This window comes from Halonatronomonas betaini (assembly GCF_015666175.1).
Taxonomy (GTDB): domain Bacteria; phylum Bacillota; class Halanaerobiia; order Halanaerobiales; family Halarsenatibacteraceae; genus Halonatronomonas; species Halonatronomonas betaini.
This window is the reverse complement of sequence record NZ_JADPIE010000002.1, coordinates 173,015-288,357: the sequence shown is the minus strand read 5'-3', so window position 1 is coordinate 288,357 and position 115,343 is coordinate 173,015. Positions and strand designations below refer to the sequence as shown.

The window sequence follows — 115,343 nt, the reverse complement described above, 5'->3', positions numbered from 1 at the left end:
TGATAGATATCGGGATGAATATGGGCTTTCAAAAAAATCAGTTGAGTTAATCAAAAAAGAATTAAAGCCATCACTGGTTATAACCCTGGATTGTGGTATCTCTAATCAGATAGAAATAAATGAGTTAAAAGATGATAATATTGAAGTTATAGTTATTGACCATCATAAAAATGACGATTTAGAGAGTTTGAAAATTTTAGGTGATAATTTTATAGATCTAAAAGTAAAAAGTGGGAATTATCAATTTAAAGAATTCTCTGGAGGAGGAATTACCTGGAGAGTAGGTCAGGCTTTATTAAAGGAATCATTTGATGAGGTTCTTGATCTTGTAACTCTTTCTACTGTCGCAGATGTTGTTCCACTTGTAGGTGAAAACAGATATATTGTTGCTGCCGGTCTAGAAAAATTTTGTTCAGGCGATATAAATCCTGGCCTGGATAAATTAACTTCTTTTTTGTGCCAATCACCTGAAGCAATTACTGCTTCGGATCTGGGTTATCAGATAGGTCCAGCCATTAATGCAACAGGAAGACTGGGATCGCCTGAGCCTGTTCTTGACTTACTTTTATATGAAGAAAGAAAACCAGCCCAAGATTTAAATCAACTTGCTCATCAATTAATTTCAAATAATGAGAAACGAAAAGAATTAACAGATAGAATAATGGAGATAGTTGATAAGAAAATCAAACCAGAATTGAATGTGATTTTGGTTAAGGGTAAAATTTTAAGGGGGCTAGTTGGTTTGATAGCCGGCAAACTTTCTAGCAAATATAATAAACCAGCTATTGTTATTGATAGTCAGACCTTAAAAGGAAGTGCCAGAAGTATTGAGCCTTTTGATATTTATGCGAATTTAAAGAGATGTCAGCAAGAAGGTATGTTAGAAGAAACTGGAGGTCATAAGCTGGCTGCTGGTTTAAAATTAAAAGCTGGAAGATTTAGAGACTTTTTTGAAAAAGTTAATCAGCTAGCAGAAGGTATTGAGTATAAAAGGGAGACTTACGATCTTGAATTAGATTTAGATAGGGTTAACTCAGATTTACTTGATAGTCTATACAGACTTGCTCCCTTTGGGCATAAAAATAGACATCCTGTTTTTTTATCTAAAGATGTTGAAATAGATAATCCTAATTTAATTAAAGAAAGACATTTAAAATTTGAGTCTAATGATATTGAAAGCATAGGATTTTATATGGCTGATAAGTTTGAGAGAGTTAAATCTGGTTATGCTGATCTCCTTTATCAGCCAGAATGGACAACATTTAGAAATAGAACTTATATTAACTTGATAGTTAAGGATATTTATTAATAATATAATTAATTTAGCCTATTGTTTTTTATAATTATTCATATTATAATTATTTACAAATAAAATATTTACCTGAGATAAAGGCACTCCTGTCGAAAGGCAGGTTCGCAAAGCTAGATACCCTGATAAACAGGGTGGTTCGGCTACCGGAGGGATTAATTTACACTACTCTTCGGAGTAGTTTTTTGTTTTTTATGGGCTTTTTTAAGGAGGATATTATGAGAAATATCAAAAAAATTGTGTTTTCTATCATGGTTTTATTTGTTGTTTTTGCAATTACAGGCTGTTCTTCATCCAGTGATATAGTTACTTTTACCGGTGATAGACCTGTTAGAGGTGAGGTTAGTGGTACAGTTGTTGAAACTTTCAGTGACGATAACCCTGTAGAAGATGCCAGGATAGTGAGAACAGACAGTAACTCAGTAACATACTCAGAAAGTGATGGTAATTATAGATTAGAAGATGTTGATAACAATACTGAAATTACAGTAACAAGAGACGGTTATGAGCCTGTTTCAAGAACAGTAGAAGTGGAAGAAGATGGCCAAACAATTAACATAAATTTTAGATTATATAAAGAATATAGTGAAGATGATGAATCAGATAGTGATAATGGAAATGAAGAAAGTACAATAAGTGCAGATTTGCTATTTGAATTAAACTGGCAAGAAGGTGTCGAGGACCTTGATGCACACTTAATAGTTCCAGATAGTAATGATTCCAGCCAGGAAGGTTATCATATTTATTATCAGGATCAAGGTTCTAGAAATAGTTATCCCTATGCTGAACTTGATCAAGATATTTTAACTTATGAGAATAATGAACCTGAAACTATTCGGATTGAAAGATTATATGAAGGTCGCTATATATATTTCATTAAAAACTTTTCAATGTATGATTCAGATAATCGAGAAGATGTACCAGAAATAAGTGATTCTGAAGCAATGGTTCGCGTTCGTGAAAACGGTGAATGGACTGAATATGAAGCTCCTACAGATGAAAATGGAATGCACTGGCATCTTTTTGATATTATAGTTGATGAAAATGGATATGAAATAGATTATATAAATGAATTTACCGATGATGAACCAGGGTTAGACTAGAATTTTTAATAAAACCCCTATTACTTAAAGAGACAGGTTAAAACCTGTCTCTTTACTTTTTTTTTATTAATTTTTCAATCTTTTAGTGGAGATAGGATAATTCAGGCAGTTAGAAATGCAGTTAAATAATTTAGATAAATTAATTTATTAAAATGAAACCTGTAGAACCTAGGTTCTACAGGTTATGGTAATTAATATTTTATCGACTAACCATTATTAATGTTTCTCCTTCTTGCCACCATACTTCAAGAATTTCATCTTCATAATTGACTCCTGCTTCCAGGATAATCATACAATGAGCATATCCTGCTTCACATGCATTAACAGAAGCATATAAGATATCATTAGATTTAACCTGGAAAGTTTGTCCTCCAGGGAAATTTAAATCAGGATTTTCTCCAATCCCTGAAAGATCAACCATCAATATCTGTTGTAAACCAGACCCAAAATCAAATGAACCTACTAACAATGTTCCAGCTCCAGTACATCCATAATCTGCAAGCTGTGGAATTAATTCTACCTTATCAACTAATAAAGACTGTACTCTGGTTGGTAAGCCTCCGCCTCTTGTTACAATTGCATAAGAATCTATAGCGCTGAACACAAAGACAATTCCAATTATGAAGAGAAAAAGAATAAATTTCTTCATAAGATTTACCTCCTAAATGCAAATGTTTTGAAGAAAATATTACATACTGGTTAAAACTAAATTGCCAACCTCCTGCCACCAGACTTCAAGATTTTCCGGAGCAAATACTTCTCCAGGTTCTAAAACCATCATTATATTAGAAAAACCTTCTTCACATGGTTTAACAGATGTATATATTTTATCATTATACTTTATATCAAATGTCTGGCCTCCAGGCACTCCTAAATCAACATTCTCTCTTAAGCCAATTAATGAAATCATTATTATATGCTGCTCACCTGAACCAAAATCAGCAAGACCTACCATTGCTGAACCTTCTGCAACACATCCATAGTCTGCATATTGAGATACGAGATCTATTTTTTCAACAAGCATAGCTAAATTATCATCGACAATAACAGTTCCTCCACCATTAATAGAGACTCTCTCAATAGCTAATACATTGCCATTTAAAAATGCTACAATCCCTAAAACCAATACCAGTATAATTACCTTTTTCATTTTTGTTCCCCCCCTTGGAATAATTAAATATAAAGTCTTTAGAAATCAATATATTCTGACAACTCTACGCGCAAATATACCATCCAGGGGCAGACTCTTCATAATTTCCAGACATATATATTACCATATTAATTATACCATCCAATTAAAGGTAATCAGTCATATTCAGGTCAAATCCAGGTCATTTTTTAGTCAATTCTTAGTCTTATTTCAGTCATATATTTTGATATTTTGTTTGAAATATTATATTATAACTTTAGGTTAATAAAATCCAAAAAGTTAGTTTCTGGAGGGATTAATTATTAAAGATCCTAAAAGAATAGAAGATCAAAACGTAGAAAGAGATAAATCAATTCCTTTTATTATTACAAGTTCATATTTTTTATCATTTCTTTTTATACGCTTAGCAGTAATAATAGCAGGCTCTGCTGGAAGTGCTGCATCCCAGGCGGTTAAAGATGGTGAATTAAGGTTTTATGTAGGCACAAATGTTGTTTTATTTGGTTATCATATTCATCATCTGTTTTTTGGTATATTATTAATATGTCTGGCCGGCTGGTTTGCTATTGTAGGATCTAATTATTTTAGTAAAAGGGATACTGCATTGATGTATGGAATTGGAATGGGTTTATTTATGGATGAAATTGGCCTGCTTTTATCCTGGGGAGATTATTGGTCCAGTACAACTTATATTCTTGTTTTATTGCTGGCTGGTATTTTCCTTAATATAGTATACTTCCCGGATTTTTGGGCAGATGTAAGAGGGCATTTATCATATGTAAATCCAAAGAGAATGACATCGTTAGGTGCTGGTAAGAGCTTTGTATTAAGGAGGGTTGATATATTGGCAGAAGAGACAAGTAATACTAGTAGAGTTAGTTTAACATTTTCAGGAATACTATATATAGCAGTAGGTGTTTTGGTACTGGCTTTTCCAGACCTGGTCTATTATTGGGTAGCAGGTGGTTTTTTGTTACAGGGTCTAAGTTCACTTGTACAGGCCTGGAACAGTTAAATATAATTATTTTTGCCTGGCAACATGCCAGGCAATTTTTATGTTATAATAATTCTATAAAATGTAATTGAGGTGTAAAAAATGGAATCTGAATATAAATTAAATTCACCTATCTTTTATGTTAATCCTAAAGCCTATGTATTCGGTAAAGAACTTTTAAAGTTTGCAAAAGAGGCAGATAAAATATCAGCGAGATACGATATACAGATAATTCTTTCACCACAGACAACAGATATTCGCTTGATTTCAAATAACACAAATCATTTATTAATCTTTGCCCAGCATATTGATCCATTAAATAAAGGGAGAGGACATGGTTTAATTCTTCCAGAAGCAGTAAAAGAAGCAGGGGCACAAGGAGTTGTTTTAAATCACGGGGAATATCAGCTTAAATTTTCACAGATATCCAAAGCTATTAATATAGCTAAAAATTTAAAATTATTAACCCTTGTTGCTGGAGAATCATTATCAGAACTTGCTGCTTTATCCAGATTGGATCCAGATATTATTCTTGCTGAGCCATCAGAATTGATAGGAACTGGAAAAAGAAGTGATGAGAACTATATAAAAAAGTCCATTAAAATTATTAAAGATATTGATCTTGAGGTAAAAGTAATGTATGGAGCTGGAATAAGTTCAGGAGAAGATGTTAAAGATATAATAAGTTTAGGCTCTGATGGTGCTGGGGCGGCCAGTGGAATTTTTGAATCTGATAATCCAATAAGAGTACTAGAAGAATTTATTTATGCAATGAATAAATTGGTTTAAAATTTAGTTTGTTAATGAAATTATTGACAGGAAATTATTTTTATGATAATATTCAATAATAATAAAGATTACTAATAAATAAGATGAATTAATAATTTTAAACATATCATTTATTATAATAACGATTTTTCAGGAGGTGAAGCCACTTTTGAAATCATATATTCTTAAAAGACTAATTTCTTTAATCCCTGTGATTATTATTGTTGCCATAATTACATTTTTTATAACTAATTTAATGCCTGGAGACCCAGTTAGAGTTATTTTAGGAAATATGGCAACAGAAGAACAGGTTATACAACTTGAAGAGCAATTAGGATTAGACCAACCTTTAATATATAGATTTATAGATTGGTCAGGAAATATTATAAGAGGAGATTTAGGAGATTCACTATATTTAAACTCTTCAGTTAGAGTAGCAATAATTAGTCGGCTGGAACCAACTTTTTTAATAGCTTTAATGGCTCAATTCATGGGAGGAGTTTTAGGGCTTTTTTTCGGTATCCTGGCTGCTGTAAACCATAGAAAGATATTAGATCAACTTTCAATAACAGTTTCTCTTTTAGGAATTTCTGTCCCGAGTTTCTGGCTTTCAATTATTCTTATATTAATTTTTTCTGTATGGTTAAGATGGTTTCCAGTAAGTGGCTATGAGCCTTTAGCAGAAGCGGGCCTTTCCACCTTTAGATATTTAATTTTACCGTCAACTGCTCTGGCTTTTATGCAAGCTGGAATTATTGCGAGGATAACACGAAGCTCAATATTAGACACATTTAAGGAAGACTATATTAGAACTGCCAGGAGCAAAGGGCTTTATCAGAGAACAATAATAATAAAGCATTCATTAAGAAATGCAATGGTACCAATTATAACGGTAATTGGTCATAATTTTGCTATACTTTTAGGTGGCACCTGGATAATTGAGACAATATTTTTTATACCAGGAACTGGTTACCTTGCTATTAATGCTATCATGAGAAGAGATATACCTGTTATACAGGGTTGTATTATTTTTGTTGCCTTAATTTATATTACTGTAAATTTATTAGTAGATATAAGTTATGCTTTTTTTAACCCCAGAATTAAATATAGTTAAGAGGGGTGATATTTTTGTTTTTCACAAACCTTAGTAAAGTCATTAAAAAAACAAATTTTAAAATAGCACTTATAATTATAATAATCATGTCTTTTCTGACAATTTTTGCTCCAGTAATTACTGAATTTAGTCCACTTGAGAACAATAGCAGAAATAGGTTACAAAGTCCATCATTAACTCATTATATGGGTACTGATGAATTTGGAAGAGATATTTTTGCTAGAGTATTATATGGAGCAAGAAATTCAATTCAGGTAGGTATCTCAGTTGTTTTTCTGACAATAATCTTTGGTGGGATAGTAGGTATAATCGCTGGCTATTATTCAAAACTAGATAATGTAATAATGCGAATATTAGATGGACTTATGGCTTTTCCAGGTATTATAATTGCAATCTCGCTTGCAGCAATTTGGGGAGGCGGTAAATATAATATTATTATTGCTTTGTCATTCTCATACTTTCCTAAAATGGCCAGGATAGTAAGATCATCAATTCTTAGTATAAAAGACTTAGAATATATAGAATCAGCTAAAGCCATTGGTGCCAGTAACTCTCGAATAATATTCAGGCATATTTTAAAGAATTCAATTTCTCCAATTATGGTCCAGGCTTCATTTAATTTCGCCAGAGCTATTTTAGATGAAGCCGCTCTAAGTTTTTTAGGAGTTGGAATAATGCCACCTAATCCAAGTTTAGGCGGTATGATATCAGATGCAAGATCATTCCTGTCAGTAGCCCCATGGATAATAACATTTCCAGGTATCTTTATTGTAATTATTGTCTTGAGTTTTAATTTGATAGGAGATGGTTTAAGAGATTTATTGGATCCTCATTTACAAAATAACTATTAATTATGGAAGGGTGACCAACATGGAAAAATTATTAAAAAGAGGGATGTTTTTATTTCTGGTATTAATGCTCACAGTATTATTAATCCCTAATAGTGCAGAAATAGTGGAAGCCAGTGAGCATGAAGACAGGTTTGGAGGAACCATGAATATAGCACAGAAAATGGCAGTCTCTCATCTAGATAGTGATAACTCCACTGACTGGCTTATTACTTCAATGATGAATCATGTCTATGAAGGACTCTTTGAATTTGATGAAAACCTAGAAGCCCAGCCACATCTGGCTAAAGATTATGAAATAACTGATGAAGGCCGCAAATATGTCGTTGAGTTAAGAGAAGGCGTTTTATTTCATAATGGTGATGAGATGACAAGTGATGATGTTATAGCTTCATTTAATAGATGGCTTGAAGTCAATGGAGCTGGAAGTACTGTTGCTCCTTATTTTAAAGAAATAGAAAGGGTTGATGATTATAATCTAAACTTTATATTTGAAGAACCATATGCTCCTTTTATAAATATTCTTGCCTCTCCAGTTTCCAATCAGAAATTTGTTGTAAGACATCAGGATATCATTGAAGAATTTGGTTCTGATGTTATTACAGAACATATTGGGACAGGACCATATAAGTATGTAGACTGGATTCCAGATAGAAATTTAAGACTTGAAAGATTTGAAGATTATCAACCAAGCCCCTTAGAACCGTCATATTATTCAGGAGAGAGAATTCCTTATATAGAAAATGTAGTTTATGAATTCATAACTGAACCGACAGTTAGAGTTTCAGGTGTTCAGACAGGTCAGTTTGATTTTGCAGAAGAAGTGCCAACTGATCAATTTGAAATGTTTGAAGCTAACCCTGATATTGAGCCAGTAGTTATTTATCCAGATCAGATGGCCATGTTTATAATGAATAATGCTAAACATCCTTTTAATAATAAATATGCCCGCCAGGCAATGGTGTATGCTCTAGATTTAGAAGAGTTAGGTTATTCAATGATAGGTAATCCAGAATTCTGGCGCCTTGAAGCCTCACTCCACGAAGAAGGTAATCCATGGCATAGCAGCAGAGCCGGTGAGGGTATTTACAATAATTATGACCCAGAAAAAGCAGAAGAACTATTAGAAAAAGCCGGTTATGATGGAACACCTCTGGTTATCTTAAGTGGCCAGGATGATAGAGTAGAGCGCCAGGGAGCAATAGCAATCAAAGATCAATTAGAAAAAATCGGAGTAGAAGTAGAGCTGCAACTCTTTGATAGACCAACAGTTGTTGAAAGGCGGGCCAGAGAAGATGGCTGGAATATTCATTTATCGACATTTTCCAAAATAGTACCTGATCCTCAGATTCATCAGGGCTGGACTGGTACTAATAAGTGGATTTTAAACTGGGATGATGAATATTCTGCACAGATGGATGAGATCTTTGCCAGAATGATGGTAGAAACAGACTATGAAGCAAGATATGAGATAGTCGAAGAATTTTATGATTTTATGTGGGAGACAGTCCCATACTTCAATATGTTAGACTTTAGCAGACTGAATATAGTAAATAGTTCAGTCCAGAATTTCCAGGAAGCCTGGCAGCCCTTTTTCTGGAATATCTGGTTTGAATAAAAGATGAATTAAAGCTAATTAAATCTAAAGAGACCAGCCCTTATTGGGCTGGCCTTTTTATATGCTATAAATGAAAAAAGCCATCGGTTCAACCAATGACTCCTTCCAATCTATTCCGAAAAATCGGAAGATAGATATAATATACTATATTAATTACCTAATGTCAATAGTTTTTTTAATAGTTATTATCTTCAGAATCAATTAACCTCTAAAGGTATCTCAATATTTTCAATACTCAAATCTTCTGGAGAGACAACAACATCAATAATAAAATCGCCAACTAAATTAGTTTCAACAGGTAGCGAATCTCTCATTATTTTGAGAGTATATTGACCAAGTGGAAGATTGCCTATATAGAAACTGCCATCGTTTCTGGTAAAGACAGTTCGATTAATTTCTTCAACTTTTACCTCAATCCAGTATAGAGGCAATTCGTCACTAACTTCAAAATCAGAAGTTTCCTCATCAATAACAAATTGGCCGCTAATTGAACCGTATTTGGTTAAGCCATACTCAACATAGATATTTTCATTTTCTCTTAGCTGAATCAGTTTATTATCTGTTACAACTCTATAATCCTCTGGTAGATCTCTCAAATCAACGCCAACTTCATATAAGCCTGGCCTGATATTTTCAAATATAAAGTAGCCATCTTCATCAGTATCACTCCGTGATCTATCTCTAAAAAGAGTAACTCCCTCAATCAAAGGATCATCTTCATCTCTAACTCCATTCCCCTGCAAATCAAGATAAACAACTCCTCCAATAAAAGAGTCATGGTTTCCACGGTTATATTTCTGCCCTATTACATCATCTCTTGCAAAACCTAAAACCTGACTCAGTGAAAATGAAATTTCATGGATAGGATTATCGCTGGTTCTTGAAGAATACCTTCTGCTTAAACTGATAGAACCCTCAACCCCGGAGAAGAGATGTCTGATATACTCTATTTTTGCTCTTTGCTGGGCAACTTCTCTCTCACCAAAAGGAGCAATATATTCAAGGTCAAGCTTAAATCTCCAGTCATTTTCCGGGCTCCTATAGTCTAAACCAGTCTTTCCACTTAAATAACTTTCTTCTGGCAGATAAGTCCTCTTAATACCGGCATTTAAAGTAATAGTTCTAGGCACATTATATCTAATAGATAATTCTAACTCATGTTTATCGCTACTACCATTATCACCGATCTCAGTTTCAGTAGAAGCACTGGCAGTTATAAAAGTATATTGCCCGGTTCTTAGTCTGGCCCTTAAGTCAACCCCATAAATATCATTAATTCTTTCACCTTCGAACCAGATAAAAGAAGTCTTAACATCGCCACTTAAAACTAGATTATCAGTTATATTACTGCTAATATTAAAGTTCAGAGAAGCTTCATCTTCTCTTTTATTAACTGGTTCAAGCTGCTGATCAAAAAAATCTATATCAGAGAAGATATAAATCACTTCCCCGCCAACCCTTGAGGAACCAATAAAAGCCCTACCCTCAACGATTATATCAAACCAACTTCTTCCACTCTCGGTTAAATCAATATCATCCCAGTCCACCTCTAAGCTCTGCTGGCCGATCTCAGTAGAGATTGTAAATGAATTTCTGGCCCTGTCTCTATAATCAAAAGCCAGATTAAGCAGACTCATATCAAAATCTTCCATATCAGCAATAGACCTGATATTATGGAGATTCAAATCCATCAGCCAGTTTTCAGAGATATCATGCTGGAGATTAACCATTAAATTCTGGCCGGCATCTGCCTTAGTATTAGCACTAACAATTGGTGGCACATAAGACAGCGAAGCCTTAATATGCCCATTCTCTCTGGTGTAGAGAGTACTGGCCCTAACACCATGATCAATAATACTGACATCACTGCCAGCAAGCCATTCTGCCATCATTACTAATTGTAAATCTTCAGGTCTAATAGCTATTCTAACTAGACTTCCAGCATCAATCCCCTGATAAACAGAATCATCAAAAACCCTTTTAGCACCTACTTCCCAGAATAAAGAAGTATTATTAGAAAGGGCATATTTAAACTGAAGACCTCCAACCTCAATTATTGATTCAACAGGAGCAGATCTATTATAGTTTCCAATTGTAAATAAACCTTCATTTCTGCCTTCCTCATAAATATTTAAACTTCCAGCAACTTTTTTAACTATCTCAATTTCATTGTCTTCAATATCTATAATCACAACTCTAAAAATATTAGTTCTCTCAACAGTTAAAGGAACATTCTCAAAGTAATACTCGCTTTCTCCTTTATATATATAAGCTTCATCAATTTTTCTTTCATTAACATAGAGAGATACAGTACTGCCCTCACTGGCCTCGCCATAAATAGAAGTATAGGCTCTCCTGTCACTTTGCTGTATCAGCGGGTATTGTAGGTGTAAGCCACGAATATTAGGCCTTCCTAATGTCTCAGGCAGGTTAAATCGGTTATCTCCAATAATAATCAGGCGGTCATTTTCAGGGTTTTGAGCCCTCAATAATGGATAATCAAGATTAAATTCTTCAGCTTCAAAATCATATTCTAAAATCTGTTGGCCGGAGAAAGCCCAGTCATCTAATCGTCCATGAACATTTATAAGATTATTAAATATCAATCTGCTATCATTAACATCATCTTCAAACCTATAATCAAAACCTATCTTATATTGAATAGAGCCAATAGAAAAATAAGGCCCGGTGATATCAGGCTCTATAACCGGTTTCTCTGGTCTAACCCTTATTCTTGGTTCAGTAATTTCAGGAATCTCTTCTTCAGGATAATCAAAATCCAGGATCAACTCCTGCCTTCTTGGCTGCCAGTCAACTCTTAGATTAAAAAGGTATTCAATCAAACCTTTAGTTACAAAGAAATCTGCCTCTAAAAGCTCAGGCGGTTCAATCGACCATTCTGGAAACTCATAATAAATCATAAACCTTAAGTCAATCACAACAGTTCTGTCATCTAATTCATTATAGACAGTTAAAAGTTCTTCTTCTCTATTATAACTCAGGTCAAGCTCCAGCCATCTGGAAAGCGCAACAATTGGTATTAAAATATAATCTTCCATCTCTAAAATTTCAAATAAATCATCCTGTCCAATAACCTCCCCATTAGAAACTATCGATAAAGTTACACTGGTCGGGTAGAGTTCAGCTCTGGCTGAAATTTGAAAACTAAGGATAATCACCAGAACACAAAATATTATAAGATGTTTTTTAGATAAATATTTCAATTTTATCACATCCCCACTTATTTATTACAACTAATAATACAATTATACAATAAAAACTATTACCATTAGTCACGTACTAGTCATATCTCAGTCACATATGACTCTTATATAAAACTCATAATAATAATTGTGAGCAAAAAATGAGTTAAATATGACTGAAATAAGACTGATATCTAAGCAGGATATGACCAGAAACTGATATTTATGTTGTATAATAATAGATATCAATAAAACTAAATTAGTCAGTTTTAAAGTTAAGGAGGTGATGTATAAGTCTGATTAGTTCATTGTAATCTCTCATTGGGAGCTAAGACCTGTCAAATCAATCTGGTCACCTTTAATAATATTGACAGCGAGCTAATGGTGAAACCGACCAAACAAATTTCTGAAGTCTAAATCCAATGAGGAGGAATTAAAAATGAGTAAAGATGGTTATAAGAAATATTGGCGGATTGGTTTGATTGTTTTTGTTGTTGGGTTGTTGATGTTTTCTGTTAGTGTTTTTGCAGTTGATTTTTCTGTTGAATTGCAAAATAGAGATTTTACTTCTGGTCAATTTGGAGCTCCAGACCCCTCAGCTTTATGGCTAACTAGTGAATATAATTTTCCAGAAGACTGTGATTTAATGGGGGTTAAAATTAATGATCCTATAACTGGGAGCTTTAATGACCAAACTGGTGAGATTGAATTTGGATATGGTGCTACAGATTTTAATGTAGAGCTTACAGTAGATGGAGGTTATTTAGATTTTGAGGTTTCAGGTTATACAGTTTATTATGTTTGGGTTAAAGCTGGCCGTGGAGGAATATTGTATGGTTATCCTAATGGAACTACAGAGGAATTTGGTTTAATATCACCTCAGGACTCAATTAGTCATGTAACTTTTTATTTTTGTGAGCCTGAAGAAGTTGAAGAATTAACCGTCACCAAGACAGTTGAGACTTACTTTGAACGCGAGCATTTCTGGGACATTGCAAAGGAAGTTACAACTGATAAGGAATTAACAAAAGAATATGAAGGAGAAGACTATCCAAAGATTTGGTTAATTCAAAATGATGATAGTGGCAATGAGACAGCTTATTGGACAATAGATGTGACCTATCAAGATTATGAAGATAGCGGTTTTAATGTATCCGGTACAGTGACCATTATTAATACTGGAGATGTAGACGCTGTTATTACTGAAGTTAAAGATGTATTAGGTGATACTGAAATAGATATAGTCGTTGATTTTGAAGTGTCTTTCCCACACACTTTACTTGTCGGCGAAACATTAACAGGCACCTACTCTGAAGATGTTGACAGCAAGATAGCAGGCTATAATAAAATAACTGTGACAACAGAGCGAGATTCATATTTTGCAGATGAGCCAATAGACTGGGGAGAAGATCCTGATGAAGAAATTAATGCAACAGTTAATATCGAAGATATCAGCGAACTCTTTGAACCAATGAGTTTTGGTCCAGTGGCAGCTCCTAATGATGGTCAATTCACCTATAATAAAGACTTTGATTGGAATGACTATGATTTTGAAGAGCTCCATTTTGTTTATGATAACACTGCAACAATAATTGAAACAGATCAATCTGCTACTGCTAAATTATTAGTTAACTTGCTTAAAGAAGAATTGACAGTAAGCAAAGATGTTGTAACCTATTTTGAACGCGAGCATTTCTGGGACATTGAGAAAATAGTAGAGACAGAATTTGAAGAATTTATTAATGGTACTCCAAAGATCTGGCTCTATGCTGATGGCAGTGGCAATGAGGAAGCAACCTGGACAGTTGATGTAACCTATGAAGGTTATGAAGATAGCGATTTCAATGTATCCGGAACAATTACTATTGAGAATACTGGAGATCTAGATGCAGTCATTACCAGTGTTGTCGATGTATTAGCTGGTGATGAAATAGATATAGTTTTTGATCCTGAAGTAATCTTCCCATATACTCTAGCTTTTGGTGAAATATTAACAGGCACCTATTCTGTTGATGAGTTTATTGAAGGAGATAATCTAGTAACTGTAACAACAGAGCGGGATTCATACGTTGCAACCGAAGAAATAGTCTGGGGAGAACCTGCTGAAGAGTTCTTTGAAACAGTTAATATTGAAGATTTCAGCGATCTCTTTGGTAAAGTAGGCCTAGGTACAGTAACAGCTCCTAACGGTGACTCCTTCAACTATAATGAATATTTTGATTTTGCAGATTATGAACCTGGCTCTTACACTTTTGAAAACACTGCAAGTATTTTAGAGACCGGTCAGTATGCTGAAGCTATTCTTAAGGTTAATGTTCAGGACTTCATCTACGAGAGTGCCTGGGCAAAAGGAGATCCAGCAGAAGCATTTACTGATAATGGTTTCTCTAACTGGGGCTGGACCAACCCTATCGAACCTGGAACCTATGAGATGGATCTCTGGGCCGGAGCAGCACAGAGCGATACAAGCAAAGGTACACTTGTAGGCTCGGTAACTGTAGTCTATGACGAAGATGGTTATGTTGATGTAAAATTCAATGTCGATTCTCCTTACAGCTTAGAAGAAACTCATGTATATGCTGGATCCGACATGTTCCCACAACAGCGGAGAGGACGTAATACTGTAGATACAGTCGCTCCTGGACAGTATTATAATGATGGTCCTTTTGACGGAAGCAAAGTCTATGTTATTGCCCACGCAGTTGTCGGAATGCCTGATCCAGATTTCGGACCTTTAGAGTAAATTAACAAATCAGTTATGTATCTTTAAAACCGGGCGGGCTTAACCCCCGCCCATTATCTTAAATGAAAGTTTAATCAGGTTATATGAATCATTAATATAATAGTTGAAAGGGGAAATAGAAATGAAAAAAATATTAGTTATTATGCTTGTATTCTTTATGGTCTTTGGGTTTTCAGCTAACATCTTAGCAGCAAGAGGCGGTATGCCTGCAGCTCATGGTGTAGAAGGCAGATGTTTTGGAACAGCTGTTAGCAGTGTAGCTCAGTATAGCCCACTCTGTTTAGCAAGTCACGTTAGCGGAAGATGATAATGAAAAAGTTTATATTAACAAAAATTTAATTTAGTAAAAGACCCTGGAATATTCCAGGGTCTTTAGTTTAAATTCATAAAATTTCATTTTAATTTTTCATTAGTGAATAGTTTTAAATAGCTTTATAACTGATCTCATTTATATTGACTTATCAAGAAATATTTGATATTATTTTGATATAAATTTAAAGTTTTAAAAGATTAAAGCTCCATTATTTTAGCACCTATGATTCAATGGTTTTAAGCTCTTAAATGGGCAAAAAATATAAGAGGGGGAACAAAAATGAGGAAAAGCTTAACAGTATTTCTGTTAGCAGCATTTTTAATCTTTACAATCTCAGTCAATGTGGCAGCCGAAGGTGATATTGCCATTGTCTTTGCAACAGGTGGGCTTGGAGATCAGAGTTTTAATGATGCCGCCTATCGTGGTATCCAGATGGCCGAAGAAGATCTTGGTATCAACTATAATTACGGTGAGCCGGCCTCAATCGCCGACTATGAAAACTATCTCCAGTTATTTGCGTCAGCCGGCGTTTATGATCTAATTATCTCGATCGGTTTCGATCAGGCAGATGCCCTGGCAGACGTATCAGCTAGATTTCCGGATCAGCAGTTTGCCCTGGTAGATGCAGCCCTGGAAGCAGACAATGTCGGCTCTTATGTCTATACCGAGCAGGAGAGAGGTTTCTTAATGGGAGCAGCGGCAGCCATGATGACTCAGCGGAGCGATGAATATGAGATGATCAATCAAGAGTACCGCATCGGAGTTGTCGGTGGCATGGAAATTCCTCTAATCAACGCTAATATTGCAGGCTATAGAGCAGGAGCAGAATATATCAGCGAAGATGTCCATGTTAGCCATTCATATGTTGGGGCCTGGGACGATCCTGGCAGAGGTAAAGAACTGGCAATTTCAATGATCGAAAATGATGTTGATATTATCTGGGCAGCAGCAGGCCGTTCAGGTTTAGGAGCAATAGAGGCAGCTCAGGAAAATAATGTCTATGCCATTGGTTCAGATTCAGATCAGGGACATCTTGCACCTGACCATATCCTGACAAATGGTATGAAGTTTGTTGATAATACGGTGTTTCTAGCAGTAGAGCAGGTATTAGACGGGATCTTTGAGCCGGGTATTCAGGTAATTGGAATAGAAGAAGGAGCCCTTGGTTATACTGAATCTCTGCTTCCAGCAGATATTATCGAAAGACTGGAAGAGATCAAGGCATCAATCATAGCAGGTGAAATAGAAATCCCAGATAGCCTATAAATTTTTAATAAACTCTTACTGGGGGGCGCAAAGCCCCCCTTAATTTATATTAATAGCTTTTATCTATTGTATCCAGGAGGTAATCCAATGAATGCTGTAGAACTTAAGAATATTAATAAGAGATTTGGCGAAGTAGTTGCCAATAAAAATATAAATTTTACTGTCAAAAAAGGCGAAATCCATAGTCTTCTTGGTGAAAATGGAGCGGGAAAAAGCACCCTGATGAAAATCCTATTTGGACTTTACAGCCAGGATAGCGGCCAGATATTTATTGAGGGGCAGCAACAGGAGATTAATATTCCATCTGAAGCCATTCAGCTTGGCCTTGGCATGATCCATCAGCATTTTATGTTAGTTGATCGGCTTTCAGTTGCAGAAAATATCATTGCGGGAAAAGAGATAGCTAAGAATGGTTTTTTAAATCTTAAAAGGGCCTATCAGGAGATAGAAGAACTTAGCAAAAAGTTTGGCCTTAAGGTTGATCCAGGGGCCAAGATTGAAGATATCTCAGTGGGAGAGCAGCAGAGGGTAGAGATTCTCAAGGCATTATATCGAGAAGCAGAGATATTAATCTTAGATGAGCCGACAGCAGTTTTAACTCCCCAGGAGACAGACGAACTATTTGAAATAATGCGGGAATTAAAAAAAGACGGGAAGACAATAATTTTTATCACCCATAAATTAAAGGAGACAATGAAAATCTCAGACAGGGTAACAGTTTTAAGAGATGGTGAATCTGTAGGCACCGTTGATACAACAGAGACCTCGCCCCAGGCACTGGCCAGGATGATGGTAGGCCGGGATGTTGTTCTGCGGGTAGAAAAAGAAGCAAAAGTAGCAGGCAAAGAACTTCTGAAAGTTGAAAATTTGAAATTACATAATCCTCAGGGATCAGGTCTTAGAGATATTAGTTTTGAAGTGAAAAAAGGCGAAATCCTTGGAATAGCTGGAGTTGAAGGAAATGGCCAGTTTGAGTTAGAAGAGGCCCTGATCGGCCTGCAGAAGCTGGATAGTGGTATGATAGAATATAACGGCCAGGAAATAAATAAATTATCTACCTATCAGAGGCGCCAGTTAGGCATTGCCCATATTCCTTCAGATAGAAATCGCAGGGGCTTAGTTTCAGATTTCAGGCTTGACTGGAATCTAATTCTCGGTTCAGAATGGAAAAAGCCTTTTGCCAGGCGAGGAGTCTTAAATAGTGATAAGATTAAAGCATATGGCAGAGAACTGATTGAAAAATTTGATATTAGAACCCCTGGCTTATCAGTAACTGCCAGGCAGCTTTCAGGTGGAAATCAGCAAAAGGCTATAATAGCCAGAGAATTAAGCGGAGGTCCAGACTTTATCCTGGCAGCCCAGCCAACCAGAGGGGTAGATGTTGGTGCAATTGAATATATCCATAATCTTCTGCTGGATATGAGGACAAAAGGCAAGGCTATTCTCCTGATTTCAGCAGAACTGGATGAACTCCGCTCACTTAGCGATAGGATATTAGTTATCTATGAGGGTCAGATTATTGCCGAAAAATCAGGGGAGTTCGATGAACAGGAGCTAGGGCTTCTAATGGCCGGCAGGAAAGAAGGTGAGGTAGATGAAACTGCTTAAAAAATTAATTGAGGCAATCAAAGCCTTTGAGAGCTGGTCAAGTCTACTCTATTCTTTGGTGGCAATCATCATCGCCCTAATCCTCGGGGCAGTCTTTATAATCGCCTTTGGCTATGATGTCAGAGTTGCCTTTTTCCATCTCTATAATGGCTCCTTTGGCAGTCTCTATAGCCTCTCCCAGACCTTATTCCAGACCACCCCCTTGATCTTTGCTGGGCTGGCAGTGGCCATAGGTTTTAAGAGTGGCCTCTTTAATATTGGAGTTGAGGGCCAGCTCTACTGGGGAGCCCTGGCCAGTGCAGTTGTTGGCCTCAGAGTTGGTTCATGGCCGATGGCGATAGCCCTGCCAGTAACCTTACTTGTTGGTGCCATTGCCGGTGGAATCTGGGGCTTTATCCCAGGCCTTTTAAAGGCAAAGACCGGTGCCCATGAAGTTATCACAACGATCATGCTCAATGAAATTGCAATCCTTGGCACCACCTTTATGACTGTCAATTACTTTAAAGTGGCCGGGCCAGTTGACCAGACAGCCAGGCTAGCTGAAACTGTTAGAATACCGCCAATAGTTCCAGGTGGTGATATCTCCTCTGGAATTATTATTGCGATTATAATAGTTGGACTGACATACTTCCTGCTTAATAAAACCTCTTTAGGCTATGACCTCCAGACAGTTGGCAATAGTCCCAAAGCCGCAGAATATGGTGGAATTAAAAGCAGCCGGATGACGATTCTGGCCATGGTTATTAGCGGATCAGTTGCCGGTCTGGCTGGCAGTACAATCATTATGGGCCGTCTCGGCAGATTCGTAACTAATTTTTCTCCAGGCTATGGCTTCACCGGAATTGCAGTAGCTGTACTGGCTAGAAATAATCCGATAGCAGTCCTGCTGGCAGCCCTCCTCTTTGGAGCTCTGGAGGCAGGGGGCATGACAATGCAGCTCTTTGCCAGAATTCCAAATGATCTGATTGGCATTATTCAAGGGCTTGTAATCCTGTTTGTTGCAGCACCAGGCTTTATCAGACTACTGACTAAATTTAAGACTAGAAAAGAAGCAGGTGAGAGAACATGACTTCAGATATATTAGCAGTTATCTTTAATCTCAATACATTTAATGCAGCACTCAGGTTATCTATTCCCCTGGCTTTAGGCGCCATGGCTGGTGCCTTTTCGGAACGGGCAGGGATTATCAATATCGGCCTTGAGGGTATGCTCTTAATGGGGGCCTTTGCCGGGGTTTTTGGCTCATTCGTTACTGGCAGTGCCTGGCTGGGGGTTGGCTTTGCCGCAGTGGCAGGTATCTTAACTTCTTTAATCTTTGCCATATTCATCATAGAATTTAAGGCAGACCATGTCGTCGCCGGAGTCGGCCTGAATATCCTGGCTCTCGGATTTACAACCTGGATGATGCAGATGATCTGGGGTACCAGAGGCGCTTCACCATCAGTTGCCTCAGTTCCGGCCATAGTTATTTATTTTCTAGAAGATATTCCAGTTATCGGCAGACTGCTAGGCATTCAGTCGCCATTTGTCTATATCATGCTGGCCATGATCCTGGCCGGCTGGGTTCTCATGTTTAAAACTCCCCTGGGTCTGAGAATCAGGTTTACCGGCGAACACCCGGAGGCAGCAGATAGCCAGGGGATCAATGTAAAGAAAATAAAATATTTTAGCCTGCTGCTCAGCGGATTCTTCTGTGGTGTTGGTGGAGCCTATCTCTCTCTGGGCCATCTCAGTCAGTTTAGCCGGAATATGACAGCAGGTAGAGGCTATATGGCCCTGGCTGCCAATATCTTTGGCCAGTGGAATCCTTTAGGAGGCCTGGCGGCCAGCCTTTTATTCGGTTTTACAGATGCCATGCAGATGCGACTTCAGGGCATCGATATCGGCCTGGCCAATGATCTAATCCAGATGTTGCCCTATGTCCTAACAATAGCAGTCCTGGCTGGGGCAGTAATCAAATCCAGGCCACCAGCAGCCCTGGGTAACCATTATGAATCTGGTGAATAATTAACCTGAATCTATCTTTAATCTTAAGATCGGTTGGATTCTGACATAAATTGATCTAAATAATTGGAGGTTAAATATTATGGGAGATTTAAAGTCTGAAATTATTAATCTACTCAAAAGCACCAATAGAAAAGGAATTGAAGACCTCATCAAATATATGGAAGAGCATAAGTATTTCAGAAAACCGGCCAGCATCAACCACCATTCTAATTTTGATGGTGGTCTGGCCCATCATTCCTATAAGGTTTACCAGAATTACACAAAGTTGAATCAAGAAAATGAAGCAGGAATCCCTGAAGATAGCATAATTATCACGGCCTTCCTCCATGATCTCTGTAAAATAGATGATTATATTGAAGGCCCTGGTCAAAAGCCATCAGATAAGCAGCTTGAATACCTTGAACTTTTGCTTTCAAGGCAAAATAAAACCCTGGCTAATGAACTGGATAAACTGGGTAAGAGTCAAGTTAGCGATTTAATAAGCTGGCTTAAAAACAATCCAGATAAACCGGAACCAGAATTTGAAATCTCCTGGGATTATAATCCTAGCAAAAATATTCCTTTGAACCATGCAGAAAAATCAATAATTATGGCTAGTCGTTTTATCAAATTAAATATGAGAGAAATTCTGGCCATCCGCTATCATATGGGAAGCTGGGATGAAAGCCTTAACTACAAAGATTATAATAAGGCCAATCAGCTCTATCCAGATGTTAAGCTGATAGCAATAGCCGACGAACTGGCCACCTTCCAGGAAAACTGGGTAGAAACTGAAAATTAATATTCAAAGCTAAATATATTTGTAATAAATCAGAGCCCTTAACCGGGCTCTTTTTTTAATTAGCAAATGTATAAATATACAAAAACTCGAAATACTCTCCTCCATACCCGACAGTTACCCGATAGTATCTCTTTACATATTTCACAAAGTATTTTATGAATAAAATACATATTAAATGAATATTATATACATACAAAGACTCATTATTTACTTAGATTAATTATCTATATACAAAACATCAAAGATTAATCGACAAATTTTGAAGGAGTTTTTAATTCAATCTATAATATTAAATAACAGAACCAAAAATCAGAAGGGAGAATAAGATGTTTGAAATAAATGAAGAACTTTTAAATAACTTAGAAGAGACAATTATTTATATCGATCAAGATATGAAATTGAAATGGTCCAATCGAAATTCAAATGAAGTAGAAAAAAACAAATATTGTTATCAGCGCTGGGGATTAAATCAGGTCTGTAAAGATTGTCCTGTAGCTGAAGCTATAGAAAAAGAAAAAGTCATTCAAAGAATTATGGTTAAACCAAATGGTCACATACATCTGGTTAAAGCCATTCCAGATATAAATGAAACAGGTGAATTAAAGGGCTTTTATGAAGTATCACTAAATATAACAGAGATAAAAGAGAAAGAGCAGAAGCTTGATTATATAAGACATAATGACCCTTTAACCGGCCTATTTAATTTCACCTATTTTAAAGAAATAATGAAAGATTTAGATGAAAAAGAAAAAACTCCAGTTGGAATAATGATTGTAGATATAAAAAGATTAAATTCTATTAATTCAGAGTTTGGCTATGATACAGGAAATAAAGTAATTACTAATATTTCAGCGATATTAATTAAATCAGCCCCGGCCACTGCTGTAATATCCAGAACTGCTGGAGGAGAATTCATAATTTTGATACCAGATGCAGGCCAGGCTGAAATTGATTTAACGTATGAAAATATTCACTGGTATCTTAATAAATCAGAAGATAAAGATATAATTTCAATTAAAATTGGAAGTGTTATCAAAGAATCACCTGAAAAATCTATCGCAGAATTAATCACAGTAGCTGATGACAATAGTCAGGTTTTATCTCCAGGTACAAATTAGGCTTTAGATTATAGAAAGCTAAATATAATGAAGCTGTTTTATTAATTATTACTATCAAACAGGCTGGTTAATAACCAGCCATCTTTTTATTTAAAATATTGCCAAAAATAAATTTATATGATAAAATTTAAGATAAATGAGACTTTAGTCTGGTAAAAGATAAACAAAGGGGGAGTGTTACAGGTGAATATTATTACCTTTATATTTATTGTAATCTCAATTATTCTTTTTGCTTACATAATTTATTTACATTCTAATAAAAGAGGGAAAAATTATCAAGATGATAAACAGAATAATAACTCTGATCTTCGCAAATTATTGACCTATCTCTATGAAGTTGGTGATAAACTAAATCTTTTAAGTAACCAGTTAAGTCAGGATATTGCCCATGAATCAGAACTTGCTGAAGAACTTTCTGCTGGCGGCCAGGAGCTGGCAGCTTCCTCACAGGAGCAATCATCATCACTTCAGTATATAGCAGATCAGGTACTAAAAACAGTTACCGAACTTAATCAGGTAACCAGTGAAATAGAGGATGTTCTTCAAAGAAGCCAGACTGGACTTGATAATTTAGATCAAGTTGATAAAAGCATGGCTGAGCTTTCAGAAACTATGGAACAGGGTGAAATGGAATTTGCTCAACTTACTGAGCGTCTTGAAGCTTTTAATGATCAGATGGCTGAAATTGAAGAGACGCTTTCTGAAGTTGACCAGGTTTCCAGCCAGACCACTCTCCTCTCATTAAATGCATCAATTGAAGCAGCCAGAGCCGGACAGGAAGGTAAAGGTTTTGGTGTTGTAGCAGATGAGATTAGAACCCTTTCAGAAAAAACTGAGGATCTTTCTGAAAATATTAAAGAAATTACCAGTGCCAGTAGAAATGAATTGGCTAAAATCACTAAACTAATTAATGATTTCCTGAAACGTTTTAAACAGCTTACTGCAAAGAGTGAAAATGTTGAAGAAAAATCAGGAGAAGTTAGAGAAATTATGGTTGAGGCAGTTAACCTATTTCAAAAGAGTTCCCAGAGACTTAACAATCAAAGTGAAAACTATCAAGAAATCAGTGAATATGTAAAGGATGTTAGTAAAACAGGTGATGATATGGCAACCAATATTGAAGCTATGAGTGAAAACACCTTAACTTTAGCCAATAAAATTGAAGGTCTAAAAGAGCCATCAGCAGATTTAGCATCTACTGCTGATGAACTATATACCAGAGTTCAGTCAGAAAATGATCTTGAAGAGATAGAAACTAATCAGCAACTAATCACAAAGGTTGAAGGAGAGATTAAAGATCTTGCCAGTAATGAAAAAATTAAGAATATGAATCTCAATTATACAGAAAAAGCTCTGCAAAATTTAGTTGATAAATATTCTGAGATAGAAATAGCTGCTCTATTCAATAGATCTGGTAAGACAGCAATGGATTTAGTAAGTAATAAAGTGAAAACTGAGGATACAGAAGGTCTTAATAAAAAGCATAGGAGTTATTTTCAAAAGCCAGCAGAAGGTAAAGAATTGGTTATTTCATCACCATATTTCTCAAGTGCAACTCAGTTACCATGTGTTACAATAAGTGCCAGTTTAGAAAAAGAGGGAGAATTTAATGGAATAATATTAGCTGATCTTCAGGTATAAATAGCTTTTATTTATACCTGTTTCTCACCTATAGTCTTAGAGAACTAATAAGTGAAATATTTAATTTAAAATAAAGGATTTTCACCTTCTATCAAGAATATAATATATAGGAAAGATACAATTTATTAAAAATCCATAACCCTACAAGGAGGGTGGAAATGGCCTTTCAAACCTTTAAGACTCCTATCGAATCCTTTGATTTATTTGATCTAACTGATGAAGAAATAGTAGATAGATTTATCGAAGAAGAAAAAAAGGCTGGATATCCTGATAGTTCGTTATTAGCAGAAGTTTTAAGACGAAAGATTCATAATAAGGTTTTAGAAAAGAAGAAAATTTTAAATAATAAAGAATGATTTTTGTTTAAATAGTTAATAATTAATAGAGCTACTAATTTGCCACCGAATTTAATCGGTGGTTTTTTTCTGTAATGCAAATATTTAAAGGATTTTTCAAACTTATATTTAACTATTAATATAAGGATATTAAAATGGAGGATAAAAAAATGTCAAATCAATTTAACCATCAAAGTTTAAGTGATAAAGTCGCCGAATACTTAAAAAGAGAAATTTTCCTTGAAAACTACCAGGGAGGAGACCGTATTCTAGAGACACAGGTAGCTAAAGAGCTTGATGTTAGCAGAGCACCAGTTCGGGAAGCAATTAAAGAACTTGAAAGCGCCGGCCTGGTAGAAACAATTCCTCGTAAAGGGAGTTTTGTTATCTCGTTTAAAGAGAGTGATATACGAGAAATATTTGAAATAAGAGTTTTATTAGAGGGCAGAATGATGGAAATTCTTATCTGTAATGATCTACTAGATGAAAAAGATTTTGCTCATTTAGAAAAACTTATTGAAGAAATGCTTAAGATAGTAGATAAAGATATTCCTGAAAATGAAAAAGTAGTTGAGCTTAATGATAAAGATATTACTTTTCATAAATATCTCTGGGAAAAGACCGATCGCAAATTTACTCAACGGATATTAAAGGTTATTTATAATCAACTTAAACTGGCAATGATAATAGATTCTCGTAAAGAAAATAGCCTTGAAGAGTCGGTTAAAGAACATTACAAAATCATAAAAAATTTAAAAGAGAAAAATATTAAAAAAATTCGACAGTCTTTAATCGATCATATAGTCTCCTATAATGAAAGCTTAATGAGCCAGAAAGAAATTTACCCAGACATATAATTATTTAACAGGCATTATTGATCTATACAAATTAATTTTAATTTAAGCTTCATAATATACAATATAATCTGTAAATTAATGAGTTGAATTAAATATAAAAATAAAGTATGATTAAATTAGATAGAAAATTATGAATAGAACAGCAGTCTTAGACTGGCTTCTACATCTATTTAAGCTTATAAAGGGGGAGTTAAAAATGTTATCAAAAAAAGTGGTTCTTGCCACAGATCATTCTGAAGCAGCTAAAAAATTGATAAACTGTCTCGATGAGCTTAAGATATTGGGTATAGAAGAAGTAATTTTAACCTATGTGCTTGATGTGCAACCTTCAAAAATATTAAATTTCGATAAAATTATTGAATCCAATGAGAAAAGATTGCATCTTGCCAAAGAACAGATTGAAGATAAAGGTTTTAATGTAAAGATTAAAATACCAGTTGGCTCACCTGCAGTAGAAATAGATAGGGTAGCTGATGATGAGAGTGCAGATCTTATTCTCATAGCATCTCATGGGAAAGGTTTTATTAAAAAAGTTTTTCTGGGCAGTACAACGTATAATTTGATTAGACAGTCTAAAAAGTCTATTCTAATTGAAAAATATGAAATAGTTGATGATGAGGCTAGAGTTGCCTGTGCCCGCAAGTTTAACAGAATTCTTATACCAGTAGATTTTTCTGATGATTCAATGTCAGTAATTAATTTAGTAAAAGAATTAAAGGAGAAAGCTGAAGAAATAATACTCCTCAATGTTATTGAAAGCAGTCGCTTTTTTGATTCATTAAAAGAAGCCAGGGAAAATGCAGAGAAAAAGCTTAATGAAATAGCAGGAGAATTGAAAGAAAGTGATATTACAGAAAAAGTAACAATTAAAATTGAAGAAGGAGCAGCTTCAGAAAATATTATTAATATAGCAGAATCCGAGGATGTTGGCTTAATAATTATGGCCAAAAGAGGCAGGGGGAATATAAAAGAGTTGATACTTGGCAGTACTTCTGATAGAGTAGCAAAAGAATCACCGTCACCAGTTCTATTAGTTTCCAATCAATAACTAAATGGGGGGATATTGATGCTGCAAAAAGCTTTACTCAGAAAAATCTTTGATCAGATTCAGGATTATAATTTTGGGGTGACTTACTGGGATAGCAGCAAAGATATTTTTGGTGATTCAACTGAAAACACTGACCTTGATTTTGAAATCATCTTCAACAAAAAGCTCGATCTAAATAAAATAAAAGAAAGCCCTCAGTTGAGGCTTGGAGAAGCTTATATGGATGGAGATATAGATATTAAAGGCAGTTTAAGAGAAATTCTCCAGGCAGGGGCAAAAAACATTTCTAAATTTAATGATAACGGCTCAGGTAAAAATTATCATGATTTTATGCAACGCCAGAGAGAGCTTTCAAAACATGAGCAGGAAGATGGTGTTAGACATCATTATGATTTAGGTAATGATTTTTTCCAATTATGGCAGGATGAGACCATGACCTATTCCTGTGCATATTTTAAAACGAGAGAAGATAGCTTAAAAGATGCACAAATTCAAAAAATAGATCATATTTTAAATAAACTCGATCTATCACCAGGGGAGACCCTTCTTGATATTGTTTGTGGCTGGGGCGAACTTGCAATAAGAGCTGCTGACAAATACAATGCTAAAGTTTTAGGAATCACTCTAAGCCCAGATCAGGTGAAGGGTGCAGAAAAGAAGATAAAATCTAAAAATCTAGAAAATAAAGTTGAAATCAGAAAACAGGATTACAGAGATCTGGCAGCAGAAGATACAACTTTTGACAAAGTAGTTAGTGTCGGAATGTTTGAGCATGTTGGCAAAGAGCATATTCCTGAATATTTTCAAACAGTTAATAGACTTTTAACAGATGGAGGACTTTCACTGCTTCATACTATCACTCATCAAAAAGAAGATCCAACCCATCCCTGGCTTGAAAAGTATATCTTCCCTTGGGGTTATATTCCTTCTTATAGAGAAGTGGTCTGGGAGCTACCAGAACATTCATTTAGTTTGATTGATGCAGAGAATATTCGTCGCCATTATGCCTTAACAGCCGAGCGCTGGGCAGACAATTTTGCAGAAAATAGAGAGAAAGTAATAGAAAAATTTGATGAGAAATTCGCAAGAATGTGGGAATTATTCCTGGCTGGAGTTGTAGCAACTTTTCGGTATCTCAATACTTCAGTCCATCAGTTCCTTTTCGTAAAAGGTTATAACAATGATAGACCATTAACCCGGGACTATATGTATAGATGACTATATAAATATAGTTGCATCATTTAGCCTCCTGCAAGCTGGAGCAGGAGGCTTTTATTTGCATATTTGTTTAGTATTATTTTAAATTTTAATTTAATCTTTATGTAGATACCTAATAATATTTATAATATATTCAAACTCAGGGTGATCACTTTTGCAGCCAAAACAGAGAGACAAGATCCTAATTACTATGGTAATAGCAATAATTTTGAGTTATCTAAGCTGGTATAACTTTTCAGCAGTGATCAATTTTATTATTGAAGATATTGAGCTAACACCAGGCCAGGTAGGTATTATTATTTCAGCTTTCCAGGTAGGTTACGTTATTACAGTCTTACTTACTGGCTGGTTAGCTGATAGAATAGGTTCCAGAGAAGTGGTTTTATATTCTACTCTAGGAACTGCAATATTTTCAACTCTATTTGCCTGGCTGGCAGTAGACTTCTGGTCTGCCCTTATTCTAAGGTTACTGGCAGGTGCTTTTTGTGGTGGTATTTATGCCCCTGGCATGTCACTTTTGTCAAATTGGTTTCCATCTAAAGAAAGGGGTAAATCTATTGGTGCTTATATAGCTGGATTAACCTTCTCCTATGCAGCCAGTTATTTTATAGCCCCTCAAATAGCAAGCCAGTTTAGCTGGAGAATCAGCATCCTGGCAACATCATTACCAGCTTTTATTAGTGTATTTATCATTTATAAATTCGTTAAAGAGAATCCTGACTCAGGTTTAGAGTTAAAAAAATCTAAAATAAATTTAGAACGAAAAGAACCAGGCATTCAAACAGAAGCCTCTCCATCACCTGAAGGTGGTTTTAAAGGGCCTGCAATTATAACGACATCTTATATGGGGCATATGTGGGAATTATATGGTTTCTGGGGCTGGATAGGACCTTTTATGGTTTCAGCGGCTGCTGCTGTCGGTTACGAATATTCCACAGCATCAGTTATTGGCGGCAGGTTAGCAGCTATCATTATTTTAATAGGCGCACCGGCAGTCTGGTTAATGGGTAAAGTTAGCGATATAATAGGTAGAACTAAAACTATTATTATCTGCTCAATAGCAAGTTTAATAGCTCAATTTTTCTTTGGGTTTCTACATGGCGGTTCATTAATTATTATAACAGTTATAGGTCTCTGGATTGGTTTCTGGGTCATTTCAGATTCAGCCTGTCATTCAACTGGTCTAACAGAAATGGTCCAACCAGAAATCAGAGCACGATCATTAGGCATCCAGAACGCATTAGGTTTTATGGTAACTGCTGTATCACCAACAGTATTTGGATATATCCTGGAAATTTATAATGAAGGTATAAACAATATAACTTTTGCTTCTAATTGGGGCTTGCCATTTTTAACTCTGGGACTGGGTGCAATTTTATCCCCTGTTGCAGTTTTTATTTTACGTAAAGTACCCCAGTCAGACCTAATGGCTGATGGAAATAAATAAAATAATTTCATTAAGATTAAATCTCCTCAGTTACAGTAATCAACGCTGTAATTAGAGGGGTTTTTTCTTTATAAGTATATACTGAGTATTATCAAATAAAAAATTTTTGTTATTAATTTTAGTTTTATGAAGGATTTTTATAAATTAAGGAGAATATATAAATCAAGGAGTGAAAAACATTGTCGAAAAATTTCAAGATAAAATTAGGACTCGAGGTTTTATTAGAAGATACCAGCGATTTTAACGGAACAAATGTTGGTCTTTTAACTAACCATACAGGGCTTACCAATAATCTTAAACAGAATATAGATCTTATTCAGTCAAACAATGACTTAAATCTGATAAGACTTTTTTCACCTGAACATGGTATTAGAGGCCAGGCTGGCGCTGAAGAAAACATTGATGATACGATAGATCCTATCAGTAAATTACCGGTCATCTCTCTTTTTGGGGAAAGGAGAAAGCCGCCAGTAGATAAACTTAAAGATCTTGATATTTTATTTTATGATATTCAGGATATTGGGCTAAGATATTATACCTACAGTTCAACTTTACTTCTTGCAATAGAAAGCTGTTATCAGGCAAATACAAAATTAATTGTCCTGGATAGGCCTAACCCATTAGGTGATCAAATATCAGGCAATATTGGTAGTAATGAATATAGTTCTTTTATTGGACCAGATAATTTACCATATTGTTATGGAATGACCTCAGGTGAACTTGCACTCTGGTATCAGAAGAACTATTTAAATGGAGCCGATGTTGAAGTTATTCCATTAGAAGGCTATAAAGGCGAGACTTTTAAACCAGATGATTATCGCTGGGTTCCGACTTCACCAGCAATACCATCAGCCAGAACTGCCCAGTTATATCCATTTACCTGTCACTTAGATAGTGCAGGACTTGATAACGGAGTCGGGACAGCTAATCCCTTTGAATACTTTGGAGCTCCCTGGCTAAATCCAGTTAAACTCATAGAAAAGTTAGAAACTTATAATTTAAAAGGTTTAAACTGGAGGCCAGTTTATTATAGAAAAGAGAGTAAAAGATTTGCCAGTAATGAAATACAGGGATTACATCTTTACCTTGATGAGCCTGAAATAGCATCAGTCGAGAGGTTTAATCTTTCAGTATTAGAGATTATTATTAAAGACTATCCAGAAAAAATCGACTGGAGTTTTTGGCAAGAAGAAAATGATTATTTCTTTGATTACTTTATGAAGACAAATCAGGTCAGAAAAGACATGCTGGCAGGCAGGCCTATTAATGAAATCTTACTGGAGTGGTCTGAAGAAAGAAAGGATTTTAAAAGAGAAGTTGAGAAGATCAGACTTTATTAAAAAAACAGGAGGTTATTTAATGAAAAAAATTATTGGAGTTTCAATGGTATTAGTTCTGGCTTTCGTTTTATTAACATCTACAACTATACTGGCTGCTGATGTCAATCGTGGTGGTATAGTTGAAAAGACAGCCAACGTACAGGGGGTAATTGTTCAAAATTATAATCCATTCTCACCTAATGCACTTCATAACACTTATGGAGGGTTTTACGAAACATTAGTTCTTGCCAATACTCATTTAGGAGAGATCGAACCATGGCTGGCCCATAATCATTACTGGGAAGACGATTTAACAACTCTGGTCTTTGAACTAGAAGAAGATGTCTACTGGAATGATGGCGAGAAATTTACAGCCGATGATGTAGTCTTTACTTTAGGTTTAGGTCAGGAGCATGCAGAAATTAGTCAGGCTGGTATCTGGGATTCAGGACTTCTGGAAGTCAATGCTAGAGACGAATATACAGTTGAATTTGTTTTTGATCAGGTAAATACAACAGTAATGCCTAGTTTTGGTAGCATCTATATTGTTCCAGAGCATATCTGGGCAGATATTGAAAATCCAGCCAGTTGGGATGGTAATGAAGATCCTGTCGGAACTGGACCATTCATTCATGATGAAGGTAGCTTTACCGAAATGTCATATAGAATGGTTAGTAATCCTAACTACTGGCAAATTGGAGAAGATGGAGAACCACTTCCATATATCGATGGAGTCCAGTATGTTGGCGCTACCGGAAATGAACAGGCTGCTATGCGAATTATTTCTGGAGAAATAGACTGGGGAACCTATTTTATTGCAAATATCGATCAGACCTATGTTACCAGAGATCCCCAGAATCATAATTACTGGTTACCAGAAGGAAATATTGTTTATTTAAGTCTTAATAATGGTCAGGAACCATTTAATAATAGAAATTTAAGAAGAGCTATCGCTAAAAGTCTTGACCAAGAAAGAATAACCCAGATAATGGGCTCAGGTGCTGTGCCTTCCAATCCAGCCGGTGTTAAAAGTGGTTTCTTAGACTGGATTCCAGAAGCAGCAGAGGAAAACATGGTAGAATTTGATCCTTTAAAAGCTAGAGAAATGTTTGAAGCAGAAGGTTATGAAGAAAATAGCCGTGGAATTTATGAAAAAGATGGTGAAGCTTTATCATTTAATCTATATGTACCAACAGGCTGGACAGATTGGATAACAGCTACTGAAGCAATTAGTGATCAATTAGCAGCAGTCGGTGTAGAAGCCAGTGTCCGTCAGGTAGCCTGGCCATCACCTTTCATGGATAATTTAACAGATGGTGATTATCATATGTCCATGGGATATGCTAATTCAGGCTTCTCACCATATTATCAGTTTGATAATATCCTGCCTTCAAGATTATCAGCGCCTATCGGAGAAAGTGCTGAAAGCCATTCTCAAGTCAGGTATGAAAATGAAACTGTTGACCAGGCATTTAGAGATTATAGAGCTACAGATGATGAAGAATTACAGATGGAATTAATCGGTACAATTCTAACAGAATTCACATATGATATGCCAATGATTCCATTATTCTTTAATCCAACCTGGTTCCAGTATAATACTGCTCGTTTTACAGGCTGGCCAAATGAAGATGACCCATATACCTCTCCAAATACAGCAGGTATGACAAAGATGAAAATATTCTTAAACTTACAGCCAGTCAATTAGGCTATATATTATTAAAATGAACCAATAAGTCCAGGCCCCGGCTTAAGGGGCCTGAACTTTTACATATGAGGAGGAAGAAGATGAAGTATTTTTTAAGGAAAACAGGATGGCTTTTATTTGCAATCCTAATTGCCTTACTTATAAATTTTATATTACCTAGACTTATGCCAGGAGATCCTGCTCAGATAATAGTTAGTCGACTTGATGGAGTAGAACCGGCAAACCTGGAAGCAATCAGAACAGCCTTTGGAGTCGATACAGATAGAAATGTAATTCTCCAGTTTGGAGATTATTTAGTTAATGTTGCTCAGGGAGATCTTGGTATATCAATAAGCCATTATCCTACACCAGTCTGGGTTGTCCTAAGAAAAGCATTACCCTGGACAATTGGTCTTATTGGTTTATCAACCATTATAAGTTTTTTGATTGGAACATTTATAGGAATATTTGTTGGCTGGTATCGTAGAAGCAAAATTTCAGATGCCATTATAAGTTTATTTTTATTTATAAGGTCATTTCCATATTTTTGGCTTGGACTTATTCTTGTCTACTTTTTCGCCTTTGAAAGGCCGTGGTTTCCTTTAGGAGGCTCCAGGGCAGTTACAGTCTCCTGGGCTCAACGCTGGGAATTTATTAAATCAGTAGCCTATCATGGAATATTACCAGCTTTTACAATTACAATCAGTTCCCTTGGTTACTGGCTTCTTACAATAAGAAATAATATGATTAATGTTCTGGCTGAAGATTATATTACAGTAGCTAGAGCAAAAGGACTTTCAACATCTAGAATCAGAAATATGTATGCTGCTAGAAATGCTATATTACCATCGATTTCAGGCTTTGCCATGGCTCTGGGTTTTATAGTTGGTGGCAGTCTCATTACAGAGATAGTCTTTTCCTATCCAGGTGTAGGGTTTATGCTGTACCAGGCTATTCAGCAGCAGGACTATCCATTACTTCAGGCAATTTTCTTATTTATAACTTTAGGAGTACTAATAGCAAACTTCTTATCAGATATAGCCATAATGGCATTAGATCCAAGAGTACGGGACGGTGATGCAAGATGATTCAGGATACATTTAAATTATTTGTAGGTAATAAAAAGGCCTTAGTAGGTCTGACAATATTTTTAATATTTCTTATAATAGCTATTTTTGCACCAATTATTGCACCTTACGAAATAAGGCAATCATCAGACGAAGATGGTCAGTTTCCGATGAGAGCAGAGCCAGGAGGAAAGCATCTTTTAGGAACATCCCATGCAGGCTATGATATTTTCTCAAGGCTTATCCACGGTACCAGATTGACACTTATGGTAGGAATTATTACAGGTACAATTTCAACCTTTGTTGCCCTGACAGTTGGTTTATTAAGTGGCTATCTTGGCGGCAGAGCAGATGATTTTTTATCATTTATTAATAATATCTTTCTAGTTATTCCAAGCTTACCTTTAATTATAGTTATAGCTTCATATATTACTATGAGAGGTATAATGCCTATAATTTTAGTATTATCACTTACTGGTTGGGCCTGGGGAGCCCGGGTTATCAGGTCCCAGGTAATGTCAATGCGAGAAAGAGAATTCGTTCAGGTGGCAGAAGTTCTTGGAGAATCAACTCTGGTCATTATTTTCAGAGAAATACTGCCAAATATAATTTCTCTGGTTATGGTAACCTTCTTTACTTCAACAATGGCAGCAGTTATTGGCCAGGCCACGCTGGAGTTTATTGGACTTGGTAATATGGCAGCTGTTACCTGGGGTACAATGCTATACTGGGCTCAAAATAATGCTGCCCTTTTATATGGAGCATGGTGGTGGTTCCTGCCTCCAGGATTATTTATTGGTATGTTAGGAGCTTCATTTGCTCTAATGAACTTTGCAATTGATGAAATATCTAATCCAAAGATTAGAAAGAGGTAGAAATATAATGGCAGAAACTATATTAGAAATAGATAATTTGACATCAGGATACCAGGTTAAACAGGGCCGGGTTGAAGCAGTTAAAGAAGTCAGTTTTAAACTTGGTTCAGGAGAATTCCTGGGTATTGCTGGTGAATCAGGTTGCGGAAAATCAACTCTGGCCTATAGCATTTTAAAACTTTTAGAAGATAATGGCCAAATTTTTTCAGGCTCAATTAATTATGGAGGTCAGAATCTGGCAACTTTATCAGATAAAGCAATGAAAAAAGTTCGCTGGTCAAAGATATCAATGGTTTTTCAATCAGCCATGAATGCTCTAAATCCAGTTATAACAATTAAAGAACAACTACTGGATGCTATGTATGCTCATAGGCCAGGACTTAAAGAAAAAGAGGCTATTGCCAGGGCAAAAGAACTTCTGGAGCTTGTAAATATAACTCCAGATAGACTTTATGATTATCCACATCAGCTATCAGGTGGCATGAAACAGAGAATTATGATTGCCATGGCTATGATACTTCAACCAGATATAATTATTATGGATGAGCCAACAACAGCCCTGGATGTAGTTGTTCAAAGGAATATTATTGAAAAAATCGGTGATCTTCAGGAGAAATTTGGTTTTTCTATAATCTTTATAACCCATGATCTTTCACTGCTTGTTGAAATTTCAGATAGATTGGCTATTATGTATGCAGGCCGTCTGGTGGAACTAGGGAATGCTGAAGAAATTTATAAAAATCCAGCCCATCCTTATACAGAAGGGCTTATGGCATCATTTCCACCACTTGTAGGAGAGATTAAAGAAGTCGGCGGTATCCCTGGTAAACCACCTGACTTTTTCAAACTGCCAACAGGCTGTAAATTCGAAACCCGTTGTCCCTATGCCTTTGCCAGATGCAAAAAAGAAAATCCAGAATTTAAAAGCTATGACAGCTCAGGACGGCTGGCCCGTTGCTTTTTAGCAGGGGAGGAGAGATAAGATGACAGAGTCATTATTAGAATTAAAAAATGTTTCTCTCCATTTTCCAATTAGAGCAATAGGTCGTTCTGGCGAGAAAGTTAGGGCAATGGATGATGTCAATCTAACAATTAATAAGGGGGAGATAGTTGCATTAGTTGGTGAATCAGGAAGTGGCAAGACAACAACAGCTAGAGCTGTGGCTAGAATTTATAGCCCAACAGGAGGGAAGGTAATCTTTCAGGGGGAAGATATCTATGCACCTGAATATAAAAAGAAAATTGACTGGTATCGGAAACAGGTTCAGATGATATTCCAGGATCCTTTTGGTGCACTCAATCCAACCCATAAAATTAGATCTATCTTAAGCAGACCATTTATCATCCATAATATCTGCCCTAAATCAGAAATAGAAGAAAAAATGGTCGAAGTTTTAACAGAGGTAGGACTTGAACCAGCTGAGCAGTTTTTAGATAAATTTCCCCATGAACTTTCAGGGGGACAGCTCCAAAGAATCAATATAGCTAGAGCTATTTCAGTTGAGCCAGTTCTTCTTTTGGCTGATGAACCAACATCTATGCTTGATGTTTCAATTAGAATGACAATTATGAATATGATTAAAAACTTTAGAGATAAAGATCAAATCTCTTATCTTTATATTACTCATAATCTGGCTGGAGCAAGATATATAGCAGATAGAATAGCAGTAATGTATGCCGGTATGCTTGTTGAAATTGGGCCAACAGATGAAGTGATTCAGCAAGCAAGACATCCCTATACAAAACTATTAAGGTCAGCAGCTCCACAGCCAGAAAAAGGTTTTAGGGAAGAAAAAATGGGTTCAACAGGTGACATTCCTAGTCTGATAGATCCACCATCAGGTTGTCGTTTCCATCCCCGTTGTCCATACAGAAAGCCTGAATGCAGCCAGACCATACCTGAAATGAATCAACTCAATGATAGTCATCAGGTCCGTTGTATTCTCTATAAAGATGGCAATATACCAGAATTAGATTAATCTAAAAATTTAATAATAAAAAAATAAAAATTTTTAAGCCTCTTCAGTTACAGAATAATCTGTTGCTCGAAGAGGTTTTTGTTAAATATAAACTTGACACAATAACTCAAGAACGCTATAATTACTTAAACTTAGACAATATTAATATAAACAGTAATTCAAATTCATATTATCTTTATATTTCAGATATATAATTACCTTAAGCAAATTAAATTAGTTCATATAAGTTTCAAACAGGATTGAAAAGCTTTAAGGAGGTTTTTTAGTTGAAAAAATTAATTATAGTTAGTCTGTCAGTAGTTTTAGTCTTTGGACTTATTGGAATGAATGCTACAGCTATGCAGGGTAATAGAGGTCATATGGGTAGAAGAACTCAGGATGATATAGATCAGTCATTTGACGATTTTGAAAACTTTGGATTTGGTGACATGATGGGTTTTGGAGGGATGATGGGCTCTGGCAGAATGATGCATACTTCAATTGAAAGTGAGTATGATTTCTTGATAAAAATGATACCTCACCATGAAGAAGCTGTTAGAACAGCAACAACTTTAAGAGATAATACAGATAGCGAAGAGATGAGAGAGTTTGCCAGTGAAATTATAGCAACTCAGAGTGAAGAGATTGATCAGATGAACAGCTATTTAGATAACTGGTATTCTGATAGAGAAAACGATTTTGTTTATGAACCAATGATGGGAGATTATTCAGATATAGAAAGCCCTCAGTTAGAAGAAGCTTTCTTAGAAGACATGATTTTTCATCATATGGAGGCAGTAATGATGTCACAGCAGTTATTAGCTCAGGGATTAGCTGAGCATGAGGAAGTTGCTGAACTGGCAGTTAGTATAAGCAATAGTCAGAGAGAAGAGATATTTATGATGAGAAACTGGCTTGCAGATTCTTATGCCGCTTCAGATCAAAGATTTAGAGGTGGCATGATGGGTGGCATGGGCATGATGAGAAGTCCCTGGTTTGATTCTGATATAAGTAGATTTTCAGATATGAGTGAAGAAGAAATTAGAGAAATTCAGAGAGATGAACTAAGAACAATCGTTAGAATTGAAGTATTAATGGAGGAATATCGAGAGCTAATTAAAGAAGAAGCTCCAGAGCAGGAACTAATAGAATTAGAAGATCAAATTTTTGAACTTCAGGATGAATTAAACAGCACAGGTATCGGTTTCTTTTCAAACATGACTGGAATTTTGTCAAATCGAATTAGACATCATCGCAGCTGGTAATAATTATATTTCAATATAAATTAAGAATGATTGAACCCCACAATTAGTTTTGTGGGATTTTTTTATTTCCTCATGAAAAATTATCATAAAAAAATTTAACATTCTTCTTAAATGTATTATAATAAACTTTAGAGATTTAATTTAAGAATGCCAAAGTATATCAGGAGGGATATAAGTGGAATTTGAAAAAGTATTATTTAACAGGCGAAGTAAGAGAAAGTTCATAGACAAAGAAGTTGAAAACGAGAAAATTCAAAAACTATTAGAGGCAGCAATGTCAGCGCCTTCAGCTCATAATAAACAACCATGGGAGTTTGTAGTTATCAAAGATAATGATACAATGGATAAAATCATGGAATTTCATAAATACTCTAAAATGCTTAAAGATGCACCACTGGCAATAGCAGTCTGTGGTGATAAAAATGCTTATAAAGATTTCTGGGTTCAGGACTGTTCAGCAGCAACTCAAAATCTGCTATTGATGGCAGAAGATTTAGGCCTGGGTGCCTGTTGGTTAGGGGTTTATCCAGTAGAAAAATACTATACAGAGTTATCAGATTTACTTGAACTCCCGGAGAATATTATTCCATTGAATGTTATTGCTATTGGCTACCCGGAGAGGGAGAGCAGAAGACGTGATCGTTATAATGAAGATAAAGTCCATTATGAAAAATATTAAACTCAAATAATAAATACTATTAAATGAGAGGTGGCATAATGAAATTTTGCTGGGCAACACTCCATGTTAAAGATTTTGAAGAATCCTTAGAATTTTATCAGAATATCATTGGCCTTGAGGTTGAAAGAAGATTTGAAGTCGAACCTGATAGAGAAATAGCATTTTTAGGTGATGGCGAAACTAAAGTTGAACTTGTCTTTGAAGATAATCAAGAAGAAATTAAGATTGGAAAAGATATTTCATTAGGCTTTGAAATTGATTCAGTTAATGAAATGATGACATATTTAAAAGATAAAGGTATATCAATCCATAGTGGCCCATTTCAGCCTAACCCTAATATACGTTTCTTCTATATATTAGACCCAAATGGCTTAAAAATTCAATTTGTTGAAAACTGTTAATTACTAAATTCTTAAAATATTATTGAGAAAGATTAAATGGCCCTTGAATATTTAATACCAAAGGGTCATTATTTTTTGCCTGTTACTTTGAGAATTAACCTGATATAATAACATATAAATAAGAATTTTGTTTTAAGGAGGTTGGCCTTAAAATGAAAAAAGCATTAATCACAGGTGCAACAGATGGAATTGGCAGGGAGATAGTAAAAGAGCTTGCAAATAGAGATTATAGCTTAATCATTCATGGTAGAAATAGAGAAAAAGCAGCAAAAGTCGTGGCAGAACTAAAGAAGACCAATAATAGAGATTATAATATTGAAATAGCAGATTTAGAATCTCAGCTTGAAGTATATCAAATGGCTGAAAGAATTAAATCCAGCCAAAAGAAAGTTGATATCTTAATTAATAATGCCGGAACCTATCAGCAAAACTTTAAATATAGCCAGGATAAAATAGAAAAGACCCTGGCAGTAAATTTCCATTCCCATTTCATTTTAACCTTATTTCTCCTTAAAAATATACAGAATAGTAATGATCCCAGGATTATCAATGTCAGCTCGATTAGTCATTCCAGTAAAATAGACCTTAATGATATCTGGGAACCAAAAAATTATGATGCCATGAAGGCTTATAAGGATTCTAAAACAGCAATGAATCTATTTACATTTAAGTTAGCCAGGCTTTATCAAAATAAAATTGCAATTAATTGTCTGGATCCTGGAGTTATAGATACAAAAGTTCTTAGAAGAGGCTGGTCATTAAATGGTTCCCCTGCAGAAAATGGAGCTATTACACCGGTTTATCTTGCTGATTCTGAAAAAGTTAAAGGAGAGACAGGTAATTACTATATTAATAAAAGAAAGAGCAAACCGGCCAGTATAACCTATGATAAAGATCTACAGGATCAACTTTGGAATAAAAGTATTGAAATGATCAAGCATCAAGAGATTAAATCAGCTATTAAAAAAATTATTAATCAGGTTGAATATTAATAGTACAGTTATCTTCCCAATATTTAGTGCATATATCATAGTTTTATATAGTAATAACAGGATATTTGATTTTCGGAGAAAGAATGAATAAAGAGGTTTTCTCAGTAATCATGACAGTAATAGCTTTGATACTGGTAAACCTTTAAAAGAAATTATGTGAATAATCAGGGGGCCTTTTATCAAATGGATAAAGATTCATTTATTCCTTCAATATTTAAAATAAATCAAGTTAAAGACATTAAAAAAACAGGTCAGGTTTTATCGATTATACTATATATAATACTTGTGATTTTAACAGTAGGATTCAATAATACTCTACTTTATTTTACCAGCATGAACCTGGAAATTTTTCTTGAACTTATTTTTCTGGCACTACCATTCATAATATTATTTTTTAGTTATACCATGCTGGAAATACTTTATTATACTTATTTTTTTGGTATAGGATATTTTATGTTAACATTCTCAATAATTAATGAAGTTTATACAGACCAATTGCAACACTTAGGCTATGGCAATATAGATATTGCAATCGGTATAATAGGCTGGATATTATTAGGAGTATTAATGTATTTACCCTGGAAGTATAAGAGATTTGATAATATTTTATCCGAATAATTACCGAGAATAATTTTATAAATAACTCTAAAAATAATTTAAAACCTAGTTCTTTTAAATGTTACTAGAAAACAAAAACCTGGCTATTATAGCCAGGTTTTATAATTCATCATTATCATATTAAATTAAAATATCTTAAGATAGAAAGCATTTGAATCTTAACTGCTATTTTCAGAGAATCCTCATCAATATTAAACTCTGGATGGTGATGAGGATAGTCAGTACCTTTATTAGCATTTCCTGTCCCAACAAAATAAAAGGCTGATGGTACTTTCAAAGAAATTTCTGAGAAATCTTCTCCAAGCATAACTGCAATCCCTTTTTCTTTAATAGTAAGTTTATCCCGGGATACAGCAACAGCTCCTTTTATTACTTTAACCATCTCTAAATTATTATCTAATAAACGATTTCCACATTTAAAATCTATCTCGTAATTAAGTCCGTCTATTTCAGCTTCTTTTTCAACTATATTTTCGAATTTTTCTTTAACCTGATTCATTTTAGGATGAAGAGTTCTGATTGATCCAGCAAAACTCACTTCTTCTGGAATAACTATCGGAAAATCACCAGCTTCTAATTTGCATGTAGTTATTAAAGTTGGTTCATTTATAACATCAAAATTTCTTGTTTCAATAGTTTTTAGCCTGTTAATAATACTGGTTGCAGTATTCACTGGATCAATAGTTTTATGAGGCGCCCCTCCATGACCACCAGGGCCCTGGAGTTTAACATTAAAATATTCACTTGCTGCCATTAATGGCCCGGATTTAAGACCAATTACTCCAGTCTTTAGAGGAGACCATAAATGAAGGCCAATAGCCCCATCAACATCTGGACTTTTTAAAATACCCTCTTTAACCATCTCAGCAGCTCCGGCATCTTCCTCATTTGGCTGAAAGACAAACTTAATGTTTCCAGAAATCAAATCCTTATATTTAGATATAATCTTTGCAATTATAAGCAGGATTGCTGTATGGCCATCATGACCACAGGCATGCATAATTCCTTCATTTTCAGAAGAATAATGTAAGCCAGTCTTTTCATTTATAGGCAGAGCATCCATATCTGCTCTTAAAAGCAGTGTTTTACCTTTGCCACCACCTTTAAGAAGTCCCACAACTCCTGTTTTAGCAACATTCTTCTCAACTTCAATTCCTAATTCAGCAAGGTAATTAGCTACTATTTTAGAAGTTCTAACTTCTTCAAATCCAAGCTCAGGATATTTGTGGAAATCCCTTCGCAAATCAATTAATTCTGACTCTAAACTTTTAATCTCCTGATTAATGTCTTTTATTATCTTATTCATACAATCTACTCCTGTCTACTATAATCTACTCCAGTTGACGATTATTTTTAAACCGTTTCCAGAAAAAGAATATTAGAGCCGCTATAGTTATTCCCCATAATACTCTGGCAATTGTACTTTCAAAGTAGAAAGCGTAATCACCGCCGGAGATAGTTGATGCCTGACGAAAACTTCTTTCAAATAATGGGGTCACTAAAAATGCAAGAACTAAAGGACCATCAGGTATTTTAAACCAGTAGAAGAAACAGCCAATAACACCTGATATAATCATAATAATAACATCAAATGGTCTGGTATTATAAGCATAAGTTCCTAAAACTAATAAAACTGAGATAGATGGCCATAGAATCCTTGCAGGCAACCTGGTTAATTTAGTATAGACAGGTATTAATACTTTCCCCATTATAAAATTAAATGGATTGGCAAGTAATAATAATAGAAACAAAATATAGACTGTTTCTGTATGGTCGACTACAACTCTAGGGCCAACAGGTATTCCTTCCATAATCAAAGCCGCCATTAATAGAGCAGCAATAGAACTTCCAGGAATTCCAAAAGTCAGCATTGGAATAAAGGTAGCGCCACAGGTTGCATTATTAGCAGATTCAGCTGCAGCAACTCCTTCAAGAGAGCCTTTACCATAATTTTTATCCTTTGTTGCCTGTGCTGTAACACTATAAGCTGTATAAGAACTTAAAGTTGCACCTGGTCCAGGCAGGGCTCCAAGAAAAATTCCAAGAATCGTACCTATTGATAAACCTCTCCAGGCACCTATTAACTCTTTAAATGTTAAACCTTCTTGATCCTCATTTTCACGTTTTTTGACATCCACTTCTTCTGCAGATTTTGGATTTCTAAATACATCTGTCATCTGCTTAACTATCTCTGGTACAGCAAAGAAACCCATTAACAAAGGTACTAAAGGGAAGCCAGATGCCAATTGTCTAAATCCAAAAGTAAACCTTAAACTTCCAGTAACAATATCTCTACCAATTATGGCCAGAAAAAACCCTATTCCAGCTGAAACCAGGCCTTTTCCAGGGTTATCAGCAGCTAAAATTATTACCAGAGATAAGGCCATTATGTAAAGAGCTGTCAATTCACTAGGCCCAAAACTTGGAGCAATCATTCCAATAGGAACAACTAAAAATATTAGTGCTATATCACTAATGCTATCACCTATAATAGAGGAATATAAAGCCATTTGAAGCGCCTTTTTACCCTTACCCTGCTCAGTTAAAGCATACCCATCAGCAACAGTTGCAGCTGCTCCTGAGGTTCCAGGCGTGGCAAAAGCAATTGCAGTTATCGATCCTCCATATGTTCCACCTTTATATGTTCCTATTAATAAACCCATAGTCTGATGAATAGGCAATACAAAAGATAAAGGCAAGGCAATCGCTATTGGAAGAGTATGGGCTAAACCTGGAATAGCACCAAATGAAATTCCGATTATAACACCTACTAGAATAAAAAGCATTGTATCTAATGAAAAAACAATAAAGAATGCTGAAGCTAGTGCTTCCATTTCAAACATATTCTGTCCTCCTCAATACTCACTAATATATTTTCAAATATTAAAATAAAATTGTATTTGGCATATACATAGAAATAATTGTTATAAATAAAATATAAGCTGCAGCAGTAACTAAAAGAGCTAAAATCAACTTTTTTATGATCCTACTTTTTAGTTCGTTCTGGAGATTATTCTTTTTAGTATCAATATATTCAATAATAATCCACCAAAAAGCTAAATTTAAAAATGTAGATACAATTAGACCTATGTTGAGCACCATAGAAATATAAGTATAAAGTGCTAAAGCTACTAGAATAATACCTGGAATTGTATATCTCGAATCTAAATCAGGAATAAATTCAGGTCTAATTAAATCTCTAATAAATATAATGATTGCACCGGCAAGGATTATGCCAATAGATATTCTTGGTATAAGAACTTCTTCTGATCTCAATGGCATATTAAAGCTCCAGTAAAACAAAATCGAAAAAATCAATATTAAAATCAAAGCAACAATCCCATTGATTGTAAGTCTTTTTTGATTCATAATTAGCCTCCTACTTTAGTAAAACCCCGGGGAGTTATCCCCGGGCATCTTACTTTCTACTCTATTACTCCTTACTTTCGAGCCAGTCCATAAATTGAGGTAATAAATCATCTCTTACACTATTAAAATACTCTTCTGTTTCTTCAATAGTATGATGGGATACAACAAAGCCCATATCACCCATAGATTCTAAGAAATCATTATCATTGGTTATCTCTGCTAAGGCAGCATTTAAAGCTTCTCTCGTTTCTGCATCTGTACCTGCAGGAGCCCAGGCAGCTAATGTATGTGGCTCAGTAAAATCAATACCAAATTCAGTTACATTAGGTACATCAGGCATCATATCTACTCTCTCTGCAACTGCTGATGTATGAACCATAACAGTTAATTCATCATCATCATGGAGAGGCTTAGCAGCTGATAGACTTAAATGACCAACATCTGCATGGCCACCAGTTAAGTTAAGAGCAACATCAGCGCCACCGGCAAATGCTACATACCTATAATCATACTCATCAGGTGGTAAAATTGCTTCTACTGCATAATGCATAATATGAAGTTCTCCCTGACCGCCAACAATAACTTCGCCTGGATTTTCGTCTATATATGCTCTTAATTCATCAAGATCTTCCCAGGGTGCACCTGCCCTTGAACCAATAGCAAAGGTAGGACTCCCCATTGCTCCAACTGCATCAAAGTCATCATATTCATAACCAATATCTCTGGCAGCAGGCTCAAAGATCATTACTGGAGGATGGCCCCAGAATAAAATATTAGAATCTGGGTCCTGAGAGGCTACATGATAGGCAGCTTCAGTGCCAACAGCACCTGGCATATTTACAACACTGACATCTACGCCAATCTTTTCCAATGCTTCAGCAATATACCTGGCTGAAAGGTCATGTGATCCACCTGCATCAAAGCCGACAACTAAATCAAAGCTTTCACCTTCTAGAGCAGCCCAGGGTTCATCAGCCTGCATTTCACCTGCAGTAAAAATAGCTGCCATTAGAAAAATCGCTACAAAAATTAATGTAAACTTCTTATTCATTTGTTAATTCCTCCTTTAATTTTTTTACTACTGTTATACTCAAATTCTAAGAATTAAAAGAGCTCTAGCCGTATTTTAATATCACCTCCCAGGAGAGAATGGCTTTGTCTATTGTATACAATCTTCCTTTGCCACATTAAAGTTATTCTATAAAAGATCACGTTTTCCTCCTTCTATCATGATTATATTTTCAAATTATATTATCTTTTTAGCTATCATTTCATTCGAAATGTTGCTAATAATATTCAAAAATAGTATAATATTATAAGTTGTTTTAAAATTATAATGAACTAATTCAAAAGAAATATAGGTGTCTGACTTAGAATGAGCTAACCATAAAGGGAATGATATTTTAATTGATAATTACTAGTCCAGGCAAATAAATATTACTCTATAATATTAATTGATTTTTAATCAATATTCTTTTAACAAAAAAAGATAGTTTCAATTCGCTACCCCTCCTACACCCCTCTTACATCCCTCCTACACCTCTACAAAACCTCTATTATACATCTATTATATTTCTTTTAATCCTATTTTATTGACTTTCATTAATTATTTTTGTTTAAGATGATAAAATTTTATAGCAAGATTAAATTTATCTAAACTGATTATAAGTAACTCCATAAAAAATTTTGAGGTGATAAAAATGAAAAGAGAAGAGTTCAATATCCCATATATAATCGAAAATTCAAATAATGATATCCTGAAATTAGAAGAAATAATTGAACATTCACTGGCAGTTATAAATAAAAAAGAAGATAAAATTGCAGCTCTATTGCCAGAAGAGAACAAAAAAATAAGACTGGAACAAGATATAATAGAACTCAAACAAAATCACCAAAATAATAATTTTAAACCTAATTTATTTGGCATTCTGGTTGCTGTCAAAGATATATTCCATCTTGAAGGCTTTAAAACCAGGGCCGGTTCTAGATTAGACCAGGATCTACTTACTGAAAATGAGGGTAGCTTAATTAAAAAACTCCGTTCGCAGGGAGTAATTTTTTTAGGCAAATCAGTAACTACAGAATTTGCCCATTCTGCTCCTGGACCAACAAGAAATCCAAATAATCTCAAGCATACTCCTGGAGGTTCCAGTAGTGGTTCGGCAGCAGCAGTGGCTGCTGGTTATTGCCCATTAGCTTTAGGTACCCAGACAATTGGTTCAGTGATAAGGCCAGCAGCTTACTGTGGTATAGTAGGATTTAAACCAACCCAGGGTAGAATTCCGTCAGATGGTTTTATAAAGTTTTCAGAGACTATAGACCAGATAGGTTTTTTCACCAGGACAGTTAGTGGAGCTGAAATGATATTTGAAAACATATTATCCCCGAAGCATTTTAAAAATATTAAAGAGTTATCCCAGCCTGTTTTAGGAGAACCTGATCAGGCATACCTCAATCAGGCAGATAAAATAGCCCTAAAAAACTTTAAGGCTAACAAATTAACTTTACAGAAAGCAGGTTACAGAATAGAAAAATCACCTATTCTAGAAAATATAGCGGAGATCAACAATTTTCATAGAACCCTGATAGCCTATGAATTTGCCAGAGCACATAAAGACTGGTATAGAAAATATCCAGAAGTATATAGAAGAGAAACAGCTGAATTAATTGAAGAAGGACTAAAAATAAAGGAAAATGATTATCATAAGGCCAGAGATCAACGTTTAAAATTAAAAATCGAAATTAAAGAGGCAATGAATGAAGCTAATATAGATATTTTCATTTCACCGGCAGCGACAGGTCCCGCTCCTATAGGAATTAATTCAACAGGGGATCCTGCAATGAACTTACCCTGGACAAACTGCTGCTTACCGGTAATCACACTTCCAGCAGGTAATAATAACAAAGGCTTGCCTTTAGGACTGCAACTAGCCGCAAATTTTGGAGATGATGAAAAGCTATTAAGATGGAGTAAGACTATTGCCAGTCTTATTAATGGTTTAGATAAGTTATAAGTCGGGTTTTATCAGAAAAAATATTATATATCAATTGATCCAGAATTAGTTGAAGTTTTTATTGAAGTAATATCAGAGGAGTAAATATTATTAAGTAATATAGAGGAATTTTTGCAGGAATTTCAGCAATTATCAAGAATAAATTATCAAGGCGTTATGTTATTAATAAAATAGCGTCTAATATATTGCAAAGGTGATATTATGAAAAAATTATTAAAAGCAGGTTTGATTTTTGCTCTTGTAGTCGGAGTTGGAATATTTATGAGCCATGAGATACAGGCAGAATCAATCAGGCTGGCAACAACCACCAGCACAGAGGACAGTGGTTTATTAGATGAACTACTTCCAATCTTTACTGAAGAGACAGGGATTGAAGTTGAAGTAGTAGCTGTTGGGACCGGCCAGGCACTAGAAATTGGCCGGAGAGGCGATGCAGATATTTTAATGGTCCATGCACCTGACTTAGAAAAAGAATTTATTGAGGATGGTTATGGTACCGAAAGAACATATATTATGTATAATGATTTTGTAATTGTTGGGCCACCAGAAGATCCAGCAGGTCTAAGTGACCTTGTTGGAGAAAGGGCAGACATAGAGACAGCAATGACCGCCATTTATGAAGCCGGTAATGATGGCAGTCTTAGATTTCTCTCAAGAGGCGACGATTCAGGAACCTATCTTAAAGAAATTGCTCTCTGGGAGATGACAGGCCTGGAAGATGTTGAAGATACAGGCTGGTACAATGCATTAGGCCAGGGTATGGGTTCAACTTTAATAACAGCCAATGAGATGGCTGGATATGCTTTGACTGACAGGGGAACATTCCTCTCAATGGCAGAAGGGTTAGCAAATTTAAAGATCTTATATAAAGGCGATGAAGCTCTGAATAACCCATATGGAATAATTCCATTGAATCCAGAAGTATTTGAAAATGCAAATTATGAAGCAGCCCAGCAACTAGTTGACTTTATGGTAAGAGATGATATCCAGAAGAAAATTGGAGAGTTTGGGATAGACACATTTGGCCAGCCATTGTTTTTCTCTGGTGAAGAATAAATAAGTTACTAGAGTTTCAGATGCTGTTATATCAAGAACAATAATATCTTATTTAGGTGATATAAATGGATACATTAATTGAAGGTTTTCAGGAAGCATTTAGATTATTAATCAGTTTAGATAGAGAAGTTTTGCAGATCATTGCTGTCTCGCTTAGAGTGAGCGGGACAGCTCTGGTTTTTTCTGTGCTTATTGGTCTACCCTTAGGAACATTTCTCGGTCTGGCCAGTTTCCCTGGTAAAAAGATAATTACTGCCTTCTTATATACCGGAATGGGCTTTCCTCCAGTTGTTGTTGGCCTATTTGTATTCATAATTTTTTCCAATGCCGGCCCTTTAGGCGATTTGAATTGGCTCTTTACAACCAGAGCAATAGTCGTAGCTCAGACAGTAATTGCATTACCTTTAGTGGCAGGTTTTATTATGACAGCAGTAATGGGGGTAGATAAAAACCTTCTGCTCCAGCTCAGGACCCTGGGAGTCACCAGATTTCAAATGATCTGGACAATTATTAAAGAGGCAAGACTGGGAGCACTAATAGCAATTATTGCTGGCTTTGGAGCAGTTATCTCAGAAGTTGGGGCAGTCATGCTTGTCGGAGGAAATATTAGGGGGAAGACCAGAGTATTAACAACCGCTATCATGCTGGAAACCAGGCAGGGCAGATTTGGCCTGGCAATAGCCCTTGGTATAATTCTTTTAACAATAACATTTATTATAAATATCTTTATGCTCAATCTTCAGGAGAAGGAGCGGAACTAAAACAATGTCTATTACATATAGGTTAGAAAATATCAGTAAAATATATGATGAAAAGCAGATCTTAAATATCAGAGAACTGGAATTTAAGACCGGTGAAATCTTTGGTCTGGTTGGCCCCAGTGGTGCTGGTAAAAGTACATTGCTTAGACTGTTAAATTTTCTGGAAAAACCGAGCTCAGGCAGAATAAAATACAATGGCAATGGTTATTTAGATGGCACTCTGCCTGATCTTTCACAGAGACGCTCAATTACAACAGTCCTCCAACGATCAGCCCTGCTCCAGCAATCAGTCTGGAAGAATGTGATCTTTCCGCTAAAAATAAGAGGAATTAAGATTACCGAATCCAAAACGTTAGAAATTGAAGAACTTCTCAAGTACCTGGGACTCCATGAGCTAAAAGACCAGAGGGCTGATAAACTCTCAGGAGGCGAGGCCCAGCGGGTAGCCATGGCCAGAGCAGTTGTCTTTGAACCTGATGTTCTCCTCCTTGATGAGCCAACTTCTAATCTAGATCCTTCAAATATTAGCATCATCGAAAAGATGATTGAACGTTATATAAAAAAGCCTGACAAAACAATTATAATGATTACCCATAATATCATGCAGGCTAAACGGCTGGCAGATAGAATAGGCCTGATCTATGAAGGAGAGATGATTGAAGTAGCTAAGAAAGACAAGTTTTTTAATGATCCAGAGAGAAATCTAACTGAGAAATTTTTAAATGGAGAATTAATTTATTAATCTAACAGTATTATGATTTAATCAGTTCAGCAGATTGAATTATCCAGTTGGGAAGTTGCTTAATGAGATAAAATTAATTGGAGGGTTAACTGTGAAAGCTAATTTTCGGTGCTGGCTTGAAAATGATAGAGGAGAACAGATTATCGGCCCTGGATTATATCGACTTTTAACTGAAGTTAAAAATTCTGGCTCATTAAGTCAGGCTGCCAGGGAGATGAATATGTCCTATCGGACTGCCTGGGGTAAGGTCAAGAAGATAGAAGAGCGAGTCGGAACTCAAGTTATCAATAAAACCGTTGGTGGCAAGGATGGTGGTGGCTCAGAGTTAACCTCTAAAGGATATGAACTTATGGATATTTATAGTCAGCTAAAGCAGAAATTAGATTCAACCCTTAGAGAAATAATAGAAGAATTATAGCTATTTTAAGAAGAGAAAATATTTTTTATAGATTTCCATTGCATTTTATACGATTATGCTGTATAATATTTAAAATAACCGAAATAAATACTTGTAACTTCAATGAAGGAAATAAGTAAGAACATTCCTCTCCTTTTTAGCGAATCGGTGATGGTGCAAGACCGATGGATGAATGAACTGAACTCGTATTCTGGAGAAGTCCTCTGTAAAGATAGGGAGAAATTAAAATACTCTCCATGTTAAAGAGGTCCGCTAGCTCCGTTAAGGCTAGAGAGGTAAGTTATAGCATAACTATAACTTACAAATGAAGTGGTACCGCGGATTATATAACCGTCTTCTGACTGATAAATTCAGCCAGGAGACGGTTTTTTTGATTATAAATCAATTTAAATAAATAGGGAGTAGATAATAATGATTAATGTAAGCATAATTGGAGCAACAGGTTATACTGGCATGGAGTTAGTCAGGCTACTTGCAGCCCATCCAGAGGTTAAAATTCAGCAGATAACTTCAGAAAGTTTTGCAGGCAGAGAAATTGCAGAGATTTATCCCCATCTAAAAGATAAATTCAAAATGGAATTAAAAAGTATTAACATTGCTGATATTACCAGTAAGTCAGAACTTGTCTTTACAGCCCTTCCCCATGGTATTTCAATGGAGATAGTGCCAGAGCTTATTAATAGCGGCTTAAAGGTTATTGATCTCAGCGCAGATTTTAGATATCAGAGCCAGGCTCTCTATGAAAACTGGTATCAGCAGCATCTCAGCCCTGAGTTAATAACAGAAGCCGTCTATGGTTTACCGGAGATAAATCAAAAAGCAATCAGCACAGCCAGACTGATAGCCAATCCAGGCTGTTATCCAACAGCATCTATACTGGCCCTATATCCACTAATTAAAGAGGGTTTAATCAGTCCAGATAATCTAATAATAGATGCCAAATCAGGAGTATCAGGGGCTGGTAGAAAACCCAGCCAGCAGCTCCATTTCTGTGAAACAGCAGAAAACTTTAAAGCCTACAAAGTTGGGGAACATCGCCATCAATCAGAGATTATTGAAAAACTTGTCGGCTGGTCAGGGAAAGAGGTTGATCTGATCTTTACTCCTCATCTTTTACCGGTCAAACGTGGGATCCTGATTACCTGTTACGCTATTTTAGAGGAAGAGAGATTACGATTTGATTTAATTAAAACCTATCAGAAATTTTACAGTCAGAAAGAATTTATTCGAATTTTTGAAGATAAAGAATTGGAACTTAAATATGTAACTGGATCAAATTATTGTGATATAACAGTTAAGAAAGTAGGGCCTAAAAAAGTTGTGATCATGGCTGCAATAGATAACCTGATTAAAGGTTCAGCAGGTCAGGCAGTCCAGAATCTAAATCTAAATCAGGGCTATCCTGAAAAAATGGGCCTTGAATTAACAGGAAGATACATATAAGGAGAGATAATAATGAAAGACATAAATAGTGGAATCCTTGCACCGTCAGGTTTTGCAGGTTCAGCAGTTAAAACAGGAGTAAAAAATTCAAGTCTTGATCTGGCAATTATCTATGCTGAAAAAGAGGCCAGAACAGTGGCAGTCTTTACAACCAATGAAGTCCAGGCAGCTCCGGTAATATTTAGTAGAGAACAGCTTAAGTCCGATAGAATAAAAGCAATTGTTGTAAATAGTGGAATTGCCAATGCCTGTACCGGTGAACAGGGCTGGCTAGATACAGTCGAGATGGCAAAAAAGACTGCTAGCAAATTAAGCCTTGATAAAGAACAGATTCTTATAGCATCAACAGGAATTATTGGCAAGAATCTTCCAATGGATAAAATCAAGCCTGGAATAGATCAAGCGGCAGCCTCATTAAATAAATCTTCAGGTTCAGAGATTGCAAGAGCAATTCTAACAACAGATACCAGTATAAAAGAGAAAGCCTTTAAATTTGAAATTGGAGGCAGAGAAATAAAGATAGGCGGAGTTGCCAAGGGCTCAGGGATGATAGAACCTAATATGGCAACAATGCTGGCCTTTTTCACAACAGATATAGCAATCAAGACAGAACTTTTAGATGCAGCTTTCAGAGAAGCAGTCGCAAAATCATTTAATAAGATAACCGTTGATGGAGATCAAAGCACCAATGATATGGCGGCCATAATGGCCAGTGGTATGGCAGGCAACCCTGAAATCACTGAGAAAGGCAATGATTACCATAAATTTGTCAGAGTATTGACTGAGCTTGCCGAATTCCTGGCCCAGGCTATTGTTAGAGATGGAGAGGGCTGCACAAAATTTATCGAAGTTGTTACTGCAGGTGTCAGGACTGAAGAGGAGGCTGAGAAAATTGCCAGAAAGATAGCCAATTCACCGCTGGTTAAGACAGCTATCTTCGGTGAAGCCCCGTCCTGGGGCAGGATTGCTGCTGCAGTCGGCTCAGCCAGCAATAACTTCTCAAAATCAGATCTGGTAATTGAATTAAATGGCAATAAGATCTTCGGTCCAGCCGAAAAAGTCTATAACTTTCCTAAAGATATACTAAACCAGAATGAAATACTGATAAATGTCGATCTCAATGCCGGTCATGCCAGTGCAAAGATCTGGACCTGCGATTTCAGCCACGGCTATATCGATATAAATACAAAATATTATAGTTAATTTATGAGGAGAGATCAGATGAAAGATTTAATCGAAAGAGCAGATAATTTAATTGAAGCCCTGCCCTATATCCAGAAATTCCAGGGAAAGATAATGGTCATTAAATATGGAGGCAATGCCATGGTCAATGGCGAGATGCTGGCTTCAGTTTTAAAAGATATAGCCCTATTAAAATATGTCGGTATTAAGCCGGTAATGGTCCATGGCGGTGGACCGGCAATCTCTGAAAGCCTTGATCGACTTGGTTTAGAAAGCTACTTCCATAAAGGTCTTAGGGTTACCGATCAGGAGACAATGGCAGTTGTCAGGGAGACTCTGGTCGGCCAGGTCAATACCAGAATAGTCGACTATGCTGGCCTGGCTGGAACTAAGGCCGTCGGTTTATCCGGAAGTGATGGTAGCCTGATAGTGGCTAGAAAATATTTTGATGGAACAGATTTTGATTATGGTTATGTCGGCGAAGTTGATAGAATCAACCCGGTAATAATTGAGACAATGCTAACAGCAGGCTATTTCCCAATTATCGCACCAGTTGGAGTTGACCAATCAGGCAACAGCTACAATATTAATTCAGATCTCGTTGCCGGCGAGATAGCAGCAGCTTTAAAAGCAGAAAAATTAATAGTTCTGACCAATACCGATGGAATTCTGGCAGATAAAAATGATCCAGAAAGCCGGATTTCCAGATTAAAGTTGCCTGAGATTGAAGAGATGATAACCTCTGGAAGAATTGCTGGCGGAATGTTACCAAAGGTCAAAGCCTGTAAGACAGCACTTCAGAACCAGGTAAATAGAACTCATATCCTGGATGGCCGCCAGGAACATGCTTTATTGCTAGAGATCTTTACAGCCCATGGAATCGGAACGATGATCAATTAAGAACTGGCTTAATCTATAGGAGATGATATCTATGCAAACAAATGAAATTATAGGATTAGAAAATAAATACCATATGAACCTCTACAATCGGATTCCACTAGTCCTTGAAAGAGGTAATGGGGTTTATCTTTATGATAATGAAGGCAACTGCTATCTGGATTTTGCAGCTGGCATAGCAGTCAATTCACTGGGCCATAATGACCCAGATGTAACTAAAGCTATTAAAGACCAGGCTGAGAAGCTAATCCATGGCTCCAACCTCTATCATTATGAGAGTCAGAACAAACTTGCTAAAATCCTGGTTGGAAATAGTTCAGCTGATAGAGTCTTTTTTGCCAATAGTGGAGCTGAAGCCAATGAGGCAGCCTTAAAGTTGACCAGGCGCTATTTTTACAATCAGAATCAGCCAAAACATGAAATTATAGTGGCTGACCGTTCATTCCATGGCCGGACCCTGGCTACTCTAGCCGCCACAGACAGGCCAAAATACCAGAAGCCTTTCCAGCCATTACCGACTGGATTTAAAGTTGTCCCCTTTAATGATCTCAAGGCAGCAGAAGATGCTATAACACCTGAAACAGCAGCGATTATGGTTGAACCAGTTCAGGGAGAAGGTGGTGTAAGACCGGCCAGCCAGGATTATTTAACTGGACTTAGAAAATTAGCAGATGAAAAAAATATTCTTTTAATCTTTGATGAAGTCCAGACTGGAATCGGTAGAACAGGTCACTTCTTTGCCCATCAGGCTTATGGAGTTGAGCCGGATATCTTTACATCAGCCAAAGCCCTGGGTAATGGAGTGCCAATTAGCGCCTTATTGGCAAAAGAAAAAGTAGCTAAAAGTTTTCAGCCAGGAGACCATGCCACAACCTATGGCGGCAATCCCCTGGTCTGCAGCGCAGCCCTGGCCACAGTCAACAAGATAATCCAGCCTGATTTTCTCAGCTCAGTCAGAGAAACAGGTCAGTATTTAAAAGAATCTTTAGAAAACCTTTCAGAAGAAGTCAGCTGGCTCGGCCCTGTCCGGGGTATGGGGCTCTTACTGGCAGTTAAAACTGGTGATAAAACTAAAGAGTTGATGACAGCTTTAAGAAAGCAGGGAATCCTGGTACTTACAGCCGGAGAAGACCTTTTAAGATTTGCCCCGCCTTTAATTATAAAAAAAGAAGAGATAGACCAGTTTATTAAAGTATTTAAGAGCCTGGTCAAAGATCCAGCATTTAATAGGATTAATTTATAATCAGAATTAAAAAATAAATCAAAAATTCAATGAAAAAAGTTTGACAATTAAGATTATATATAATATAATTAAATCAACTTTTGGGAACGGTCCCGGTACCACTCCCGAAGATTTTCAAAATTATGTCACAAAAAAGCGAGGTCTATTATGAAAAACAGTGTAGATATTTATACAATAGCAGAACATGCAGGAGTCTCAAAAAGTACCGTTTCCAGAGTCTTAAATAATAAAGATGATGTTAGCGAGACTACCCGGGAAAAAGTTATGGAAGTAATAAAAAACTTAAACTATAAACCTAATAGTTCAGCAAAAGGCCTTGCCAGTCAGAGAACTAAAACAGTTGGTCTGGTAGTTTCAGAAATCACCAATTCATTTTTCTCTATGTTTGTTAAAGGCGCTGAAGATAAAGCCATGGAAGAAAACTATAATATAATGCTTGCTAACAGTAACTGGGTTGTTGAAGAAGAACTTAAATGTATTAGAATCTTTGAAGAGGGCAGGGTTGATGGTATTTTAAAGATAAGTGGTGGTGGCGATGAGCTTTTAAATGACTACTTAAATAGCCTGGCCAATAAAGAAATGCCCTTAATAGTTGTCGACAGAAAAATGGATAATGAAAATATACCAAAAGTTAACGTAGATAATATCGATGGTGCCTATAAAGGAACTAAATATTTATTAGGATTAGGCCACAAAAAAATAGCCTTTGTTAAAGGTGATGATATAGCAGCTTCAGACGCTTCAATAGATAGAGTTAAAGGTTATCGCAAAGCACTAGCTGACTCAAATATAGATTATCAGGTTATAGAACCAGGTTTTTTTGATAGAGAAGATGCCTTTACTGCTACTGAAAATATTATAAAAAATCACCCAGATATTACTGCTATTTTTTATGCATCAGACATGATGGCAGTTGGTGGCCTTAAAGCCTTAAAAAAAGCCGGGCTCAAAGTGCCAGAGGACATTTCAGTTCTAGGTTTTGATGATATTGAACTTGCCTCTATCATAGATCCAGCGCTTTCAACCTTAAGACAGCCCAGGTATCAGATGGGTTATCTAGGTATGGAAAAGTTGATTGATAAATTAGAGGGTAGACCTGAAGAGGTTTACGGAGAAGATGTAATCTTTGAATTAGAATTGATTGAACGTGAATCGACAGGACCGGTTAAGGCTTAAAATTGTAAATATAATTCCATTCCTGAAGCATTAGGATATATCAGATAATTAATCAGTTTTCCCTGGGGGTGGAATATATTTTTTAATAATTTTGGGAGCACTCCCGAGACTTTATATAATTCTTACAATTTTATAAGTACATAAGCAGAATTATATTTTTTCAGGTTTCCGGTACCACTCCCGAAAAATAGATCTTGAAATTATAAGTAATATAAGACAAAATTTAAATCATGACCAAAAAATTCTAAGGGGGACAATCATGTTTTCTAAAAAAGGTTTATTATTAACAGTTATGGTATTTGTAATGGCAGCTTCATTATTATTAGGTGGTAGCACAGAGTTAATGGCTGAGGATGTAACTACAATCACAGTTGCAGCATTCCCTGATCAGGATTCGGGTTTTGAAGCAATCTTAGATGATTTCCATGAAAAGCACCCGCATATTAGGGTAGAATTAGAAGTGGCTGACTTTGATGATCACCATCAAACATTATTAACTAGAATTGCTGCTGGCTCAAATGTTCCAGATGTAGCCAATGTAGAAATTGCATTTGTCGGTGACTTTGTCAACAGAGGTGGCTTTGAAAATTTAACTGCTGAGCCATATAATGCAGGTAGATTTGAAGAAGATATTATTGGTTACAAATGGGCCCAGGGAACCAATGACGATACAGGTAATCTGATTGCAATGCCTTTAGATATTTCCCCAGGTACAATGTTCTATCGTAGAGATCGTCTGGATGAATTAGGTGTAGATATTGAAGATCTTAATACCATGGAAGACTGGATAGAGGTTGGAGAAGAATTTGCAGCTGAAGGTGACAAATGGTTATTTGCTGATGCAGCTTCAGTTTATGAAATGATAAGAAGATCTGGAGATCATCAGTTCTTTGATGATGAAGGCGAGCCAATTATAACTTCAGATAAATTTGTTAGAGCTTTTGAAATGGCCAAAGAAGTTAGAGATAGAGGTCTAGATGGACAGATTGGTGAATGGTCAAATGAATGGTTCACAACATTCCAGGAAGGTACTGCCTTAGTTCATACTTCTGGTGCATGGTTAGGTGGCCATATCCAGAACTGGATGGCTCCTGAAACTGCTGGCAAATGGGGAGTTTCCAACCTGCCAGATGATATGTATATCAACTGGGGTGGCTCATTCTTAGCTATTCCTGAAGATGCTGAAAATAAAGCAGAAGCATGGGAATTCATTGAATATGTAACTACTAACGTTGAGCCACAGATTGCTCAGTTCGAAGCAGCTAATATATTCCCAGCATTACTAGAAGCATTTGACCATGAAATCTTTGAAGAACCATCAGAATTTTATGGTGGTCAGAATGTTAGAGAACTCTGGTTAGATGCTGCAATGCAGATTCCTGAAGTAAATACAAATAGATATGACAATATTGCTGAAGATATCGTTGGCGATGCTTTAACAGAGGTACTGGAAAACGATAAAGATATCATGCAGGCTTTAGAAGATGCAGAACAGTTACTAAGAAGAAGAATGAGATAAATCAATCAATAAATAAAAAAGGGGCTGATATTATCAGCCCCTTAATTATAACAATTTTCTTTGTATTTTTTTACTAGGAGGAAAAAAATGAAATCCAATAATAATTCAGGGATTGGCGATAAATTAAGATTAAGTAAAAATGTAGCCCCTTATGTCTTTATCTCCCCATTTTTCATTTTATTTTTGATATTTGGCCTCTTCCCAATTTTATATTCTTTCTTTTTAAGCTTTAATTCCTGGGATGGAATAGGTCAGATGAGCTTTGTAGGTCTTGATAATTATGCTTACATCTTAACAGATGATTGGTTCTGGGATTCAGTTAAAAGTACACTTATAATTTTTGCATTGACAACAATACCACAGCATGTTTTTGCATTAACACTTGCTTTTATATTAAATTCAACATATGTAAAATTAAAAGACTTCTTTAGAACGTCATATTTTCTGCCTTATATAACTTCGGCAGTTGCAATAGCAATAATCTTTGATGTTCTATTAGGTCATCGTTCAGGCCTTTTAAATGCACTCTTAATCTGGGCCAATCAGTTGCCACCAGTGGAATTTCTCTTTCAGACATTCAATTTTGATCTGCCGGCCAGGTGGCTAGGTGAACCTAGATTGATTAGATTTTCAATTGCCGGATTACTTACCTGGAGGTTTACCGGCTGGAATATGTTAATCTATTTTGCTGGACTCCAGACAATCCCTAAAAGTCTCTATGAAGCAGCTAGAGTAGATGGAGCCAGTATCAGACAGGTCTTTACAAAGATAACACTGCCATTATTGAAGCCAGTTATTTTCTTTGGTGTTACCATGTCTATAATTGGAAACTTACAGCTCTTTGAAGAACCATTTGTACTGGTTGGAGCTGATGGCGGTACAGGGCGAGCAGGGATGACTACTGCAATGTACTTATTCAGGACAGGTTTCCACTGGAGACAGTTTGGCGAAGGTAGTGCCATGGCATATGTACTGTGTGTATTTATAATAATCTTAAGTTTAGTAAATAAAAAATTATTCTCTGGTGGTGGCTTAAATGAATTACAGCAATAAACTGGAATCAAATACACAGAGGAAGGCTATTAATATTATTAAAAAAGTATTATTATATTCTTTTTTAGCCGCTGGAGTTATAATAACCTTTGTTCCATTTCTTTACATGTTTTTATTAGCTACCAGATCCAGGGCAGAGATATTTTCATCTATCTTTTCACTGGCTCCAGGCCAGTCTTTTATGGATAATTACCAGATATTAATAAGCAATGTACCTATCTGGAGAAACCTATTTAATAGTATCTTTATTTCGACTACAGCAACTATCTTAACAGTATTTTTCTGTTCCTTAGGTGGATATGGTTTCTCTAAATATAACTTTAAATTTAAAGATACATTATTCTTTTCAATGTTAGCAACAATGATGATTCCAGGTCTATTATCAATCATACCCTGGTTTATAATGATGAACTTCTTTGGCTGGATAGACACCTTCTATCCAATGATAATACCAGGAATAGCCAATCCCTTTGGAATCTTTTTAATGACGCAGTTTATGAATTCAATTCCCTATGATGTTATAGATGCTGCCAGGATTGATGGCTGTGGAGAGTTTGAGATTTTCCTTAAGATAATTCTACCTATGAGCAAATCAGGTATCGGAGCCCTATCAGTCTTAACATTTTTAGGCTCCTGGAACGTTTTAATGCAGCCACTTCTAATCCTTCAGAGCAGACATATGTGGACACTACCTGTAGCTCTGACAAGGTTGGCAGATCAGGCCGGTATCGACCATGGTGCGGCTATGGTTGGAGTTATAATAGCAATAGCACCAATTTTAATTGCATATATAATCGGTTCCAAATCAATCCTTAAAGGTGTTATGGAAGGTGCAACCAAGGGTTAATTTAAGAAAAGGGTAGAAATATTAATTAAAGAAAGTATATAGTCAGTTTATCTTTTTATGAAAGTAGGTTATATGATGAATCAGTTAAATAAATGGAAGTTCACTGGAGAAAATGGAGAATTCGAATTAAAACATCCGGATAAGAGTAATTATTTATACTTTCCTCTGGCCAATGAAGCCGGTATGATGTCAGCAATTACACCTAGAATGCATGGTGATATTAAAACAGACCAGAACACATTTGCCATGCGGCCTGTTTCGCTGGAGGATTTACATAATACTAAATCAGCCAGGAATTTCTGGGTATCAACTGATCAGGGAGAAGTCTGGTCAGCAACAGGTAATTCAGCAGTTCAATTTTCGCAGAAATTTACTGAAGATAATTCTGAAGAAGTTAAGCTAAAGGCTGGACCTCTCTGGCATAAAATCACCAGAGAAAATTCAAATTTAAATTTAAAATCAGAAGTTCTAAACTTTGTTCCCACCAATACAGATATAGTAGAATTAATGGAAATAAAGTTGACCAATACAGGCAGCAGATCAACAACCTTAACGCCAACAGCTGCAGTGCCGATCTATGGCCGTTCAGCAGATAATTTAAGGGACCATCGCCATGTCACCTCTCTACTAAATAGAATAGAGACAATTGATCATGGAGTGATGGTTAAACCGACTCTTTCCTTTGATGAAAGAGGCCATACTGTTAATAATGTCTCCTATGGAGTAGTAGGAGCCACAGGCTCAGGCGAAAAGCCTGAAGGCTTTTTCCCGATAGTTGAAGATTTTATCGGTAAAGGCGGCAATCTAGAATGGCCTGAGACAATAGTAGACAACAAAGATAATTACCTGAAGGCCGGTGAGTCTATAGATGGTTACGAGGCTATCGGTGCCCTTAGATTTGCCGATATCACCCTGGAACCAGGGGAAGAAGTCTCATATATCATAGTTATAGCAATAGATGAATCTGGAGGCAATTTTGCTGAACTGGCTGATAAATACTGTAATCAGAAATCATTTGTTTATTATTTAGATAAAAACAAAGAGTTCTGGAAAGAAAAACTGGATACAGTTCAGGTTCAGACCGGTGACAGTGAATTTAATAACTGGATGAAATGGGTCACCTTACAACCTATCTTAAGGAGAATCTACGGCTGCTCATTTCTGCCAAGTCATGATTATGGCCGGGGTGGCAGAGGCTGGAGAGATCTCTGGCAGGACTGCCTGGCACTACTTTTAATGGAGCCAGAACCAGTTAGAGAATTATTATATAATAATTTTTCTGGAGTCAGAATAGATGGCAGCAATGCAACAATCATAGGCTCTGAGCCAGGAGAATTTAAAGCAGATAGAAATAATATCAGGCGGGTCTGGATGGACCATGGAGCCTGGCCATTCCTCACAACTAAACTCTATATAGATCAATCAGGAGACCTGGAATTCCTGTTAAGAGACCAGACCTATTTTGATGCCGGCAGCAATCTATTAGATAAAGAGAATAATATTTATCAGGGCAGTATTATAGAACATTTTCTGGTCCAGCATCTAACCCATTTCTTTGGAGTTGGCGAGAATAATAACTTTCTCTTAAAGAATGGAGACTGGAATGACGGACTGGATATGGCACCAGAAAAAGGAGAAAGCGTTGCCTTTACAGCACTTTATGGCAGTAACCTTCTGGAACTTGCTGATCTTTTTAAGAGCTTAAAAGAGAAAAAAGCAATAGATAATATAGAACTGGCCAGAGAACTTTTAACCCTCCTGGACACAATTAACGCCGATGTAGATTATGATTCAACTGAATACAAAAATCAGCTTCTAGGCGAATATCATAACCGCTGCCAGGATGGAATTTCAGGCCAGAAAATTAAAGTCTCAATCAATAATCTTATCAGTGATTTAGAAACCAAGGGTCACTGGATCAGAGAACACCTCAATCAGAACGAATGGCTTGAAAATAATGCCGGCCACAACTGGTATAACGGCTATTATGATAATGATGGCCAGAGACTTGAAGGCGATCATTCTGAGGGGACACGAATGACATTAACAGGACAGGTCTTTCCAATTATGGCCGGTATTCCTGAAGATCAGCAGATAGAAAAGATTATTAATTCAGTCGACCATTATTTAAAAGATGAATCAGTAGGTGGCTATCGCCTGAATACAGATTTCAATGAGATCAAGACCAATCTAGGCAGATTATTCGGCTTTGCCTATGGCCATAAAGAAAACGGAGCCATGTTTAGCCATATGGCAGTAATGTATAGCAATGCCCTTTATAAACAGGGTTTTGCCAGTGCCGGTCATGAAGTCATAGATTCTATCTATCAGCACTGTCAGGATTTTGAAACCAGCAGGATCTATCCTGGAATCCCTGAATATATCAACCAGCGTGGCCAGGGAATGTACCATTATCTGACTGGAAGTGCCAGCTGGCTTCTACTGACCATGGTTACCGAAGTCTTTGGTGTCAGAGGTGAGCTCGGAGATCTAGTCCTGGATCCTAAACTAGTCCCTTCACAATTCGATGAGACTGGCAGAGCAAAGATCGGAACAATTTTTGCCGATAAATTCCTGAATATCTGTTATATCAATAAAGATAAACTGACAGCAAAAGATTATAAAATTAAAGAAGTAAAATTAAATGATAGCCCAATAGTTCATGAAATCAAAGACGGCTATGCAGTTATTTCCAGAGAGATAATAGAACAACTGGATAATGACAGCAACAATCAAATACAGGTAGTTTTAAATTAAAAAGTATTTAATCAGGATAGTGATAATATGAATATAGAACAGAAATTACTAGATATTAAAACCTACAGCGAAGAAGGCTACAGGCCAGTTATCGATTATGATAGCTGGCGTGTGGCTGTTTTAAATTACTGTGATGAACTGCTCCCGGAAAATATTACAAAATTTCAGAGACATGACGAGACAGACGAAGTTTTCGTCTTATTAAAAGGGAGCTGCATACTCTTTATCGGTGAGGGCGATGAAGAGATTGAAGAGATTCATGCCCAGTCGATGGAGCCCTTAAAACTTTATAATGTCAAAAAATCAGTCTGGCACAGTCATTCCCTGAGCCAGGAAGCCATGGTGCTCATCGTAGAAAATCGAGATACAACCGATGCAAACTCCCCGGAAATCAAATTAAACAGGAAACAGCGCAATCAATTAATCAGACTAGCAGACGAATTATTTAAATAATATTTCAGGAGGTTAAAAGAATGACAGAAGAATATCAACTAAATGGTCAGGGCCATTTTATAATAAAAAACTATCAGAACAAAAAAACATTTGCCAGTTTTCTGCCTGGTATAGCTGGAAAACTGGGCATCCCAATCTGGGCATTCTATGTCAATAGAGGCCAGGGTATTGCCAGTTTTGGCTCTGAAAATAAAGATAGCTCGATCATGGAATTCTATCCGGCAAATAAATCCTATCAGAATGTAGCCACTAAAGGTTTTCGGACCTTTTTTAAATTAAAGGATACAAAAAATGGAACAATCTATGAACCTTTCAGAAACTTAAATGAAAATATTACAACAGAAATGATTATTGCTCCCCATGCCCTGACAATAAAGGAGATAAACCAGGAATTAAAGCTTAAAATAGAAGTCAAATATTTTATCCTGCCCAATGAAAACTTTGGCAGCCTGATAAGAAGAGTTTCAGTAAGAAATCTCTCCAACCAGCCACAACAGATAGAGATTCTGGATGGTATGCCAATCCTTGTTCCCTATGGAATCGAACATGGAGCCTTAAAAGACGTAAGCCAGACAATCTCAGCCTGGTCAAAGGTCTATGGTTTTGAAGATAAAACCCCATTTTATCGTCTTAGAGCCACGGCTGAAGATGAGGCAGAGATTAAAAAAATGACAGCAGGCAATTTCTACTTTGCCTTTACCAGCAAAGCAGACAGCAAACAGCTATTAACTCCCCTGGTCGATAGAGATGTCATCTTTGCCGAAAAGACCGGACTGGAAGATCCACTGGGCTTTAAAAGAAATGAACTGGCAGATTATCAGGATGAGCAGATTTTAGAAAATAGATTTCCAGCAGCTATGGCCGCTACCAGCATAACACTAAGACCTGCTGAAACTATCAAAATCAATTCAGCCTTTGGCCATCTGGCTGACCAATCCCGACTGGCAGAAGTAAAAGATAAAATTATGACCGAAGATTACTTAAATAACAAAGAAGCAGAAACAGAAAATATCCATAAATATTATGGCGATAATATCCTGACAGTCAGTGGCAATTCAGAGCTTGATGCCTACAGCAGTCAGACGTTCCTTGATAACCTTTTAAGAGGTGGCTTTCCGATTAGCCTCGGTGAAAAGGAAAATAAGACCACCTATCATATCTTCTCAAGGAAACATGGTGATTTAGAAAGAGATTATAACGACTTCTTACTGGAGCCAACCTATTATTCTCAGGGTAATGGTAACTACCGGGATATCAACCAGAATAGGCGCTCAGATAACTTCTTCAATCCAGAAGTTAAAGAAGATAATATAAAGACATTTGCAAACCTAATCCAGGCAGACGGATACAATCCCCTGGTTATAGAAGGAAGCAAATTTATCATCTCCAGACAGGAAGCCAGAGATAAAATTAAAACCCAACTTAAATCAAAAAATAGCACCAGTCTTCTAAATAGACTGGAAAAACCATTCACTCCTGGCCAGATAGCAGTCTTTATTGAAAATCACAGGATAGAGCTTAAACAGGATCTGGAATCCTTTATTGATTTAGTAATTGATAACTCCTCATCCTGGACAGAAGCAAAATTTGGCGAGGGTTACTGGATAGATCACTGGACCTATAATCTAGATTTAATCGAAAACTACCTGGCTGTATATCCAGATAAAGAGCTAGAACTGCTCTTTAAAGACAGGACTTATACTTTCTATGACAATCATGTTAAAGTCCTGCCTCGGTCTAAAAAGTATCAGCTGACAGAAAATGGTCCCCGTCAGTACAATGCCCTTAAAGAAGATGAAGCCAAAAAAGAAGAGATAGCAAACAGGGAGAAATTCCCCTATTATCAGAGAACAGAAAATGGCGAGATCTATTATACCGATCTAACCACCAAGTTATTAACCCTTATAATCAATAAGATTTCAACTCTGGACCCTGCAGGTACAGGCATTGAGATGGAAGCCAATAAACCAGGCTGGTATGATGCCCTGAATGGACTTCCAGGTATTTTCGGCTCATCGATAGCCGAGACCATGGAGCTTCAAAGACTGGTAGAATTCCTATCAGAAAAACTCAATAACCTCTCCAGCCAGGTAACAGGAGTAGGCCTGCCAGAAGAGGTAGCCGAATTCTTCAATAAAATAAACCAGCTCCTGGAGGACTGGAAAGATAATCAGAATAACTTTAACTACTGGCAGAAGGCCACTAAAGCCAGAGAAGACTATCGTGACAGGGTCTTTAACTCATTCTCAGGAGATGAGACTCAGCTAACTATCAGCGAAATCCAGGACTTCTTAGAGCTGGCCAATCAAAAATTAATTGCTGCAGTAAATTCAGCCAGAGAAGATTCAGGCCTATATACAATGTATTATTCCTATGAAGCAGTAGATTATGAAAAAACCGGTGAACTACCAGATAGCGGGCGTCCATTACTTGAAATCAATGAATTCAAACAGCATAGATTACCTGCATTTTTAGAAGGTCAGGTTAGAGCCATGAAAGTTCTAAAATCTAAGGAGCAGGCTAGAAACCTCCATCAGAGCGTCCAGAAGAGCGAACTTTATGATCAACCCTTAAAGATGTATCGGGTCAATGAGAGTCTTTCAGATCAATCCCATGAGATTGGCAGGGCCAGAGCATTTAGCCCGGGCTGGTTAGAAAATGGCTCAATCTGGCTCCATATGGAATATAAATATCTATTAGAACTGATCAAATCAGGTCTTTATGAAGAGTATTATCAGGCTATAGAGGGTGCCCTGGTGCCATTCCAGGACCCTGAAACATACGGCCGGAGCATCCTTGAAAATAGCTCATTTATTCTGAGCAGCCTGAATAATGATAGCAAAAACCATGGCCGGGGTTATATTGCCAGATTAAGCGGTTCAACTGCCGAGTATCTTCATATCTGGTCATTAATGGCCTTTGGCCCGAAACCATTTAAGTTGAATAATGATGAGCTAATATATTCTCCAGAGCCAGCATTAAAATCCGATTTATTTACAACCAGAAGCAAGCAAGTTAAACTTCAGGTCTCAGAGACTGAATCTGAAGAGATAGAGATACCTGAAAATGCCTTTGCCCATCGCTTCCTGGGCCATACCCTGGTCGTCTATCATAATCCAGACCGGAAAGACACCTTTGGTCAGAATAAAGCTGAAATTAAGAGGTATGTGGTCACAACTGAGCGAGGTACAAAAATAAAAGTTGAAGCAACAGATATCAAAGGTGCACTTGCGCATAGAATTAGAGATTTAGAGATTAAACAGATAGATATTTTCTTGAAATAAGACTGGTATCAAAAACAGAAATAAGAAGAAGGTGAGAAAAATTTCTAAATATATTAAAATCATCGAAACTGCAAAAGGTACAGACTTAAGACTTACTGAAAAAGAAAGAGTAGAACTAACTAATCTGGAAAGATCAAATACTAAAAAGCCTGTCATAGAGCTGGATAGCTCAAAGAAATACCAGGAAATTTTAGGTTTTGGCGGAGCCTTTACAGAGGCTGCAGCCCATACCCTGTCTCAAATATCTCCAGAATTAAGACAGGAGGTGATCGATAGCTATTTTAATCAGGATAATGGCCTTGGCTATTCACTGGGCCGGATCCACATTCATAGCTGTGATTTTGCCCTGGAAAACTACACCTATGTCGAAGAAAATGACAAAAAACTTGAAACCTTTGATATCTCAAGGGATAAAGAAAAAATAATTCCACTAATCAAAGATGCTATAGCCGAAAGAGGCGATAATCTCAAGCTTCTGGCCTCTCCCTGGAGTCCTCCGGCCTGGATGAAGACCAATAATGAAATGAATAATGGTGGCAAGCTCCTGCCTGAATACCGGGAGACCTGGGCAAAATATTTCACTAAATTCATTAAAGCCTATCGCCAGGCAGGCCTTGATATCTGGGGAGTCTCAGTCCAGAACGAACCAGAGGCTGTCCAGACCTGGGACTCCTGCATCTATACACCTGAAGAAGAACGGGATTTCATAAAATGCTTTCTTGGTCCAATCATGGCAAAAGAGAATTTAGAAGATGTAAATATCTTAATCTGCGATCATAACAGGGATATCATAGTTAAAAGAGCTTCAGCAGTCCTCTCAGATAGAGAAGCAGCCAGTTATGTCTGGGGCACAGCATTCCACTGGTATGTCTGCGAAGAGTTTGAGAATGTCGGCAAAGTCCATGAACTTTATCCAGATAAACACCTCCTATTTACAGAAGGCTGCCAGGAAGGCGGCACCAAAATAGGCGAATGGTTTACCGGCGAAAGATACGGCAGAAATATTATTGGTGATTTAAACAACTGGACTGAAGGTTATCTCGACTGGAATCTGGTCCTAAATGAAGAGGGTGGCCCAAATCATGTTGGCAATTACTGTGATGCCCCAATTATTGCCGATACTAAAGAAAATAAGCTCCACTATAATAGCTCATATTACTATATCGGCCATTTCAGCAAATACATTAAACCAGGCGCCAGAAGAATAGCCTGGCAATCAGACTTAGATGACCTAAATATAACAGCCTTTGAAAACCCTGATGGCAGCATTGCTTTAGTAGTAATGAATGAAACAGACAGCGATTATCAATTTATCTTAAACCATGATAATTCTGGAGCAGAGCTAGAAAGCAAGGCCCATTCAATTAAGACTATTATCATTTAAATCAAAAAAATTAATCCCTAAAGGAGGGGAAAACTTTGAGTAAAATCAAAGAAAAATCTATTAGAAAACAGATAATTATTGGTTCTGGTGTTTTGATGCTGGCAGTCCTTTTAACATTTAGCTTAACTACAGCTGTTCAGGCAGATAATCTTTTAAGTAATGAAGATTTCACCGGGGAAATCTACAGGGCAGACGATGATTTAGAAGAAGAAGGCACAGGCAACTTTGATACTCTAAACAACTGGCTCTTCCTGGAAAATGGAGGTCAGGCAACTGCAGAATTAGATGATGAGAGACTTAAAGTAGATATCAGTGATGGCGGCGGAACTTCCTATGCAGTTCAACTGCTTCAGGCCCCATTAACAATTGAAGAAGGCTATCGCTATCAGGTAAGTTTTGATGCCAGAGCTTCAAAAGAAAGAGATATGGAAATAAAAATAGGTGGAACAGGCGGCAGAGGCTGGACCTCTTATAATCCTGGCCAGGGCGATACAAACGGCATGTTATTTGATCTAACAGAAGAAATGACAACCTATGAATTTGAATTTGTCATGAATCAGGAAACTGATGATTTAGCCAGATTTGAATTCCAGTTAGGCCTTGACGATGGAACTATCTGGATCGATAATGTAGAGTTAGAGCAGGTAGAACAGGTCGAAGAAGTCGATAGAACAGAACCTGAACCTGATACAGAATGGGTCTATGATGACGATTTCTTCTTTATCTTTAATGTCGCAGTCGGTGGACACTGGCCAGGCTATCCAGATGAAACCACTGAATTCCCAACCAGAATGGAAGTAGACTATATCAGAGTACTTGATCAGAACGGCAATTTAGAATGGGAAGATCAGTTCGACGGTGATGAAATTAATGAAGATTACTGGACCTTTGAAATCGGTAATGGCCACGCCCAGGGGATTCCTGGCTGGGGTAATGCAGAACTTCAGTATTATACAGAGGGCGAAAATGCCTGGATAGAAGATGACAGACTTATAATCGAAGCCCGTGAAGAAGAAAGATCCGATGAATTTGGCAGCTATGATTACACATCAACCAGAATGATCACCCAGAGCAAAGTCAACATGGAATATGGCCGTGTTGAAATTAGTGCCAAACTACCTGATGGCGGTCAGGGAGTATGGCCAGCACTCTGGATGTTAGGCGAAGATATCGACGAAGTCGGCTGGCCCCAGTCTGGCGAAATTGATATCATGGAATTTCTAGGCCAGAATCCAGATGAAGTCCACGGGACAGTCCATGGTCCAGGCCATTATGCCGGAGATGGAATCGGCAACAATTACATCCTGCCAGAAGGCGACTTCACCGAGGGTTTCAATACATTTATCCTTGAATGGGAAGAAGATGAAATGCGCTGGTATGTCAATGATGAACTTTTCCATGCAATCGAAAGAACAGAAAATGATGGAGTAAGAAAGGACAGGTAAAACTATGACTTACATTCCAGCTGAAAATAGATACGAAAAGATGAAATACAACCAGGTCGGCCAGAGTGGCCTTAAACTCCCGGCTGTATCATTAGGCCTCTGGCACAATTTTGGCCATGTAGATGAATTTGCCAATAGCCGGAAATTGATCCAGACAGCCTTTGATTCAGGGATTACCCATTTCGATCTGGCGAACAACTATGGTCCTCCCCCGGGGTCTGCTGAAAAGACCCTGGGCAGAATCTTAAATCAAGATCTAAATGGCTACAGAGATGAACTGGTAATCTCAACAAAAGCCGGTTACGGCATGTGGCCAGGGCCCTATGGAGATGGTGGTTCCAGGAAATACCTCATTTCAAGCATAGATCAAAGCCTGAAAAGACTTGGCCTCGAATATGTAGATATTTTCTATCATCACAGGCCAGACCAGGAAACACCTCTGGAAGAATCAATGCAGGCCTTAGATACAATCGTAAAACAGGGCAAGGCCCTCTATGTCGGAATCTCAAACTATGGCCCGGACGAGACTGAAAGGGCCTATAAAATACTGACAGAACTGGGCACGCCATTTATCATCCACCAACCGGCCTATTCTATCTTTAACCGAACAATCGAAGATAAATTATTAAAGGTTATAAAAGATAAAGGCCTGGGTACAATCGTCTTTACGCCACTGGCCCAGGGTTTATTGACAGATAAATATCTCGATGGAATCCCTGCTGATTCCAGAGCAGCAAGCTCCAGCCAGTTCCTGAATGGCAGTGATATAACTGAAGCTAAACTAAATAAAATTAAAAAGCTAAATGAAATAGCTAATAAAAGAGGTCAGTCGCTGGCTCAGATGGCTTTAGCCTGGGTTTTAAGGAGAGAAGAGATTACATCAGTCCTGGTTGGCGCCAGCAAACCTGCTCAGATCAAAGAAAATGTTCAGATAATCGGAAACCTGAGCTTTAGCGAAGAAGAATTAAACGAGATAGATAAAATTTTAGAACTGGGGGCATAAAAGCATGCGGAGAAAACTTGGAAATACAGGCATAGAAGTTTCAGAAGTCGGCTTTGGAGCTTGGCAGCTTGGCAATACCAGAGAAGACGGTTCAACCGGTGAAAAAGCAGTTGAGTTAGTCCATAAGGCAATAGATCTAGGCTGCAATTTATTTGATACAGCTCCTAATTATGCGCTGGGCAAAAGTGAAGAGATATTAGGCAAGGCATTAAAGAATAAACGAGAAGATGTCGTTATTAACAGTAAGTTTGGCCATTCACCTGAAGACAAAATAGACTTTAATCCTGATCTAATCAGAGATTCAGTTGCAGGCAGTTTAAAACGCCTGCAGACAGATTATCTCGATTCACTACTATTGCATAATCCACCCTTCGAAGCTCTTGAGGGCAAAACAGAGCATTTCGATATCCTGGCAGAATTAAAGTCCGAGGGCAAAATAAAAGCCTATGGAGCCTCTGTAGATACCAGCAAAGAAATCTTTGCATTATTAAATAATACAGATGCCCAGGTTATTGAAATCATGTTCAACATTTTTCACCAGGAGCCTAAAAAAGCATTTGCCGAGGCCAGTAAAAAAGGAGTTGGCCTGATTGTAAAAGTTCCTCTCGATTCTGGCTGGTTAACAGGGAAATATGACTCCAGCAGCAGCTTTACAGGAATTAGAGAGAGATGGTCAGAGGCTGAGATTACAAGGCGCAGCAAGCTGGTAGATGGTGTCAGGAAGATAAAAGATGAAGACACAAGTATGGTCCATGAAGCTATAAGCTTCATCCTCTCCTATCCTGAAATATCAACAGTTATACCAGGTGTACGAAATACAGAGCAATTAAGCCATAATCTGGCAGCCAGAAGCTTAAGACTCGATGATTCTAAATTAAAAGATTATGAAAAACTCTATAATGACAAGATAAAAGACAACCCTCTTAATTGGTAATTAAAAAGCCTGGCAGGAACCTTCCTGACCAGGCTTTATTCTTATAAATGATATTTATGATTTAACCCTCACCCTTATTTATTTTCTTATGTTCATACATCATTTTATCAGCCTCTTTAAAGGCATCCTCTAAACTTTCTTCTTTTTCAGTCATCACACCATATCCCACAGAAATGGAAAAGACCTTAACTATTTCATCGCTGCTGTTTTCACTATCTATATAAGCTTGCTCCATCCTTTTAATACGGTTATAAACAGCTCTTGCCCCTGACTTCCCAGTCTCTGGCAGAATAATAGCAAACTCATCGCCACCTATCCTGGCTGCTATATCTTCATTTCTTATACATTCTTGTATCATATCAGCAGCAGTCTTAATATATTCATCACCGGCCTGATGGCCATAATTATCATTAACATATTTAAGATTATCAAGATCAGCAACTAAAATAGTAATTGGCAGCCTTCTACTATCATTTAGCCTATCAATTTCATTTTCAAAGTAAGCTCTATTATAAAGATCAGTCAGTTTATCATGATAAGAGAGGTATTCAATCTTATCCTGTTGCTCCTTTCTATCAGTGATATCAATTGAAGTACCAACAATCTTTTCTATTTGGCCATTAATTATCACTGGAGAGAGCTTTGTTAGCCAGATCCTGGAACCAGCAGGTAATTCAAGCACCTCTTCATAGGTGACTGTTTTTCTAGCTTCCAGACATCTGCTATATTTTCTAATCAGTTCTTCTCCCATCTCCTCACCAAAAGCTTCAACAGGAGTCTTTCCCTTTATATCATCAGTCTTTAGCCCGGTTGACTCCTCATGAAATCTATTTAACCGTTGAAATCTAATTTCACCATCAGTGTAATTCATTAAAAAGATAGCATTATCAACATTAGAAAAAATAGTCTCATACTCCTGGGATAATTTTTCAACCTTCAGGCTATTCAGCTTAGCTTGAGTAATATCCCGAACAGAAATAATCACATTTTCATCTCTATCACCTGGATTTAAGGCAATCATCCTGGCTTCATAATATAACTTTTCTCCCTTTATTTCCAGACTATATTGGAAAGAATCTGCAATATCATTTTGTAAAATATTTTCTAAACTATCTGTAAATAGATTATATTGTTCCTGATCAAGAATATCAGATATATTTGTCCCAATTGCTTCTTCAGTAGGCAACAATAAATCCTCTACCTTGCCAGTCCAGAGATCTAAAATCTCTCCATTAGAATTAATTAGAAAAATCAGGTCAGGTATTGAATCCAAAATTCTCTCTAAATTATTAATATTTTTATGCAGTTCACCGATTATCTTATTATTTTTAAACGATTTAATCCTGATCACCTCCAGACTTCCGTAAAACTAAATTAATTATATATTTAATTCAAAAATAATCAAGCAAAAGAAATAAAACCCATTATTTAACTAAAGATTTAAAAACAAAGTGACTTGACATTAAACTTTTGAATAATTCAATAGAGTTATATAATTGATAACTATTTTCTATAGAAAACTGAAATTAATGATTAATCTGCAACTTTTTATAAATACCTGCAGGAGTTCACTCCTTTCTCTTGAAATATATATATAATAATATTCAACTTAAAGGGTGATACCATGAAAAAAATAACAGGGAATTTTATCAGAAAATCCTTTGGCCAGGCAGTAACTGAATATACAAAAGCCATAGAAGAAATCGGCCTCTGGGAATCAGAAAAATACGTCTTCAATAAATATTTTACTGATAAAGATAAATCAATCCTGGATATTGGCTGTGGAGCCGGCAGAACCACCTTTGCCCTCTATGAACGGGGCCACCATAATATAATCGGCCTCGATCTAACCCCGGAAATGATCGATTCAGCCAGAGAATTAAACAAAAAAAGAGCCACAGATATAGAATTTATCACCGGCGACGCCACCGATTTAAATTTTACTGATAACTCCTTCGATTACGCCCTATTTTCCTTTAATGGCCTGATGCAGATACCAAAAAGAGCAAACAGAATCCAGGCCTTAAAAGAGATCAGAAGAGTTCTAAAGCCTGGCGGCATCTTCATCTTTACAACCCATGACCGGGAAAATAATGAGAACTACAAAGAATTCTGGGAGAAAGAAGAAAAAATCTGGGCTGAAGGTAAAGAAGATGAAAGGGTCTATGAATATGGCGATAAAACTCTGCCATCCGGAGAAAACGGCAGAGATACCTTCATTCATTTCCCAGACCGTCAGGAGATACTCGAATGCTTAAAAGAAGTCAAACTGCAACTAGTAGAAGACTTTTACAGAGAAGCCCTCATAGAAGAAAGCGATGAAATCAAAAAGTTCTCAGCTGAATGCCGATTCTGGATAACTAAAAAATAAAATTTATTCAGCAAGAGCAGAAACTCTATCAAATAATTTCAAATAATGATATAATTAACATTATTTAATAGAAATGAGGAGTCTACTTGAAAATAACAATAATTTACGGCAATCAAAGAAAAGGCAGCACCTATAATTCTGTCCAGTTATTAAAGGAAGAGTTAAATCGGAATGGAACCATTGAATATTCCGAAGTTTTCCTGCCAGCTGATTTGCCAGAATTCTGTAGAGGTTGCTTTGACTGTATATTAAAAGGTGAGGAACACTGTCCGGATAAGAAACAGATTCAGTCAGTCATAGCTAAGATGCTCTCAGCAGATGGCGTGATTCTGGCCTCTCCGGTATATGCCCTGGATGTCTCAGCCCCAATGAAAAATCTGCTGGATCACCTTTGCTACCTATGGCTGGCCCATCGCCCGGATAATCAATTTTTCACTAAAACCGGTTTCGTGCTCTCGACATCAGCAGGTAAAGGCACAAAAAGGACCAACAGAACTTTAAAATTAACCCTTGATTATCTTGGTTTCAAGAGAGTATATTCATATGGCGTTAATGTCGCAGCTTCAGACTGGTCCGGTATCAGTGAGAAAAAGAAAACTAAGATAAAAGCTGATCTAACCAAAAAAGCAGCTAAATTTTATAAAGCAACAATAAACCGAGAAAACCTTAGATTTCGGCCTAAAACAAGAGGCATATTTCTAATGATGAAAAACCTTATAAAAACCTATGATGACGATAATCTTGATAAAAATTACTGGCTGAAGCAGGGCTGGCTCAATGGAAACTCCCCATATAAAAAGGAGGTTATTAGTGAGGAAAAATAAATCAGCAGCAATATTTGCAATTGTTGTTGGAATCTCAATGCTAGGAATGTGGACAGTCTTTTATCTTACAGGTAATATACCAGAGCTTGAAACAAAGCCTGTCGAGCTGGCATTTCATCTATTTGCAGAATTTATTACAGCAGTACTATTAATCAGTGCCGGGGCAGGGCTATTAAAAGCGACCAGCTGGGGCTATAACCTCTACCTGATTGCAGCAGGAATGGTTTTGTATACCATGATAATGAGTCCAGGATACTTCCTTCAGACTGGTGATGTAGCTTTCCTTATTATGTTTGGAGTTTTAATTATTTTAACCTTTTATTTTTTAGCAGTAATTATTAAAAACAAAAATATCTAAATCTATGTTATAATTAAATTATTTTCAGTACCTGCTAATTGGCCCATAAGGCGACCATACAAAGGAGGTAATTTAAATGTCAAATAATTTAGATTATCAGAGCAAAATGCTGGAGGCGATTAAAAAGAAGAATATCTGGACAAAATTTTATCTAACTGATGGCAGGCTATTAGAAGGTGAGATAGTTAATTTTGATAATTTTGTAATTGTTATCAGACATGGAGAAAAGAATAAGATGATTTACAAACATGCAATCGCAACAGTAGCCCCGGATGAAGATGTAAAAGCAGGAGTAGGCATTGTTGATGATGAGTAATGGCCCTAATTAAATCTGATCAAATCTGCCCTGGTATTCCAACCAGGGCATTTAATTTACCTATTACCTTACATTTTTCACTAAAACTGCAGGAAATAAAGCTTCAATATCTAATTATAATATAGGTATTAATTTTAATAATTAATGCAAATCAACATCTGACTATAAAAAATCAATAGAAATGCCCTGAATGTAGTTAAATATAATAAATTGAAAGGGGAGATATTATGTCAGCAAGATCTGATATCGGAATAATCGGCCTGGCCGTAATGGGACAGAACCTGGCCCTGAATATAGAAGATAAAGGCTTCAAAGTCGCAGCATATAACAGGAGTACAGAAAAGACTACCAATTTTATCGAAAAACGGGCAGAAAATAAAGATATTAAAGCCTGCTATAGCCTGGAAGAACTAACAGCAGAATTAACTAGCCCCAGGAAAATAATCCTGATGGTAAAGGCCGGTAAGCCAGTAGATCTGGTCATAGAAAGCCTCCTGCCATTTCTGGATGAAGGCGATATTATTATAGATGGCGGCAACTCACATTTTCAGGACACAGACCGGCGTTTTAGAGAACTTAAAGAAAAAGGTATTCATTTTTTAGGCACAGGAATCAGCGGTGGTGAATATGGCGCACTCCATGGCCCCTCCCTGATGCCAGGAGGAGAAAAAATAGTCTATAATCAGCTTGAAGATATCTTTACAGCTATAGCAGCCAGAACAGATAATGGCCCCTGTGTTGCCTATCTTGGCCCTGGATCAGCCGGCCATTATGTCAAGATGGTCCATAATGGCATCGAATACGGAGTTATGGCCTTAATTTCCGAAATCTATGATATCATGCGGAAAGTCCTGGACTTAAAGCCAGCAGCAATGGCCGAACAATTCCAGAGCTGGAATCAAAGCCAGAACTCATTTCTCCTGGAGATAACAGTTGAAATCCTAAAAAGAGAAGACCCTGAAACCGGCAGGCCATTAATCGATCTTATCCTGGATACAGCCAAACAGAAAGGCACAGGCAAATGGAGTGCCGAAGAAGCCCTGGATCTTGGCTGGCCAGTTCCGACAATAACAGCAGCAGTAAACTCCCGCTCCCTATCATCCTTTAAAGCCCAGCGGGAGAAAATAAATAGCCGAATTGGAGGCTGGACTAAAACCGATCTAAACCAGCAGGATTTCCTGAATAATATGGAAAGTGCCCTGTATTTAGCCACTATAATCGCCTATAGCGAAGGGATGACCCTGCTTGCATCAGCCTCTTCAAAATATGATTATGACCTGAAGCTGGCTGAAGTGGCCAGGGTCTGGCAGGATGGCTGCATTATCCGCTCTGATCTATTAAAAGCGATCCGTGAAGCCTATCTAACAGAAGATTTCTTCCATCTGCTGGCCTCAGATCAATTTAAATCTGATATAACCGGCAATCTCTCAGCCCTTAGAGAAGTAGTCACGCAAATCAAGGCCCTGAGGCTTCCGATTCCTGCCCTGAGCTCAGCACTGGATTACCTTGATATGCTAAGAAGCAAAGAACTTCCTGCCAATCTAATCCAGGCCCAGCGGGATTACTTTGGAGCCCATACCTATCAGAGACGTGACAAAGCTGGCAGCTTCCATACAGAATGGCAGGATATCCATAATATTTAACCAGCGTCAGGGGATATCCATAATATCTAAACATCAACTAGAGCCTGGAGAGGAGGAAAGATAATGAATAATAAAATGCCAGAAATGATCCAGCTTGTAATCTTCGGAGGCACAGGCGATCTCAGCCGCAGCAAATTAATACCTGGCCTCTATAAACTATATAAAAGAAATTCCCTGCCAGATCAGCTGTCCATACTTGGCCTGGCCCGGAGCTTTTCCAGCAGAAAAGCCTACCTTCAGAGCCTGGAGCAGTCCTTAAAAGAGGAAAACCCTGAAATATATACAAAAGAAAGCTGGAATAACTTTAAAGAATACCTGGATTACCTGCAGATGGATTTCACCGAAGATATCGGTTATAACAAACTTTATCATCATCTAAATGACCAGGAAGGCAACCAGGCTGGCCGGCACTGCATCTATTATCTTGCCACAGCTCCTGAATTCTTCCCGATGATCACAGAAAACCTAAAGGAACACCGGCTAAGCAAGTCCAGAGAACCAGGCTGGCCCCGGCTGGTTATAGAAAAACCCTTTGGTTATAGTCTAAGTTCAGCCAGAGATTACAACTCACAGATCTGCCAGGTATTTCCAGAAGAAAATGTCTATCGGATCGATCACTATTTAGGCAAAGAGATGATCCAGAACATCCTGACCATGCGCTTTGCCAACATGTTCTTTGAACCTATCTGGAATAAACATTATATAGATAATATCCAGATCGTTTCAACTGAGACCAGCGGGATTAAAACAAGAGGCAAATATTACGATAATGCTGGAGCCCTCAGAGATATGGTCCAGAGCCACCTGCTCCAGATGCTGGCCCTAATCACCATGGAATCACCTGCTGATATGTCCACAGAATCGATCCGTCAGGAAAAAATCAAATTACTAAAAACTCTAGCCGATAGTCCTTCTTTAGGTGATCTCAGAGATAACCTTGTTATTGGCCAGTACAAAAGCGGAATTATCGGTGACAGGACTGTCCCTGGCTATCAGGATGAAGATAATATTGCCAGCAACTCCAGAACTGAAACCTTTGCAGCAGTAAAGCTAAATATTAATAACCTCCGCTGGCGAGGAGTGCCCTTTTATTTAAAGACAGGCAAAAGGCTTCATAAGAAAAGCGCAAAAATTTATGTCCAGTTCAAAGATGATTTCCATCCTGCATTAAGCAAAGATAAAAACCCGGAGGCCAACCTCCTGATAATAAAGATCCAGCCAGAAGAAGGCGTTTCCATGCAGTTTAATGCCAAAGAACCAGGCAGCCAGGATAAGATAACTTCCGTCTTTATGGACTTCTGCCAGCAGGCTCCAGATCTCCAGAACACACCAGAAGCCTATGAAGAATTATTGCTAGCCCTATTTAAAGGAGATCAAAGTCTCTTTACCCACTGGGATGGAGTCAAAAACTCCTGGCTTTATATTGACAAATTGAGAGATTATATTGAAGCAAATCGTCTTGAACCAGAAAAATACAACCCTGGCAGCAATGGCCCGACATCTTCAGAAGAGATGTTAAATAGAGATGGTCGTCGCTGGTGGGATGAGGAGGAATTCAATGCAAATACATGATATATCAATGCAAATCAGTCCAGATATGCCAGTCTATAAAGGCCGGGAAGAAAAGCGGCCCCGTTTTAAAACAGTGGCAACCCATCAGGATGGTTCAGCCCATGAGACAGAAATCACCTTAAATCTCCATACCGGGACCCATCTGGATGCGCCACTCCATATGCTGGCCGAAGGTTCTGATATTTCCTACCTGGATGGCAAAGAGCTAATCGCACCCTGCCAGGTATTCGATCTAACCAGTGTTGAAGATAAAATAACAGCCGCTGACCTGGTTGACCTGGAACTCAAACCAAACCATTATTATCTACTAAAAACCAGAAACTCAGTGCCAGATTTCTTAAACAAACATCCAGAAGAATTCATCTATCTGGCAGAAAGCGGAGCAGAAGTAATAGCAGCAGCCAATCCAATTGGAGTTGGCATCGACAGTCTGGGCATTGAACGGGTCCAGCCAGAACATCCAACCCATAAAACCCTGTTAGGAAATGGAATAATAATTATAGAAGGCCTCCGACTCTATGAAATAGAGGCTGGCGACTATAAATTAATCCTTGCCCCATTAAAGATTGCCGGAGTAGAAGGATCCCCGGCCCGGGCGTTCCTGCTGGAAGAAGATAATCAATAATAAGCAGGCCCAGTTTGCCCTCAAATGGATACTTATGAATGACGCAGTAAGTTGTGTAATTCCTGGTGGCAAAAAGCCATGGCAGGTTGAAGATAACGCAGCAGCTTCTGAAGCAGAACAACTTTCTGACAGAGTTATGGCCGAAGTAGATAGAATTTACGATAAATATTTAAGAGATAGCATACATCCTCGCTGGTAAAATTTTAATAGATAATTTATCAAGCCAGGGCTCATATTCTCGCAATTAATTATTTTATAACAATAATTATTTTAGTTGGCGGTGATATTCTTGACATCCAGCAAAGTCAGGTCGATAAAAGTAAAAACAGAAAATCTAAAGCCAGGTATGAAAGTAGCCAGAGATATAGAAAATGACACCGATGGCATTTTCATACCTGCCAGAACAATTTTAAAAGAAGACCATATTTCAAGAATCAAAGAGCTAGGTCATAAATATATCTATGTAATCTTTAAAAAGGAAGAGCCAAGCAAAGAAGAAGCTGCAAGAAAGAAAAAGCTTGAAAAAGAATATAAAGAAAATACAGCCAGAGTCAAAAATCTATTCAATAAAGTTAAAAAAGATAAAAAAATAGAATATAATGAAATTAAAGACCTGGTTGTCGAAGCCAACAGACTGGGCACCGAAATGGATATCCTGGACCTTGTCAACATGCTAAGAACAGCCGATGAATACACCTACACCCATTCATTAAATGTTAGCATCATGGCCAACATGTTTGCAGACTGGCTAGATTTCGATAATAAAAATCAGATAAGCCTGACATTAACAGGTCTGCTCCATGATATCGGCAAAGCAAGAATACCAGATGAAATACTAAATAAGCCTGGCAGTTTAAGCGATGAAGAATTCGAAGAAATGAAAAAACATACCATCTATGGCTACCAGATGATAACAGATATAAAAGAAATACCGCCAGAAATTAAAATGGGAGTAATAACTCATCATGAGCATTTTAATGGAGATGGCTATCCCTTAAAGATCAAGAGCAAAAAAATCCCGCTCTTCGGTAGAATCATAGCCATCGTAGACGCCTTCGATGCAATTACAGCCAATAGAGTCTACAAAGCAAAAAGCTCGCCATTTCAGGCAATAGAAATCTTTGTAGAAGAAGAGACCACTCATTTTGACCCTGGCTTAAAACAGGTATTTCTGGAACATCTGCCTAACTACTTTATCAAAGAGAATGTCATTTTAAATGATGGCAGAATAGGAGAGATAGTTTTCATAAACCCAATCAGACCAGAATCGCCAATCGTAAAAGTATCCGACCAATATATAGACCTGGCCAAAGAAACAGAAATAAAAATCAAAGAGTTATTTTAATAAAGATTTTAAAAAACAAAATATTATCATTTAATTGATCCAGGCGATCCTGTCTGGATTTTTTATTTTGGTGGTATATAAAAAAGCATATAATATGGAATTTTAAGTTATAATATAATTATAACTTAAATTCACAATTTAGCATCCTGGCTTTTTCAACACATGCTTAAACCAGTTTAATAAATTAGACTAGAATTTTTTACCCTATTTTATAAGTTATATCTTTATCCAGCAACAATTCTACTAATTTTCTCATTTTTGCAGGGGTATTTATAGGAATAATGAAATATATAAATGAATAATTCTATCAACTAAAAGAGGAGGATACTTGATGTTAAGTATTGTTAAAAAAATTTTTAAGAATTATTCATTAATTATCTTTCTTGTTATAACCTATATTTACACCTGGTTCATAATAGAGTGGATTGGAAAGTCTAACAGGATTAGAATTTTTGCGTAATTTAGGGGTATTAGGTCCTATGATAGCCGCTGGCATTGTAATTTATTTTTCAGGAGAAAGTCTGAAAAATTGGGCTGGACAATTTTTGAATTATAAAGTTAAATTAAGATGGTATCTTATTGCTCTTGGAATCCCTCTGATTTCAGTGATATTCGATACTCTTGTTTTAGCTATAATAGGTGGTGACCCAGTAGAATTTGGAGTTCTTCCTGGCAGGCTGGTCATCTTTGTTCCCTACTTTCTTTATCAAACCTTTTTGCATGGAGGATTAGAAGAATTTGGCTGGCGTGGATTTGCTCTGCCCCGGTTACAGAATAAGTATAACCCATTAATTGCCAGTATAATTATTGGATTTTTTTGGGCTGCATGGCATCTCCCGTTGTTTTTTCAACCGGGGTCTCCATATTATGACTGGTTATTCCCTCTTTATCTCTTTCGAACAATAAGTTTATCTATCATATTAACCTGGTTATATAATTGTTCTAAAAAGAGTCTACCTGTAGTTATGATCTTACATGGAGCCGGTAATGCTGTCATGTTATTATATCCTTTTCAAATGGATTTAGAGGCCGTTGAAATGCCATTAATACTGCAGATATCTATGCTTGTTTTCCGGTTTGTAATTGCAGCGGTTATAATAATTACCTCTGGGAAAAATCTTGGCAAAGATCAAAATCAAAAAGCTGATATTCTTTCCCAGTTTAAATAATATTATTGAGAGGTGGATAATTTATGAGTATTTTTAAATCTCAAAAATTCCAGCCAGTTCTACTTATAATAACCATTATCACCATAATAGGATTTAATATTTTAGATAATAGCCAGGCCCTCGCAGAAGAAATTGATAGAATCCAGCTCAGAGAAGACTTTCAGCAACTTCTTTATGACTATGATTCCAGTGAACTCCAGGAAGTATTCACTTCAGAATACCTTGAAAAATTAAAAGTAGATGGTCCAGAAGATCTTATCGATCGCCAGGAATATATCACAATTGAAGAAGCAATTGCCGATACAGAATTCTTATTTAAAACCCTGAAATATGGCTATGCTGGCTATCAATTTTTTGGCGGCGATCAAAAGTTCAACACTGCCGAAACCAACATTATCCAAAATCTTGAAGCTGAAGGTACTCCTGAAGAAAAAATTAAAGTAGATAAACTGGATAGCTTTATAAATTCAGAACTAGCTTATATAAAAGATAATCACTTTAGAGTTGGCGAGATTATGCAGGGAGTCGATTACAGACTATTCTATAATGAGGGCCTCAAATTTAATAGAGAGATAACTGATGCTGGCGAAATTAATTATATCGAAAAAGAATCAGGCCATGAATTTCAGAGATTAGCCGGATATGAACTTGAAGAATCAATCTGGCCCTTTATCGACAGAGATGGCAATAAACATTATCACCCTGGCTTACTGCTTGAAACTACTGAAAAAGAACAAACAGCAATAGCCAGGGAGATACAGCTAAAATCAGATCAAGAATATACAGAGGAAATCTCACTTACTAAAATCCAACAGCAGGAAAATGAAAGCCAGTTAGGTAGTCCAGAAAAAGATGAAATATACAAGAAAACCGAAATCAATGGAATTCCAGCAATAAAAATCAGAAGTTTACATCCTCTAGATTCCAATCAGGAAGCCTAGCTCAACCAATTTCTCTCTGATGCCAGAAATCTTAGTGAATACGATAAATTAATAATAGACTTAAGATGGAATGCCGGTGGCTCTCCGCAGTATGCCGGTAGATGGCTCCAGAGATTCACAGGCAGATATGTTGGAGAAAATCAGGTTGAAGCCTATCTCAGAACCGAGGCTTCCTATAGATTAATGAAAAATAACCTCTGGCAGTACCCACCAGAATCCCGTCAACGATTTAAAACTACTATAGAAAACAATTACAGCCCTCTCTCACACCGGGGCTGGTCAGATATTAGAATAGACCTGACCCGGGAACTGGAAAATGATACAGACCTGATAGTACTGACCAATAGCCAGACGATTTCAGCAGGAGAATATTTCATAAGATACCTCAGGCAGTTAGAGAATGTAACCTTCATAGGCAGTAATACCAGAGGTTCATTATTATCCGGGGGATTCTCTCAATTTATCCTAAATAACTCTGGAATAAGAGCTGGAATTGGTACCAGAATTAATTTTGAGCCAGACTTAAAAAACAGAGAAGGCAGAGGCTACTTCCCTGATTACTGGCTGGAATTTCCAGATGAACTGGAAAAACTTAATTTCAATAATCTTTAAAATTTAAGCCTTTTTAATAAATATAATTTATTATTATGCAGGTATTCCTTTAAATATGTCTAATTATAATAATAAGGAAAACAAAAAATATAGTGACTTATAAAAAGGCTTTCAGGAGGAGCAGCATGAAAAATAATATAAAAAACAGTGAAAAACTACTTCGTAGACGCTGGATTGTTTTATTTGGAGGGTTTTTGCTATCATTAATGGGTGGTATGAGTTATGCCTGGGGTTCATTTGTGCTACCACTGGCTGAAAATTGGGGCTGGACAGCGGCTCAGGCCAACCTGCCATTTACTGTTATGATCATAGTATTTTCATTAACAATGATTCCAGCAGGCTGGCTCCAGGATAAATATGGCCCTAGAAAGATAGCAATGGTTGGATCAATAATCTTCCTGGTAGGATATAGCCTGGCAGCTCTCATGAGATTTTTCCCCTACCCAATCTGGTTAACCCTTGCTTATGGAATTGGTGTCGGGATAGCCTGTGGACTCACCTATGCTACAATAGCTCCAACAGCTCGGAAATGGTTTGCTGATCGTCCCGGGTTTGCAGTTTCCCTGGCAGTTATGGGATTTGGTCTGGCAGCTGTTATTTTTGCACCATTAAAAAAAGAGATGATTGCAGTTTGGGGAGTTGATGGAACTCTCTTTGCTCTGGGTATCTTTATAACAGCAGTTTCATTTATAGGAGCAAATCTTATAAAAAACCCTCCTTCAAACTGGAAAGCTCCTGAAAATGTAAATTCTAACTTTAAAGTTAAGGATGTTATTAAAGTGGTGGAAGAGGTGACGCCACAGGAATTCATAAGAACACCAAGGTTTTATATGCTATGGTTAGCACTTGCCGCAGTAATAGGTGGTGGTTTAACAGCTATTGGTCTTTTAACAGCCTATGGGGAGATAGAACTTCAGCTGGCACCTGCTTTTGCAGCATTTTCTGTTTCATTTTATTCTCTGGCAAATGGTATGGGCAGACCTGCTATGGGTTGGATGGCTGACCGTTTTGGATCCATTCGAGTTATGATCGGTGTTTATATAATTCAGAGTTCAGTCTTTATAGCTTTTCCCTGGGTGGCAACAAATTATCTATTACTCTTTATATGTTCACTTCTGCTTGGTCTGGGCTATGCAACCACCTTTGCCCTATTTCCTGTAGTTGTGGCAAAGATTTCAGGAACCAAACATCTTGGCATGAATTATGGCCTGGTCTTTAGCGCCTTTGGACTTGGAGCTATAACAAGCTTAATAGGCTCCTGGCTTTTAGATCTTACCGGTTCTTTTACACCAGCATTTTTGCTGGCCGGATTTGCAACAGTATTTGGATTAATTCTTTTAATGATACTTTATAAAAAATTCGTGCTCAGGTAACTTAAAATGGTGATATTCCTGACATCAAGCAAAGTTAGATTGACATAAATTAAAACATCATTCTAATAAATCAGCATTGAACCTGTTTTTCCTGGACACCTAGTTTTTTTGCCATGCCCAAAATAAATCCTAAAGCAACAGCAAGTAAAGCACCACTAATAACTCTATAAACTGATGGCAACAGAAAAGTAATTGTATTTATCGGCAGCCAAAACCAGAGACAGGTAGGAGCAACAATTTTTAACATTTGCTCCCAGTTAATTTCTTTAAAGGTTTTGTAAATTGGCCAGATACTAAATAAATTATTGTGGTCAATCAACTTATTGAGGAAGCGGTTTATAACCATCATCGGAAAAGCAAATAAAGAATTCATCAAAAAAGATTTCCAAAATGAAGTTAATAGGGCTGAATTACTCCCTGGAAGATAACCCTCCATTAAAAGTCCTTCGACTCCATATGAATAAATTGGAAAGGCAACTGTAAATAATATCCCTATAAAACCCCAGACAAGTATTCTCTTATGAAGATTTATTCCTTTTAAAACCCACTTGCCCTGAACTATTTTGCTACCTAATAAGTCTCCCATTGTTCCAAGCACCCCTAATTTAAGCATTCCCATAAGATAGGGGTGATTATTTGTAGCCTTAACAAACATTTCTCTAGTTTCAGGAATATATAGAACTAAAATAATTCCTGTAAATAGCGAAGTCCAGACAACAGTTAATAAGCTATCTCTATTAAAATTAAATTTACTTTTCATTATTAGATACCCCCTGATACAAAAGTAACTCTTTTATAATATTAACATAAAAGTATTTTAACTTTAAACAATCTAAACTCAATGCTACCACCAGTTAAAAATAAAAAAGTCCTGGATGCCGGCTGTGCCGCAGGCTGGTATACAGAGTGGCTGCTCAATCAGGGAGCAGAAGTTACAGTCATCGACTTCAGTCCAGAGATGATCAAAATGACAGAAAAGAGAGTCGGCAGCAGGGCAAAAATAATCCAGGCAGATCTTAACCAGCCCCTGGACTTCATAAAAGATCAGGAACTAGACCTTATAATCTCATCCCTAACCCTCCATTATATAAAAGACTGGGAGCCAGTCATGGCCGAGTTCAATAGAATATTAAAAAAGTCAGGCAGTCTGGTTTTTCTGTCCATCACCCATTCATGGACTTCACAGTATTTGATAGAGACAACTATTTCGCAACAGAACTCCTGACAGATCACTGGCAGCCAGGCAATAAAAAAGTCGAAGTCCAGTTTTATCGCAGGCCGTTAAATCAAATTATCTCCCCATTATTAAAAGCCGGCTTCCAGATCGAAGAACTCCTGGAACCAGTGCCTACAGAAAAATTCAAAGAAGCCGATCCTGCTGATTACAACAAACTATCAAAAAACCCCTGGTTTTTAATTATTAAAGCCAGAAATTAATTTATAAATAAAACTTATAGCTATTATTTTTATTCAATTCAACTAAAAACTAAGAAGTTTACTGCCTAAATATGTTAAGCAGAGTAAAATATTAAGAATTTATAAAAAGATCTTATTAGACATCAAAAAATTACTTTGCTATAATTATGAACAGAAAAATTATTTAGCAAAATTTATAAGGAGGTATTAACCTATGAAGAAAAGACTGATTATATTAATGGCTGTAATTATGGTATTTGCTTTTGTCCCGATTGCCAATACAAATTACGCAGAAGATATTTCAGATGTAACTATCAGCTTAAATATGGCTGAAGATGAGTTCGGTCAGGTTGAGATGTGGGAAGCTTCTCTTTATGAAGGTGCAGTTGCAGGCGAAGAGACAGCAGGCAGGTTTACCGAATGGAAGCCAATCGATAATGAATATATTCAGTTTGAACTTCCAGGTGAAGTCCGTGAAGGCGACGAAGTTCCATGGAACGTAGAAATGGATACCTATGTCCGCTTAAGAAGCATGGATGATCAATACCCTGAATTTGATTTCGTCTCAGCCCCCTTTACTTTAGGCGAAGATGAAAGCATAGATGTTGCATTAAATTTAAATACTGAAGTAAATGTGGTAGATGATCAGGATGAAGGAGAAGCATTAGTTTCTTTAATCCTCTTTACCGGAACCAATGAATTTGGCCATACAGAAGACTGGGAAGCTTCACTATATGCAGGAGCCGAAGCCGGCGAAGAGACAGCAGGAAGATTCACAGAATGGAAACCGGCAGATGAAGGTGGCCATTTAGCATTTGAAATTCCAGAAGAAGTTCGCGATGGCGATGAAGCTCCCTGGGATGCAGAATATGACACCTATCTAAGAATCCGTTCAACAGATGACGACGCCTATCCACAGTTCGATATAGTAACTGAACCATTTACCCTTGAAGAAACACATAACTATTCTATTTCCGTAACCCTGGAATCAATGATCGAGTAAATATAAGCAAATAACAAGATTTATAATAATTCAAAAAAGAATAGTTTATAGATCAAACTAGGCTGCTGGAGATAATCCAGCAGTTTTTTTAATTAATAGTGAAAATTGTTTGACATTAATAAATAGAAATGGTAAGATACATTTAACGTGGTATAGTCCACTATACATATATTCCAAAATAGTTTAAATTATCTGCTTCAATTAATAAAAAATAATTACGTTAAATTTCCATTCTTATTTAAAAAGGAGTCAACAATATGACAGAATTAAACCCTGATAGTCCAATCCCCTTATATCATCAATTAGAGAATGTTATAAAAGAAAAAATAGATGCTAAACAGTTTAAACCAGGTGAACAGATTCCATCAGAAAGAGATCTAAGCGAAAAATATGATGTCAGTAGAATGACTATAAAAAAAGCCATTGATAAACTTGTTGAACAGGGAATTCTGCATCGCAAAAGAGGAAAAGGCACATTTATTTCCAAAGAAGAAAATAGAATTGATACATTACAGGAACTTATAGGTTTTAATAAAAGAGTTAAAATGCTTGGAAGCAAACCTTCTTCAATTTTACTTGAAAGAAGGTTAATAAAATCTGATGATTTCATTTCCAAAAAATTAAAAATAGCTAAAGACTCAGATATTATATTCACTAGAAGAATTCGACTTGCAAATGAGATCCCAAAAGCCTATGAAGAATCATATATTCCTAAAGATATCTGCCCAAAAATTTTAGAAATAGATCTTGAAAGAGAGTCTATTTACAATACATTTATGGAAACTGGCAACAGACCTACAAAAGCAAGGCAGAAAATTGAAGCTATTTCTGTAGATGAACCTATTAAAGAAGTTTTAAATATGGAGATAGGAACCCCGATTTTAAAAATTGATAGAATAACATTTTCTGGCGAAAAGCCAATTCAGTTTAGTATAAACTTTGACTCTGGTATCCAGCATTCAGTAGTAACTAACTCAAATTAAAGGAGAGACATTTAATGCCCAATTTTCCCTATGAATTAATAGCAATTGATGTAGATGACACCTTACTAAATGATAACAAAGATATTACTAAAAAGACTAAGCAAACAATACTTAACCTTAAGAATAAAGATCTATTAGTTACATTAGCTAGTGGGCGCCCATATCACTCATTAAAAAACTATGCTAAAGAGCTGGAAATTAATCTTCCACTTATAACAGCCAATGGAGGTCTTATAAAAGATGAAAATAGGACCTATAAAAAAATAACATTCCCCAAAAAATTATTAATTGAGATATTTAATAAAACAAAAAAAGAAGAATATATTATTAGTATTTATTATGAAGATACAATATATACTACTTCAGAAAAAATGCAAGATATTCATAGGGAATTAAAAGAAGTGAAAAATATTAAATATATAAAATCCATAGATGGATTGAATCTTAAAGATCCAATAAAAATTCTGCTCCATCATAAATCAACTAAAAAAATAAAGAAGGGCTTCAATGATTTTCTGATCAACTATGGTGAAAAGCTACATATAACTAGAGCATCAGAGGACTCAATAGAAATTAGTAATCTTAAAGCTAATAAAGGTGATGGGATTAAATTTCTTGCCAGCCACTTAAAAATTCCAATTAATAAAACAATGGTTATTGGCAATGGACTTAATGATGTTCCAATGTTTAAAGAAGCAGGGTTTTCAGTGGCAATGGCTAATTCTAGCGAAGAAGTTAAAGCTGCGGCAGATGCTATAACTACTTCAAATAATGAGGAAGGTGTCCATAAAGCATTGAACCAAAAATTATTATTAAATGTTTAATAGATATTAACATAGATTTAACATTCAATTAACATATAACTTTTTTAAAAATGTTATATTCAATTTAGTAATAAACTTAATTATCAATTGTGGAGGTGAGGCCTGGAATTAGCTAGATAAAAAATAATTAATGCTATCGTATAACAGACTTTGTTATGAGGAACTTACTAATGATTAGGTTTGAATTAGGACAAAAATCTCTTAAAGCTTTTTATTTTTTTATATTAATTTTTGCCAATTTAAAGGAGGAAATACTTAAATGAAAAAATTAAGCATAATCCTATTTATCGGTCTTTTTGTTTTTGCGTTTAGTTTTAGTGGTCAAGTAGAAGCCCAGACTATAACAGTTTATAATACTATGGATGAAGATGCAGCAATGAATCTTTTTGAAAGCTTTGAAGAAGAGCATGGTGTCAGAGTAGAATACGTACAGCTTTCAACAGGTGAAGTAGTTTCAAGACTTGAAGCAGAATCAAGTAATCCACAGGCAGATCTTTGGACTGGTGGAGTTGGTCTTGGACATATAGAAGCAGCTCAAAATGGTCTTACAGCAGTTTATGATAGTGAAGTTAGAGAAGAGTATATACCTGAGCAGTTTAGAGACCCAGAAGGTCGTTGGGCAGGGCTATATCTTGGTGCATTAGCATTTAGTAGCAATCCTGACCTATTAGACTATTATGGCCTGGAAAAACCACAATCCTGGGATGATTTAGTACAGCCTGAATTCGAAGATATGGTACAAATGGCATATCCAAGTACTTCAGGTACTGCCTATAACGTTCTTGCAACCATGGTTCAGATTATGGGAGAAGAAGAAGCATTTGAATATATGCATGAATTAGATAGAAGCATTATCTCTTATACACGTTCTGGTTTCCGTCCAGCTCAAAACGTAGCTATGGGAGAAACTCCAGTAGCTATAGCTTATGCTCATGATCTATTACAACAGCAGGAAGAAGGCTATCCAATTGAAATAACTTTTCCTGAAGAAGGAACCGGTTATGAGGTAGCTTCCATTTCAATAGTAGAAGGTGGCCCTAATCCAGAGATAGCAAGAAAATTATATGATCATTTCTTAAGTAGAGAAGCAGCTGAAGAATATGCTAACTTCTTCTCAATTCCAACAAGAAATGACATGACTGCTGAAGATTTAAGAGAAGGCGCCTTTGCTATCGAAGACTTAACAGTAATAGATCAGGACGATATCTGGTCAGGTCAGAATAGAGAAAGATTACTTGATAGATGGGATGAAGAAATAGGCGGTTAATTAAATAAGCAAATATAAAAATCAATAGATAAACTATATAAACCAATAGGCCTTACCCCTATGGGCCTATTGGTTTAACACTAATTATGAGGTGTATCCAATGACATCTAATAAACTTAAACAGGGTTTTAAAAATTTAATAATAACTTTTAAAAAAGATCCAATTTTATCAGCAACAATTGGATTAGTTGCTACAATAGTAGCAGTATTTATTTTATATCCATTAGTGAGAGTATTTATAAGGAGTATTACAGTTGATGGAGAGTTCAGTTTTTTACAGTACATAGCGATATTCTCTAGCGCAAGACTAAGACAGGCTTTTACAAATAGTATGATTTTAGGGCTTTCTGTTGCAACAACTTCAACGATAGTTGGATTTCTAGCAGCATATAGTTTAACTAAAGTAACTTTACCAGGTAAAAGCTTGTTTAAAAAAATTGTAATGATTCCATTGATATCCCCACCATTTATGCTTTCAATTTCCATAATACTTTTATTTGGACGCAGAGGATTAATAACTAGCCAACTTTTAGGTCTTAGAGGCTATAGCATCTATGGACTTGATGGCTTAATAATAGTTCAAACTTTAGGTTTAATGCCAATTGCATATCGAGTAATAGCAGGAGTATTAGCAAGAATTAGTACAGAATTGGAAAATGCCGGTTTGAATTTGGGAGCAAATAAATTTGATGTATTTAGAACCATAACCTTACCTCTGGCTCTGCCAGGAGTAGCAAGTGCCTGGTTATTATCATTTGTTATGTCAATAGCAGATTTTGCAAATCCAATGGTTTTAGGAGAAGGTTTCAATGTGCTTTCAGTAGAGGCATATATCCAGATTACAGGTAGATACAATTTTGCTAGAGGTGCAGCATTTGCTATATTGTTACTAATACCTTCTTTAACAGCATTCCTTTTCCAGAAATATTGGGTAGATAAAAAATCATTTGTTACAGTTACTGGGAAACCTTCTGGAAGTCAAAGAGATTTAGCTTCAAAACCAGTAAAGTATGCATTATTCATATACATGCTATTTATTAGTAGTTTTGCAATACTTTTATATGCTACTGTTATTATGGGATCTTTCTTCAGGCTCTGGGGTATAGATTATTCATTGACCCTGGATCATTTCCAATATGCCTTCAGAGGTGGCTTTGGAACAATCAGACGAACAATAATAATGGCAGTGAGCTCAGCACCTATTTCAGGTGTTTTAGGTATGATAATTGCTTTTTTAGTAGTCAGAAAGAATTTTATTGGAAGAAGAGCCTTACAGTTTTCATCAATGTTACCCTTTGCTGTGCCAGGAACAGTAATAGGTATAGGCTATGTATTGGCTTTTAATGATGGCTGGATAGTAATGACAGGTACAATATTTATAATTATAACTTTGCTTGCATTAAGAAATATGCCAGTAGGTATTGAAGCTGGAGTAGCAGCTTTAAATCAGATAGATCCATCGATTTCTGAGGCATCAAAAGATTTAGGTGCTAATAGTGCTCAGACTTTTTCTAGAATAACATTACCATTACTAAAACCAGCAATATTATCTGGAGTATCATATAGTTTTGTAAGGGCAATGACAGCAGTTAGTGCAATAATCTTTGTTGTATCAGCACGCTGGAATCATCTTACAATACAGATTCTGCAACATACTGAATTAATGGAACTAGGAGCAGCTAGTGTATTATGTCTTTTCTTAATAGTATTTGTTATGATAGTCTTTGGTATTTTACAGAAATTCCTTGGTGAAGATAATACCAGTAGTTATATCACCTGATAAAAATAACTTTGAGGTGTAATAAAATGAAAACTAAAACAGTAAATCTTGAAAAAGCTTCAGTAAAATTAAATAATATAACCAAAATTTTTGATTCACCTAAAATGGATGAATCAGTAACAGCAGTTGATGATTTCAATCTGGATTTTAAAGAAGGAGAATTAACAACACTTTTAGGACCATCTGGTTGTGGTAAAACCACAACTTTAAGAATGATTGCCGGATTTGAAGATCCAACTAATGGAGATATTTATTTTAATGACCAACGAGTAAATGATTTAGCAGCTAATAAAAGAGACTCAGCTATGGTTTTTCAAAGCTATGCATTATTTCCTCATATGACAGTAGCTGAGAATATAACCTATGGCCTTAGGTTTAAGAAAATGAATAAAGCCAAACAAAAAGAAAAATTAAATGAAATATTAAGAATCATTGGTATGGAGGGTTATGAAGATAGAAGACCAGGAGAATTATCAGGAGGCCAGCAGCAGCGAGTTGCACTATCAAGAGCATTAATAATGGAACCAAAAGTTCTATTATTTGATGAACCACTTTCAAATTTAGATGCCAAATTAAGAGAAACAATGCGTAATGAAATCAGGAGAATTCAGAGAGACTTATCAATTACAACAATTTATGTTACTCATGATCAAGATGAAGCAATGAGTATTTCTGATAATATTGTTATTATGAATGATGGCCATATTGAACAGGTAGGGAATCCAGAAGAAGTTTATTTTCAGCCCAAAAATGAATTTGTTGCTGATTTTATTGGGACAGTAAACCTTCTTCCAGCAGAAATCACTAATAATTCAGGAAACAGTTTCACTTTAGATATAATGGGAGAACGAAGCTTAACTAAAGAACAAAAAGGTGACTTTAATATTGGAGATGAAGTTCAATTAGTTGTAAGACCAGAATCACTGGATATTACTGAAAAAAATCAGGGTTTAATAAATGGTAAAATAAAGAATCGTGTTTTCTTAGGAACCCACAATGAATATTATATTGATATAGGCTTAAAGAAACCAATTAAAATTAACATATTTAATACAAGATTAAAAGAAGACTTTCAAAGAGGCGATGAAATAAGTATTGATTTTAATTCAAGTGATGTCCACATTGTAGAATAAAATTATATAGTAGAAAAACAATATAAATCCCGTGGCTAATCAAAATCAGCCAGGGGATTTTTCTTTTTAATTACCCCTTCGTTGCACTACCCACCTGTATAAAACCTGGCCATAGCATGATAGAATTAAAAAGTAAGTTAAAAGACCTCCAGAAACTCTCGCCCGGGGCAAGTTTGAAGCCAGGCGCCTGGCTGTAAAGCAACAATTACAGCTATCCCAGAGAGAGGAGGCAGCTTATGGAGGAGATTATCGAACTCTTTGTCAATTACGGGTTCCCGGCAGCAATCTGCATCCTCCTATTAACCAGGGTAGATAAAATCCTTATCTCCCTGGTCGAATCTGTCGCCACTGTAAAGGCCATCCTGGAAGAACGCTCCTCCAGGAAGTAACAGAGGTACCAAAGCCAGCAGGCCAGCCCACCGGCCCTGGCCATCACCACCGCAGGCCTGGCTAAAACCCACAGCCAGCCTGCCCCACCTAAAAAAGGAGAGGATCACTATGGCAAAGGTTACAGGACCACTATTCTCAATCGACGCATCAGGAAAGTTCGGAGATTCCATGGTCTTTGGCAAATGGAAAGGCATCAACTATGTAAGGCGCCATGTCACTGCCACCCAGCCCAACACAAAGAAACAGATCGCCGTCAGAGACAAATTCCGCCAGGCAACAGCGCTATACCAGCGCCTGTCCGGAGACGACAAAGCCGCCTGGAAACTCAAAGCCTCAGGCCAGCCATTAACAGGCTACAACCTATTTATCAAAAGGGTTAAAGCCATAATCAACTCCATGCCCCTATTTAACCTGATTTCAGCCGTCGAAATCGAAGAAGAGACCATCGACAGCTGCACCATCAGCTTTATGGTCGATAAAGATGGCCCGGTCACAATCAAATACGGGAACACACCGACCGCTCTCAATCAGAGCACAACAGTAATGGCCACAGCCGGAGAGATCAACTTCGCAGACTTAGAAGATTTAGACCGAGAATCAAACTACTATTTCACAATTGACCAGGAGACCCAGTATCTATTTCCACCGACCACAATCGACTCATATGTCGTCGGTACCGAAGGCGATAACGCAGTCCTTTATGCCGTAACAGCAGTTATCGGAGGCCGGGAGACAAACCCCAGCATGGCCCACATGAGCTCCGTGCCAGACTTTGAGGCCCTGGATGACGATAACTTCGTCGAGATCAACTGGCAGCCAGTCGATGGCGCTGAAGAATATCGCATCTACCGGATGGAAACAACTGGCGACCATCCAACAGGCCTGGTGGCCATCAATGAATACTCCAACTTCCAGGATAATGGCCTGATCCCGATCAAACCAGACATCATTCCGAACAAAGAAAACACCGCCCGCCACTTCGCCGGTGAGGCCGGAATCTACAGCTTCTCAACCCTCTAACCAATAAAACCCACACCCCGGGTTAGACCTATCCAGACCTTTCCAGACAAAAGCCTGGCCACCACGGCCAGGTTTTTTTAATTGCATAATGTTAAGCATTCAACTGAAAACCAACTAAGATAGTAATATCCTTTTAAGGAATGAACATTAAATACAATAACAGGAGGAAATAATATATGTACGATATCGAAGACGGAAGAATAATCTTAAACCACGGCTCAATTCATGAAGGCCTAATAGCTGTGGCCAGCGGCAAAGGTGGAGTCGGCAAATCAACAGTTACAGTTAACCTGGCAACAGCCCTAAAAGAGAGAGGAAAGCGAGTTGGCATAGTCGATGCCGATATCTATGGCTTCAATGTTCCTGGAATCCTGGGACTTAAAGATAAACCAAAGGCAAAAAGCGAAGAGGAGATCTATCCTCCGGATAAAAACGGAATCAAAGTAATGTCAATGGCCTCATTCGTTGGCGATCAGAGCGAGGCCGTAATCTGGCGGGCACCATTATTACAGAGCGCCTTAAAACAGTTTATGGAAGATGTCTACTGGGGAGAGCTGGATTATCTCCTATTTGACCTGCCACCAGGTGCCGGCGATATGCCATTAAATATCATGCAGCAGTTCTCAGATACATCAGTGCTTTTAGTCACCACACCCCAGGAAACAGCAACCAGCGTTGCCGGTAGAGTCGGCCAGCTTGCCGAACAGCTAGACCTGGACGTCCTGGGCCTGGTCAACAATATGGCCTATTACCAGTGTTCAGAATGCGGCCATAAAGACTATATCTTCGGCAAAAATGGCGGCAGGGAACTGGCAGACCAGCTAGGTATTGAGCTCCTGGGAGAAATTCCACTTCAATCCCAAATCAGAAAGCTAAGCGATACAGGTAAACCAGTCATATTCGAAGATCCAGACCATGAAATCTCCAAAATCTACCTTAATATCGCAGACCAGATCATAGACAATATAAAAGAGATAAAAGTTTAAGCAATACAAAAAACCTGGCTATCACGGCCAGGTTTTTTATTTGCATCCGTATTAGAATTAGTGTTCCAGAATTTTTAGGTGAGGCATATGTAAAGAAGAATTAATTGGTTATATTAGAATAGAAGTTTGGTAGAAGTTAATTTCATGAAAGCATAATAAGATCAATATTTTAGGATGAAAAATCTAGACTTGTCATTTGATATAAAGAACAAACTGTAAAATTAAACTTTAGTTTAGCCTGTCGTTATGCAGGAACTTTCATTATAATAGAGAATTATCTAATAAGTAATAAAATTAAAAATTTTAACCGAGGAGGGGAAAATAGTGAGTATTGATTCAATTAATCTGGATGTTGGTGAAGCAATGAAGATAAAGCTGTCATCTGAATTGCCTCCTAAACCAAGGTTCAGGGATGATATTCGTCGGGCTCCAAAGAGAGAGCTAAAACTTGATCAGGAAGAGATGGAAACTGCTTTAAAGAATGCTCTCAGGTATATTCCAGCTGAACTTCATGCTGAACTGGCACCTGAATTTATGGAAGAATTGATGACTAGAGGTCGCATCTATGGTTACCGCTATCGCCCGGAAGGAGAAATCAAGGCTAAGCCAATCGATGATTACGCAGGGAAAACAGTTCAGGGAAAGGCTCTTCAGTTGATGATTGATAATAATCTGGATTTTGAGGTTGCTCTCTATCCCTATGAGCTTGTAACCTATGGCGAAAGTGGTCAGGTCTTCCAGAACTGGATGCAATATCGTCTTATCAAGAAATATCTACAGGAAATGAATGAATATCAGACATTAGTTGTTCATTCAGGCCATCCCCTGGGGCTATTTCCCTCAAAGCCAGATGCCCCTAGAGTAATATCAACCAACGCCATAATGGTAGGTATGTTTGATGATTCCGAGCATTTCAATAAAGCTGCAGCGATGGGGGTTGCTAATTATGGCCAGATGACCGCCGGCGGCTGGATGTATATAGGTCCTCAGGGAATAGTTCATGGAACTTATACAACCCTTCTTAATGCCGGCCGCAAGTTTTTAGATAATGACCAGGACGAAGACTTAAGTGGTCAGCTATTTGTTACCTCAGGCCTCGGGGGGATGAGTGGCGCCCAGGCTAAGGCCATAGAAATAGCAGGTGGTATCGGTGTCCTGGCAGAAGTAGATAAATCTGCCATAGAGACAAGACAGAGGCAGAACTGGCTGAGCAAAGTTTCTGATGATCTTAATCAGATCTTTGACTGGGTTAGGGAATACCAGGAAAGCGGAGAAGCTATTTCCATAGCATATCACGGCAACATCGTTGATCTACTTGCTTATATAGTGGAAAATAATATAAAAGTTGACCTTTTATCAGATCAGACCTCCTGCCATGAGGCTTATAGTGGCGGTTATATACCTGTTGGTTATCCCTATGATCAGGCCAGGAAACTATTAGATGATAATCCAGCTGAATTTAAAGATGCCGTCGATAATTCGCTCCAGAAACATTTTCGGCTTATCAGAAAGATTGTAGATAGAGGCGCATATTTCTTTGACTATGGCAACAGCTTCATGAAAGCTGTTTACGATGCAGGTGCCACAGAAATTGCCCTTGATGAAGATAATCCAGATAAAGGCTTTATCTTCCCGTCCTATGTAGAGGATATTATGGGCCCGATCTGTTTTGATTACGGTTATGGTCCCTTCCGCTGGGTCTGTTTAAGTGGAAAAGACTCTGATTTAAAAATGACAGACGAGGCAGCAGCCCAATGTATAGACCCGGAAAGAAGATCTCAGGATTATGATAACTACCACTGGATAAAAGATGCCGAGGAAAACGACCTGGTTGTCGGATCAAAGGCAAGAATACTTTATACTGATGGGCCAGGCAGGGTTAAAATAGCCCTTGTCTTTAATGAGATGGTAAGAAATGGAGAAATTGGCCCGATAATGTTAGGCAGAGACCATCATGATACCGGCGGTACAGATTCCCCATTTAGAGAAACAGCCAATATTAAAGATGGCAGCAATATCATGGCTGAAATGTCAGTCCAGTGTTTTGCCGGAAATGCTGCCAGAGGAATGACCCTGGCCGTTCAGAGTAATGGCGGTGGAGTAGGGATAGGTAAATGCTTTAATAGTGGCTTCGGACTAGTCCTAGATGGCAGCAATAGAGTAGACAATATAATTAAATCCTCAGTAGACTGGGACGTCCATGGTGGTGTGGCCAGAAGAGCCTGGGCCAGGAATGAACATGCAATTGAAACTATGCTTGAATGGCAGAAAAATAAATCTGGTTCCGGCCATGTAACTCTGCCATATCAGGCCGATGAAGAATTAATTAAGAAAACTGTCCAGGAAAAGTTAGATTCTTAAAAGAAAACAGGGAGGTTAAATCATGAGCAGTCAGACTGGTGGAGAAGGGAAAATTTATGAGATTGAGAAAGAACTGGAACCAAAACCTATAGAAGAGCTAGAACTTCAGGATTTTGAATGGAAGCCATTTTTAGTTTTTGCAATTGCCCTCGTAATAGGTATAGGATTTTTCCTATTTCCAGTCAGTTCCAATGGCAGAACAACAGTACCCTTTGATATAGTTGTCAGTTATATCACAGGTAATTTCGGTTCCGCCGTAGGAATTTATGTCTTTATTTCAATTCTAATTAGTGCTTTCTTTTCGACTATAGCCCTCTTAAATAAAAACCGTGAAAAGAAAATGCTTGACTCTGAATTTACCAGTTATTATGAATCAGGCCCAATCTTCTGGTTATTAAGGATTTTAGGACTGGCAATGGCCATAATGATGTTCTTTGATATTGGCCCAGCTGTCCTCCACAGGCCAGATATTGGCGGTTTAATGTGGGGAACACTGACATTCTCTGTAGCCGTAATCATTCCGATTGGCGCTATTTTCCTATCACTCTTTGTTCTCTTAGGTGGCCTGGAATTTGTAGGTACCCTTGCCAGGCCTTTGATGCAGCCATTATTTAAGGTGCCAGGTAGGGCAGCCCTTGATGCCCTGGCTTCCTGGATAGGATCTTACTCTGTCGGCATGTACGTTACAAACCTGGTATACAGAGAGGGAGGCTATTCCAAACGCCATGTATTTATCAATGCCACCTGCTTTGCAACAGTTAGTATCGGTTTTGTTGGAGTAGTTGCAGCAACACTGGATTTACTCCATGTCTTTCCATATATCTTCCTGTCCTATCTAATCTGTATGCTGGTAGCAGCTATTGTAACAGTAAGGATACCTCCATTATCCAGGGTTCCAGACCATTACGTTGTAGAACCAGATCCTGAAAAGCCAATAAAAGGTTCAGTTAAAGACTACTTCCAGTATGCAGTTTCTGAAGCCATAAGAAAGGTTAAGGAAGAAGAGGGCTTCTTTAAAGTTGCCTTTAGAGGATTTATTGATGGATTAAAATTGGCTTCATTGATTATAGGGACAATTTTGGCTGTTGGTACAATTGCTATATTGATAGCTGAATTTACTCCGATCTTTGACTGGCTTGGGCGGCCAATGGTACCCTTATTAAACTTATTTAATGTTCCAGATGCAGAGATGCTTGCACCGGCAACACTTATCGGTATTACCGAAATGTTCCTTCCAGCCCTAATGGTTGTTGAGGCTTCAATGCCGGCTAAATTCTTTATTGCCGTTCTTTCAATTTCCCAGCTGATCTTCTTCTCGGCAGTCGGACCAATGATGATGGATATGTTTAGCGATATACCGATTAGATTCCATCAATTAGTTGTCCTTTTCATTCTAAGAACACTTATCATGATCCCAATCATTGCGGCGATTATGCATATTCTGGTGGCAGCCAATATTTTAACCTAGCTTAAGTTCATATCATATATATATTAGCCAGCCTGGAGCCTTCAAACAATTTTAATAACCTTCGGGCTGGCTTTTTTCTGCTTAGAAATAAAAGACTGGCTGGAATAATAGCTCTAGCCAGTTAAATTTAAATATTATATTATACAGGCACAAACTTATTTTTATAATATAAAATTACTGCCTGCTTAAAGAATCAATAACCAGCCTGGCCTCGCCATCAGCAGAAACCCCGGCTCTCTCAAAGAAACCCTGGCCTGTCATTAAAATATATCTATACTGTACACGGGAACCTGCACTATATCTAGTAGAAGCACCCTGCTCTGTCTGAACAACAGTAATCAATTCACCATCAGCAGTAAAGAAAGCAAGATCAAGGGGAACCCTAACCTTATCCAATAGATGAGTAGCAACAGTATCTCTGGTATATCTATAAAGAATGATAGTATTATTAACTACTTCTGAGCCAACACCTCTAAAACCAGCATTTCTAGCGTCAGTAGTTTCAGCAATTCTAAGATCAAGAGTAATTGTTTCGCCGACATCATTAATCATTTGAATCTGACCTTGAGGCATTTCAGAGAGGGCTTTAGTTATTCTGGTGTCACTTCTAACAGTAACTGCATAATAACCTCCCACAACTACAGCTAGAATAGCCAGTACAACAATAACTTTGCCTTTTAAACCTAATTTTTCATTAATTGTTTTGACGTCCATCTAAACCCCTCCTTTTTAATTTACATATGCGCATATTTATATCTTGACAAATGCACATATAATATATATAGTATAACTATAAATATCAATTCTGTCAACTACTTTTTTTCTAAAAAGGAGAGATAAATTATGCATGACAAATTCGCCTATTTCTTCAAGAGTTTTTCCCATAATTCCAGGAACAGAATCCTTCGTCTGCTTGCCGAAAATCATGAGATGACAGTCGATAACCTGGGCAGGCATATGCAGATCAATCCATCGACAGTCTCCAGACACCTAAACACATTAAAGATGCAGGGCGTTGTCAAAATGCGGGTAGAAGCCCCGGCCCATTATTACAGTCTTAATAAAAATACCATAGAAGCCAACTTTAAAGAATTCATGAAATTTTTATACTTTGAAGATCCAAAAGATAATAAATTATAAGCTCGTAACTTCAGCCAGACCTGCTGCAGCCATTAATTCCTAGCAACAGCAGCCAGTCTGGTTTTAAATTTATCAGAATGTAAATATAATATTCTTAAATCATCGCGATTATAATTAAATAAAATTAATATTTAGATTGACATATTTAATCTTTGCAAGTATAATATAAAGTAACATGTGAAGACAATAATTATTTTGTCCTCCAGCACAACTGATTATTTCGAGGTGTCCAATAATGAGAAAGAATATCCTTAAAAAAGCATTACTCATATTAATCGCTGGCCTTATCCTATTTTCTATTTCAGCCCAGGCCATATCGCCTGAAGAGATAGAAGCCGATCTTCTTTATATGAGGGAGCTTTTAGAAGAAGTCCATCCCAATATTTATCATACAACTTCTAAAGAAGTAGTCGAACCTTTTCAGAGAGATCTAATAGCTCAGCTATACGAAAAAGACGAGTACACACTGCTAGAAGCCTATCAAAAACTGGCTTCTCTGGCTGCCCTATTCAGGGATGGCCATACTCAGGTATTCTTTCCACAGGATAAGTGGAATGATTACCTGGCAGTCGGTGGAACCATTTTTCCACTAAGAGTGGAGCTGGAAGATGAAGTTTTAACCTTAAAAAATATCCTGACCGAAGAAAAACTTCCTGAAGGCTCACAGCTTCTGGCCATTAACGGCATCCTGGCAGAGAGAATTAAAAATGATATGCTAGCTGTCCTCAGTTACGAAAGCAAAGTATTCGGAGCAAGACTTATGTCAAATAACTTCAGCCGCTTACTCTGGGCACTATTTGATATCGAAGGCCCATTTGCAATAAAATACAGAGCACCAGGAGAAAGAGAAGAGACTGTAACCCTCCAGGGATTGCAGGAAGATCAACTACCAGCCCGCACAGCAGAGCAGCCCTATAAACTGGATTTCATATCAGCTGAGACTGCCCTGCTAGTAATAAATTCAGTCCCTGTTGAGATGAACGAAGACTATTTCAACTTTTTAGAGGAGTCCTTTAAAGAGATCAAAGAGCAAGAAATCAACCATCTTTTAATAGATATGAGAAATAATGGCGGCGGCTCAACCTATCAGTTCAACGAAGTCTTCCACTATTTAACTGATACGCCCTATCGCTCATTTTCCAGGGTCGATACCCGCTATTCCAGACCTGTACTTGCCAGACATCAACCCTGGCACAGCCAGATTTATTATAGATTTTTAAATCTTATCAGAGGAGATGACATCTATAAATCCGAACCAGGCTTAACTCATCCGCCAGAAAATGATTATCGTTTTTCAGGCCAGACATATCTACTGGTAGGTCCAGCGACTTTTTCAGCTGCAGCAGACTTTGCAGCCCTCTGCCAGGATTATGAAGCAGCCCGGATAGTAGGCCAGGAGACAGGAGGATTACCAACCAGTTATGGCGACTCTTTCTTCTTCGAGCTGCCCAATACCAGCCTCCAGGGCCGGTCATCCTATAAATATTTCGTCCGGCCAGGTGGCCAGGAAACAAGTAGTGGCGTCATTCCTGACCAGGAAATCGATATAAATAAAGATTATCCAGAAATACTTGCAACAATCAAATCAAAATAGCAGGATTCATGCCTTTGGCCCAGACTAAATAACCTGGGTTAATGGCTTTATCAAATATAAATGAAAGTTAGTATAAATCATTGGGAAATTTCAATTTATAAGGGGGAATTTAATGGATGGATTACCTTTAATAATCAATAGATTTCTAAACTATGTACCTGCAATTACCGGTGGACTCCTGGCTCTTTATCTCTATAGAAAATATCAGGCTAAAAAAGAAAGTCAATAAAAAATAGGGGGTTTTAAAAATGGCAATGACTCAAAATGTTTTAGAAACAATGTATAACAAACTGGACAAATTCCTCAAGACAGAAACAGTAATCGGCGAACCAATGGATCTCGGCAATATTAAACTAATTCCAATAGTAACAGCTTCATTTGGCATGGGCGGCGGCATAGGCGAAGAAAATAAAGAAAGTAATAAAAGCGAAGGCGGCGGTGGCGGCCTTGGCTGCAGAATCTCTCCAGATGCAATTCTTGTAGTTAAAGGCGACAAAGTTGACCTGGTAAAATTAGATGGCAAAAGATCACTGGATAAATTATTTGAAATGATGCCAGAACTACTAGAAAAAGTTGAAGGAATGGCCAAAGCTGCTAAGGCTCAAAAAGAAGCAGCCACCGAAACTGAACCAGAAGAAGCAGAAGAAGAATAACCAACAAAGAGTCTGGGCCTGGCCAGGCTCTTTCCATTTACAAATCCGTTAAGTTTCTAAAAGAAATATTATTATGCTAAAATTAAAGTTACAAAGGGGGAGATGGCGATGGCAAAAATAACTTTAGATGGATATAGAAAAACTCGCAGTCAAAAAAGAGCTAAAATGCTTAAAGTTAGAGACTACCTGGAAGCAAACAGCCAGAACAAATCACAGACTGATACAAAAGCATCTAATAGCTCAGCTCAAAACAGCTATCGCAGCGGCCCCAGGCATAGAGACCCTGAAAAGAGACTATTACTTTATAAAATGATGATAAAATCAAGGAATTCCAAACTCGAAAAGATCGGTGAAAGAAGATATAGATTGAAAATATAGCTAACCCCACCAGCTTTAAAAGATTTGAACTGGTGGGGTCTTAAATTCTATCTTAATATAATCCCATTTCCTCAATTAAAGCAGATGGATTACCAAAATCACTAGCATTTATATCATAATTCATACTTTCTGAAATCTCATCCACCTGCTCCTGGTCTGGATAACCTTCCTCGTCTATAAACGATTCTTCACTGTAAAAATCATGTTCCGGACTATCATTTTTTTCATTTGGGAAAGAATCAATATCATCAACAAAACCGTAGATCACCAGATCATTAATTTCTCCTGAAGTTATATCAGAGATCTCATCTGCTTCATTTTCTCCAAGTACAAAATTCATCGCATAGCCAGGATTGTCATCGCCGATTTTTCCAAACCAGGTATTTAAACCAACAGTCAAATTATCATCAGCTTCAATACCTGCTAACTTTGTAACATAATTCGCTGTAATACCCTCATCTTTCTCATGATCATCTTTTTCATTATAAATAAACTCTACAGTTTTTTCATCTCCATTCTCCTGAATATTTGCAAATAAGTTCATTTCCATTGAAAAATAATCATCATCATTAAAGTAAACATTATCATTTACATTAAATGAAATGACAGTAAATCTTTCAACTTCATCATGAATAACCTGAAAATGAGCATCTACCACAACAACCTCACCATTTTGAGGAATATGTAGTTCAGTTTCCTCTAAATAATTATATCTGGTATAATCATCACTGAAATAAAGCTCACCTTTTTTATTTTCTTCATTTTCAATATCTATTTCTATTTTATATTTATTTTCATAATAATCACTATCATTATCCCCTTCATTTATTTCATGCTCACTTTCGTCAGTTAAGACCCCCAGCATTTCTCTATTTAGTTCATTGTCATCGCTGCAAGTGTAACTCCATTCCTCCTGATATTCTCCGCCAACAATCATATCCAGATCAATTCCAGTATCTCTATCAGCTCTCATTATTTCATTAATCTTATTCTCTATCCAGTCATTATATTCATCAAGTAAATTAAGATAAAGATTAGCAGTAGATTTCAGAACCATATATCCAACATCTCTATCATAAATATCCTGTGCAATCACAGTATTTCCTAGAGAAAGACCAGTAGACTCCGGCCCCTCATCCACCATACTTCTGGGTAAGTCTGCGAGCTCAATTTCTAATTCAAGATATGTAGAATGGGGAGATGTCTCCTCGCTGACTTCAACATATTCACTATAATCTTCGTAAGCAGGAGCATCTATAACTAATTCATTCTCCCCTTCTTCAATATCCTCAAAGGTAGCAACCCCTTTTGAGTCAGTTTCATCAGTATTAGTTCCAAGACTTATATCTGCACCTTCAATCGGTTCATCATTGGTCTCATCATAAACCAATATTTCATATTCTGAAACATTATCATCGTCAACGGTCACACCATCATCTAAACCATCACAGGCAGTCATAGCCAGAGAAAAGGAGACTAATAGAAAAATAATACCAACCAGCTTAATTTTCGATACTCTCATATTATCTACCCCCTATAATAAAGTTGATAAATCATACTTATTAATTAAACTTGAATATTATGGCATTTTTTCCTTCAAAAAGAGGGCGATAATTATGAGACTTTATACCTAAATAGTTCGATATAACTAGTCTTATCTAATACTTTCAGCCGCCCAACCCCCTATCCCCCCAGAATCCCTCCAACAATCGCCTGAGCCAGCCTCCTAAAATAGCCACCATCACAAAGTATCACCTGATCAGCCTCCCCGGTCAAAAAGAGCGGCTCAATCAGAATAGCCGGCATCCCGGTTGCCCGCAATACATGGAGATTGTCAGCAGCCTTAATCCCCCGGTCAGCAAGCCCCAGCGCCTCAACCATGGCAGCCTGAACCAGCCTGGCAGCCAGCTCACCGCCCTGGCTCCCGGGAAAATAAAAAGTCTCAGTTCCGCCAGCAGCGGCAGAAGCCGCCCCATTATGATGGATAGACAAAAACAAATCAACTCCAAGCCGGTTGGCCAGATCAGTCCGCTGGCCCAGAGACTGATCATAATCCCCGCCCCGGAGGAGATGAGCATCAAATCCGGCCTCCAGGGCCTGGCCAAAGACCTCAGCCCCGAGCCGCAAATTCAAATCCTTCTCCAGCAATCTACCACGGTTGGCCAGCCTGGCAGCCCCATCGTCATAAAGATCAGCAACCGCCCCTGGATCCTTCCCGCCATGACCGACATCTATCGCTATCGACTTAATCTTATTCATTATCTGTTCCCCCTTTCTTTAGTCCGCTATCCCTCCTACATCCCTCCTACACCCCTCCTACTATCCTCCAAAATTGAAAACTGCCGAAATCCCCTGATATTCAGTTTCGACCAACCTGAACCAGTATTCCTGACCAGGCAGGAAACCATTAACAGTAAAGCCTCCAGAACCGGTTTTGCCAGTATTCGCCAGACTAAAAAGCAGCAGGTCACTAACACCACCCTCGCCATTAATCACATCCCCGGCAACCCAGTCCTTAAAACTGCCCTCACCGATAAATAAGAAGAAATCACCATCAGGCTTACCATTAAAGGCCACATCCAGCCGGAGATAATTGTCACAGGCCTTATTAGCCATAAAACTATAATTATGAATAGAGACCGGCAGAAAATCATTGCCACTATGCATCGTATCCATCGCAAGCTTCATAAAAAGATTATGGCCATTGATCGGCAGCCCCTCAGTCATCAGATTCCAGGCCTCCCTATCAAGATCAGTCAGCTGCTTGGAAAGCTTTATCGCCTCCTTAAAAATATTCCGGTTATTAACACTCTTGCTGCTATCAGAAATAGAATGCTTCACATATTTCCTGACAAGCTGCTTGCCATCACGCTCAAAATAAACCACATCTTTGCCTAACCTCCCGCTGGCACTCATCGACATCAACGGACCCTTAACCTCTGCCATACAGATCAACCCCTCTCATAATTTAAGCCACTCTCCCAAAAACTCCAGCAATTAACTCACTATCCGGCATCATCTTTTTTACATCCCCTATCAGCTTCAGATCAACCCCAGGAGCCCCGCAGATACTGCAACTAGCAGCCTCCAGTCCACCTTCCCCAACATTTAAAACCAGCTTATGGCCACAGCGCAAACACTTAACCATTAATATCATCTTCAGATTCCCCCTGAATTAAATTTTTAATACTAGATCCTCACAGTTCTCTCGCCCCGGTGGTCTGACTTATAAATGACTTAGAAAACTAAATCTCTACCCTCCGCCCCGCAAATAATACACTGCAGTTCATAGAGGTCATTCTCATGATAAAAACTAAAATCACTGAGCTGGCCACAGTTCTGACAGAAAATACCCTCAAGCATTAACACCACCTCCAATCCTGGTCAGTATAAAATCCATCAAACCATTAACTGCCTCTAAACTCAAGCTATATCCTAATTATATAACCGCCAGCCCCTGACTAATAGAAGAGGGTAGTGCAACGAAGGATTATTTTTAAAAAATAAATTTCAAATCCTGAAAAAAACCCCCAGAAACCACTTGACAAATATCCGCAAATATAATAGAATTAAACATATTTTATTTCCAGATAATACTAATTAGAAACTCTGCCATAAATCAAAACTCCAGACCCAAAAATAATAACCTGGAATTAACATAACCAAAAAGGAGTGGTCACTATCATTAAGCAAAGAGATCCTAAAAACAACCCACAGGCCTCTAAAAGGCCGAAATCATCGAGAAGACCAGGCACCCAGTACAGCGAGAAAGAACTAATTATCATCTATCTACAAAAATATGCCAGCCTTGGCCGTCCGCCATCAATCAGCGAGATCAACAGCGATCCAGACCTGCCATCATACTGGACCTTCCTCCGCCGGCTTGGAGACAAAGACCTGATCTGCAAAAAACTCAGCCTGGCCAATATCCCGGCAGAAATCCACAGACAGCTCTGTAAAGACTGTCTCTATCAGCCAGCCAGCTGCCAGCAGGACCCATTTGCCTGTGCCAGCCAGGCCAATCTCTATTACCGATCCACCGATTCAAGAAAATTAACAGCCAATTAACAATAAAATTCACAATCCCAACCACCTCCAGTCAAAATCTAGATTTAATCCAGTATTTTAAAGCGATTGCCTTAATTTAGCAGTTTAAAGCACTGGCTTTCTAAAAATAAAGAGTTTCTGATAAGTGCTATAATCCTTGCAATACCAACAACCTCAATTAATTATAACACCGTTTCAACCAGAATACAAGACCTTTAAATTAAAAAAATAATTATTTTTCAAAAAAGTTTTAAATTTCTCTTGACAGGATTAAAAAATTAATTTATACTTGTTTTTGTAAATTAAATAATCATGATTATATTTATATTCATCTGAAACTTTATAAAAAAAACAAAATACTGTTATTAAAGCTGGCGCTAACAGATATAATTATAAAGTTTTTCTGAAATTATCAGAATAAGTCAGCAAAAATTTTTGTTATTGCAAGTGAATCTTATTACAAAACCACTTATTGGAAGGATTGATAATTATTAAAACCATTAACGAAAACCCAAAAGGATTTACCATGGTAAGAAATTCATTACTCAGAAACCATCTCTTAAAACCGAGCCATAAACTCCTTTATATTATTCTGGAAAGTTACTGCTGGGATCAAAGTTACTGCTTTCCAGCCCAGGAAAAACTGGCTAAACTAATGGGAGTGAAACCGAGAACAGTCAGACGCTGGCTCATTGAACTTCAAGAATTCGGCTTAATTGATATTATCTATAGATTTGATGATTCAAACATCTATATTCTCAATGATTATGAAGAATTTGAAGAATGTCATGGAAGTGCAATCGGGGAATCTCAACTGCAAGAAGATGACATTCCCGATGACCTGAAATGTCCGGATAAGAATACGCACTTGATTAATACTCAGTCTTTAAAAGATATGTCGATTGCATCGACGACTGCATCAGGAAAAGATTCAAAAACAACTAAAAAAATCTTAACAGACTCTCAGGGGCGAGAGATCATTAAAGCAACCAGAGATAAATCCAGCCCCCATTTTAAATATCCAGTCCAATTTCTAGAATTCTGGGAACAATACCCGAAAAAAGAAAGCAAGAAAAAGGCCTATAACTGCTGGGAAAAGCTAGTTTTCAGAGAAAAAATCAGAACAGAAGATCTGACTGCCTCGGCCAAAAATTTCAAAAGGCATTGTAGAGATACAGGTCAGCCAATGCAATATATCAAACATCCAAGCACCTATCTAGGCCCTGGAGAGTTCTGGCTTGATTATTTAGAAGGCGATGATAAAGCCAAATTCCACTCAAAAGCAAAAAGAGAAACACAGACTCAAACCAGATCAACCCGGTTAGATCAGGCCAGAAATAATACAAGAGAGCTGGACCCTGAAACAGCCCGAGAAGTGGAAGCAATCTATAATCAAGAAGCAAACAAAAAGAAAGCAGCTGATAACTAATGAAAACATACAACAATAGCCTGGAAGATTACAAAAACATTGAAAAATCAATGATAATGGTCTGCCTCTGCGACCATACAAATGAGCACAATACCCTCTCAGATATGATGATAGAAATCAAGCCAGAATACCTGACCGACCCAACCTGTATTAAAATCTTCAACTGGCTTGAAGAATTCTATATAAGCGGCAGGCCAATCAGCAGAACCAGGCTTATCCAGGAAGTCGGCCTACCAGAAGATTTTCTGGATAGCAGATTCTGCATGCCTTCAGAATTGCATGGCCTCATAGAGAAGGTGAAAGATAACTTTGCAAAACGACAGATTAAACAGGCTGCTGGAGAACTCCACAGCCTGATAGATAACAATCTATCGGCCAGTGAATTTCGCTCTAAAGCAGTTGAAATAATTTTCAAATACACCGATAATCATCAGGGCAGCTCCAATATTAAAACCTTTGCTGAGGCAATAGAACTATCCCTGGATAACCTGATACTAAATGATTCTGATAGAGATAAAGGTATCAAGACAGGTTTTTTAAGTCTGGATCATACCTTCGGCAGTCTGGAGCCAGGCCATCTAACAGTCCTGGCCGGTCAGACATCTATGGGAAAGACGGCATTCGCTCTAAATGTAACCTATAATTCTGTTGCCGCCGGTAATAAGACACTCTATATCACCCTGGAGATGACAGCTAAAGAACTTGCTGACCGCCTGATAGTCACCCACTCAGAGATCAAGGCCTCAGATTATCAGAGAAAGATCTCAGATGAGCAGCTTAAAAAAATAATGGACACAGCCACAGAGCTAGGAGATTATCCCCTCTATATCAGCGACAAAAGAGGACTCACAGTCTCAGACATCAGGTCCCAGGCAATCAGAGCTAAAAACCGCTTCGGCCTGGATTTACTGGTAGTCGATTATCTCCAGTTTATCCATCATATCGATACTGAAAACCAGGCCAATGCAATTGGCCATACAGTCACCACTTTAAGAGAACTGGCAGGAGAATTAGAAATCCCGGTTATCCTTTTATCCCAGCTCAACCGAACAGTAGATGGCAAGCCAGCTCCCCGTCATCTCAAGGGATCTGGCTCCATTGAGGAAGTTGCGGACGAAGTCTGCATGCTCTGGAGGAAGGATTACAAACAGGAGACAGAAGCCCAGAGGTTTAATAAAGTTCAGGAAGCAGAACTAATAATAGCTAAAGGCCGAACCAAAGGAGTCGGCTATATTCCACTTTACTGGTATCCAGAGATTCAACTCTTTAAAGACAAAATGGAAGTAGAACTTGCCAGAAAAAATAGAGCAAAAATGGCCTAAAATAATAAATAAAAATTTAAATGGTTCCTCCAAAATCCCATCAACTGGAGCCATTAAAAAGGAGAAAAGAAAATGATTAAAAATATCAAAATGAAAAGTTTTAAAGAAAGCTTTAAAGAAAGCTTTAAAGAAACAATCTCTGATTTAATATCTGAAAGAAACCTTGAAATAATCACAGAAAAGATCATAGAAAATAAGACATATAAGGAATTAGGTAAGCAATATAATATCACCCCTGTAAGGGTTCAGCAGATAGTAAGATCCTCTATAGCCGCTATAAAACCTGAAGCAGAGCGATTTGATTTCATAATCAAACTCAACAGACTCCTGAAAGATTTCGAGTTAATTCATATCAGTGATTTAAGATTAATTAATTCTGAAAATAGCCAGGGTCAGATTTCTCCGGAAATCCTAAAGAAAAAAGTCCGGCTCTTTAATAGTCTTGTCAGCAAAGAAGATAAAGTAAATCTAATCGGCGATAAATTTATCTCTATCTATCCAAAAGACAACCTCTTTAAAGCAATTAAAGCAATAATACAACTGGAAGGAGACCAGGTTCATCTAATTGATCTTATAAAAAATATTAGAACCCCTGGTGTCAATAAAGATAAAGCAAGAGATTTCTTTAGCTCCTTTAAGAAGCTGACCTATATCGATGGATATATCTTTTATGGCATCTTTAAATCTACAATTCTGCAGGTAATCATAAAAAATTTCTTCCCTGATGGAATTAATTTTCAAAATGAAGACCAGTTTAACCGCTTTGTCAACTATTTCAAAGAATTTAATGATTCAAAACGGCTCAGCCATACAAAGGAATCATATCTATCCACAATCTATAAATACCCGGAGAACTTAATCAAGCTAAGTCCCTTTAAATATATTCATGTCGATAATGATTCTATCAAATTTAGTTTAATTGAAAAGATTGGAATTGAGCTGGAAACAGATCTTAAAACAATGCAGGAAGTCGATATCGCCAGATATTATAATAAATATAAGTATAGCAGAGACTTTCAAAACGTTATCTCACCTGGCCATCTCTATAGCCGTTTAAAGCAGGAATATAGCCATAAATTCAATTTCTACAAGGAACCAAGGATATTGCCTGCCGTAACCAAAAAAACAGGAATAGCATATAAAAAGGAGATATTTGAAAATCATATAAGGGCAGAGGGAGGAAAAATAGAAAGGTCCAGACTTAAAGAAAGCTTACAGGAAGAATACAACTGGACAGCCAGACAGATCTGTCAGCACATCAACAACGCCAGCAATATAATAGTCGAAAAAATCGACAATATAAAATATGTCAGGCTGCTCAACTAGAGATCAGCCAGTAAAAATAACAGTAGGAAAAATATTTTAAAAAAAAATTCACAAAACCAGAAAAAACCCTTGCAAATAATATTCGAATGTGATTAAATTAGAAGAGTTGTTAAATATATTAAAATGGAGGTAATAAAATGAAATCCACTGGTATCGTAAGAAATATTGATGATTTAGGCAGAGTAGTTCTTCCAATAGAACTAAGAAAGACATTAGGACTGGAAATAAAAGATCCCATGGAATTTTATTCAGATGGAGATAGACTAATATTACAAAAATATAATACAGGCTGTCATCTTTGTGGAGATTATAAAACCCACAAATTATTCAAAGATAAGCTTGTCTGCAAGTCATGTATCGAAGATTTAAAAAATATTAAATAGGGTAAATAAAAGGAGTTAATTAAAATGAGAGCAACAGGATTAGTCAGAAAGATAGATAATCTGGGAAGAATAGGCATCCCAAAGGAAATAAGAACCAGTAATGATTATAAAACACAGGATCAAATCGAAATTTTTGTAGATAAAGGTATGGTCGTCATCCAGAAGTATTATCCAGCCTGCACCCTCTGTGGCACCAAAGAAGAAAATCAGGATAAGACAGTTGAATTCGCCGGCAAAACAGTCTGCAAAATCTGCGCCAGCGAACTAACGGCCAATTAAAATGAATAAGTTCCCGGAAAGACTGGCATATTTAAGGAAAATTAAAGGTATTACACTTAAAGAACTATCAGAAGAATTAGCTGTTGTTAAAGAAGCAAGTATTTCAAGATATGAAAATGGTAGAAGAGAACCCAAAATGGATCTAATAATAAAAATTGCTGATTATTTTAACTGCAGTGCAGATTATCTTTTAGGTAGGACAGATCAAATATATAAGCTAAATTATAAAATTGAAAATAATGAAATCAATCTAGAAGAAATTAATAAAGCTATTAACACATTAGAAGGAATAAAAAATCTAGAACTATAATATAGGTGATCAATTTGAGCTAGTTTTCAATAAGATTAAATCAATTAAGAGAAGAAGCAGATCTGTCAATGGGAGAGCTTTCCCGAAAAATAGGATTTATTAATAAACGACACCAGTTTTATGGTGCCTGGTTGTTTTATAGTATAATGTTGGTAAATAAAATTAAATATTTGGAGGTCAATAATGAATAAAAACAAATTTGAAAAAATGAGACCCATAGTAGAGAACGCAATGTTAATTTCTAAAGAGTGTGAAGAAAAATCAACAGATGAAAGAATTTCCACAGGGCAGACTGAGTTAGAAGAAATTATGCCAGTAAACCCGTCGACTTTAGAACTAAGTAACTATTTGATGGATTTAGATTATGAAGAACTAAAAATCATGCAATCATTCATGTTAACAGGAAGAGAAATTAATCATAAATTAAATGAATTTGGTAGTGAAGGTATTAAAGATATTGAAGATATTGAAGATATGTTTGCAAGTTTTTCAGATAAGCCTGATCATGCAAGTAAGTCAGATCTTGTTAGTTACATGGTAGGTAAATCACCATTTAGTGATTATATCTATCTCGGATTAGAAGCCTATAAGCAGATTAATGAATAAGTTATCAAATAGACTGGCTTATCTGAGAAAGAAAAAAGGTATAACCTTAAAAGAGATGTCCCAGGATTTAGGAAGCATTAAAGAAGCATCACTTTCAAGGTATGAACATGGCCGCAGAGAACCAAAACTGGAAACATTAATCAAAATAGCTGATTATTTTAATTGCAGTACAGACTATCTTTTAGGCCTAACAGATCAGAAAAACAATATCGAAAAATCAAAAAATATTTGTTTCTTTTGGATGAGTGACTAACCCAGGCAGGATCACATTTATAGCAATTATATTATAGATACTATAACCGAAAACCAAATAAAATTTATTTTTAAGTTAAAATATTTATAGAATAATTCATACCAGAAACTAAAACACCCTGTGAGAGGGTGTTTTTATTATGTAGTAATTTTAAAAAAGGGATATTTCCGAGAATTTCTTGAGTTATTATCTATATGTATGCTCTTAAACCAGAACGGATTAGCCCTAAAGAAATTTCCTTCAGGGCTAAAGTTAAAAATTATCTACTATTCATTTGGCCTGATAGGTTCAGGCGCAGCCTGTGACGGGCCCCACAACTCACTGGTCAAGTTTATACCCATGGCATAGGTTTCTTCGTTAACTTTTCTGCATTCTTCACTTTCTGCCCAGCTAGAGAAAGAAGCCATATCCTCAAATTCATAGGTGCAAACAATCTGATTACTACCTACAGTTGTCCGATATGCACGAAACTCTTTAACTCCTGGAACTGCAAGGGTACGTTTAATAGCCGATTGACCCCACTCTGGAAATTCGTCCGTTTTATCCGGGTGAATATCATACTTCAGAACATAAACCACCATCATATTCGCCTCCTTTCTTTAAATTAACTTTTGTTAATCAGTTTATAATATCTGAATCAACCTGATTTCAAAGTTAAGAGCCTATGGAGAAAGCAAATTTATATTTACTAAAACCTTACCAGCTTCAAACGAAAAGGATCATAATTTACAATAAATAAAAATATAATTAACTATATTATATCATTTAATAGCTCAAATAAATAGATTATACTAAATTTTTTGAAAAATATATTAAGTCTATAAAAGCATAAATATTATTTCAGACTTAAATCTTAAAAAAAGCTTTTATAATTAATTATATTAAAAGATATGTTTCAGGATTTAGGAGAATTTAAAGTAGCATCAATTGGATGGGTGAATAATCCAGGTAAGATTAAACTTTAGGATTATATTATAAATAATATAACCAAGTTGTTTTTTATTTAAATACCTATAAAAGGCAAAAGCCCCTGTGATGAAGGGCTTTACATGCCGGAAATCTATATATCTATTATATCTTACTATTAATATATTTAAATGTCAATCAAAATTTCATGAATAATCTACTCACCGGCAATTTACTGTCGGTGATATTTTTTAATTATAAAATTCCTATTTTATGCAGGACAATCTGCCGATTTCTTGAATTATCTAATTGAAAGTTAAGATGTTATACAAAGATGAATTAACAGTTTAAAACTTAATATTATGGGGATAATAAAAAATTGGAGGATCTAGTAGATTAGTTTTTTTATCTAATCTCACTTATTAAGTGTGATTAAATTAAAGTTCATAAACTATAGAAATTTAACCGGCATGTAAAATAAGAGAGGTGTTAAGCTTTGGAAGATAAACTGTTATCATTAGAGCAATTTTTATTGGATAATGAAGACTTTTACAAAATTGATTCAATTTTGTTACAACCAAATATTTTTGAGATTCTTAAAGTTGAAAAAAATGAAAATCGACATAGTAATATTTTGTCTTGGTTATTCAATCCTCGAGCTAATCATGGTTTAAATGATTTCTTTTTGAGATCTTTTCTAAAAGATATTTTTTCACGTTATAGACACTCTATAAATACTAACATAAATTTTTTTGATATTGAAATTATAGACTTTGATGATATAGAAGTAAGGAGAGAATGGAGCCGGATAGATATTTTTCTTCTTTCAAGGAAAAATAAATTAGTAATTATTATTGAAAATAAAATTGATAGCGGTGAACATGATAATCAACTGAAACGTTATTATAATATTGTTGATAAAGAGTTTAAAGATTATAATAAATTATTTGTTTATTTGACGAGAGAAGGTGAAACACCAAGTGATGAAGAAAATTGGTATATTTATAGTTATCATTCAATATTAAAGCTATTAAATATGATTCTTAAGTATCGAAAAAATACTTTAAATCAAACTACCATTAATTTTATTAATCAATATAAAACAATTTTAAGGAGGTATATTGTGGGTAATTCGGAAATTGAAAAAATTTGTAGAGATATTTATGAAAAACATAAACAAGCCCTTGATCTTATATTTCAATATAAACCTGATATAAATTTAGAGATAAGTGAAAAGCTTAAGAAAATGATAATGGAAAATAGCAATCTTATCTTGGATGACTCTGGTAAGAGCTATATACGATTTATTACTAAAAAATTAGATAATATTGTACCCAAAGAGGGAGAAGGATGGACGACTACAAAAAGAATATTATTATTAGAACTAGTTAACAGAGAAGATAAATTATATTTAAAGTTTTTAATTGGACCTGGAGAAGATTCAATTAGAGAAAAAATAAATAAAATAGTAAAACAAGATACTAGATTATTTAATAAAGCAAATAGAAAAATGGGTAAAAAGTGGTTTACTATTTATAAAAAAGGGTTTTTGAATAAAAATGATTATGAAGACACAGATACTCAAACTATTCTTGATACAGTTTCAGACAGAGTTCAGACATTTTTAGATAACGATTTAATTAAATTAGAATCATATATTATAAACCAATGGTAATACAGATATTTTTCTAAAGCATGAGAATGAGAGCTTCAGTAATATATTTAAGTGATACAGTTGTTTAGAGGCATATTGTTGATCATCCTTTATTCAGGTTAAAAGTAAATAAAGAGCAAATTTATTACTAGGCTTTGATTAAGTCTATATAATGGTGTAAAAAGAAAATAATACGAGCCAAATGCTCTTTCCTCGGTTATAATATAAGTGACAAACAAATACTTAACTGAGGAGAGAAAACATATGGCTCAATTAAATATTACACTAAATACCGAACTTTTGCACGAACTTTTTCCAAAAGAAACTAAAGACCAGGCATTTACAAAACTTTTAGAAGAAATACTAAACCAGGTTTTACTTGCTCAATCAGCAGAACAACTAGGAGCAGCCCCTTATGAACGCTCTGAACAGCGGACAGCATATAGAAATGGCTTCCGAGATCGGGATCTAACGACTCGCATAGGTACTATAACCTTAAGGGTTCCAAGACATCGCAATGGTGAGTTTAGCACTTCCATGTTTCAGCGTTATCAACGAAGTGAGCAGGCTCTCATTTTGACGATGATCGAGATGGTCATCAATGGAGTTTCTACCAGAAAAATTGAAAATGTGACTGAAGAACTATGTGGTAAAAGCTTTTCTAAATCAACTGTTTCAAATCTTTGCAAGCAGCTAGATCCAATTGTAAAGGCTTTTCAAAATCGCCAACTTGAAAAACACTATCCCTTCTTAGTTGTTGATGCTATTTATCTTAAAGTTAGAGAAAATGGACGTGTCCGCTCTAAAGGACTGTTGATTGCAAAAGTTATAAATGAATCAGGTCATAGAGAGATCATCGGTTTTCAAATGGCTAACAGCGAATCTGAAACAAGCTGGAGCGACTTCTTTAGTTATCTCCAGGAAAGAGGTCTTGCTGATGTTGATTTAGTTGTATCTGATAACCACAAAGGCCTGGTTAAAGCTATTCAGAAACATTTCCAGGGGGCAACCTGGCAGAGATGTCAGACCCATTTCTCTAAAAATATTTTAGATAAAACCCCTAAACGCTTAAAAGCAGAAGTAAAAGCCCATCTGCGTAGCATTTATGATGCCAGAGATATTAATGAAGCCAGGCGTCTTTTAGCAGAAACTCTGGCAAAATTTGAACGATCTGCTGCAAAAGCCATGGACCTACTAGAAGAAGGCTTTGAAGATATCCTGGCAGTAATAGGTTTACCTGAGAAATATCGCAAAAGGCTCAGGACTACCAACAGTATAGAGAGACTTAATGAAGAAATCCGTCGCCGTGATAGAGTAATTCGCATTTATCCTAATGAGGCTTCTGCAATCAGACTTATTGGAGCTTTGTTGATAGAGCATGATGAAAAATGGTCTACTGGCAGAAAATATCTTGATATGGAAGAATATTATGATTTCCTAAAACAAAAGAAAAAAGCTAAAACTGGCTTTATTGCTTAACTTTATTACTGACTGAGGAATTTACACACAAATATGGACTTGATTCAATTCAAACAAAAAAGTTTTGATGAAATATATTAATAAATCTAGATACAATTATATATAGTTAAAGAGAGAAAAAATTTAATTTAAAAAAATATTTGACTTTTATAATTTTGTGGTTTATAATAAAATCAACTTGTAGGACAACCTACAACCATATCAAAAGAGGAGAAAACTATATGGATAATGCAATTAAAAAATTGAATTTAGTAGATGAAGTCTATGAGAGAATGAAAGAAAAAATTGTAAGTAGAGAATGGGAACCAGGCCAAAAAATACCCTCTGAGAATGAATTGGCAGAAACATATAATGTTAGTAGAAATACAATAAGAAATGCAATCCAAAAACTTAAAGGTTTAAATATTGTAGTAACAAAACAAGGAGAGGGAACATTTTTGAAAGAAGATTTAAATAGTAATTTGATTAGTAATG

109 protein-coding genes, 1 pseudogene, 1 riboswitch and 1 other annotated feature (2 of these 112 running past the window's edge) are annotated in these 115,343 nt (G+C 36.7%); of the genes and pseudogenes, 93 read left to right on the top strand and 17 right to left on the bottom strand.

Features of this window, described 5'->3' with window-relative positions:
* Both I0Q91_RS04465 and I0Q91_RS04460 read left to right on the top strand, forming a co-directional pair.
* A protein-coding gene (locus tag I0Q91_RS04465) for a single-stranded-DNA-specific exonuclease RecJ (protein WP_270453131.1) crosses the window boundary here: on the top strand, positions 1-1,309 show its 3' portion. Its footprint begins 305 nt before the window's first position; the window shows 1,309 of its 1,614 coding nt (coding positions 306-1,614); its start codon lies off the left edge, out of view; its stop codon occupies positions 1,307-1,309.
* Between the two features lie 72 nt (positions 1,310-1,381).
* Positions 1,382-1,460, top strand: a riboswitch (cyclic di-GMP riboswitch).
* 67 nt (positions 1,461-1,527) lie between these two features.
* Positions 1,528-2,412, top strand: coding sequence for a carboxypeptidase-like regulatory domain-containing protein (locus I0Q91_RS04460; protein WP_270453129.1), 885 nt, complete (start codon positions 1,528-1,530; stop codon positions 2,410-2,412).
* A 199-nt stretch (positions 2,413-2,611) separates the two neighbouring features.
* Here the strand turns inward: I0Q91_RS04460 and I0Q91_RS04455 are convergent, their stop codons facing one another.
* Together I0Q91_RS04455 and I0Q91_RS04450 are read right to left on the bottom strand one after the other, a co-directional pair.
* Entirely contained in the window at positions 2,612-3,061 is a 450-nt protein-coding gene (locus I0Q91_RS04455; protein ID WP_270453128.1) for a hypothetical protein, read from the bottom strand.
* A 39-nt stretch (positions 3,062-3,100) separates the two neighbouring features.
* A complete protein-coding gene (locus I0Q91_RS04450; protein ID WP_270453126.1) occupies positions 3,101-3,562 on the bottom strand; it encodes a hypothetical protein in 462 nt (153 codons plus the stop codon).
* Between the two features lie 607 nt (positions 3,563-4,169).
* Between I0Q91_RS04450 and I0Q91_RS04445 the strand changes: the two genes are divergently transcribed.
* From I0Q91_RS04445 to I0Q91_RS04425, 5 genes are all read left to right on the top strand, one after another.
* Positions 4,170-4,577 (top strand): hypothetical protein, encoded by a 408-nt coding sequence (locus I0Q91_RS04445; RefSeq protein WP_270453124.1) that lies wholly within the window; start codon positions 4,170-4,172, stop codon positions 4,575-4,577.
* 81 nt (positions 4,578-4,658) lie between these two features.
* Positions 4,659-5,345: a triose-phosphate isomerase gene (locus I0Q91_RS04440; protein ID WP_270453123.1), complete on the top strand. Its 687-nt coding sequence runs from the start codon at positions 4,659-4,661 to the stop codon at positions 5,343-5,345.
* A gap of 148 nt (positions 5,346-5,493) precedes the next feature.
* Entirely contained in the window at positions 5,494-6,438 is a 945-nt protein-coding gene (locus I0Q91_RS04435) for an ABC transporter permease (protein WP_270453122.1), read from the top strand.
* Between the two features lie 14 nt (positions 6,439-6,452).
* Positions 6,453-7,289: an ABC transporter permease gene (locus I0Q91_RS04430; protein ID WP_270453121.1), complete on the top strand. Its 837-nt coding sequence runs from the start codon at positions 6,453-6,455 to the stop codon at positions 7,287-7,289.
* Between the two features lie 19 nt (positions 7,290-7,308).
* On the top strand, positions 7,309-8,904 hold the full coding sequence (locus I0Q91_RS04425) for an ABC transporter substrate-binding protein (RefSeq protein WP_270453120.1): 1,596 nt from the start codon (positions 7,309-7,311) through the stop codon (positions 8,902-8,904).
* 197 nt (positions 8,905-9,101) lie between these two features.
* On the opposite strand, the gene I0Q91_RS04420 is transcribed toward I0Q91_RS04425, so the two are convergent.
* Positions 9,102-12,128 carry an MSCRAMM family protein gene (locus I0Q91_RS04420; protein ID WP_270453118.1) on the bottom strand — a complete coding sequence of 1,009 codons (3,027 nt, stop codon included), beginning with the start codon at positions 12,126-12,128 and terminating at the stop codon, positions 9,102-9,104.
* Positions 12,129-12,546: 418 nt separating this feature from the next.
* On the opposite strand from I0Q91_RS04420, the gene I0Q91_RS04415 reads away from it, so the two are divergent.
* From I0Q91_RS04415 to I0Q91_RS04295, 25 genes are all read left to right on the top strand, one after another.
* A complete protein-coding gene (locus I0Q91_RS04415) occupies positions 12,547-14,850 on the top strand; it encodes a hypothetical protein (protein ID WP_270453117.1) in 2,304 nt (767 codons plus the stop codon).
* A 121-nt stretch (positions 14,851-14,971) separates the two neighbouring features.
* Entirely contained in the window at positions 14,972-15,157 is a 186-nt protein-coding gene (locus I0Q91_RS04410; RefSeq protein ID WP_270453116.1) for a hypothetical protein, read from the top strand.
* A 285-nt stretch (positions 15,158-15,442) separates the two neighbouring features.
* The gene (locus I0Q91_RS04405) at positions 15,443-16,429 is read left to right on the top strand and encodes a BMP family lipoprotein (RefSeq protein ID WP_270453115.1); all 987 of its coding nucleotides are present in this window, start codon (positions 15,443-15,445) and stop codon (positions 16,427-16,429) included.
* An 87-nt stretch (positions 16,430-16,516) separates the two neighbouring features.
* A complete protein-coding gene (locus I0Q91_RS04400; protein ID WP_270453114.1) occupies positions 16,517-18,037 on the top strand; it encodes an ABC transporter ATP-binding protein in 1,521 nt (506 codons plus the stop codon).
* Positions 18,024-19,106 carry an ABC transporter permease gene (locus I0Q91_RS04395; protein WP_270453113.1) on the top strand — a complete coding sequence of 361 codons (1,083 nt, stop codon included), beginning with the start codon at positions 18,024-18,026 and terminating at the stop codon, positions 19,104-19,106. The genes I0Q91_RS04400 and I0Q91_RS04395 overlap by 14 nt, the downstream gene beginning before the upstream one ends.
* On the top strand, positions 19,103-20,044 hold the full coding sequence (locus I0Q91_RS04390) for an ABC transporter permease (RefSeq protein ID WP_270453111.1): 942 nt from the start codon (positions 19,103-19,105) through the stop codon (positions 20,042-20,044). Before I0Q91_RS04395 ends, I0Q91_RS04390 begins: the two co-directional genes overlap by 4 nt.
* 79 nt (positions 20,045-20,123) lie before the next feature.
* Complete coding sequence (locus tag I0Q91_RS04385; protein ID WP_270453110.1) at positions 20,124-20,825, top strand: HD family phosphohydrolase; 702 nt, start codon at positions 20,124-20,126, stop codon at positions 20,823-20,825.
* 326 nt (positions 20,826-21,151) lie between these two features.
* A complete protein-coding gene (locus I0Q91_RS04380) occupies positions 21,152-21,943 on the top strand; it encodes a GGDEF domain-containing protein (protein WP_270453108.1) in 792 nt (263 codons plus the stop codon).
* 183 nt (positions 21,944-22,126) lie between these two features.
* Positions 22,127-23,584, top strand: a complete 1,458-nt coding sequence (locus I0Q91_RS04375) for a methyl-accepting chemotaxis protein (RefSeq protein WP_270453107.1) — start codon at positions 22,127-22,129, stop codon at positions 23,582-23,584.
* A gap of 158 nt (positions 23,585-23,742) precedes the next feature.
* The gene (locus tag I0Q91_RS04370) at positions 23,743-23,940 is read left to right on the top strand and encodes a hypothetical protein (protein WP_270453106.1); all 198 of its coding nucleotides are present in this window, start codon (positions 23,743-23,745) and stop codon (positions 23,938-23,940) included.
* Positions 23,941-24,089: 149 nt separating this feature from the next.
* Positions 24,090-24,776 (top strand): GntR family transcriptional regulator, encoded by a 687-nt coding sequence (locus I0Q91_RS04365; RefSeq protein WP_270453105.1) that lies wholly within the window; start codon positions 24,090-24,092, stop codon positions 24,774-24,776.
* Positions 24,777-24,972: 196 nt separating this feature from the next.
* Positions 24,973-25,824, top strand: coding sequence for a universal stress protein (locus tag I0Q91_RS04360; RefSeq protein ID WP_270453104.1), 852 nt, complete (start codon positions 24,973-24,975; stop codon positions 25,822-25,824).
* 18 nt (positions 25,825-25,842) lie between these two features.
* Entirely contained in the window at positions 25,843-27,042 is a 1,200-nt protein-coding gene (locus tag I0Q91_RS04355; RefSeq protein ID WP_270453103.1) for an SAM-dependent methyltransferase, read from the top strand.
* Between the two features lie 154 nt (positions 27,043-27,196).
* A complete protein-coding gene (locus tag I0Q91_RS04350) occupies positions 27,197-28,489 on the top strand; it encodes an MFS transporter (protein ID WP_270453101.1) in 1,293 nt (430 codons plus the stop codon).
* A gap of 179 nt (positions 28,490-28,668) precedes the next feature.
* On the top strand, positions 28,669-29,829 hold the full coding sequence (locus I0Q91_RS04345; RefSeq protein WP_270453099.1) for an exo-beta-N-acetylmuramidase NamZ family protein: 1,161 nt from the start codon (positions 28,669-28,671) through the stop codon (positions 29,827-29,829).
* A gap of 19 nt (positions 29,830-29,848) precedes the next feature.
* Entirely contained in the window at positions 29,849-31,516 is a 1,668-nt protein-coding gene (locus I0Q91_RS04340; RefSeq protein ID WP_270453097.1) for an ABC transporter substrate-binding protein, read from the top strand.
* A gap of 80 nt (positions 31,517-31,596) precedes the next feature.
* Positions 31,597-32,583, top strand: coding sequence for an ABC transporter permease (locus I0Q91_RS04335; protein ID WP_270453096.1), 987 nt, complete (start codon positions 31,597-31,599; stop codon positions 32,581-32,583).
* A complete protein-coding gene (locus I0Q91_RS04330) occupies positions 32,580-33,437 on the top strand; it encodes an ABC transporter permease (protein WP_270453095.1) in 858 nt (285 codons plus the stop codon). Before I0Q91_RS04335 ends, I0Q91_RS04330 begins: the two co-directional genes overlap by 4 nt.
* Before the next feature lie 7 nt (positions 33,438-33,444).
* Positions 33,445-34,419 carry an ABC transporter ATP-binding protein gene (locus I0Q91_RS04325; RefSeq protein WP_270453094.1) on the top strand — a complete coding sequence of 325 codons (975 nt, stop codon included), beginning with the start codon at positions 33,445-33,447 and terminating at the stop codon, positions 34,417-34,419.
* 1 nt (position 34,420) lies between these two features.
* On the top strand, positions 34,421-35,416 hold the full coding sequence (locus I0Q91_RS04320; protein WP_270453093.1) for an ABC transporter ATP-binding protein: 996 nt from the start codon (positions 34,421-34,423) through the stop codon (positions 35,414-35,416).
* Positions 35,417-35,682: 266 nt separating this feature from the next.
* A complete protein-coding gene (locus tag I0Q91_RS04315) occupies positions 35,683-36,660 on the top strand; it encodes a DUF305 domain-containing protein (protein ID WP_270453092.1) in 978 nt (325 codons plus the stop codon).
* Positions 36,661-36,835: 175 nt separating this feature from the next.
* The gene (locus tag I0Q91_RS04310; RefSeq protein ID WP_270453091.1) at positions 36,836-37,339 is read left to right on the top strand and encodes a nitroreductase family protein; all 504 of its coding nucleotides are present in this window, start codon (positions 36,836-36,838) and stop codon (positions 37,337-37,339) included.
* A 38-nt stretch (positions 37,340-37,377) separates the two neighbouring features.
* Complete coding sequence (locus tag I0Q91_RS04305) at positions 37,378-37,740, top strand: VOC family protein (RefSeq protein WP_270453090.1); 363 nt, start codon at positions 37,378-37,380, stop codon at positions 37,738-37,740.
* 152 nt (positions 37,741-37,892) lie between these two features.
* A complete protein-coding gene (locus I0Q91_RS04300) occupies positions 37,893-38,732 on the top strand; it encodes an SDR family NAD(P)-dependent oxidoreductase (protein WP_270453088.1) in 840 nt (279 codons plus the stop codon).
* Between the two features lie 183 nt (positions 38,733-38,915).
* A complete protein-coding gene (locus I0Q91_RS04295; protein WP_270453087.1) occupies positions 38,916-39,350 on the top strand; it encodes a hypothetical protein in 435 nt (144 codons plus the stop codon).
* Between the two features lie 115 nt (positions 39,351-39,465).
* Here I0Q91_RS04295 and I0Q91_RS04290 read toward each other — a convergent pair whose 3' ends face one another.
* From I0Q91_RS04290 to I0Q91_RS04275, 4 genes are all read right to left on the bottom strand, one after another.
* Positions 39,466-40,656 carry a M20 metallopeptidase family protein gene (locus I0Q91_RS04290; RefSeq protein ID WP_270453085.1) on the bottom strand — a complete coding sequence of 397 codons (1,191 nt, stop codon included), beginning with the start codon at positions 40,654-40,656 and terminating at the stop codon, positions 39,466-39,468.
* Positions 40,657-40,681: 25 nt separating this feature from the next.
* Complete coding sequence (locus I0Q91_RS04285; RefSeq protein WP_270453084.1) at positions 40,682-42,193, bottom strand: tripartite tricarboxylate transporter permease; 1,512 nt, start codon at positions 42,191-42,193, stop codon at positions 40,682-40,684.
* A gap of 40 nt (positions 42,194-42,233) precedes the next feature.
* Positions 42,234-42,719: a tripartite tricarboxylate transporter TctB family protein gene (locus I0Q91_RS04280; protein ID WP_270453083.1), complete on the bottom strand. Its 486-nt coding sequence runs from the start codon at positions 42,717-42,719 to the stop codon at positions 42,234-42,236.
* Positions 42,720-42,783: 64 nt separating this feature from the next.
* Entirely contained in the window at positions 42,784-43,770 is a 987-nt protein-coding gene (locus tag I0Q91_RS04275) for a tripartite tricarboxylate transporter substrate binding protein (protein ID WP_270453081.1), read from the bottom strand.
* Positions 43,771-44,419: 649 nt separating this feature from the next.
* On the opposite strand from I0Q91_RS04275, the gene I0Q91_RS04270 reads away from it, so the two are divergent.
* From I0Q91_RS04270 to I0Q91_RS04175, 20 genes are all read left to right on the top strand, one after another.
* Positions 44,420-45,733: an amidase gene (locus I0Q91_RS04270; RefSeq protein ID WP_270453080.1), complete on the top strand. Its 1,314-nt coding sequence runs from the start codon at positions 44,420-44,422 to the stop codon at positions 45,731-45,733.
* Positions 45,734-45,934: 201 nt separating this feature from the next.
* Complete coding sequence (locus tag I0Q91_RS04265; protein WP_270453079.1) at positions 45,935-46,789, top strand: ABC transporter substrate-binding protein; 855 nt, start codon at positions 45,935-45,937, stop codon at positions 46,787-46,789.
* A gap of 65 nt (positions 46,790-46,854) precedes the next feature.
* Positions 46,855-47,550 carry an ABC transporter permease gene (locus I0Q91_RS04260; RefSeq protein WP_270453078.1) on the top strand — a complete coding sequence of 232 codons (696 nt, stop codon included), beginning with the start codon at positions 46,855-46,857 and terminating at the stop codon, positions 47,548-47,550.
* A gap of 4 nt (positions 47,551-47,554) precedes the next feature.
* A complete protein-coding gene (locus tag I0Q91_RS04255; protein ID WP_270453077.1) occupies positions 47,555-48,292 on the top strand; it encodes an ABC transporter ATP-binding protein in 738 nt (245 codons plus the stop codon).
* Between the two features lie 91 nt (positions 48,293-48,383).
* Positions 48,384-48,710 (top strand): winged helix-turn-helix domain-containing protein, encoded by a 327-nt coding sequence (locus I0Q91_RS04250; protein WP_270453076.1) that lies wholly within the window; start codon positions 48,384-48,386, stop codon positions 48,708-48,710.
* 93 nt (positions 48,711-48,803) lie between these two features.
* Positions 48,804-49,051 (top strand) — a binding site (T-box leader).
* 70 nt (positions 49,052-49,121) lie between these two features.
* Positions 49,122-50,153, top strand: coding sequence for an N-acetyl-gamma-glutamyl-phosphate reductase (argC, locus tag I0Q91_RS04245; RefSeq protein WP_270453074.1), 1,032 nt, complete (start codon positions 49,122-49,124; stop codon positions 50,151-50,153).
* A 12-nt stretch (positions 50,154-50,165) separates the two neighbouring features.
* Entirely contained in the window at positions 50,166-51,356 is a 1,191-nt protein-coding gene (gene argJ, locus I0Q91_RS04240) for a bifunctional glutamate N-acetyltransferase/amino-acid acetyltransferase ArgJ (protein ID WP_270453073.1), read from the top strand.
* Positions 51,357-51,374: 18 nt separating this feature from the next.
* Positions 51,375-52,235 carry an acetylglutamate kinase gene (argB, locus tag I0Q91_RS04235; RefSeq protein ID WP_270453071.1) on the top strand — a complete coding sequence of 287 codons (861 nt, stop codon included), beginning with the start codon at positions 51,375-51,377 and terminating at the stop codon, positions 52,233-52,235.
* Between the two features lie 31 nt (positions 52,236-52,266).
* The gene (locus I0Q91_RS04230; protein WP_270453070.1) at positions 52,267-53,475 is read left to right on the top strand and encodes an aspartate aminotransferase family protein; all 1,209 of its coding nucleotides are present in this window, start codon (positions 52,267-52,269) and stop codon (positions 53,473-53,475) included.
* A 147-nt stretch (positions 53,476-53,622) separates the two neighbouring features.
* On the top strand, positions 53,623-54,651 hold the full coding sequence (locus I0Q91_RS04225) for a LacI family DNA-binding transcriptional regulator (protein ID WP_270453069.1): 1,029 nt from the start codon (positions 53,623-53,625) through the stop codon (positions 54,649-54,651).
* A gap of 259 nt (positions 54,652-54,910) precedes the next feature.
* Positions 54,911-56,170: an ABC transporter substrate-binding protein gene (locus I0Q91_RS04220; RefSeq protein WP_270453068.1), complete on the top strand. Its 1,260-nt coding sequence runs from the start codon at positions 54,911-54,913 to the stop codon at positions 56,168-56,170.
* An 87-nt stretch (positions 56,171-56,257) separates the two neighbouring features.
* The gene (locus tag I0Q91_RS04215; protein WP_270453067.1) at positions 56,258-57,223 is read left to right on the top strand and encodes a carbohydrate ABC transporter permease; all 966 of its coding nucleotides are present in this window, start codon (positions 56,258-56,260) and stop codon (positions 57,221-57,223) included.
* Positions 57,207-58,070, top strand: coding sequence for a carbohydrate ABC transporter permease (locus I0Q91_RS04210; RefSeq protein ID WP_270453066.1), 864 nt, complete (start codon positions 57,207-57,209; stop codon positions 58,068-58,070). Before I0Q91_RS04215 ends, I0Q91_RS04210 begins: the two co-directional genes overlap by 17 nt.
* A 75-nt stretch (positions 58,071-58,145) precedes the next feature.
* A complete protein-coding gene (locus I0Q91_RS04205) occupies positions 58,146-60,827 on the top strand; it encodes a GH36-type glycosyl hydrolase domain-containing protein (protein ID WP_270453065.1) in 2,682 nt (893 codons plus the stop codon).
* Positions 60,828-60,854: 27 nt separating this feature from the next.
* A complete protein-coding gene (locus I0Q91_RS04200) occupies positions 60,855-61,280 on the top strand; it encodes a hypothetical protein (protein WP_270453064.1) in 426 nt (141 codons plus the stop codon).
* Between the two features lie 20 nt (positions 61,281-61,300).
* Positions 61,301-64,564 (top strand): hypothetical protein, encoded by a 3,264-nt coding sequence (locus I0Q91_RS04195; protein WP_270453063.1) that lies wholly within the window; start codon positions 61,301-61,303, stop codon positions 64,562-64,564.
* Positions 64,565-64,604: 40 nt separating this feature from the next.
* Positions 64,605-65,948: a glycoside hydrolase family 30 protein gene (locus I0Q91_RS04190; protein WP_345790952.1), complete on the top strand. Its 1,344-nt coding sequence runs from the start codon at positions 64,605-64,607 to the stop codon at positions 65,946-65,948.
* Between the two features lie 35 nt (positions 65,949-65,983).
* Positions 65,984-67,393, top strand: a complete 1,410-nt coding sequence (locus I0Q91_RS04185) for a family 16 glycosylhydrolase (protein WP_270453061.1) — start codon at positions 65,984-65,986, stop codon at positions 67,391-67,393.
* Between the two features lie 4 nt (positions 67,394-67,397).
* A complete protein-coding gene (mgrA, locus tag I0Q91_RS04180; protein ID WP_270453060.1) occupies positions 67,398-68,396 on the top strand; it encodes an L-glyceraldehyde 3-phosphate reductase in 999 nt (332 codons plus the stop codon).
* A 4-nt stretch (positions 68,397-68,400) separates the two neighbouring features.
* Positions 68,401-69,330 (top strand): aldo/keto reductase, encoded by a 930-nt coding sequence (locus tag I0Q91_RS04175; protein ID WP_270453058.1) that lies wholly within the window; start codon positions 68,401-68,403, stop codon positions 69,328-69,330.
* Between the two features lie 61 nt (positions 69,331-69,391).
* On the opposite strand, the gene I0Q91_RS04170 is transcribed toward I0Q91_RS04175, so the two are convergent.
* Entirely contained in the window at positions 69,392-70,681 is a 1,290-nt protein-coding gene (locus I0Q91_RS04170; RefSeq protein WP_270453056.1) for a diguanylate cyclase domain-containing protein, read from the bottom strand.
* Positions 70,682-70,954: 273 nt separating this feature from the next.
* Between I0Q91_RS04170 and I0Q91_RS04165 the strand changes: the two genes are divergently transcribed.
* From I0Q91_RS04165 to I0Q91_RS04105, 13 genes and pseudogenes are all read left to right on the top strand, one after another.
* On the top strand, positions 70,955-71,701 hold the full coding sequence (locus tag I0Q91_RS04165) for a class I SAM-dependent methyltransferase (protein WP_270453054.1): 747 nt from the start codon (positions 70,955-70,957) through the stop codon (positions 71,699-71,701).
* An 86-nt stretch (positions 71,702-71,787) separates the two neighbouring features.
* Positions 71,788-72,525 (top strand): flavodoxin family protein, encoded by a 738-nt coding sequence (locus I0Q91_RS04160; protein ID WP_270453052.1) that lies wholly within the window; start codon positions 71,788-71,790, stop codon positions 72,523-72,525.
* A complete protein-coding gene (locus I0Q91_RS04155; RefSeq protein ID WP_270453051.1) occupies positions 72,512-72,883 on the top strand; it encodes a DUF8058 family membrane protein in 372 nt (123 codons plus the stop codon). Before I0Q91_RS04160 ends, I0Q91_RS04155 begins: the two co-directional genes overlap by 14 nt.
* Positions 72,884-72,959: 76 nt before the next feature.
* The gene (locus I0Q91_RS04150) at positions 72,960-73,199 is read left to right on the top strand and encodes an RNA chaperone Hfq (RefSeq protein WP_270453050.1); all 240 of its coding nucleotides are present in this window, start codon (positions 72,960-72,962) and stop codon (positions 73,197-73,199) included.
* A 227-nt stretch (positions 73,200-73,426) separates the two neighbouring features.
* A complete protein-coding gene (gndA, locus tag I0Q91_RS04145) occupies positions 73,427-74,842 on the top strand; it encodes an NADP-dependent phosphogluconate dehydrogenase (RefSeq protein WP_270453049.1) in 1,416 nt (471 codons plus the stop codon).
* Positions 74,843-74,905: 63 nt separating this feature from the next.
* Complete coding sequence (zwf, locus tag I0Q91_RS04140; RefSeq protein ID WP_270453048.1) at positions 74,906-76,414, top strand: glucose-6-phosphate dehydrogenase; 1,509 nt, start codon at positions 74,906-74,908, stop codon at positions 76,412-76,414.
* Positions 76,401-77,039, top strand: coding sequence for a cyclase family protein (locus I0Q91_RS04135; protein ID WP_270453047.1), 639 nt, complete (start codon positions 76,401-76,403; stop codon positions 77,037-77,039). The genes zwf and I0Q91_RS04135 overlap by 14 nt, the downstream gene beginning before the upstream one ends.
* Positions 77,029-77,238, top strand: coding sequence for an aldo/keto reductase (locus tag I0Q91_RS04130; RefSeq protein WP_345790951.1), 210 nt, complete (start codon positions 77,029-77,031; stop codon positions 77,236-77,238). Before I0Q91_RS04135 ends, I0Q91_RS04130 begins: the two co-directional genes overlap by 11 nt.
* A gap of 90 nt (positions 77,239-77,328) precedes the next feature.
* A complete protein-coding gene (locus tag I0Q91_RS04125; protein WP_270453046.1) occupies positions 77,329-78,384 on the top strand; it encodes an HD-GYP domain-containing protein in 1,056 nt (351 codons plus the stop codon).
* A 425-nt stretch (positions 78,385-78,809) separates the two neighbouring features.
* On the top strand, positions 78,810-79,553 hold the full coding sequence (locus I0Q91_RS04120; RefSeq protein ID WP_270453045.1) for a CPBP family intramembrane glutamic endopeptidase: 744 nt from the start codon (positions 78,810-78,812) through the stop codon (positions 79,551-79,553).
* 23 nt (positions 79,554-79,576) lie between these two features.
* Positions 79,577-80,494: a hypothetical protein gene (locus I0Q91_RS04115; RefSeq protein WP_270453044.1), complete on the top strand. Its 918-nt coding sequence runs from the start codon at positions 79,577-79,579 to the stop codon at positions 80,492-80,494.
* A 15-nt stretch (positions 80,495-80,509) separates the two neighbouring features.
* Positions 80,510-81,106, top strand: a pseudogene (locus tag I0Q91_RS04110) (S41 family peptidase); the annotation flags it as partial.
* Positions 81,107-81,231: 125 nt separating this feature from the next.
* The gene (locus I0Q91_RS04105) at positions 81,232-82,479 is read left to right on the top strand and encodes an L-lactate MFS transporter (protein WP_270453043.1); all 1,248 of its coding nucleotides are present in this window, start codon (positions 81,232-81,234) and stop codon (positions 82,477-82,479) included.
* Between the two features lie 70 nt (positions 82,480-82,549).
* Here I0Q91_RS04105 and I0Q91_RS04100 read toward each other — a convergent pair whose 3' ends face one another.
* Complete coding sequence (locus tag I0Q91_RS04100) at positions 82,550-83,239, bottom strand: hypothetical protein (protein WP_270453042.1); 690 nt, start codon at positions 83,237-83,239, stop codon at positions 82,550-82,552.
* Positions 83,240-83,320: 81 nt separating this feature from the next.
* On the opposite strand from I0Q91_RS04100, the gene I0Q91_RS04095 reads away from it, so the two are divergent.
* The 8 genes from I0Q91_RS04095 to I0Q91_RS04060 all read left to right on the top strand — a co-directional run bounded on the left by I0Q91_RS04095 (position 83,321) and on the right by I0Q91_RS04060 (position 90,885).
* Positions 83,321-83,704 carry a class I SAM-dependent methyltransferase gene (locus I0Q91_RS04095; protein WP_270453041.1) on the top strand — a complete coding sequence of 128 codons (384 nt, stop codon included), beginning with the start codon at positions 83,321-83,323 and terminating at the stop codon, positions 83,702-83,704.
* The gene (locus I0Q91_RS04090) at positions 83,653-83,916 is read left to right on the top strand and encodes a hypothetical protein (protein WP_270453040.1); all 264 of its coding nucleotides are present in this window, start codon (positions 83,653-83,655) and stop codon (positions 83,914-83,916) included. Before I0Q91_RS04095 ends, I0Q91_RS04090 begins: the two co-directional genes overlap by 52 nt.
* A 193-nt stretch (positions 83,917-84,109) precedes the next feature.
* Positions 84,110-84,898, top strand: a complete 789-nt coding sequence (locus I0Q91_RS04085; RefSeq protein ID WP_270453039.1) for a hypothetical protein — start codon at positions 84,110-84,112, stop codon at positions 84,896-84,898.
* A gap of 257 nt (positions 84,899-85,155) precedes the next feature.
* Complete coding sequence (locus tag I0Q91_RS04080) at positions 85,156-85,881, top strand: GntR family transcriptional regulator (protein WP_270453038.1); 726 nt, start codon at positions 85,156-85,158, stop codon at positions 85,879-85,881.
* A 14-nt stretch (positions 85,882-85,895) separates the two neighbouring features.
* A complete protein-coding gene (locus I0Q91_RS04075) occupies positions 85,896-86,705 on the top strand; it encodes a Cof-type HAD-IIB family hydrolase (RefSeq protein ID WP_270453037.1) in 810 nt (269 codons plus the stop codon).
* A gap of 259 nt (positions 86,706-86,964) precedes the next feature.
* Positions 86,965-87,972 (top strand): ABC transporter substrate-binding protein, encoded by a 1,008-nt coding sequence (locus I0Q91_RS04070; RefSeq protein ID WP_270453036.1) that lies wholly within the window; start codon positions 86,965-86,967, stop codon positions 87,970-87,972.
* A gap of 100 nt (positions 87,973-88,072) precedes the next feature.
* Positions 88,073-89,752 (top strand): ABC transporter permease, encoded by a 1,680-nt coding sequence (locus tag I0Q91_RS04065; RefSeq protein WP_270453035.1) that lies wholly within the window; start codon positions 88,073-88,075, stop codon positions 89,750-89,752.
* 26 nt (positions 89,753-89,778) lie between these two features.
* Positions 89,779-90,885, top strand: coding sequence for an ABC transporter ATP-binding protein (locus I0Q91_RS04060; protein ID WP_270453034.1), 1,107 nt, complete (start codon positions 89,779-89,781; stop codon positions 90,883-90,885).
* 299 nt (positions 90,886-91,184) lie between these two features.
* Here the strand turns inward: I0Q91_RS04060 and I0Q91_RS04055 are convergent, their stop codons facing one another.
* A complete protein-coding gene (locus tag I0Q91_RS04055; protein ID WP_270453033.1) occupies positions 91,185-91,346 on the bottom strand; it encodes a hypothetical protein in 162 nt (53 codons plus the stop codon).
* Between the two features lie 37 nt (positions 91,347-91,383).
* Between I0Q91_RS04055 and I0Q91_RS04050 the strand changes: the two genes are divergently transcribed.
* The 4 genes from I0Q91_RS04050 to I0Q91_RS04035 all read left to right on the top strand — a co-directional run bounded on the left by I0Q91_RS04050 (position 91,384) and on the right by I0Q91_RS04035 (position 97,110).
* Positions 91,384-92,295: a hypothetical protein gene (locus tag I0Q91_RS04050; RefSeq protein ID WP_270453032.1), complete on the top strand. Its 912-nt coding sequence runs from the start codon at positions 91,384-91,386 to the stop codon at positions 92,293-92,295.
* A gap of 176 nt (positions 92,296-92,471) precedes the next feature.
* Positions 92,472-93,281: an Mrp/NBP35 family ATP-binding protein gene (locus I0Q91_RS04045; RefSeq protein WP_270453031.1), complete on the top strand. Its 810-nt coding sequence runs from the start codon at positions 92,472-92,474 to the stop codon at positions 93,279-93,281.
* Between the two features lie 363 nt (positions 93,282-93,644).
* Positions 93,645-95,642: a urocanate hydratase gene (gene hutU, locus I0Q91_RS04040; protein ID WP_282550560.1), complete on the top strand. Its 1,998-nt coding sequence runs from the start codon at positions 93,645-93,647 to the stop codon at positions 95,640-95,642.
* 22 nt (positions 95,643-95,664) lie between these two features.
* Positions 95,665-97,110 carry a YjiH family protein gene (locus I0Q91_RS04035; RefSeq protein ID WP_270453029.1) on the top strand — a complete coding sequence of 482 codons (1,446 nt, stop codon included), beginning with the start codon at positions 95,665-95,667 and terminating at the stop codon, positions 97,108-97,110.
* Positions 97,111-97,284: 174 nt separating this feature from the next.
* Here I0Q91_RS04035 and I0Q91_RS04030 read toward each other — a convergent pair whose 3' ends face one another.
* The gene (locus I0Q91_RS04030) at positions 97,285-97,824 is read right to left on the bottom strand and encodes a DUF192 domain-containing protein (RefSeq protein WP_270453028.1); all 540 of its coding nucleotides are present in this window, start codon (positions 97,822-97,824) and stop codon (positions 97,285-97,287) included.
* A 129-nt stretch (positions 97,825-97,953) separates the two neighbouring features.
* On the opposite strand from I0Q91_RS04030, the gene I0Q91_RS04025 reads away from it, so the two are divergent.
* The 4 genes from I0Q91_RS04025 (at position 97,954) to I0Q91_RS04010 (ending at position 100,875) form a co-directional block, all read left to right on the top strand.
* Positions 97,954-98,250 carry an ArsR/SmtB family transcription factor gene (locus tag I0Q91_RS04025; protein ID WP_270453026.1) on the top strand — a complete coding sequence of 99 codons (297 nt, stop codon included), beginning with the start codon at positions 97,954-97,956 and terminating at the stop codon, positions 98,248-98,250.
* A 235-nt stretch (positions 98,251-98,485) separates the two neighbouring features.
* The gene (locus I0Q91_RS04020) at positions 98,486-99,844 is read left to right on the top strand and encodes a S41 family peptidase (protein WP_270453025.1); all 1,359 of its coding nucleotides are present in this window, start codon (positions 98,486-98,488) and stop codon (positions 99,842-99,844) included.
* A gap of 248 nt (positions 99,845-100,092) precedes the next feature.
* The gene (locus I0Q91_RS04015; protein ID WP_270453024.1) at positions 100,093-100,497 is read left to right on the top strand and encodes a GerW family sporulation protein; all 405 of its coding nucleotides are present in this window, start codon (positions 100,093-100,095) and stop codon (positions 100,495-100,497) included.
* Positions 100,498-100,605: 108 nt separating this feature from the next.
* Positions 100,606-100,875 carry a hypothetical protein gene (locus tag I0Q91_RS04010; RefSeq protein WP_270453023.1) on the top strand — a complete coding sequence of 90 codons (270 nt, stop codon included), beginning with the start codon at positions 100,606-100,608 and terminating at the stop codon, positions 100,873-100,875.
* 52 nt (positions 100,876-100,927) lie between these two features.
* On the opposite strand, the gene I0Q91_RS04005 is transcribed toward I0Q91_RS04010, so the two are convergent.
* From I0Q91_RS04005 to I0Q91_RS03985, 5 genes are all read right to left on the bottom strand, one after another.
* Positions 100,928-102,397, bottom strand: a complete 1,470-nt coding sequence (locus tag I0Q91_RS04005) for a peptidase associated/transthyretin-like domain-containing protein (RefSeq protein WP_270453022.1) — start codon at positions 102,395-102,397, stop codon at positions 100,928-100,930.
* Positions 102,398-102,558: 161 nt separating this feature from the next.
* Positions 102,559-103,134, bottom strand: a complete 576-nt coding sequence (locus I0Q91_RS04000) for an N-acetylmuramoyl-L-alanine amidase family protein (RefSeq protein ID WP_270453021.1) — start codon at positions 103,132-103,134, stop codon at positions 102,559-102,561.
* Positions 103,135-103,194: 60 nt separating this feature from the next.
* Complete coding sequence (locus I0Q91_RS03995) at positions 103,195-103,821, bottom strand: hypothetical protein (RefSeq protein WP_270453020.1); 627 nt, start codon at positions 103,819-103,821, stop codon at positions 103,195-103,197.
* A gap of 22 nt (positions 103,822-103,843) precedes the next feature.
* Positions 103,844-104,032, bottom strand: a complete 189-nt coding sequence (locus tag I0Q91_RS03990; RefSeq protein WP_270453019.1) for a hypothetical protein — start codon at positions 104,030-104,032, stop codon at positions 103,844-103,846.
* A gap of 80 nt (positions 104,033-104,112) precedes the next feature.
* Entirely contained in the window at positions 104,113-104,238 is a 126-nt protein-coding gene (locus I0Q91_RS03985) for a hypothetical protein (protein WP_270453018.1), read from the bottom strand.
* Positions 104,239-104,547: 309 nt separating this feature from the next.
* On the opposite strand from I0Q91_RS03985, the gene I0Q91_RS03980 reads away from it, so the two are divergent.
* The 9 genes from I0Q91_RS03980 to I0Q91_RS03940 all read left to right on the top strand — a co-directional run bounded on the left by I0Q91_RS03980 (position 104,548) and on the right by I0Q91_RS03940 (position 110,830).
* On the top strand, positions 104,548-104,943 hold the full coding sequence (locus I0Q91_RS03980) for a hypothetical protein (protein WP_270453017.1): 396 nt from the start codon (positions 104,548-104,550) through the stop codon (positions 104,941-104,943).
* A 505-nt stretch (positions 104,944-105,448) separates the two neighbouring features.
* Entirely contained in the window at positions 105,449-106,351 is a 903-nt protein-coding gene (locus tag I0Q91_RS03975) for a helix-turn-helix domain-containing protein (RefSeq protein ID WP_270453016.1), read from the top strand.
* Positions 106,351-107,673: a replicative DNA helicase gene (locus tag I0Q91_RS03970; protein WP_270453015.1), complete on the top strand. Its 1,323-nt coding sequence runs from the start codon at positions 106,351-106,353 to the stop codon at positions 107,671-107,673. Before I0Q91_RS03975 ends, I0Q91_RS03970 begins: the two co-directional genes overlap by 1 nt.
* 72 nt (positions 107,674-107,745) lie before the next feature.
* Positions 107,746-108,999 (top strand): RNA polymerase sigma factor sigma-70 region 4 domain-containing protein, encoded by a 1,254-nt coding sequence (locus tag I0Q91_RS03965; protein WP_270453014.1) that lies wholly within the window; start codon positions 107,746-107,748, stop codon positions 108,997-108,999.
* A gap of 137 nt (positions 109,000-109,136) precedes the next feature.
* Positions 109,137-109,382 (top strand): AbrB/MazE/SpoVT family DNA-binding domain-containing protein, encoded by a 246-nt coding sequence (locus I0Q91_RS03960; RefSeq protein WP_270453013.1) that lies wholly within the window; start codon positions 109,137-109,139, stop codon positions 109,380-109,382.
* A 24-nt stretch (positions 109,383-109,406) separates the two neighbouring features.
* Positions 109,407-109,661: an AbrB/MazE/SpoVT family DNA-binding domain-containing protein gene (locus I0Q91_RS03955; RefSeq protein ID WP_270453012.1), complete on the top strand. Its 255-nt coding sequence runs from the start codon at positions 109,407-109,409 to the stop codon at positions 109,659-109,661.
* A 1-nt stretch (position 109,662) separates the two neighbouring features.
* Positions 109,663-109,971 carry a helix-turn-helix domain-containing protein gene (locus tag I0Q91_RS03950; protein WP_270453011.1) on the top strand — a complete coding sequence of 103 codons (309 nt, stop codon included), beginning with the start codon at positions 109,663-109,665 and terminating at the stop codon, positions 109,969-109,971.
* Between the two features lie 231 nt (positions 109,972-110,202).
* Positions 110,203-110,577: a hypothetical protein gene (locus tag I0Q91_RS03945; protein ID WP_270453010.1), complete on the top strand. Its 375-nt coding sequence runs from the start codon at positions 110,203-110,205 to the stop codon at positions 110,575-110,577.
* The gene (locus I0Q91_RS03940) at positions 110,570-110,830 is read left to right on the top strand and encodes a helix-turn-helix domain-containing protein (RefSeq protein ID WP_270453009.1); all 261 of its coding nucleotides are present in this window, start codon (positions 110,570-110,572) and stop codon (positions 110,828-110,830) included. The genes I0Q91_RS03945 and I0Q91_RS03940 overlap by 8 nt, the downstream gene beginning before the upstream one ends.
* A gap of 266 nt (positions 110,831-111,096) precedes the next feature.
* Here the strand turns inward: I0Q91_RS03940 and I0Q91_RS03935 are convergent, their stop codons facing one another.
* Positions 111,097-111,411 (bottom strand): antibiotic biosynthesis monooxygenase, encoded by a 315-nt coding sequence (locus I0Q91_RS03935; RefSeq protein ID WP_270453008.1) that lies wholly within the window; start codon positions 111,409-111,411, stop codon positions 111,097-111,099.
* Between the two features lie 821 nt (positions 111,412-112,232).
* On the opposite strand from I0Q91_RS03935, the gene I0Q91_RS03930 reads away from it, so the two are divergent.
* The 3 genes from I0Q91_RS03930 to I0Q91_RS03920 form a co-directional block, all read left to right on the top strand.
* Entirely contained in the window at positions 112,233-113,411 is a 1,179-nt protein-coding gene (locus I0Q91_RS03930) for a PDDEXK-like family protein (protein ID WP_270453007.1), read from the top strand.
* Between the two features lie 243 nt (positions 113,412-113,654).
* Entirely contained in the window at positions 113,655-114,869 is a 1,215-nt protein-coding gene (locus tag I0Q91_RS03925) for an IS256 family transposase (protein ID WP_270453006.1), read from the top strand.
* Between the two features lie 221 nt (positions 114,870-115,090).
* Positions 115,091-115,343, top strand: partial view of a FadR/GntR family transcriptional regulator gene (locus I0Q91_RS03920; protein WP_270453005.1) — the 5' end (the start) only. Its footprint extends 428 nt past the window's final position; 253 of the gene's 681 nt are visible here — the first part of the coding sequence; its start codon is at positions 115,091-115,093; its stop codon lies beyond the right edge, outside the window.

What these genes read in the sequence shown, in the direction of transcription:
- I0Q91_RS04460 (WP_270453129.1), top strand. Translation starts at nt 1,528, where the DNA reads ATGAGAAATATCAAAAAAATTGTGTTTTCTATCATGGTTTTATTTGTT.
- I0Q91_RS04455 (WP_270453128.1), bottom strand. Translation starts at nt 3,061, where the DNA reads ATGAAGAAATTTATTCTTTTTCTCTTCATAATTGGAATTGTCTTTGTG.
- I0Q91_RS04450 (WP_270453126.1), bottom strand. Translation starts at nt 3,562, where the DNA reads ATGAAAAAGGTAATTATACTGGTATTGGTTTTAGGGATTGTAGCATTT.
- I0Q91_RS04445 (WP_270453124.1), top strand. Translation starts at nt 4,170, where the DNA reads ATGTATGGAATTGGAATGGGTTTATTTATGGATGAAATTGGCCTGCTT.
- I0Q91_RS04440 (WP_270453123.1), top strand. Translation starts at nt 4,659, where the DNA reads ATGGAATCTGAATATAAATTAAATTCACCTATCTTTTATGTTAATCCT.
- I0Q91_RS04425 (WP_270453120.1), top strand. Translation starts at nt 7,309, where the DNA reads ATGGAAAAATTATTAAAAAGAGGGATGTTTTTATTTCTGGTATTAATG.
- I0Q91_RS04415 (WP_270453117.1), top strand. Translation starts at nt 12,547, where the DNA reads ATGAGTAAAGATGGTTATAAGAAATATTGGCGGATTGGTTTGATTGTT.
- I0Q91_RS04410 (WP_270453116.1), top strand. Translation starts at nt 14,972, where the DNA reads ATGAAAAAAATATTAGTTATTATGCTTGTATTCTTTATGGTCTTTGGG.
- I0Q91_RS04405 (WP_270453115.1), top strand. Translation starts at nt 15,443, where the DNA reads ATGAGGAAAAGCTTAACAGTATTTCTGTTAGCAGCATTTTTAATCTTT.
- I0Q91_RS04400 (WP_270453114.1), top strand. Translation starts at nt 16,517, where the DNA reads ATGAATGCTGTAGAACTTAAGAATATTAATAAGAGATTTGGCGAAGTA.
- I0Q91_RS04395 (WP_270453113.1), top strand. Translation starts at nt 18,024, where the DNA reads ATGAAACTGCTTAAAAAATTAATTGAGGCAATCAAAGCCTTTGAGAGC.
- I0Q91_RS04390 (WP_270453111.1), top strand. Translation starts at nt 19,103, where the DNA reads ATGACTTCAGATATATTAGCAGTTATCTTTAATCTCAATACATTTAAT.
- I0Q91_RS04385 (WP_270453110.1), top strand. Translation starts at nt 20,124, where the DNA reads ATGGGAGATTTAAAGTCTGAAATTATTAATCTACTCAAAAGCACCAAT.
- I0Q91_RS04380 (WP_270453108.1), top strand. Translation starts at nt 21,152, where the DNA reads ATGTTTGAAATAAATGAAGAACTTTTAAATAACTTAGAAGAGACAATT.
- I0Q91_RS04370 (WP_270453106.1), top strand. Translation starts at nt 23,743, where the DNA reads ATGGCCTTTCAAACCTTTAAGACTCCTATCGAATCCTTTGATTTATTT.
- I0Q91_RS04365 (WP_270453105.1), top strand. Translation starts at nt 24,090, where the DNA reads ATGTCAAATCAATTTAACCATCAAAGTTTAAGTGATAAAGTCGCCGAA.
- I0Q91_RS04360 (WP_270453104.1), top strand. Translation starts at nt 24,973, where the DNA reads ATGTTATCAAAAAAAGTGGTTCTTGCCACAGATCATTCTGAAGCAGCT.
- I0Q91_RS04355 (WP_270453103.1), top strand. Translation starts at nt 25,843, where the DNA reads ATGCTGCAAAAAGCTTTACTCAGAAAAATCTTTGATCAGATTCAGGAT.
- I0Q91_RS04340 (WP_270453097.1), top strand. Translation starts at nt 29,849, where the DNA reads ATGAAAAAAATTATTGGAGTTTCAATGGTATTAGTTCTGGCTTTCGTT.
- I0Q91_RS04335 (WP_270453096.1), top strand. Translation starts at nt 31,597, where the DNA reads ATGAAGTATTTTTTAAGGAAAACAGGATGGCTTTTATTTGCAATCCTA.
- I0Q91_RS04330 (WP_270453095.1), top strand. Translation starts at nt 32,580, where the DNA reads ATGATTCAGGATACATTTAAATTATTTGTAGGTAATAAAAAGGCCTTA.
- I0Q91_RS04325 (WP_270453094.1), top strand. Translation starts at nt 33,445, where the DNA reads ATGGCAGAAACTATATTAGAAATAGATAATTTGACATCAGGATACCAG.
- I0Q91_RS04320 (WP_270453093.1), top strand. Translation starts at nt 34,421, where the DNA reads ATGACAGAGTCATTATTAGAATTAAAAAATGTTTCTCTCCATTTTCCA.
- I0Q91_RS04305 (WP_270453090.1), top strand. Translation starts at nt 37,378, where the DNA reads ATGAAATTTTGCTGGGCAACACTCCATGTTAAAGATTTTGAAGAATCC.
- I0Q91_RS04300 (WP_270453088.1), top strand. Translation starts at nt 37,893, where the DNA reads ATGAAAAAAGCATTAATCACAGGTGCAACAGATGGAATTGGCAGGGAG.
- I0Q91_RS04295 (WP_270453087.1), top strand. Translation starts at nt 38,916, where the DNA reads ATGGATAAAGATTCATTTATTCCTTCAATATTTAAAATAAATCAAGTT.
- I0Q91_RS04290 (WP_270453085.1), bottom strand. Translation starts at nt 40,656, where the DNA reads ATGAATAAGATAATAAAAGACATTAATCAGGAGATTAAAAGTTTAGAG.
- I0Q91_RS04285 (WP_270453084.1), bottom strand. Translation starts at nt 42,193, where the DNA reads ATGTTTGAAATGGAAGCACTAGCTTCAGCATTCTTTATTGTTTTTTCA.
- I0Q91_RS04280 (WP_270453083.1), bottom strand. Translation starts at nt 42,719, where the DNA reads ATGAATCAAAAAAGACTTACAATCAATGGGATTGTTGCTTTGATTTTA.
- I0Q91_RS04275 (WP_270453081.1), bottom strand. Translation starts at nt 43,770, where the DNA reads ATGAATAAGAAGTTTACATTAATTTTTGTAGCGATTTTTCTAATGGCA.
- I0Q91_RS04270 (WP_270453080.1), top strand. Translation starts at nt 44,420, where the DNA reads ATGAAAAGAGAAGAGTTCAATATCCCATATATAATCGAAAATTCAAAT.
- I0Q91_RS04265 (WP_270453079.1), top strand. Translation starts at nt 45,935, where the DNA reads ATGAAAAAATTATTAAAAGCAGGTTTGATTTTTGCTCTTGTAGTCGGA.
- I0Q91_RS04260 (WP_270453078.1), top strand. Translation starts at nt 46,855, where the DNA reads ATGGATACATTAATTGAAGGTTTTCAGGAAGCATTTAGATTATTAATC.
- I0Q91_RS04255 (WP_270453077.1), top strand. Translation starts at nt 47,555, where the DNA reads ATGTCTATTACATATAGGTTAGAAAATATCAGTAAAATATATGATGAA.
- argC (WP_270453074.1), top strand. Translation starts at nt 49,122, where the DNA reads ATGATTAATGTAAGCATAATTGGAGCAACAGGTTATACTGGCATGGAG.
- argJ (WP_270453073.1), top strand. Translation starts at nt 50,166, where the DNA reads ATGAAAGACATAAATAGTGGAATCCTTGCACCGTCAGGTTTTGCAGGT.
- argB (WP_270453071.1), top strand. Translation starts at nt 51,375, where the DNA reads ATGAAAGATTTAATCGAAAGAGCAGATAATTTAATTGAAGCCCTGCCC.
- I0Q91_RS04230 (WP_270453070.1), top strand. Translation starts at nt 52,267, where the DNA reads ATGCAAACAAATGAAATTATAGGATTAGAAAATAAATACCATATGAAC.
- I0Q91_RS04225 (WP_270453069.1), top strand. Translation starts at nt 53,623, where the DNA reads ATGAAAAACAGTGTAGATATTTATACAATAGCAGAACATGCAGGAGTC.
- I0Q91_RS04220 (WP_270453068.1), top strand. Translation starts at nt 54,911, where the DNA reads ATGTTTTCTAAAAAAGGTTTATTATTAACAGTTATGGTATTTGTAATG.
- I0Q91_RS04215 (WP_270453067.1), top strand. Translation starts at nt 56,258, where the DNA reads ATGAAATCCAATAATAATTCAGGGATTGGCGATAAATTAAGATTAAGT.
- I0Q91_RS04210 (WP_270453066.1), top strand. Translation starts at nt 57,207, where the DNA reads ATGAATTACAGCAATAAACTGGAATCAAATACACAGAGGAAGGCTATT.
- I0Q91_RS04205 (WP_270453065.1), top strand. Translation starts at nt 58,146, where the DNA reads ATGAATCAGTTAAATAAATGGAAGTTCACTGGAGAAAATGGAGAATTC.
- I0Q91_RS04200 (WP_270453064.1), top strand. Translation starts at nt 60,855, where the DNA reads ATGAATATAGAACAGAAATTACTAGATATTAAAACCTACAGCGAAGAA.
- I0Q91_RS04195 (WP_270453063.1), top strand. Translation starts at nt 61,301, where the DNA reads ATGACAGAAGAATATCAACTAAATGGTCAGGGCCATTTTATAATAAAA.
- mgrA (WP_270453060.1), top strand. Translation starts at nt 67,398, where the DNA reads ATGACTTACATTCCAGCTGAAAATAGATACGAAAAGATGAAATACAAC.
- I0Q91_RS04175 (WP_270453058.1), top strand. Translation starts at nt 68,401, where the DNA reads ATGCGGAGAAAACTTGGAAATACAGGCATAGAAGTTTCAGAAGTCGGC.
- I0Q91_RS04165 (WP_270453054.1), top strand. Translation starts at nt 70,955, where the DNA reads ATGAAAAAAATAACAGGGAATTTTATCAGAAAATCCTTTGGCCAGGCA.
- I0Q91_RS04150 (WP_270453050.1), top strand. Translation starts at nt 72,960, where the DNA reads ATGTCAAATAATTTAGATTATCAGAGCAAAATGCTGGAGGCGATTAAA.
- gndA (WP_270453049.1), top strand. Translation starts at nt 73,427, where the DNA reads ATGTCAGCAAGATCTGATATCGGAATAATCGGCCTGGCCGTAATGGGA.
- zwf (WP_270453048.1), top strand. Translation starts at nt 74,906, where the DNA reads ATGAATAATAAAATGCCAGAAATGATCCAGCTTGTAATCTTCGGAGGC.
- I0Q91_RS04135 (WP_270453047.1), top strand. Translation starts at nt 76,401, where the DNA reads ATGCAAATACATGATATATCAATGCAAATCAGTCCAGATATGCCAGTC.
- I0Q91_RS04115 (WP_270453044.1), top strand. Translation starts at nt 79,577, where the DNA reads ATGAGTATTTTTAAATCTCAAAAATTCCAGCCAGTTCTACTTATAATA.
- I0Q91_RS04105 (WP_270453043.1), top strand. Translation starts at nt 81,232, where the DNA reads ATGAAAAATAATATAAAAAACAGTGAAAAACTACTTCGTAGACGCTGG.
- I0Q91_RS04100 (WP_270453042.1), bottom strand. Translation starts at nt 83,239, where the DNA reads ATGAAAAGTAAATTTAATTTTAATAGAGATAGCTTATTAACTGTTGTC.
- I0Q91_RS04095 (WP_270453041.1), top strand. Translation starts at nt 83,321, where the DNA reads ATGCTACCACCAGTTAAAAATAAAAAAGTCCTGGATGCCGGCTGTGCC.
- I0Q91_RS04090 (WP_270453040.1), top strand. Translation starts at nt 83,653, where the DNA reads ATGGACTTCACAGTATTTGATAGAGACAACTATTTCGCAACAGAACTC.
- I0Q91_RS04085 (WP_270453039.1), top strand. Translation starts at nt 84,110, where the DNA reads ATGAAGAAAAGACTGATTATATTAATGGCTGTAATTATGGTATTTGCT.
- I0Q91_RS04080 (WP_270453038.1), top strand. Translation starts at nt 85,156, where the DNA reads ATGACAGAATTAAACCCTGATAGTCCAATCCCCTTATATCATCAATTA.
- I0Q91_RS04075 (WP_270453037.1), top strand. Translation starts at nt 85,896, where the DNA reads ATGCCCAATTTTCCCTATGAATTAATAGCAATTGATGTAGATGACACC.
- I0Q91_RS04070 (WP_270453036.1), top strand. Translation starts at nt 86,965, where the DNA reads ATGAAAAAATTAAGCATAATCCTATTTATCGGTCTTTTTGTTTTTGCG.
- I0Q91_RS04065 (WP_270453035.1), top strand. Translation starts at nt 88,073, where the DNA reads ATGACATCTAATAAACTTAAACAGGGTTTTAAAAATTTAATAATAACT.
- I0Q91_RS04060 (WP_270453034.1), top strand. Translation starts at nt 89,779, where the DNA reads ATGAAAACTAAAACAGTAAATCTTGAAAAAGCTTCAGTAAAATTAAAT.
- I0Q91_RS04050 (WP_270453032.1), top strand. Translation starts at nt 91,384, where the DNA reads ATGGCAAAGGTTACAGGACCACTATTCTCAATCGACGCATCAGGAAAG.
- I0Q91_RS04045 (WP_270453031.1), top strand. Translation starts at nt 92,472, where the DNA reads ATGTACGATATCGAAGACGGAAGAATAATCTTAAACCACGGCTCAATT.
- hutU (WP_282550560.1), top strand. Translation starts at nt 93,645, where the DNA reads ATGAAGATAAAGCTGTCATCTGAATTGCCTCCTAAACCAAGGTTCAGG.
- I0Q91_RS04035 (WP_270453029.1), top strand. Translation starts at nt 95,665, where the DNA reads ATGAGCAGTCAGACTGGTGGAGAAGGGAAAATTTATGAGATTGAGAAA.
- I0Q91_RS04030 (WP_270453028.1), bottom strand. Translation starts at nt 97,824, where the DNA reads ATGGACGTCAAAACAATTAATGAAAAATTAGGTTTAAAAGGCAAAGTT.
- I0Q91_RS04025 (WP_270453026.1), top strand. Translation starts at nt 97,954, where the DNA reads ATGCATGACAAATTCGCCTATTTCTTCAAGAGTTTTTCCCATAATTCC.
- I0Q91_RS04020 (WP_270453025.1), top strand. Translation starts at nt 98,486, where the DNA reads ATGAGAAAGAATATCCTTAAAAAAGCATTACTCATATTAATCGCTGGC.
- I0Q91_RS04015 (WP_270453024.1), top strand. Translation starts at nt 100,093, where the DNA reads ATGGCAATGACTCAAAATGTTTTAGAAACAATGTATAACAAACTGGAC.
- I0Q91_RS04010 (WP_270453023.1), top strand. Translation starts at nt 100,606, where the DNA reads ATGGCAAAAATAACTTTAGATGGATATAGAAAAACTCGCAGTCAAAAA.
- I0Q91_RS04005 (WP_270453022.1), bottom strand. Translation starts at nt 102,397, where the DNA reads ATGAGAGTATCGAAAATTAAGCTGGTTGGTATTATTTTTCTATTAGTC.
- I0Q91_RS04000 (WP_270453021.1), bottom strand. Translation starts at nt 103,134, where the DNA reads ATGAATAAGATTAAGTCGATAGCGATAGATGTCGGTCATGGCGGGAAG.
- I0Q91_RS03995 (WP_270453020.1), bottom strand. Translation starts at nt 103,821, where the DNA reads ATGGCAGAGGTTAAGGGTCCGTTGATGTCGATGAGTGCCAGCGGGAGG.
- I0Q91_RS03990 (WP_270453019.1), bottom strand. Translation starts at nt 104,032, where the DNA reads ATGATATTAATGGTTAAGTGTTTGCGCTGTGGCCATAAGCTGGTTTTA.
- I0Q91_RS03985 (WP_270453018.1), bottom strand. Translation starts at nt 104,238, where the DNA reads ATGCTTGAGGGTATTTTCTGTCAGAACTGTGGCCAGCTCAGTGATTTT.
- I0Q91_RS03975 (WP_270453016.1), top strand. Translation starts at nt 105,449, where the DNA reads ATGGTAAGAAATTCATTACTCAGAAACCATCTCTTAAAACCGAGCCAT.
- I0Q91_RS03970 (WP_270453015.1), top strand. Translation starts at nt 106,351, where the DNA reads ATGAAAACATACAACAATAGCCTGGAAGATTACAAAAACATTGAAAAA.
- I0Q91_RS03965 (WP_270453014.1), top strand. Translation starts at nt 107,746, where the DNA reads ATGATTAAAAATATCAAAATGAAAAGTTTTAAAGAAAGCTTTAAAGAA.
- I0Q91_RS03960 (WP_270453013.1), top strand. Translation starts at nt 109,137, where the DNA reads ATGAAATCCACTGGTATCGTAAGAAATATTGATGATTTAGGCAGAGTA.
- I0Q91_RS03955 (WP_270453012.1), top strand. Translation starts at nt 109,407, where the DNA reads ATGAGAGCAACAGGATTAGTCAGAAAGATAGATAATCTGGGAAGAATA.
- I0Q91_RS03950 (WP_270453011.1), top strand. Translation starts at nt 109,663, where the DNA reads ATGAATAAGTTCCCGGAAAGACTGGCATATTTAAGGAAAATTAAAGGT.
- I0Q91_RS03945 (WP_270453010.1), top strand. Translation starts at nt 110,203, where the DNA reads ATGTTAATTTCTAAAGAGTGTGAAGAAAAATCAACAGATGAAAGAATT.
- I0Q91_RS03940 (WP_270453009.1), top strand. Translation starts at nt 110,570, where the DNA reads ATGAATAAGTTATCAAATAGACTGGCTTATCTGAGAAAGAAAAAAGGT.
- I0Q91_RS03935 (WP_270453008.1), bottom strand. Translation starts at nt 111,411, where the DNA reads ATGGTGGTTTATGTTCTGAAGTATGATATTCACCCGGATAAAACGGAC.
- I0Q91_RS03925 (WP_270453006.1), top strand. Translation starts at nt 113,655, where the DNA reads ATGGCTCAATTAAATATTACACTAAATACCGAACTTTTGCACGAACTT.